Origin of the sequence: Bradyrhizobium neotropicale, from assembly GCF_001641695.1 — a bacterium.
Taxonomy (GTDB): Bacteria; Pseudomonadota; Alphaproteobacteria; order Rhizobiales; family Xanthobacteraceae; genus Bradyrhizobium; species Bradyrhizobium neotropicale.
This window is the reverse complement of the sequence record NZ_LSEF01000037.1, coordinates 190,815-295,742: the sequence shown is the minus strand read 5'-3', so window position 1 is coordinate 295,742 and position 104,928 is coordinate 190,815. Positions and strand designations below refer to the sequence as shown.

The window sequence follows — 104,928 nt, the reverse complement described above, 5'->3', positions numbered from 1 at the left end:
GGAACGCGTGGCCGTCGCGGCAAGCGTCGGCTGCGGCTGCATGAACGGATAGTAGTAGGTCTGCTGCTGCACCGGAGGAGGCGGCGGGCGCCGCACGATGCGGTGCCGCTTCTTCTTGTGCGCGCGGGGCTTGGTCGCCTTGCTTTCCGGCGTGCTGGTGTCGGCCTTGGCCAGCGCGGGCGCATCCTTCACCGTCGTAGTCGCAGGTTCGTTCAGCGCGGCCAACTTGGCCGTCGAACTGTCGCTGGCAGGCGAGGCCAGGGCAGCCGTCGTCTGGGGCGGCTGTGCTTCGGCGACGGCAGCGACCGGCGCCGGCTTGTCCTCGGGAAGGGCAGCCGTGGTGTCGGCCGGGGTGAGCGTGTCAGCGGGAGCCGCGGGCGCGGTCTCCATCTTGGCCGGTTCGGCGGCTGGCGCCTCAGCGGCCGGCGGCGCCACGGCTGTCGGCGCGGCATCGGCGACTTGTTGCGGAGGCTGGGCATTTGTTTCAAGCGTCACCGCGGCCATCTGCTCGGGCTTGGCCTCGACCGCGGGCATGGCGATGGTCGGGACCTGGTCCCGCAGCGATGGCGTGGCCTCGTCGGCCGCCGGCTCCGGCTCCGCGCGCAAGGCGGCGAGGACCGGCTGGGCCGGTGCGGAGCCTTGCGCAAACACCTGCTCCTGCGGACCGTTCCGCCAGGAGGGGTTGTTGACGTACTGCTCATGGCTCGCCCGCAGCAGCGCGGCGGCGCCTAAGCCGAACACCAAGACTGAGGTTGACAGCAGGATCGCGGCAAACAGGAAGCGAAAGCCGGGAAGCATCGAAGGATACGGATTTCCGCCCTGGCGGCTGACCGCCGGGGCCCTTGAGCCATCTGAACGCGGTGACGGTACTGATTGCCGCGTTCGCCACGCGGGGGTCGAAGCTCAAATCGGAGACGAATCAGGCTGATTCGACCATACCGCAACGCTTCCGCGCATTCCCTCAAAAACAAGGCGGAGAACTCCGGCAATCTACGGCTTGATGCGATTTCCGCCCCGTGATGCGCCGGTGCAACGGTCAACCGGGATCACAAATCGCCAAACCGGGCGAAATAAACCTGATGTGTCTTGAATGTGCCGCTATCTTCGGTCATCTGCCCGTTGGCGGTCCGGAAGGGCCTGGGGACTACACAAGAGCGATGATGATCAAACATTTTCTGACGATATGCGCTGCCGCAACAGTCGCTGCGGCGGGAACCTCGCTCGCACAGGCCCAGACGTATCCGGTACAGCAGGCGCCGTCCTATGGTGCTCCGTCCCAATATCGTCCCGGCGACCGCACGCCGAATTTCGACGCGCTGGACGATGATGACGACGCGATGCCGCAGGCGGCGTTGCCGCCGCCTGGCCCCACCGGCCCGGTAATGTCGCCCGACGATCCGCGCTATGGCCGCCCCGCAGGTGCGCCGCCGGTCTATTCAGCCGCCCCGCCGCAAGGCCCGGTGATGTCGCCGGATGATCCCCGTTATGGCCGCCCCGCCGGCGCTCCGACTTATTCAGCCGCGCCGCAGGGCCCGGTGATGTCACCCGACGATCCGCGCTACGGCCGCCGCGATGGCCCGCCTCCGGTGATCTATGCCGACCGTCCGGCCCAGGCGCCTGCCAACGATGGCCTGCGTCCGCCGGAGGCGGTCAACGGTCCCGGCGCGACCGGCGCGGTCGGGCAGCAGCAGCCCGCCATCGGCAGCGACGGCCGTCCGATGACGGTCGCCTCGCTGCCGCCCGAGGAGCAGCCCGACGCTGCGCCGGCGCAGTTGGCGCCGAACCTGCGCCGCCAGGAAGTCGCGTTCCAGACCAAGGAGCCGGCCGGCACCATCGTCGTCGATACTCCGAACACCTACCTCTATTACGTCCTCGGCAATGGCCGCGCGGTCCGGTACGGCGTGCGCGTCGGCCGCGACGGCTTCACCTGGACCGGCGTGCAGAAGATCACCCGCAAGGCCGAGTGGCCGGATTGGCATCCGCCGACGGAGATGATCGAGCGTCAGCCCTATCTGCCGCGCTTCATGGCCGGTGGCCCCGGCAATCCGCTCGGTGCCCGCGCGATGTATCTCGGCTCGACCGTCTATCGCATCCACGGCACCAATCAGCCGTCGACGATCGGCAAGTTCGTGTCCTCCGGCTGTATCGGCATGCTGAACGAGGACGTCTCGGACCTCTTCGATCGCGTCAAGGTCGGCACCCGCGTGGTGGTGATGCCGGGCAACCCGCCAACGGCGACGGCCTCGGCTGCGCCGGCGCCCGGTGCTGCCGCGCAGGCACCGATGGCGGCCCAGGCCGGTCCGGTCGGGGGCACACAGCCGACAGTGGTGCCGCCGCTGCCCGCACCGGTCACCGTGCGCTAAGCGCTTAGCGAGAACTCAGATTACGGAAGGGCGTGCCGCGGGCACGCCCTTTTTCGTTTCAGGTCAGTTTGGTCGGTTCAGGCGAGCTTGCGCGGCAGGTCGCTGCCCTTGGTCCAGGCGTCAATCGCCTCGACCATCTGGCCGTAGTGGATGCGCAGGCCGTCCTCGGTCGCGTAGCCGAGATGCGGCGTCAGCACGAGATTGTCGAGCTTGCGGAAGGGATGATCGACGGGGAGCGGCTCGACTGAGAACACGTCGATGCCGGCGCCCGCGATCTTCTTCTGCTGCAACGCCTCCAGCAGCGCCGCCTCGTCGACGATCGGCCCACGCGCGGTATTGACGAGAAAGGCTGTCGGCTTCATCCGCGCGAGATCCGCAGCGCCGACCAGTCCGCGCGAACGTTCGCTCAGCACCACATGGATGGTGATGATGTCAGCCTTGGCGAACAGATCCTCCTTGCTGGCATAGCCGACGCCGGCCGCCTTGCACTTCTCGGGCGTGAGGTTCGGGCTCCAGGCGATCACGTTCATGCCGAACGCCTTCGCGATGCCCGCCATCTTGCTGCCGAGCTTGCCGAGCCCGACGACGCCGAGCGTGAGGCCCTCGACCTCGACGCCGGCAAAGGTCTGCCAGGGCTCGCCCGCGTGCATGCGCGCATTCTCGCGGCCGATGCCGCGCGTCAGTTCCAGGATCAGGCCCATGGTGAGCGGGGCGGTGGGATCGCGCGAATATTGCGTGCCGCCGATCGCGACGCCACGCGCCTTGGCTGCTTCCATGTCGATCGAGGCGTTGCGCATGCCGGAGGTGAGCAGCAGCTTCAGCTTTGGCAGCGCTTCGAACAGGCTCCGGGGGAATGCGGTGCGCTCGCGCATCGCGCAGATGATCTCGAAGTCGGCGAGCGCGCCGGCCGCGGCCTGCTCGGAGGCGAAGGGATGGCTGAACACGGTGACGTCGACGCGGTCGGCGAGCTTGGGCCAGTCGGCGACGTTGAGGGCGATGTTGAAATAGTCGTCGAGAATTGCACAGCGCAGCCGCGTCATCAGCGTTCATCCATGGCGAGAGGTGGCGGCGCGAGCGGGGGCGCCATCATCGGAACCAGGGCATGGTTGCGCGCAATCAGCGGCGTGCGCAAGCCGCTCGCCTCTTCAAAAATCCGACAGGGGATGAGGCAAGAGGCTCAGAGATCGCGGGGTTTCAGCCGGATCGGCGTATCCATGCCGTGCTTGGCGCGCCAGGCCGGTCCGGGGCCGCGCATGTAGTGCAGCTCGGGGCGATAGGGGTTGAAGGCGGTGGCGAAAAAGCCCTTCCAGAAGCTCTTGATCTCCGCAATGAGGCTGGCGGAACGGCCGGCTTCTGCCGGGACGGAAAAGGAAGTGGTTTCGATCAGAGCCATGACGCAGCCTCATTGTTGTCCCCGCTCGTTCTGCGCGGGTGGCACTTTTTTCAGTGCTGAGGCGAGCTTTGGCCTGCTTTATTAAAAAATGGTTTCAATTGTACGGATCTGTGCCCGCATGGTGTCCATTCCGTATTCATCCGTGGTGAACGGACGGAAAACATTGCCCTTTCGGGGCGGGATCGCTACATCGGCGGCAAGCAAATTTCCTCAAATCGAAGGTTTCACGGGACCGATGGCGCGCCAGTTCATCTATTTCATGCAGGGCCTGACCAAGAGCTACCCGACCCGGAAGGTGCTCGATAACATCCACCTGAGCTTCTATCCGGATGCCAAGATCGGTGTGCTCGGCGTCAACGGCTCGGGTAAGTCGACCCTGCTCAAGATCATGGCCGGCCTCGACAAGGAGTATAACGGCGAGGCCTGGGTCGCCGAGGGCGCCCGCGTCGGCTATCTCGAGCAGGAGCCGCAGCTCGATCCCAAGCTCTCGGTCCGCGAGAACGTCATGCAGGGCGTCGCCAAGCAGAAGGCAATCCTCGACCGCTACAACGAGCTCGCGGTCAACTATTCTGACGAGACCGCCGACGAGATGACCAAGCTGCAGGACGAGATCGAGGCCCAGGGCCTCTGGGATCTCGACAGCAAGGTCGACCAGGCCATGGACGCGCTGCGCTGTCCGCCGGACGATGCCGATGTCACCAAGCTCTCCGGCGGTGAGCGCCGCCGCGTCGCGCTGTGCCGGCTGCTGCTCGACCAGCCCGAGCTCCTGCTGCTGGACGAGCCGACCAACCATCTCGACGCCGAGTCGGTGTCGTGGCTGGAAGGCCATTTGCGCAACTATCCCGGCGCGATCCTGATCGTCACCCACGATCGCTACTTCCTCGACAACGTCACGAGCTGGATTCTCGAGCTCGATCGCGGCCGCGGTATTCCCTATGAGGGCAATTACTCGTCCTGGCTGGTGCAGAAGCAGAAGCGGCTCGAGCAGGAAGGCCGCGAGGATGCCGCGCACCAGAAGACGCTCGCCCGCGAGCAGGAGTGGGTCGCGTCCTCGCCGAAGGCACGCCAGGCCAAGTCCAAGGCGCGCTATCAGCGCTATGAGGAGCTGCTCAAGCAGGCGAGCGAGAAGCAGGCCCAGACCGCGCAGATCATCATCCCGGTTGCCGAACGTCTCGGCGCCAATGTGGTCGACTTCGAAGCCCTCAGCAAAGGCTTTGGCGATCGCCTGCTGATCGACGATCTCACCTTCAAGCTGCCGCCCGGCGGTATCGTCGGCGTGATCGGTGCCAACGGCGCCGGCAAGACCACGCTGTTCAAGATGATCACCAAGCAGGAAACCCCCGACAAGGGCACGATCACGGTCGGCGAGACCGTGCATCTCGGCTATGTCGACCAGTCGCGCGATGCGCTCGAAGGCAACAAGACCGTGTGGGAGGAGATCTCCGGCGGCAACGAGCTGATCCTGCTCGGCAAGAAGGAAGTGAATTCGCGCGGTTACTGCTCGTCGTTCAACTTCAAGGGGGCGGACCAGCAGAAGAAGGTCGGCGCGCTTTCCGGCGGTGAGCGCAACCGCGTGCATCTCGCCAAGATGCTGAAGTCCGGCGCCAACGTGCTGCTTCTCGACGAGCCGACCAACGACCTCGACGTCGACACGCTGCGCGCGCTCGAAGAGGCGCTGGAAGATTTTGCCGGCTGCGCCGTCATCATCAGCCACGATCGCTGGTTCCTCGACCGCATCGCGACCCACATCCTGGCCTTCGAAGGCGACAGCCATGTCGAATGGTTCGAGGGCAACTTCCAGGACTACGAAAAGGACAAGATGCGCCGGCTCGGCCAGGACAGCATCATTCCGCACCGCGTGAAGTACAAGAAGCTGACACGGTGATCTGATCATGATGTGGCGGGCGCTCATCGCTGCGGTGATTGTGGTCACTTGCGGCGGCTCACCCGCCCGCGCCGCTGACGCCGCCTTCACCCAGTTCATCGCTTCGCTCTGGCCGGAGGCACAGGCCGTCGGCGTGTCGCGCGCGACGTTCGACGAGCAGACGCGCGGGCTCGAGCCTGACTACAAGCTGCCTGATTTGATCCTGCCGGGACGGCCCGCGACCGGCGCGCCGTCGCAGGCCGAATTCGTGCAGGTGCCGGCGGACTACATCAAGGAAGCCTCGATAGCGCGGCTTGCGGGCGAGGGGCAGCGGCTGCTGCAAAAATATAGCGCCGCTCTGACGCAGATCGAGAAGAGCTCCGGCGTGCCCGCCACCGTCATGCTCGCGATCTGGGGCCGCGAGACCGACTATGGCCGCTACACGCTGCCCTACGATCTCGTCCGCGTGCTCGCGACGCAGGCCTATGTCGGTCGTCGCAAGGATACGTATCGCAACGAGTTCATCCTCTCGCTGAAAATCCTCGGCGAGGGCGTGGTGACGCGCAAGGACATGCGCTCGTCCTGGGCCGGCGCGACCGGGCTCACGCAGTTCCTGCCGTCCGAATATTACAAGCATGGCGTCGACTTCGACGGCGATGGCCGCGTCGACATCTGGCACTCGGTGCCGGATGCGCTGGCCTCGGCCGCGCAGCAGCTCGTCAACAAGGGCTGGCAGAGCGGCCTGCGCTGGGCCTATGAGGTGCAGGCACCGGCGAAAGTTGATTGCAGCATCGGCGTGCCGGAGGTGACGAAGCCGATCGGCCAGTGGCTGCGCGAAGGTTTTGTGCCGGTGCGCGGGCAAAAATTGAGCGCCGCGGAGCAGGCGCAGCCGGCCTCGCTATTGCAGCCGGAAGGCATTTACGGTCCGGCATTCCTGACCACGAAGAACTATTTCGTCATCAAGGAATACAATTTCTCCGACCTCTATGTGCTGTTCGTCGGCCATCTCAGCGACCGCATGACCAGCCCGCTGCCGTTCGCAACGCCGTGGTCTGCGTCGAAACAGTTGCGGACCAAGGATGTCGAGGCGATGCAGCGCGGACTTACGCGCATTGGGATCTACAAGGACAAGATCGACGGCAAGGCCGGCATGCTCACGCGTGCTGCGCTCGGCGTCTATCAGAAGTCGGCGGGACTGAAGATGGATTGCTGGCCGAGCGAAGAGGTGCTGCGCTCGATCGAGGCGGCGCGCTAGCGAGCCTTACTCTCCCTCAAAGCAAAAAGCCCGGCCGATGTGTTCGGCCGGGCTTCGATCGCGGCGCGTTTGCGCCATGCGATCAGATCAGTAGCAGACGCGAACCGGGCGGATGACCCAGCCGTAACCGTCCCAGTAACGCTGGCGCTGCCAGTAGCAGGGCGCGGGCGGCGGGGGCTCGGCCACATAGACCGGTCCACCATAGGCCGGACGGCTCGACGCGATGGCACCGCCAACGATGGCGCCGCCGATCAGGCCGGCCGCGATGCCGGCGCCGACGCCGTCACCGGCTTTCGCGGACGGAGTGGCGGTCACCAGCGAACCGGCGACCGTCGCAACCGTGAGGGCGGCAACTAAAGTCTTCTTCATGCTCTTGGCTCTCCTGGGAGATGGGACGTTCCTTGTTAGGAACGCCAGGGGTTCAAAGGTTCACGCAGACTCTGATGGAATTGGCCTCTGGGCTAGGAAGCGCGCAAATGGTCAATCCCCGGTAAACGCGCACGGAGCTGTGACGAGAAAAAGCGGTCTTTTTCAGGCCCCGAGATGAACGGCGCCATTAATGAACCGGATTCTCGCGCCTCAGCCGCAGACTCTCACGCGGCGGGAGCGCCAGGCATAGCCGTCCCAGAAGCGCTGCCTCTGCCAGACGCAGCCGCCGTAATAGTCGTCGGCGACATAGCCCGGGCCCGGCGCGTAGTAGCGGGGCGGGTAGTAGCCCGGCTCGTAGTAGCCGTAGCCGGGGCCGGGTCCGTAGTAATACGGAGATGCCAGGGCGCCGCCGACAATGGCGCCGCCGATGATCCCGGCCGCTACGCCTGCAGCGACACCGCGCTGCGCATGGGCCGGAGTCCCGGCAGTCAGGACCAGGGTGGCGACGGCAGCGACGGCCAGGAACGACTTCTTCATAGGGATAACCTTTCACACACGGAACTCTTTGGGGCAAGGTTCCATACTTCGTTTGAATGATCAATGAACGACGGCTCCGCCGGGCACGACGAATGGGTACCTGTCCGGGGAGAAACGATGAGCAACCTGCTGATGAATGCCCTGATCGGCGCCGGGATCGCGGCCGTGATCGGCTATGTCCTGATAACACGTGTGGAGAACAGCGACCGCCGGCGGGCGCGCGCGGGCGGTGGCGCTGATAACAGCAGCGACAGCTATTCCGGAACAAGTGATGGCTTCTCGCTGGGGAGCTGGTTTTCCAGCGACAGTTCGGGCAGCTCGAGCGACAGCGGGAACTGCTCCAGCAGCGACAGTAGCGGTGGCGGAGATTGCGGTGGCGGTGGAGATAGCGGCGGAGGCGGTGGCGGCGATTAGGCCGCATCCGGTCCAATCTTGATCCAGCGCAATACCGCATTTTAGAGCCGTTCTAGGCTCTGTCCGGGTCAGTTTGGAATAGCTTCAAATACCAGTTTTTCCCTTTGCATCCGGACGGCCCGTTAAATATCGATAATGGCGCATCACCGAAGGGCTTGCTGCTTTCCATGATCGTCTGTTCCTGTAACGTGTTGAGCGATGACGACATCCGCGCCGCCGTCGGCGATTCCGACGACGCCATACGTCATGCCAAGCAGGTCTATGGATGCCTCGGCTGCAGCGCCGAATGCGGCCGCTGTGCCCGCACCATCAAGACCATCATCGACGAAGCGCTCGGTCCCTGCGCCAAGGCCTGCTGTGCCGGTTGCCCGCACAATCATCAGGTGGCCGCCAATGACGAGACCGCCAAGCCGGCCGATTTCGCCCTTGCGGCCTGCTGAAAACCTCACCTTCGCCAGCTGAGCTTATCCCCGGCTGCGGCCGCGTGGCCGGTTGCCCTCGTTCCAAAACTGTTTTAGAAGCGTTCTAAATTCGGTTTATTACCGATTTAGCCGCAAGAGCTGGAGTGAATCATGCAGGGCGACGCAAAAGTTATCGAATATCTCAACAAGGCACTGCGTCACGAGCTGACTGCGATCAATCAGTACTGGCTGCACTACCGCTTCCTCGACAATTGGGGCCTCCTGGACATGGCCAAGGTCTGGCGCAAGGAGTCCATCGAGGAGATGGAGCACGCCGACAAGCTCACCGAGCGCATCCTGTTCTTCGACGGTTTCCCGAACATGCAGGTGCTCGATCCCCTGCGCATCGGCCAGAACGTCAAGGAGATCATCGAGTGCGATCTCGCTGCCGAGATGAGCGCGCGAGCGCTCTACCAGGAAGCGGCCACCTATTGCCACAGCGTCAAGGACTACGTCACGCGCGACCTATTTGAGAAGCTGATGAGCGACGAGGAGCACCACATCGACTTCCTCGAGACCCAGCTCGACCTGATCGGCCGCATCGGCCTCGAACTCTACACCCAGAAGCACGTCGGCGGGCTCGAGGGCGAGGGGCATTAAGCCTCGGCGTCGCCGTAGACTCCGCGTTCGCCACACACTCCCATGTCGTCCCGGCCTAGTGCGCAATTGCGCGCGGGGCCGGGACGACATTTTACTTGGTGCGCCAGCTAAAGCTGTGTCTTGTACCGCGCTTCAACCACGTCCTGGCCTTCGGGCTCGCCCAGGCTGGTCTGATCGTGGATCACCTGGCTGATGCTCGGCATCACCGAGCGCTGCACCTTCACATCCGGCGACCACAGCTTCGAGCGCATCAGCGCCTTGCCGCAGTGGAAATAGACTTCGCTGACCGCGACGTTCAGCACCGCGCGCGGCGGCTTGCCGAATTCCACCATCGAGGCGAGCAGGTCCGGATCGGCCGACAGCGTGCCGCGGCCGCCGACGCGCAGCGTCTCGTCGATCCCGGGCACGAAGAACAAGAGATGCACGAAGCCCGAGCCTTCGACGACGTTCCTGAAGCTGTCGATGCGGTTGTTGCCGGAACGATCGGGCATCAGCAGCTGGTTAGGGCCGGCGACATGAACGAAGCCCGTGCCGCCGCCGCGCGGCGAGGCGTCGACGCTGCCGTCGGCGCCTGATGTCGCGAGCACGCAGAACGGGGACATCTCGATGAATTTCTTCGCATGCGCATCGACCGCGGGACGCGCTTTCGCGATTACGCGTGGAGACGGCTTCGGATAGATGGCGGTGAGGTCGTCGGCGCAAAGATCGGTCAAGAGCGTGCCTCCGGATCAGCTTCGCGTCAAACTACCTGATCGGGCCTCCCCAGCCAATCCGCCATGCCGCTCTGCGCTACACCGCATCCGCTGGCACGAAGCAACTGATGATGATGGCGCCGCGGTGGTGGACGTACCACACCACGGCCTGGCCGACCGGGTTGCCGCGGTCGCGGATGATGGCGCGCTCGGGCACCGCCATCCATTGGCCCTCGATCGGCACCCAATAGGTGCCGTCGCGAACGTCGTAATCGGTGCGGTGTCCGTCGGAGATGTCGCAGCAGGGTACGCCGTTCGGCGCCATCACGCTCTTGAACCAGGCGCGGATATCGGGTGGGACGTTGTCGTATTGCCCGTTGTCGAATGCGAGAGCGCTGCTCGCAAGCGCGAGCATAGCGGCCATCCAGAGTGCAAGCCTGCGCATGCGATCCTCCTCATCGCGTGTCACGCTACTCGCGCGCGGTTGTCCCGCCCGTCGATTCGTGTCGTTGACGCGATTAAGCCCGAGCTGCCGTCGCCTTGCATGCTCAAATAATATGCGGCGTCGACGCACCGCACATGATGCGCCGCGAGATGAGGGCGGAACAGTCTGCCGTCCTACATCGCCCGCTGTGGTGCAGTCTGCAGCAATTGCCGGACCTGCTCGGTGTAGAACTTCGCATTGCCGGTGGTGCCGTGGCCGCGCGTCTCGGTGCTCGCGGGGATGAGATACAGGCGCGCGTTCTTGGCCCGCTTCATCGCGGCCTCGGTGAGGCCGGTCTCCGGTGGATTGCGCTCGTCGTCAGCGGAATTGATCAGCAGCAGCGGCGCCTCGATCTGCTCGAGCTTCTCCGAGGCATCGTAATCGTGCGAGGCCTCCCATTGATAGACGAAGTCGTTGGCATCTGCCGTCACCGGCGTTCCGAGTCGCTCGTCGACGATCTTGTCGGCCTTGGCCGCCGTCGGCGCCTGTGATTGGTAGGCCAGCGTTCCGCCGATGCTGGCGATGCCGTAGGCGACGATGGCATATTTCATCATGCGCGGCTGGCTCGTGTAGTTGCCGCCATTGTAGTCGGGATCGTTGCGGATAGTGTCGAGCATGATCCGCCGCAGCATCCAGTTGCGAGCCGCCATCTCGGTGGGCTGGCAGGCCATCGGCACCAGCGCATCCATCGCCTTCGGATATTTCTCGCCCCACAGCCAGGTGTGCATGCCGCCCATCGAATTGCCGATGACGAGCCGCAGATGCTTGACGCCGAGCCCTTCAGTCATGAGGCGGTATTGCGCATCGACCATGTCGGCGTAGTCGTATTTCGGAAAGCTCATCTTCATCCCGTCGGAGAGCTTTGACGATTTGCCGTGACCTATGCCGTCGGGAATGATGATGTAGTATCTCGATGCATCGAGCGGCCGACCGGGGCCAAACATCTCGCCGGCGAAGGCGGGCGTCAGCATGCTCGCGGCCGAGCCGCCCGAGCCGTGCAGCACGAGCACGGGCTGGCCGGTCGGCTCGCCGACGGTGGTGTAGTGCAGCCGCAACTCCGGCATGACCTCGCCGGTGTGGAACTTGAAATCCTTCGCGATCCAGTCGCCTTGTTTCGGCGCCGGATAATCGGCTGCCATCGCTGACATTGAGATCGACAGAAGTGCGGCCGTCAGCGCCGCGCACGAAGCTTTCATGGTTCTCTCCCGCTGCGGCCGCTTCATCCGGGCCGCTTCGCGCGCGATCTTATCAGCGTCGCCCCGCGGATCGAGAGCGGATGCACCGCCGGCCGCCAAAACATTTCGCAGATGGTGCATCGCGCAAGCGGAATATCTCAGCGGCCGGCAGAACGAGCTCATTGGTTCCTGAGAAAGCCAAGCGCGTACCAGCCCCAATAAACCCTGTGGCGCTGGATCAGGCCCTTGTCGATCTCCATGACCTCGACCAGCTCCATCTGGTCGCCATCCGGGGAGAGCCGTGGATATTCCCAGGTGACGATACGGCCATCCGTGAAGAAGCCTTGCTTGAACCGCTTGCGCTGTGGCGGATTGGTCTGGAACACGCGTGCAATGAAGGCGCGCAGATTGTCCTTGCCTTTGACGATACCGGTCGGCGTCTTCATCAGGTGTTGGACCAGCGGGCTTTCGATGGATGCGTCATCGGCATAGAGTGCAAGCGATGCTTCGAGGTCCTTGTTGCCGAGGGCTTCATCCCACAGCTTGCAGATGCGTTCGGCGTCGATTTGGCGTGCTTCGTTGTTCATGATGGTATCCTCCGGATTCGGGGTGACATCGCCTGGGGATCGCAGAGAACGCACCGGCAAAGTTTCACGGAATTCTGAAATGACCGGCTTTGGCGTGGTTGCGATGACGCGGCAGCAGGCCCAGATCAGGGGCGGGAGTTCTTAATGGTGATGGCACGAAGGTCGGTACAATCGGGGTTTTCGCGGCTCACCGAGGCCTTGAGCGATCCCGCGCGCGAGGCCATGGTGAGTGCGCTGTTCGGCGGCAAGGCCCTGCCCGCAGGCGAGCTGGCATCGCTTGCTGGCGTGTCGCCGCAAAGCGCCAGCGCGCACTTGCAGAAGCTGACGGAAGCGCGCCTGCTCTCGGTGTGGCAGCAAGGCCGGTTCCGATACTATCGGATTGCCGACGATGAGGTCGCGGGCCTGATCGAGAACCTCGTCAATGTCGCCGCGAGGGCCGATGATGCCGAACGAACGCGCGGCGTGCCGGCACAGCTACGGCAGTCGCGGACCTGCTATTGTCATCTCGCCGGCCAGCTCGGCGTGGCGCTGCTGGACGGACTGGTGTGCCGAGAATTGATTGCGCTGCGCGGCCGCGAGGGCTCACTCACCGAGAATGGCCTGGCGTGGTGCCGCGCCGAGGCGATCGACGTCAAACCGGGCCGTGATCCGCACATGCGCCTCTGCAACGATTGGACCGAGCGCGTTCCGCATCTGGCAGGCGCGTTTGCCAATGCGATCCTGAAGCGGCTGGTCGAAACGCATGCGCTGACGCCGCATCGCGTTCCACGCGCGCTTCGCCTCACGCCGAAGGGCCGCGCCTTCTTCGCGCGGCTTGGCGTCCCCATTCCGTTCTGACGTGTCGTGTCCGGGTTGCCGGGTGCCGACGACAGCGGCGGAGGCGGCATGTAGCATCGGGCCGACGCCGATCGTCCTTGAACAGAAGCGCCTTTCAGGAGGAACTTATGTGCCGCAACATCAAGACGCTGTTCAACTTCGAGCCGCCGGCGACGGAGGACGAAATCCATGCCAGCGCGCTGCAATTCGTGCGCAAGCTTTCCGGCTTCAACAAGCCCTCGCAGGCCAATGAGGAGGCCTTCAACCGCGCGGTGGCTGAGGTGTCGGACGCAGCGCGGCGGCTGCTGACTTCGTTGCATACCCACGCGCCGGCACGGGATCGCGAGGTCGAGGCGGAGCGGGCGAAGGAGCGTTCGCGCCTGCGCTTCGGCTAGCGGCTCCGCGGGCCGCCGCTCCGTGATCTGGCTCACGGTCTGAAGCGTCTCGCCGCGCGATCATGTTCGCCGGGGGTTTGACAGCCCGGAGTCCGATCATGAGCCGCCCCCTACTTCCGCTGAAAGCAGGTGCCATCGCCTTCACGCTGCTATGGACGGCGTGGATGATGTGGTGGAGCGGCTCGTTCAGCAGCGCCAACCTGATCATCCTGATGCTGTGCGGCGCGGCGGTGGGCTATTTCTGGTATCGCGCCATGCGCTGGCAGTTCGAGCGCATGGGCATGCTGATGCGCAAGGACGACTCATCCTCTTGAGCGAGGCCCGGTATCCCGGCCACGGTGCAGCGCTTTCAGCGCCGTGCTCCGTCCGGGGCAAGGCATGCCGCTAGTCCTTGCCGTGCTTCTTTTTTTTCTTCTTTTTCTTGTGATCGTCGTCGTCGCTGTCGTCGTTGTCATTATCGCCGATCGCGTCGTCCTCGTGCTGCACGGCGGCTTCCAGCGCCGCGCGCTCGGCGGCCTCCTGCTCGCGCTGGCGGCGGCGTTCGTCCCAGGCGTCGAAGAGCTGCTCCAGCCATGGCAGCACCTGCTCGATCGAGGGCAGCTGACCGGGCGGACCCGCTTCGCCGCGCGGGCCCTGCGGTCCGGCCGGCCCCTGCGCTCCGACCGGTCCACGCGCACCGGCCTCGCCCTGCTTGCCCTGCGGCCCGGCCTTGCCGACCGGTCCGGCCTTTCCAAGCGGGCCCGGCTTGCCTTGCGGCCCCGGCTTGCCGCGCGTGCCGTCCGGCCCACGCCGGCCGGGATGGCCCTGCGGTCCCGGCCGTCCCGGCTCGCCCTGCCGCCCACGCGGTCCCTGAGATCCCTGCCGTCTCTGCTCGTCTGCCACGCCTCTGCTCCCTCTACCGGAAGCAAGCTACTTAGCGGCGTTTGACGACAGCAGCAATTCCGCCCGGCGTCTCGACGGGGTTGATCAACATCAATCGGCCCCACGCGGCGCCGTGGCATGGCATGACGTGCCAAAGCAGGCGGGAGCAGTCGATGAGCGCGGGATGGAAAGTCTTCTGGCTGTCGGCCGTCGTCTTGGCCGTTGCACTCGGGCTGGCGCATCTCCTCGTGCCGGATGTCGTGGCGGTCGGCTATNGAGCCGCAGCCGTCCTGGGCGGTGCTGACGGCCTTCTTGCTGCGCGCGATCGAGCTGATCGCGGCCTGGGTCGCGGTCATCGCGTTGTCGATCCAGGCCGGCATGTGGCTGCGTCGGACGCTTCGCCGCGCGGAGTGAGTGCGGCGTCGCGCGTCAGTCGTGATACGCAGGCACCTCGATGCCGGAGGCGGCGTAGATCCTGATCTTGTTGCGCAGCGTGCGCACCGACAGGCCGAGCACGCGGGCTGCGCGGGTGCGGTTGCCGTCGCAGCGGGCGAGTGTCTGGAGCACGAGCTCGCGCTCGACCTCGTCGACGGTCGCACCGATCAGCAGCGGAACGATCTGATTTGGGGCAAGGAATTGCGCGCCCTGCGGCGCGGCGACATGAACAGTGGTCATCAACACACCTCCCGACCAACGCCCGCTTCCGTCGTGGAAAGCGGATCGAGAACAAACGACCCCCAAGCCGTAGATCCACGGTGGGCGGGTTTGGTTAACGAAAGGTTAATTGCAGCGACGGCGCACCAATTGACCCCAGGAATACCGCGAAGCCGCCGCGATTGGCACGAGGTGCATATCGATGTGGACTGATCTCACGGCACACATTCACTGTCATGCCCCGCGCAGGCGGGGCATCCAGTACGCCGCGGCCTATCGAGGATCACGACCGTCTCTCCTGGATCGCCCGCCCCAGTGCGCAATTGCGCACAAGGCGGGCGATGACATCGCATATGTGGAGTGAGTGTCTCCCTCACACCGTGCGATACCCGCCGTCCACCATCACGATCGTTCCCGTGACGTAAGCCGACAGATCTGATGCGAGGAAGATCGCGGGGCCGACGATGTCGTCGGGCTTGCCGGTGCGCCCGAGCGGGGTGTGGTCGACGAAGGCCTGCACCAGTGCCGGATTGGTCGCGCGCACATTGGCGTTGATGTTGGTTTCGATGAAGCCGGGGCCGATCGCGTTGACGCGCACGCCGTCCTTGCCGAGCTCGACCGCGAGCGCCTTGGTGAAGCCGAGCACGCCATGCTTGGACGTCGTGTATGCCGCCGAGCTCGGCGTGCGCAGATGCACGAAGGACTGGATCGAGCCGATATTGACGATGCGGCCCTTGCTCGCGCGCAGGGGGCCGAGGAAGGCCTGCGTCATGTTGAAGACGCCGTTGAGGTTGAGCGAGATGATGTCGTTCCAGTCCTTCGCCACCGTCTCCGTTTCCGCGGTGAAGGCGTTGCGGCGGGTGATGCCGGCATTGTTGACGAGGATCGACACCTGTCCGACGCCGTCGGCGACCTGCTTTGCCAGCGCAAAACAGTCCTCGCGTTTGGTAACGTCGAGCGCAAAGCTCTCGGCCTTGCCGCCTGCCTTTCGGATCTCCTGCGCGGCTTCGGCGACCGCCTCGGCGTTGACGTCGAGCAGCACCACTTGCGCGCCCTCGCGCGCGTAGCCCGCCGCGATCGCCCGGCCGATGCCGGAGCCCGCTCCCGTGACGACGGCGATGTGGTTTGCGAGCAAAGCCATGACATTTTCCTCCCGGATTCATTTCGAAGTTTCATGAAAGGCTAACTCGAAATTAAGGGGTCGGAAACGGCCGCCTTGGCATACTGATCTTTGTTGCTAAACGTTGCGCGCATGATGGAACGACTTGAATCCTGGAAACTGGCGCTCGAACGCCTGCGGTCGGGGCAGTCCGCCGACTGGGCCGAGGCGGGCCGGCTCGTGGCCGAGATCGTGCGGATGAGCACGGATACGATGCTGCGGCAGGCGGCCGAGCAGGCGCTTCCCGTGCTGCGTCAGGCCGTGGACAATGACGATCACAGCGTCACGGTGGCAGGCCAGCGCCGCGTCGGCGTGATCCTCGATGTCATCCATGATCTGACCGCGCCGCGCTTCGGTCGCCGCAACGCGCTGCCGAAAAAACTCTCCAACGAGGAACGCGCCCGCAGGACGCTCGGCCTGCCGCTCGCCGTGCAGCTCACCTGCGAGGACATCAACCAGGCCTATCGCCGCGCCGCCAAGGGCATGCATCCCGACCAGGGCGGCAGCGCGCAGGCCTTCATCGACCTTGCCGCCGCGCGCGACGTCCTGATCCATCCCGGCGCGCACAAGGACGCGTGAGGGCGACAAGCGAGATCTTGTAGGGTGGGCAAAGCGAAGCGTGCCCACCGCTTCGTTTGCGGTCGCGGAGAGACGGTGGGCACGGCGCAAGTGCGCCTTTGCCCACCCTACGATGTCTGCGACTTCTCAGCTCTTGGTCACGCAACTCGGATAGGGCGCAGCCTCGCCCGGAATGATCGGGCAGAGGTCGATCGGGCTGAGCGCGCGCAGGCGTTCCTGCCATCGCTCGTCATTGACCGAAGGCGCGTCGCTCTCGGGCCCGCGCTCGGCCCACTGGATGGTGTAATAGTCGGTCGCGCCCTTCACGGTGATCAGCAGCGCGGTCTCGCTGTGCCGGGTCGGTCCGCTATCGACTTGGCCGCAGCCGATCACGGCGATGAAGGCCTCGAAGCGGCCGAGCGTCGTGGCCCCGAGCGACTTCGCCGCAAAGCTGTCGGGGCAGGCCGACTGGAATCCACCGGTGATCGTGCTCGCGAACGTCTCGGGCGAGGCTTTGGGGTTGGAGGACATGCCCTTCTCGCCGGTCACCGTGATCATCTGGGTCCAGCGTTCGGGCGTCTCGCCCTTCAGCACGGCCTCGCGGATGTAGTGGCCGCCCTTGGTGTTCTCGAACACCGCGACGAAATCCGACGGCATCGCGAAGGTGACGAGCTGGCCGAAGATCGGCGAGATCACGCGGAACGATGGCGGGCTCTGGGCCTGCGCCATTGAGGCGAGCGCAAGCGATGCGAAAAGGAGTGTTGCCTTCGTCAGCGCGCGCATCGATCTGCTCCGAACCCTTGCGAGGTAAAAACACGAGCGGGCAAGAGCGCGGCGATGCGCCCTTGCCCGGCTTTGAGTATCGTCCGCCGATCGAGATTTTACCAGGTGCAGTGGCCGTGGCGCAGCGCGTGATCCTTGACCGCGAGCGCATCGACGAAGGTCGGAACGGACGCGCTGACGCGGGCGTACCCGGCCGGCCACGGCGTGGTCGGGATGCTCTCGTCCCAGACCTGGCAATAGCCCGTGTCCTGCCAGCGGATCAGGTGATAGCCGGCTTCGGCCGGGCTCGCAGCAACGAAGGCGGTGACGGCAAGACAAGCGGCAGCGCACAGCATGGAAATACGACGCATGGATCAGCTCCTCAAATGAGAGATGTGATGCACCTCCCGACAATGATGGGGAGGGTGGCGCGGGACGCTGGGGGAGTGCGCCCCGGACAAGATGTGAGTAGTTCCGTGCAACGATCAGGTTCAAAGCGTGCGTGCAGGAAAGGCTGGAATTTGGCCGCAAAACGCGGGCGTTGGCGCTCGAGGCGCCGCGCTCTGATCGCTGTCGCGCTACACCTGGAGAGACGGCGCGACCGTCCAAAAGCAAAGGCGGGCTGCACGCGCAACCCGCCTTGCAAATCAATCCGCCTGTTCGCCAGTCTCAGAGCGTGCAGCGGCGCTCCCCACGCAGCTTGATCTGAACGTCAGAGGCAGCGGCGAAAGTCGGAAGCGGCTTGCTGACGACCTTGTAGGTCGAAGGTCCCCACTGGAAGGGCTTGTACTTCAGGTCCTCGTTCCAGACCTGGCAGATGCCGGTGTTGTCCCAACGGATCACGTAATAGCCGACCGCCGCCGACGCCGGCGCGGCAAAGACGGACGTGGCAATGCCGGCAGCGGCACAGAGGGCGAGAACGCGACGCATGAAGTATCTCCTTGTGGGGACGTGTGAGACGAAAATTCGTGCGGTAAAAGCAGGTCCGTTGCAAGCCGAGGAGCTGCCGTTTCACGGATATGTCAGACCCGTTCCGGCACTTGGCTTGGCCGCGTGCCCGGCAAGTCACACAAGCGAGCGTGGCTCACTTCGCCAGCGACGCCACCGCCTCGATCTCGATCAGCATCTTCGGGTTCGGCAGGGCGTGCACCACGCAGGTGGTGCGCGCCGGGTAGGGCGGCGGGCCGAACGCGCCGGCATAGAGCGCGTTCATCGTCGCGACGTCGGAGGCGCGCGTCAGCAGCACGTTGACCTTGACGAGATCGTGGAACGTCGCGCCGGCCTCCGTCAGCACGCGCTTGATGTTGATGACGACATTGCCGAACTGCGCCTCGAAGCCGTCAGGCAGCGCGCCATCGGCGTCGAAGCCGGGAATGCCTGAGATGAACAGGAGATCGCCGACGCGCGTGGCGAAGGAGAGCGGCGGTGCCTTGACATGCGGTGGGGGTGCAAAATGCTGGATCGGCATGGGTCACCTCGGATCAGGACGGTCGCTTAACCCGCATGAGCGTAGCGACATGCGGGACGGTTGCAACCGCATTCGCTGCTGGCGTCGCCCGGGGGGAAATACCGCCGCGAACCTCGCGCCCAACAAAAATCTCGAAAACAACCCCATGCAAAGTAGAAATGCTTGGTCTGGTTGGTTCCTACGAGCTCGGGAAAGACGTTTGACACGTCGGGCAAAACACCTGCACGATGCCATGATGGCGCTGATGTTGCTTCGAGTCTCCGCCTGCGGTAGGGCGATCGCTATCAAGAGAGACGTGGCGGAGAGCTAGCCTGCAGCCCATCCTTCGAGACGCCCGCCTGCGGCGGGCCCTCAGGATGAGGTCGCGTTCTGCGGCGAGATATCAGACCCTCATGGTGAGGAGCCCGCCAAAGCGGGCGTCTCGAACCATGCAGGCCAAGCTCGTCCGGCAGGCCCCAGCGGTCATATGCGATCGCCCTGCCGCCTGCAGGGAGAAGACATGCCCATCATTTTGCCGCCGCGATCGATCGGATAGATTTGCCGCGTCTGATTCGATTCCTGCCTTGAAAAATAGCCCCCGGAGCCCTCCATGAAGATCGCATCCACTCTTCGCGCTGCCCTCGTCGCCATCGCCGCCCTTGCCGGCCTCTCGACCGCGGCGCAGGCCGACGGCGGCACTGTGGTGCTGACGATCTACAAAGCGGGCTGGATCATCGGCGGCTCCGGCGGCTCGGGCGTGCTCAACTTCCGCGGCCGCTCCTACGCGCTCTCGACCGGCGGGCTCGACTACGGCCTCGTCTTCGGCGGCTCCAAGACCGTGCTGCGCGGCCGCGTCTCCAACATCAACCGTCCTTCCGATGTCGCCGGCGTCTACGGTGCTGCCGGTGCGGGTCTCGCGGTGGGTGCGGGCGCGCGGGCCATCGTGCTGACCAACCAGAAGGGCGCGGTGCTGGAGCTCTCCGGCACGCAGGTCGGCCTGATGGCGAACGCGGACCTGAGCGGGCTTGCGATCACGATGCGGTAGGGCTGGGTAGGGTGGGTTAGCCCCGCGGCTGCGCGAAACGCAGTCCGCTCGGCGTAACCCACCACTTCTCTCTCCGTGTGGAAAGCAAAGAGGTGGGTTACGCTGCGCTAACCCACCCTACGATTTGCTCACCGCCGCATGAATCCTCTCGCAATGCGCGACGAGATTTGCGTGCGCATCGACGAACGCCTTCAGCGGCGTCGGGATCGGAAAGAAATAGATGTTGGCGAGAAAGCCGTAGATGCCGGCATCGACGCTGGTCGGGGCCTCGCCATGGACGAAGCCCTGTGCAGGCACGATCTCGGCCAGCACCTGAAGGTCGGCGAGTCCCCGCGCATAGGCCTGCTCGGGCGTGTAGCGGCCGATGCCCTGGAAATGATAGCGCTGCGCGTTGTACGCCTTCGCCTTCTCCAGCCCCGCCGCGTCGAGCTGCGGTTGCTGCGCGATGAACGCGTCGCGGAATGCCGGATAATAGCGCTCGTCCTTCCAGCGCGAATACGACATCACCCAGTAGAGATCATCCAGCATGCGCGTGACGAAATGGTTGGTCCGGCGCTCGCTCGGCAAAAGCGCGGCATCGATGGTCAGGTGATATTTTGCGATTGCGTGCGCGATGATCGTCTCGCTGTCGCCGATCGTTTCGCCGTCGTCGACGACATAGGGAAGCTGCCCGCGCGGCGCGGCGGAGGCATCGAACACATGCTCATGCACGAACGGCACGCCCGCGAGCTTCAGGAAGGCGTAGACCTTGAGGCCGTAGCCGTTGTTGTCGGCGACACCGAAAAGTTCGGGATAGGAGTAGAGGGTCAGCATGGGCGGCTCCTCAACCGGGCAACTCCGGGGCCATCATACAGCATGGCCGAAAAAAATGATCCCGGGCCTGTCGGATGCCGGCCCTCCCGTTCGTCCTGTGCCCGCGCCGCCCCATCCCAAACCCGAGGACACCCAAACATGACCTCCATCACGCCGTTTCTCTGGTTCGACAACAACGTCCCCGAAGCCGTCGCCTTCTACAAATCGGTGTTTCCCAACGCCAAGGTCGAGACCGTCAGCGACTTCATGGCGGTGTTCGAGCTGGAAGGGCAGCGCTTCAACGCCCTCAACGGCGGGCCGCAATACCGCTTCAACGAGGCGGTGTCGTTCTTCATCAGCGTGGAGACGCAAGGTGAGGTCGACTATTTCTGGAGCCGCCTCACCGCGGACGGCGGTGAAGAATCCCGATGCGGCTGGCTCAAGGACAAGTTCGGCCTGTCCTGGCAGGTGATCCCGACCGCGCTCAGCCGCTACCTCGGCGACCCCGACCGCACGAAAGCGGGTCGCGTCATGCAGGCCATGATGCAGATGAAGAAGATCGTGATTGCGGATCTGGACAAGGCGTATGCGGGGTGAGGCGGCGGGGGTGCCAAACCCTCATGTGAGGAGGCGCGAAGCGCCGTCTCGCGGACGATGCTTTCGCATCGCCGCGAGAACCGTGAAGGCCCGTATCTCGCCCGCGGCCATCCTTCGAGACGACCGCTCCGCGGTCTCCTCAGGATGAGGTCTGTGCGCGTTGAACGTCCGGCGCAGTACGTAGGATGGGTAGAGCGAAGCGAAACCCATCGCTCGCTCGCGATTCATCAAATGTGGCGTTGGCTATGTCAGGCCGACGATAGCGCTTGTTGCTTCCGCCAGATTGATGGGTTTCGCTGCGCTCTACCCATCCTACGAGTTACCCACCCGGCGCACCGATCCACTTGGCCAGCTCGCGCCACGGCTGCAGCGTCCAATGCCCGGACGCGGCGCCTGACGGAGAGGCGAGCACGAACACGTCGGGGAATTGCCCGTCAGCCTGCTGCCGCCCAAGCGAGATCGCGCCGGACGGCTTGCCATAGAACACGCTGGCAGCCTTCTTGCTCGTGAACGCTATGGTCCTCGGCCGATACTTCTCGATCTTGGCCCTGAACCCCGGCACGTCGATCGATGCTGCCTCGATCTGGTGGTCCATCCCGGCGCCCGACTTGGACAGATCGGTGAAGCCGATCCCGAGTTCGAGCAGCGCCGCGAACTCGCTCGGCTGATAGCGGCGCGGCGTGATGCCGGCCTCATGGATCGCCCGCCAGAAGCGGTTGCCGGGATGGGCGTAGTAGTGGCCGAGAGCGGCCGAGCGCGTGCTGGCGGCTGTGCCGACGAAGACGAGGCGGAGGTCGGGGTGGAGTTGGTCGGGGAGGCGGTCGAGAGTGGGCTCGGGCAAGTCTACCCATCCTACGAGTGGCTCGTTGAAAAAGGCCGGGCTTTCGCCCGGCCTTTTCCAATTGGTTTCTGGCGAAGAGAAGAGGAGAGGGCAACGGGCCTCACAGCGCCCGATTGCTCTCCTTCACCTTCTCCGCATCGAGATACACGTTCGAGCCCATCTCCTTGAACTTCTCGCTCATCTTGGCCATGCCGTCCTCGATGGTGCCGGCCATCGACATGCCGACGTTGTTCGGATCGTTCAGCGTTGCCGCATAGTCGCGGACGTCCTGCGTGATCTTCATCGAGCAGAACTTCGGGCCGCACATCGAGCAGAAATGCGCGACCTTGTGGGCTTCCTTCGGCAGGGTCTCGTCGTGGAAGCTCTTGGCGGTGTCCGGATCGAGGCCGAGGTTGAACTGGTCGGTCCAGCGGAAGTCGAACCGCGCGCGCGAGAGCGCGTCGTCGCGGAGCTGCGCGGCGGGGTGGCCCTTGGCGAGGTCGGCGGCGTGGGCGGCGATCTTGTAGGTGATGACGCCGGTCTTGACGTCGTTGCGGTCGGGCAGGCCGAGATGCTCCTTCGGCGTGACGTAGCAGAGCATGGCGCAGCCGAACCAGCCGATCATGGCAGCGCCGATGCCCGACGTGATGTGGTCATAGCCCGGCGCGATGTCGGTGGTCAGCGGCCCGAGGGTGTAGAACGGCGCCTCGCCGCATTCCTTGAGCTGCTTGTCCATGTTGATCTTGATCTTGTGCATCGGCACGTGGCCGGGGCCTTCGATCATGACCTGGCAGCCCTTGTCCCACGCGATCTTGGTGAGCTCGCCGAGGGTCTCGAGCTCGGCGAATTGCGCGCGGTCGTTGGCATCCGCGATCGAGCCGGGACGCAGGCCGTCGCCGAGTGAGAACGAGACGTCATACTTGCGCATGATGTCGCAGATCTCGTCGAAATGGGTGTAGAGGAAGCTCTCCTTGTGGTGCGCGAGGCACCACTTCGCCATGATCGAGCCGCCGCGCGAGACGATGCCGGTGACGCGGCCCGCGGTGAGGTGGATGTATTGCAGGCGCACGCCGGCGTGGATGGTGAAATAGTCGACACCCTGTTCGCACTGCTCGATCAGCGTGTCCTTGTAGAGCTCCCAGGTAAGCTGCACCGGGTCGCCGTTGCACTTCTCCAGCGCCTGGTAGATCGGCACGGTGCCGATCGGCACCGGCGAGTTGCGCAGGATCCACTCGCGCGTGGTGTGGATGTTGCGGCCCGTCGACAGGTCCATCACGGTGTCGGCGCCCCAGCGGATCGCCCACACCATTTTCTCGACCTCCTCCTCGACCGACGAGGTCACCGCCGAGTTGCCGATATTGGCGTTGATCTTGGTCAGGAAGTTGCGGCCGATGATCATCGGCTCGAGCTCGGAGTGGTTGATGTTGGAGGGGATGATGGCGCGGCCGCGCGCGATCTCGGAGCGCACGAACTCCGGCGTGATGAAGGCCGGCACGGCGGCGCCGAAGCTCTCGCCATCGGCAAGGGCCTGCTCGGCCCGCTCGAGCTGTTGCTTGCGGCCGAGGTTCTCGCGCTCGGCGACGTAGATCATCTCCTTGGTGATGATGCCGGCGCGGGCGAATTCGAGCTGCGTGATTTTGTGGCCGTCGAGGCCGCGCAGCGGCTGGTGATAGGCGGAAAACGCACGCGCGGCCTTCTCGGCGGAGACGCCGCCATTGTCCTCGGGCTTGATCGCGCGGCCATCATATTCCTCGACGCCGCCGCGCTCGAGCACCCAGGCCTTGCGGTTGCGCGACAGGCCCGCGTTGACGTCGATCGTCACGGACGGGTCGGTGTAGGGGCCCGAGGTGTCGTAGACCGGCAGGTTCGGCTCGCCCGCGCCCTCGGACAGGATGATCTCGCGCAGCGGCACGCCCACGTCAGGCGCGGCCTCGGGCGACGCAAAGATCTTGCGCGACGAGGGCAGCGGGCCGGTGGTGACGGCGGGAATGGTCTTTTCCGGATTGGAGCGGATGTTCATGGGATCCTCCGTTGTATCTCTGGTTCAGGCGGCTTTGGCTGAATCGCCAAGCCATTGTTTGACCCGCGCATCCGGGTCGGCGTTTTGCGTGACGTCGCTGACGACGGCGATGGAATCCGCGCCCGCGGCAAAGATCTCCGCGGCATGCTCGAACTTGATGCCGCCGATCGCGACCAGCGGGATGCTGCCGAGGCGCTTCTTCCATTCCGTGATCTTGGGAATGCCCTGCGGTTCGAAGCGCATCGACTTCAGCGTGGTGAAGAAGATCGGGCCGAGCGCGACGTAGTCGGGCTTTGCCGCGAGCGCGGTCGCAAGCTCGGCGTCGTCATGGGTGGAGACGCCGAGCGTCAGCCCCGCCTCGCGGATGGCTTTCACATCCGCATCGACCAGATCCTCCTGGCCGAGATGCAGATGTTGCGCGCCCGCGACGATCGCCGCGCGCCAGTAGTCGTTGACCACGAGCTTGGTCTGCGTGCCCTTCGTGATCGCCAGCGCGTCGCTGACGATCTGGAGCGCGTCGGCGTCGTTCAGGTCTTTGGCGCGCAGCTGGATGGTGCCGACGCCGAGCTTGGTCAGGCGTTCGACCCATTTGAGGCTGTCGACGACGGGATAGAAACGATCAGGATACGGCATGCCAGAACGGGGTCCCAACGACAGGGGTGGAGGGGGAGGCGAAGTCGCGGGCATCCATCAGCCCGGCTTCGTAGGCGGTGCGGCCGGCCTCGACGCCGAGGCGGAAGGCATTGGCCATCGCCACGGGATCGGCGGCTTTCGCGATCGCGGTGTTGAGCAGCACGGCGTCGTAGCCGAGCTCGAGCGCCTGCGCCGCGTGGCTGGGCGCACCGAGACCGGCATCGACCACCAGCGTGATGTCGGGCAGCCGTTCGCGCAGAAGCTTCAGCGCGTCGCGGTTGGTGATGCCCTTCGCGCTGCCGATGGGGGCGGCCCACGGCATCACCACCTTGCAGCCGGCGTCGACCAGACGGTTCGCGACCGAGAGGTCCTCGGTGCAATAGGGGAACACCTCAAAGCCGTCCTTGATCAGGATGGTGGCGGCCTCGACCAAACCGACGACGTCGGGCTGCAGCGTGTCGTTGTCGGCGATGACTTCCAGCTTGACCCAGGACGTGCCGAACAATTCGCGCGCGAGCTTGGCGGTCGTCACCGCCTCGCGCACGCTGCGGCAGCCGGCGGTGTTCGGCAGCACGGCGACGTCGAGCTCGCGGATCAGGTTCCAGAACGCGTCGCCGGTCTTGCCGCCGGCCGCCTCGCGGCGCAGCGACACCGTGACGATGCCCGCGCCGGATGCGCGGATCGCCGCCTGCATGACCGCCGGCGAGGGATAGAGCGCGCTGCCGATCAGGAGGCGGGAGGCGAAGGATTTGCCGTAGAAGGTCACCATCTGGTCGGTGTCTCCCCTAATGTAGCTGTCATCCCCGCGAAGGCGGGGATCCAGTATTCCAGAGGCCGTGCCGCAAAACGGAGAGGCCGCGGCGTACTGGATCGCCCGGTCTCGTTTTCCAAGACGCGCTTCGCGCTTTTGCCGGGCGATGACCGCGGAGTGTGGGGCGGGCACCGGGACGACGTGGGGAAAGAGTGTGTGCTCTTCATCCTCACCCTCCCTGCCGCGGCGTGATGATCTCGATCTCGTCGCCGGCCTTGAGCTCCGTCTCGGCCCAGCGGCTTTTCGGCACCACGTCGTAGTTCAGCGCGATCGCGAAATGGGTGCCCTCGTAGTCGAGCTCGGCGAGCAGCGCATCCACGCTCGCCGAGTTCACCTCGCGTTGCTCGCCATTGATGATCAAGCGCATCGGACGATCACCCGCATTGCATCACCTCATTGTCGATCTGGCCGCGCTCGACATAGGCGAGCGTCAGCTCGGCGAGCGCCGGCGCGATCAGGAAGCCGTGGCGGTAGAGCCCATTGACGGTGATCCTGCCGCCGCGAACGCCGATCCGTGGCAGGTTGTCAGGGAAGGCGGGCCGAAGGCCCGAGCCGAATTCGACGATGCGGGCCTCACCGAAGGCGGGATGCACGGCGTAGGCGGCACCCAGGAGCTCCAGCGCCGAGCGCACGCTGACGCCGGTATCCTCGGCCTCGATCGAGGTCGCGCCCAGCATGAACAGATTGTCCTCGCGCGGAATGACGTAGAGCGGCCAGCGCGGATGGATCAGCCGCACGGGGCGCGCAAGCTGCACCTCGCTGGTCTCGATCAGGATCATCTCGCCCTTGACGCCGCGCAAGCTTGGCTGCTCCTCGCGCGCGGCGAGGCCGCGGCAGTCGATCACGATGCCGTCGAGGTCCTTGGTGTTGACGTCGCTGGAGAACTTGATGGTGCCGCCGGCAGCGCGGATGCGCTCATGCAGCTTCGGCAGCACGCGGCGCGGCTCGACATGGCCCTCGGTCGGGAAGAACAGCGCCTCGCGGAACCGGCCTTCGAGCGACGGTTCCAGCTGGGCGAGGCCGGCGGCATCGAGGCGCTGATGGTCCTCGGTCATGCGTGCGAAGCGCTCAAAGTCGTTGCGCTCGCGCGGATGTGCCACGACGAGGGAGCCGTTGAAGGGGGTATCGGGCAGCTCGCGCCGCCAGATGTCGAGCGAGCGCAGGCCGAGCCGGCTGATGATGGGTTCGGCGACTTCCGCCTCGCAATAGGGGGCGAGCATGCCGCCGGCCCAGTGGCTGGTGGAGTCCGTCATTGCGGCGTCACCACGCTCGTGTAACGTCACGGCATGGCCGGCCTGCGCGAACAGCAGTGCCTGCCACGCCCCTGCAATGCCTGCGCCGATGATGGATACCGGGGAATCCGGTCGCTTGGTCGTCTGGTACATCCCTGTCCCTTCGCCGGCATGACCCGGATCAGGTTCAAAGGGTCACCGCGGTCCTGGGCCTTCTGACCCATTTAGCGGTATCTCAGCTCCTCCTCGGAGCACCCCTCGGAACGGCGCTAATGTATGTCAGTGACGGCCCGTGTCAACGCACTAACCACAGAACACTCATTTCGGGGCGATGCGTCAGCATCGAACCCGGAATCACGAGATCCCGGGTTCGGTCCGGCGGTCCGACCCGGAATGACGATCAGTCGTGGGGAACCTGCGCCCGTGCGTTGCGCACGCCCTGCGCCAGCCTCTTGTGCGGCGTAGCGCCCAGCATCGGCTGCGGATTGCCGTTCGGCTCCAGCCAGCTCTCGGCATTGGCCTCTCGCACCATCTCCTGCCGCTGCCGCTTTGCAGCGTAGTAATAGCCGCCCGCAAAATAACGAATGGCTCGCGCGTGATCGCCGTTGGCGGCGCGATAGGCGCCGGCCAAATATTTCACCGCGTAGGTGAGGTTGGTGTTGGGATCGCGCAGGCCGGCGGCATCGCCGGTGTAGCCGACCCCGCGGGCGGTCGCGAGCTTGATCTGCATCAGCCCGATCGTGCCGCCGCGGCCGATCAGGCCCGGCTGGTAGCGGCTTTCACGCATGATGACGCGATGCACCAGCGCTTCCGGCACGCCGTTGGCGCGCGCGTGCGCCGCGACCATCTCGGCGTATTCACTTTCACCGGCATTCGCCGCCTGCGCCATCATCAGCCCGGCCGCGACGAGCGCGGCAATACGCAAAATTTTCATCAAAATGTTCCTCGGCAGAACAGACCTGCGCCCGTGCGCGTTAGGCCGTGGGAACACGGCGATGATGTGGCGAAACGCCGCCAATGGCGATTTTGGTCGCGTCGTCGTTTTTACGACTCAAACATAGGTTAAAAGCACGACTGGCGGAGCGCGTTGCGCGACAGCAGGTCTGTCCATTCGCGCGCCTTCGCCCAAAAGCGGCAAGTCAAAAAACGGCAATTCGGGAGGACGTCCATGACCCGAGCACACATCGACGACATCCCCACGCAGAACCCATGTGCCCAATGCGGCATGCCGATCCCGTTCCCGGACTGGATCGAACCGGGCCAAGGGCGCGTTTCCTATCTCTGGAAGTGCAGCGCCTGCGGCTATCGCTTCGAGGCGGTGGCGATCTTCGATCACTCCGCGATCGAGCATCCGCCACTCGCCGCTTAAGCCGTCACTTACGCCGCGAGCCGGGGCTGCTGCCACATCGGCAATTGCATCCGCACGATCAGCCCGTGCGGCTCGCGGTCGTGCAGCGACAGTTCGCCGCCATGCGCGAGTGCGATCGCGCGCGCGATCGACAGGCCGAGCCCGAAGCCGGTCTGGTCGTCCATGGTGCGCGCGTCGTCGCCGCGCACGAACGGCTCCAGCATCTCCTGCTTGCGCGCATCCGAAATGCCGGGGCCGTCGTCCGCGACGTCGATCCTGAAGCGGGTGCCTTCGACCTCGAGCCGGATCGTCACTTCGGCGCCGAAGCGCACCGCATTCTCGACGAGGTTGGTGATGCCGCGGTGGAGGTCGTCGGGACGCGCCGCGGCGGTCGCAGATAGCGGGCCGTCGTAATGCACCACGTGGCCCATGTCGCCGAACTGGTCGGCGATGAGCTGCAGTGTGCTCGCGACGTCGACCAGCGTTATCGCCTCGATCTTGCGGTCGTTGCGCAGGAGCGACAGCACGGATTCCAGCATCGAGCGCATCTGGTCGAGGTCGATCAGCATGCGCTTGCGGTTGCCTTCGTCCTCGATGAACTCGGCGCGCAGCCGCAAGCGCGTGATCGGGGTGCGCAGATCGTGGCTGATCGCCGCCAGCATCCTGGTGCGGTCGGACATCAACCGCGCGATCCGCTCATGCATGCGGTTGAGCGCGCGCGCGACCTGGCGGATCTCCTCCGGACCACGCTCGGGCAGCGGTTCGGCCGTCCCGTCCAGGCTGAAATTCTCGGCCGCCTTGGCGAAGGACGACAGCGGCGTCGCCAGCGCACGCGCCGCCCAGAGGCCGAGCACGGTGACGCAGATGAAAGCGGTCATCAGCGTCATCAGCCACGGCGCGCCCCAGAACCACGGACGCGGACCGTTCTGGACATGGCCCGCGATCATGCTGCCGTCGGGCAACTCCACGCCGACGCGGTGGATGCCGCCGTCCGGCGCCAGTTGCACCACCTTGTAGCCGCGGCCGAGGTGACGGCGCATCCCGTGCAGGTGCGCGCCTTCGCTCTCCGCGACGATCGTCGCCGTGCCGGGAGCGACCGTCTCGAGGCCGAGCCTGGGAAAGGCGCGCGCGAGATCGGCGATGAGGCGCGGCCGCTCGCTCTCGCTGGCGGCCGCGAGCAGCAGTGCGGCATCCGTCATTTGACGGGCGCCGTCCGGCGGCGTGTCGGGGCGGTCCGGCCGGCTGATCAGGAAGGCAGTGGTGACGACGAGATGCAGCGCGACCGTCGACGCCAGCACGAGCGCGGCGATCTGCCCGCCGATGCCCCTGAAGTGGAAGAACCGGAACGGCTTCATGGCCGGCGTCCCCTCAAATGCTCAGGGCCGCCGTGACCGCTTCCGTCCTTGGCGTGAACAGATAGCCGCCGGAGCGGACCGTCTTGATGATGGTCGGGTCCTGCGGGTTGGGCTCGATCTTGCGGCGGATGCGGCTGACCAGCACGTCGATCGAGCGCTCGAACGAGCCGGTGTTGCGCCCCTGGGTGAGGTCGAGCAGGCTGTCGCGCGACAGCACGCGGCCGGGCCGCTCGCAGAACGTCCTGAGCAGATCGAACTCGGCGCTGGTCACCGCGACGCGCGCGCCTTCGGGATTGCGCAATTCGCGCAGGCGCAGGTCGATGCGCCAGCCCTCGAACGCCAGCGTGCTCGCGCCTTCGATCGAGCTTGCGGCCTGGGCCGCTGCCTGGCGGCGCAGCACCGCGTTGATGCGCGCGAGCAGCTCGCGCGGATTGAACGGCTTCGGCAGATAGTCGTCGGCGCCCATCTCGAGGCCGACGATACGGTCGACGTCCTCGCCGCGCGCAGTCAGCATGATGATCGGCGTCTGCGTCTCCGAGCGCACCTTGCGACACAGGCTGAGGCCGTCTTCGCCGGGCAGCATGACGTCGAGGATGATGAGGTCGACGCGATGGTCGGCCATCGCACGCGACATCTCGCGGCCGTCGCTGACGGCGGTGACGTTGCAGGCGTTGTTGCGCAGGTACTTCGCAATCAACGTCCGGGTTTCGCGGTCGTCCTCGACGACCAGGATGTTGGGCGAGGGAATTGCCATGTCCTCTGTTTGTCCAAGATTCGGGCCGAATGGCGAAGATTTTTGTTTCAGTTCGTTTCTGGCTGCCCCGCTCGCAACAGCCGGCAACAGCCTGGCTGGGGCACGGCAAGGTCTCGTTAACACCGTTAACCATACCGTCAAAGTGTCGCGCAAGATACCGTAGAAACCCCGGAGCCATCATGAGCACGATCTCGTCGCTCTCAAGCAGCAGCTACCAGTCGCCGCTACAGCGGCTACAGCAGGAATTGCAATCGGAAGTCTCCGCCGGCACGATCTCGTCATCGGACCAGTCCGCACTTTCGACGGCGCTCACCGACATCGACACGGCGCTACAGCAGAGCCGCGCCAGCGACGAGTCCAGCGGCACGCGGCCGTCGAAGGACGACATGAAGTCGAAGATCGACGACCTCATTGCCAACGAGGTGTCGAACGGCACTCTGACCTCGGACCAGGCCGACGAGCTCAAGGGCGTATTTCAGTCCGCTTTCGCCAACGGCCCCGGCGGTGCTGGCGGCCCGCCGCCCGGTCCGCCACCGGATGACAGCTCCTCGGATTCGTCGTCCACGGACTCGACGAGCAGCTCTTCGAGCGACTCCGCCACGGCCGAGATACTCCAGCAGTTTCTCCAGGCGCTGCAGCAGTCGCAGTCGTCGACGTCGTCCTACGGCGCCTCCGGCAGCGCGACCAGCTCGTCGAGCGGCTCGCAATTCTCCGCGCTGCTGATCGACTACAAGAGCTGACCTGAGCGACGCAGGTTGGCGCGTTCCTCGCCGCGGTCTTGCTTCTTCCCAGGGCGCAAGATCGTCGGCGGGGAACCGAGCCTCGCACATGTTCCTGCGGATTGGGGAACATTCGTCGCAATGCAGCGGCACGCGAAAGTGGCAACGAAATTGCCGCAGGATCGGAACTGCGACTGACGCCAGCTGTTTTCTCCGCACAAGTTTTCTTGTTGAAGGAGAGGACAAGATGTTGATCAAATCGATCGCGGCCGGCCTCGCCGGGACCGCGCTGCTTGCGACCGTAGCGTTTGCACAAGCGCCTGCTCAATCGCCGACCGCCGACAAGGCTCCGACCGTGGCAACAACGACGACCACGTCGGCGTCGAACGAGTGGCGCGCATCGAAGATGTCGGGCCTGAAGGTCTACAACGACGCCAATGAAAACATCGGCTCGATCAACGATCTGCTGATGGACAAGAGCGGCAACGTCAAGATCGCCGTGATCGGCGTCGGCGGCTTCCTCGGCATGGGTGAGCATCTGGTCGCCGTGCCCTTCGAGAAGCTGAAGTTCGCCAACGAGGCCGTCGCCTACACCGGCACCGGAACGAACTCGAACGCCAAGCCTGGTGGGTCGACGACGACGGGCGCTGCGACCGGCACCGACAAGACCTCGACGACCACGAGCAAGTCGTCTTCGTCGAAGTGGTATCCGGACCACGCCGTGTTCAACGCATCCAAGGACGAGCTGAAGAACATGCCCGAGTTCAAGTACTCGGAGTAATGCGGCTGAGCTGATCACCGAAACGAAGCGCGCCCGGTTTTCACCGGGCGCGCTGTCGTGTCGTTCTTACCTCGCCCCGCTTGCGGGGAGAGGGAGAAGACGCTCAATTCCCCTTCACCAGCGGGCAGCCACCCTTGTCGAGCGGACGGAACGCCTCGTCGCCGGGCACGGTGGCGATCAGCTTGTAGAGGTCCCACTCGCCCTTGGACTCCTCGGGCTTCTTCACTTCGAACAGATACATGTCGTGGACCATGCGGCCGTCGATGCGGATCTTGCCGTTCTTGGCGAAGAAGTCGTTGATCGGCGTCGCGCGCATCTGCTCCATCACCTTGGGCGCCTCGTCGCTCTTGATGGCGTCGATCGCCTTCAGATAGTGCATCGTCGCCGAATAGAGGCCGGCCTGAATCATGGTCGGCATGTGGCCGACCTTCTCGTTGAAGCGCTTGGAGAAGGCGCGCGTCTCATCGTTCATGTCCCAGTAGAACGCGTCGGTGACGATCAGCCCTTGCGTCGCCTTGATACCGAGCGAATGGGTGTCGGTGATCTCCTGCAGAAGCGCGATCATCTTCTGGCCGCCTTGCGTCAGGCCGAACTCGGCCGCCTGCTTCAGCGCGTTGGTGGTGTCGCCGCCGGCATTCGCCAGCGCGACCACCTTGGCCTTGGAAGCCTGCGCCTGCAGCAGGAAGGAGGAGAAGTCCGAGGAGTTGAGCGGATGTCGCACGTCGCCGAGCACCTTGCCGCCGCTCTCCTTCACCACGTTGGCGGCGTCGCGCTCCAGCGCCATGCCGAAGGCGTAGTCGGCGGTGACGAAGAACCAGGTGTCCTCGCCGCGCTTGACCATCGCCCTGCCGGCGACGTTCGACAGCGCGTAGGTGTCGTAGGTCCAGTGCACCGTGTTCGGCGAGCATTGGGCGCCGGTGATGTCGGACGAGCCGCCGCCGGAATTGATGTTGATCTTGTTCTTCTCGCGGGTCAGCGCCGAGATCGGCAGCGCCACCGAGGAGGTGGGCACGTCGAAGATCGCATCGACCTTGTCGTTGTCGTACCAGTTGCGGGCGATGTTGACGCCGACGTCCGGCTTGTTCTGGTGGTCGGCCGCGACCACCTGCACCGGCTTGCCGGCGACCTTGGCGCCGTAATCGGCAACCGCCATCTCCACGGCGGCGAGCGAGCCCTTGCCGGTCGCGTCCGCATAGAGGCTCGACATGTCCGTAAGCACGCCGATCTTGACGACGTCGTCGGAAATCTGTGCCTGCGCCGTGCCGCTGGCGGCAGTGATGGCGAGGCCGGCCGCGACCGCGGCGATGAGTTTGTGCATGGTTGTTCTCCCTGAGCGTTGTTCTTCGAGCTTCGTTGTGCGGGACCGTTCTAGCGGCTATCGGCGGCCGAAGCTAAGCAATCCCCGCCATAGCGGAATGCAAAAAGAGAAGGGGGCTCTCTCGTCATTCCGGGGCGCGCTGCAGCGCGAACCCGAAATTCATCGAGCAGCAGGGAACCCGGATGAATGGATTCCGGGCCCGCGCCTGACGGCGCGTCCCGGAATGACGATTGAGATAGGCTACATCCCCTGCAGCTTCGTCACGGACACGTTGAGCGAGCCGCCGGCTTCCGCGATTACGCGCAGCGTCTTCGAGTCGAAGGCGATGTCGGCGAGCGTCAGGCTGTCGATCCTGGCGTCGACGCGCAGGCCGTCCTCGCTCTTCTGGTAGTCGGCGATCGCAGCCGCGATCTTCTCGCGCGCATTGGCGGCGATCGGCTTCAGGTCGAGCGTCGCTTTCTGCGCCAGCGCCTGCTGCATCTGCGGCACCACCGCGCGCGCGGCGGCGCCAAGCAGGCCGAACGCCGCCTCGGACTCCACCGCGAGTTGGACGTCGGTGAGCCGCAGCGTCTGCTGTGCCTGGTCGAGCACCGGCCGGCCCCAGATGTGCACGGTCGCTTCCGCGCCGAGGCCGAGCCAGCTCTTCTTCTCCTTGGCGCGCACCAGCAGCGAGATCAGCAGCCGCTCGCCCGACGGGACGATGTTGACGCTCTTCACGGTGACGTCGACCGGTCCGGAGCCGTCCTCGGGATAGGTGTGGCCTACCATCTGCGCGGCGATGAGCTTGTTGATCTCGGTGAAGGGCACGTCGATCGGCACGCCGATGCTCACGCCCGTGCCGGTCGGCGGCACGATCGAGATCTTGTCGGGGAACGGGCAGTCCGGCTTGGTCTGTGTCGTGGTGACGCGCGTCTCGGCTTCGAGGCCAAGCAGCAGCGTCACGGCCTGCGCGTCGACCCGCGGCTGTGCGGCGATGGCGCGGATCGGCTTCATCTCGAGCCAGAGCGGCGGCAGCGCGGCCGACGAGCCGGTGCCCTGCAGCGGGATCGAGCGGCAGGCCTTGGTCCATTGCGCCTTTGCGTTCTCGCGCAGGCTCGGGTCGTTGCGGATGCGCTCGGCGGCGATGTTGAGCTGATCGCCGACCGTCTTGTCGATCAGCGGCTTGACCTGCCCCGGGACGTTGACCTTGGCGCCAGCGACCGAGAGGTTGGTATCGCCGAGATTGACCTGGGCGCCGAGATTGGGCTCGAGATGCCAGGCCGCCGCGAGCTTCGGGCGCGAGGTGATGACCACGTTGCCCTTGATCTCGGCGCTCGCGTTCAGGTTCTTGATGTTGACCGCGCCGATCTGCTTGGCGGCATTGCCGCCGAGCACGCTGCCGAGCGCCTCGCCGAGCGCGCCGGTGGCTTTCGACGACAGCGATCCCGTGACGTTCAGCTTGCCGCTGATCGGCGTCGACAGGGTCAGCACGTCCTTGTCGCCGACAGCCGAAATCGGTCCGCGCAACGCCGACCAGCCGATGTCGGCGTTCTCCAGTATCTGCGAGATCGGATTATCCGCCTTGCCGGCGAAGTTGCGCGGCGCGGCTTTCTCGGCCTGCTCGCGGATCGCTGACAGCGCAATGGCCACCGGCGCCACGATGATCGAGCTCTTCGAGACCGGTGGCAGCGGCGGCAGTTGCGCCACCACGGGCGCGGGTCCCGTCGCGCTTGGCGACAGCCAGTCCATCGCCTTCAGGCTGATGAAAAATGAGCCCGCGATCACCGCCACGGCGACCAGGACAGTCTTCAAGTTCAACGTTAGTCGCATCAATCCCCCAAGCCGCCCCGGGGCAGGAGTCTACAGGGCAGGAGAGGAGGGCGCTAGAGCGCACGGATGGGGTGGAATTGGGGCGAACAGGTTAACGTCCGCGGACGCGTCGTTGCCGCGTATCCAACCCATCATCGCGGGGCGGCGCGCCTGGGACGGCGGACCGCTTTCACGTTGCCGCCGCTGCCGCCGCCGCAGAAGAAGCGATCGCCGCCGTCGGATTCCAATCCCGAGACGATTGTCCCGGCAGGCATGTCGAGCTGCTCCAGCACTTTTCCCGTTTCGGGATCGATCCGCCGCACGTCACTTTCATCGTTCTCCCATGTGCCATGCCAGAGCTCACCGTCGACCCAGGTGACTCCGGTCACGAAGCGCTTGCTCTCGATGGTGCGCAGAACCGCTCCCGTTTCCGGATCAACCTGATGGATCTTTCGCTCCCGATATTGTCCGACCCAGAGCGAGCCCTCGGCCCAGGCCAATCCGGAATCGCCACCGCCGCCTGGCGCCGGGATGGTGGTCAGCACCTTGCCGGTCGCGGCGTCGATCTTCTGAATGCGATCCTCGGCGATCTGGTACAGGTGCCGGCCGTCGAACGCCGTTCCCGCATGTGCGGCAACATTGATCGCGCGTGCGATCTTGCCGCTTGCCGGGTCGACCGCATTCAACTTGTCGCCGGATGCGAACCAGACATGCGTGCCGTCATAGGTGACGCCGTGCACGCTGTCGACGCCGGCAAACGGTCCGTACTCCTGGATAATCTCGGCGGCTGAACGTTTCATGTGTGTGATCCCTGTGAACTGAGCCATCCTACGTCTTCAGGAGCGGCGTAGGGAGTAACAAGCCTGTCGGGAAACCCGGGACGGGCGGGGTCATCCAGCGACGGGCCCGCCCGTGTCCGAAGGACTGCACCTTGTGCGATCTTGCGAGCTCGTCGAGCGCCCGCTGCACCGTGCGCGGGCTCATGCCAAGCGCAAGCGCCAGCGCCGAGCTCGACCAGGGCTCGCCATCGGAGAGAAAGGCGAGCACGGCGGCGTGCTTTTCCTCGACGGGCCGTGCCAGCACGATGACCTGCCGTGTCTTGTGCGGTGTCAGCACAAAACCCTCCCTCGTCGCGCTCACATCGGCCAGCGTCCTGAGCTTGGTGCGAAGCCGCCCGATCTCGACCCGCAACCGCGCACGGTGCGATTCATCGACGTGCTTCGCCTGAAACGCGCCGGTAATCAGCGTCTCTCGCGACACATCTGCCGGCCAGGCCTGCGCCAGGATGCGGGCGAGCGCGAACAAGACCGGCCGCGTGCCGAGCGGCACGACGCGGTCTTGCTTGCGCACGGCGTGATGGAACGTGTCCACGACGAGCGCCGCCGACGTCGCCAGCTCTTCGACCTCGGCGAGCAACAGCGGCCGCTCCTTGCCGCGGGCAATGAGGCGCGCCGCCGGCGTATCGAGGACGAGATTCGTGCTTTCGACTTCGGCCGCGAGCGCAGCGATGCCCGCCAGCTGCGCTGCGCGAGCCGCACGGCCGAGCGCCGCACGCGCGATCTTCGTCCGCAGCCGCCGTATCGCGATGCCCGCGACCACGAGCTCGTGGATGACCCGCGAGGCAGGCGGCAGTGGTGCGGTGCCGAGCTCGGCCAGCGTGTGCTCGGCCTCGTCGAGGCGCCCGAGCAGCAGAAGCCGGCGCGCCTCGATGTGACCGGCATGGGCGGCGTTGGCGAGATCGCCGTGATCTTGCAGCGTCGACCGCGCGGCCGCGAGCGTCTTGGCCGGCGAGCTCAGGTCGCGCGAGACGAGCGCGATCTCGGCTTCGGCAACCACGCATCTTGCGCGGGCGACGGTCTCGCGCGGACCGAAGGCGCGTGCGGCGCTGCGCAGCAGCGTCTTGGCCCGGGCGAGCTCGCCGAGCTGCGCCATCGCGATCCCGCGCAATGCGAGCGAGGGGGCATCGTTGCGCAGCGCCACGCGGTTCAGGGCGCCGAGCGGATCGCCGGCCTCGAGCGCACGCGCCGCGGCCGTAATCAGCGACTCCATGAAAATCCCGCCACACTTGTTACTCCCACCGCGCAACCCTCAGGTGCCAGAAAGAGTTCACGACCGACGATGTGCAGTGAGCGGCGAGCGGAATTGCGCCTGTCACAGCGCGGCGCGGGACGATCGCCCAAGCAAGAGGTTCCAGAAGCCATGATGACATCAGTTGAAAACGGACGGAACGACGGACAGCCTGTCATGCACACACCACCGGTGGTGTCGCCGCAAGACTGGGAGGCAGCCCGTCAGCAACTGCTCGTGAAGGAAAAGGCACATACCCGCGCCCGCGATGCCCTGGCCGCCGAGCGCCGGCGAATGCCGTGGATGGCCGTGGACAAAACCTATGCGTTCGATGGGCCCGGCGGCAAGGTCAGTCTGCTCGATATGTTCCAGGGTCGGCGGCAACTCATCGTCTACCGCGCCTTTTTCGAGCCCGAGGTGTTCGGCTGGCCCGATCACGCGTGCCGGGGCTGCTCCATGGTCGCCGACCAGGTCGCCCATGTCTCGCACCTGAACGCCCGCGACACCACCCTCGTCTTCGCCTCGCGCGCGCCCCAGGCCGACATCGCGCGGCTGAAGAAGCGGATGGGCTGGACCATGCCATGGGTCACGATCACGGACAGTTTCGACGCCGATTTCGGCGTGGACGAATGGCACGGCACGAACGTGTTCTACCGGGACGGCGACCGCATCTACCGCAGCTACTTCATCAAGAGCCGCGGCGACGAGCAGATGGGCGGCACCTGGAACTACCTCGACATCACGCCGCTCGGCCGGCAGGAGGTCTGGGAGGACTCGCCGCAGGGTTATCCTCAGACCCCCACCTACAAATGGTGGAATTGGCACGACAGCTACGTGGAAGGCGCCGCGCCCGACAAGAGATGGGTCGAGGTGTCGGACGCCGGAGAGAAGGCGTTCCGCGAGGAGTCCGCGGGCACGACGACGTGACCGAGGCCTGTCCGCTGAGCTCCGCCACTAGCGCGAACCGTGACGGCAGGGCCGTCACGGCCACTCGTGACCTCGCCAGATGGCTGGCTCTCGCCGCCACGCCGACCTTCGCGATCATGGCGCTGCTGACGGCCGTTCTCGGCGGTGGTCCGGCAGACATGCTCTGCGCCGCCGGGCAGGGGTCGCTGCTAAGCGGGATGATTCCGATGTATCTCCTGATGAGCGCATTTCACTCATCGGCGTGGCTGAAGCTGATCTCGGACCGACGCCGCGACGCGCGCGGGTAGGAGCGGATGGCCGCCGACGCAAAGGCGAACGGCCCCGGCGTGCCTTGGAGGGGCGTTCGGTTCATGATGGTGCGCTCGCCGCTGTTGCCGCGAACTCCGCTCCTCATCCTGAGGGGCCCGCNCATAGGCGGGCGTCTCGAAGGATGAGTTGGGGTACGCTCCGTTGGTGCCGCGTCGCGATCTCACCCCGCGCACTGGCCAATAATTTCCGTATCATGCCCGCCGCATCCTTCGAGACGCCGCGTTCCGCGGCTCCTCAGGATGAGGCTTAACCGGCATCTCGCGAGTTGCGGCAGGCATTGCGAAGTCGAGGTCTCTCGTCGAGCAGCCGGGAGCCGCGAACTCCGCTCCTCATCCTGAGGAGCCCGCCGCAGGCGGGCGTCTCGAAGGATGATGAGACCCGCGCTTTGCCAATTCATGGAGCTCAGCAAAATCGCCGCGCATGAAAGCTTCCTTTTTGGCGCGGCTCCATTTCTTGAGTTTGCGTTCGCATTCGATCGCGTCGGTGATCCGGTCGAACCATAGCGAGAAGACCGGCGTCACGGGCCTGCGTGGCTTGGTGTAGCCGCCGAACGTGCCGGTTGTGCTGCGCGATCCTGAGCTCAAGCTCGGTGCGCGTCGTTCCGATGTAGTAGCTGCCATCGGCGCATTTGAGAATGTAGAGGTACGCGCCTTCTGTCATCGTGCCCGCCCCATCCTTCGAGACGACCGCTCCGCGGTCTCCTCAGGATGAGGCTAACTGGCGGTCGCGACTTTGAGCAAGTGCCGTCGATGCCAATTTTTCTCGCTCGTCTGCTTAGTGCTGCTCTGCAGCCGCTTGCAGATAGGCGATCACCTTGACCGCCTCCTCCGACGAGACGCCGCCATAAGGCTGCATCTTGTTGCCCGACACGACCTCGTCCGGCTTGACGATGAAGCGCGTGAGCTTGTCCTGGTCCCAGACGAAGCCTGCGTCCTTCATCGCGGGGGAGTAGTTGTAGTTCGGCAGCGAGCCTGCCTTCCGTCCGACGATCTTGTTGAGATTTGGACCGAGACGATTGTCGCCCTCCTTCACGGAGTGACAGGTGCGGCATGAATTGTTGAAAGCCTGATGGGCCGCGTCATCGCTGGCCGCGGTTGGTTGCTGCGCGAGGGCCGCAGGCGCAGACAGCAGCCACGCCAATCCGGCTCCAGCGATCAGGCGCATCCATCTGTTCCGCGAGGTTCGTTGGCTCGGTTGCATCTGCGCCTCCATCGGGGATCGCGCCCATGCTCCTCAAAGCAAGACAGCTTGGAGAGCATCGTGCCAACGAAGACGGCCCCGGTGGGTTCCGGGGCCGTTTGTGTCACGATGTCCTGTCGCTTACCGCGTTGCGCTGCCGAGCTCGGCGCGGCGCTCCGTCATCGGCAGCACCACGACCTTGGTGCCGACGCTGACGCGGGAGTAGAGGTCGGTCACGTCATCATTGGTCAGGCGGATGCAGCCGGAGGAAACATGCTTGCCGATCGTCTCGGGCGCGTTGGTGCCGTGGATGCGGTAGATGGTGCCGCCGAGATACATGGCGCGTGCGCCGAGCGGGTTGCCGGGGCCCCCGGCCATGTGGCGCGGCAGATAGGGCTGGCGCGCGATCATCTCCGGCGGCGGGGTCCAATCCGGCCACTCGGCCTTCTTGGTCACCGACTGGATGCCGGACCAGGTGAAGCCATCGCGGCCGACGCCGATGCCGTAGCGGATCGCCTGGCCGTTGCCGAGCACGTAGTAGAGATAGGTGTTGGGCGTATCGATGATGATCGTGCCCGGTGCCTCGCGCGTCGCGTAGGAGACGGTCTGGCGGCGGAACCGCGCCGGCATCTCGACTGAGTCCTGATCCTCGGACGGCGCGGCCTGATACGGCGTTGCCTGGTAGGGCTGATAGGGCTGCTGCGGCGCGGCCATCGGCGGCAGCGGCTGGAAGAAGGGGAAGAGCTGCACGGGCGCGGCCTTGGCCGGGCCTGCGAACGCGATCGCGGAGATCGCGACTGCGCCAAAGGCAACGGCGCGCGAATACGTCTTGAACGTGTCCAGATTGAACATTGATCGCCCCTGTTTGCTCGGTGTTGTTGGTCACCGCGGCACCGTTTCGGTGCTCCGTTGCCTAAATCACTAACGGAAATAAGTTTCGGGACGTTTGCGCGAAAAACCGAAAACGGTTTCGTCGCGGCAAGGATTGTTTCATGACAGTTTCGTGGCTCCGCGAGCCCGTTAACGAACAAAACAGTCTGCCGACACTTATGTGACGTCACACGCCTGAAATATCCATGGTTGAAGGTCGAAAGCCGAGAATCATCAAACTCTCGGGATTTCCCCATGCGGGTATTAATCGCGACTGACGCCTGGCATCCGCAGGTTAACGGCGTGGTCCGGACGCTGACTTCGCTGGCGGGCGCGGCCAAGGCGCTCGACGTCGACATCGAATTCCTCACCCCCGACGGCTTCCCGTCGTGGCCGCTGCCGACCTATCCAGGCCTGCGCATCGCGCTGCCGAGGGCCAAGGAGATTGCGCGGCGGATCGAGAAGGCGGCGCCGGACGCCCTGCACATCGCGACCGAAGGCCCGATCGGCTGGGCCGCGCGCGCCTATTGCCGCCGCAACCGGCTCGCCTTCACCACCTCCTACACCACGCGCTTTCCGGAATATGTTTCGGTGCGGACCGGCATCCCCGACGCCGTCGGCTACGCGGTTCTGCGTCATTTCCACGATGCCGCCGCGATGACCATGGTGGCGACGCCCTCGCTGCGGCAGGAGCTCTCCGAGCGCGGCTTCAAGCGGCTCGGTTTCTGGACGCGCGGCGTCAACACCGAACTGTTTCATCCCGACGATCCGGCAAAGCTCGATCTGCCGCGGCCGATCTTCATGACCATGGGTCGCGTGGCCGTGGAGAAGAATCTCGAAGCGTTCCTCTCGCTCGATCTGCCCGGCACCAAGGTCGTCGTCGGCGACGGCCCGCAGAAGGCGCAGCTCGAGAAGAAGTATCCGGATGTCGTCTTCCTCGGCGAGAAGAAGGGCGCGGATCTCACCGCTCATCTTGCCGCCGCCGACGTCTTCGTGTTTCCGAGCCTCACCGACACCTTCGGCGTCGTGCAGCTCGAAGCGCTCGCCTGTGGCACGCCGGTTGCGGCGTTTCCGGTCACGGGTCCGAAGGACGTCATCGCCGATCATCCGATCGGCGCGATCGACCACGATTTGCGCACCGCCTGTCTGCGTGCGCTTACCATGTCGCGCGAGACCTGCCGCAACTTCGCGCTCGAGCGCTCCTGGGAGAACAGTGCGCGTCAGTTCGTCGGCAATCTCACCTCACTTCAGCCCAGCCGCATCCTGCGCGCTTCGCCGGTCATGGCGCGGCGGCCGGTGCGCGGTTGACCTTATCGTTTTGAACCACAGCGAGAACCACATCGATGGCTAAGATCATGAACCTTGACGGCGCCCAGCAGCTTGACCTCGACCGCGGCACGGTCGAGCAGGCCTATGACCGCTGGGCGCCCGTCTACGACCTCGTGTTCGGCGGCGTGTTCGCCAAGGGCCGCCAGGCGGCGATCGCGGCGACCAACAAGATCGGCGGCCGCGTGCTCGAGGTCGGCGTCGGCACCGGCATCTCGCTGCCGATGTACGCGAGCAATGTTCGCATCTTCGGTACCGACATTTCGGAAGCGATGCTGGACAAGGCGCGCCAGCGCGTCGCCGAAGGCAAGCTGAAGAACGTCGAAGGCCTCGCGGTGATGGATGCCGAGAAGCTCGAATTCCCCGACAATTCCTTCGACGTCGTGATGGCACAATATGTCGTCACCGCCGTGCCGAACCCGGAGAAGGCGCTGGACGAATTCGCCCGCGTGCTGCGCCCCGGCGGCGAGCTGATCATCCTGACCCGCGTCAGCGCCGACGCCGGCATGCGCCGCTTCATCGAGCAGAAGCTGCAGCCGGTGGTGCGTCCGCTCGGCTTCCGCACTGCCGAGTTCGCCTGGTCGCGCTACGCCAAATGGCTGGCCGGCGCCAACGGCATCGAGCTCGCCGAGCGCCGCCTGATCCCGCCGCTCGGCCATTTCTCGCTGGTGCGCTTTCGCAAGGTCGAGGTCGCCAAGGCAGCGTGAACTGCTGTTGCCCCTCATGATGAGGCGGCGCGCAGCGCCGTCTCGAACCATGAAGGTCCCGGTTGGCCTTCATCCTTCGAGACGCGCGTTCCGCGCTCCTCAGGCGGAGGGGACCGTGCGTCATCGCGTCGCTCTACATCGTCATATGACAAAATGATGATGTCACACGACCTACATCGAATCCCTGTAATCCCGTACCCGAAAGCATTTTGGGGGAAAGCATGATCAAGAATTACCTCGAGCAGCTGCGGATCCAGCGCTGGGATGACCACCGCTACTATCACCACAGCCGCATCAATCAGAGCCTGCACTTCGTCAGCGCGCTGAGCTTCCTCTTCGCCTATGTCTGGCTGTTCATCGATCCCATGATCTCGGCCCTGGTCGGCTGGCTGGTCTCGATGACCTCGCGCCAGGCCGGTCACTTCTTCTTCGAGCCGCACGATTACGACCACATCAATCAGGCGACGCACGAGTACAAGGAAGAGATCAAGGTCGGCTACAACCTGCAGCGCAAGGTAGTTCTGATGGCGATCTGGGCGCTGTCGCCGCTGGTGCTGTTCTTCGATCCGACGCTGTTCGGCCTGTTCAAGCCCTGGGCTGGCGCCACCGACTTCATGCGGCAGGTCGCCAAGATCTGGCTCGCGGTCGGTGCCGGTGGTCTCCTGTTCCGCACCATCCACCTGTTCTTCATTCGCGACGTCGAGACCGGTCTCGTCTGGATGACCAAGATCCTGACTGATCCCTTCCACGACCTGATGCTCTATCGCAAGGCTCCGCTCGCGCTGATGCGCGGCGAGCTGATGGACCCCGGTCTGCACCTCAACCCCGAGCACACGCTGGGCCTCATCCCCGAGCCCGCGCTCGAAGAGCAGCACGCCTGAGCGCGCTGTTCCCAACTAACACTCCGATGTCGATTGGTTACGTCATGCCCGGCCTTGTGCCGGGCATCCACGTCTTGGGGGCTGCCGTTGCGGCTCCTTCGCCTCTTCCCGCGTGCGGGGCGAGGCCGGATCGCATCGCAGATGCGATCCGGGTGAGGGGGAGTCTTCGCGAGTCTCTCTGTTACCGTCCGTGCGGAGAGCCCCTCTCACCCCAACCCGCTCAGCGCGAGCGCAGCTCGTCGCGTCCCCGCGGGCGGGGAGAGGGGGAGGCGGCAGCGGTGTTCGCGGAAGCCTCAGCGCCCGAAGCGCTTGGCCAGCATCTCTTTCAGGATCTGCCGCTTGATGCCCTTGTTGGTGAGGCTCGGATCGTGCCACCAGAAGCCGTCGGCCTTCATCTTCTCAGCGGCGCGAACGAAACGTTCGGCGACCTCGGTGAAGTCGGCGTCGGTGTAGTTGAGGCTAAAGATGAGCCGGCCGGTGCCGACCCAGCTCAGCGACAGGCCCTCGGCGCGCAAATAGTATTGCAGCATCCAGTTGTAGCGGGACGGTTCGGTGTATTTCACCGTCCAGATCGAGGACAGGTTCGCCACCTGCACCGGCACGCCGGCGTCCTCCAGCATCCGGTTGAGTTTTTGCGCGCGGCCGTTCCAGGTCTCCTCCAGCCCGTCATAGACAGCGCGGAAGTTCGGACTTGCGAGCCGGCTCAGGAACTCGTCCATCGCGGTCATGACGTAGGGATGCGAGTTGAAGGTGCCGCGGGCGAAGCAGACGTCGGCGGGACGGTCGTCGCGGAAGCGGCGCATCAGCTCCTTCTTGCCGCAGACCACGCCGACCGGCAGGCCGCCGGCGAGGCTCTTGCCGTAGGTCACCATGTCGGCGCGCACGCCGAAATATTCCTGGGCGCCGCCTGCCGCGAGACGGAAGCCGACGAAGACCTCGTCGAAGATCAGCACGATGCCGCGCTCGGTGCAGACCTCGCGCAGCTTCTTCAGCCACTCAGTATAGGCCGCGCGATCGAAGTTGCCGCCGCGGGAGGAATCGACCAGCGAGGAATCGCCGGGCGCGTTGGCATTCGGATGCAGCCCCTGCAGCGGATTGACCAGCACGCAGGCGATGTCGCGGCGCGTGCGCAGCACGTGCAGCGTCTTCTCCGACATCTCTGCCAGCGTGTAGGTCTCGTGCGCGGTGATCGGGTTGCCGACGCCGGGCTGCACGTCGCCCCACCAGCCGTGATAGGCCCCCGCGAAGCGGACGAGATGGGTGCGCTTGGTGTGGTAGCGCGCGAGCCGCACCGCCTGCATCACCGCTTCAGTGCCGGACATGTGGAAGGAGACTTCGTCGAGGCCCGAGATCTGGCAGAGCCGCGTCACGTTCTCGAGGATGACGGGATGGTAGGGACCGAGCACCGGTCCCAGCGCGTGCGCCCGCTTCTCGGAGCCCTCGATGCACTCCTTGTAGAAGTCGTTGCCGAAGATGTTGACTCCGTAGGAGCCGGTGAGGTCGTAGGAGACGTTGCCGTCGACGTCCTTGACGGTGACGCCGCTCGACGATTCCACGAAGGTCGAGGTGCCCAGGTGCTCGCGGACCAGGCGCGAGAACTGGAACGGCACGCGATAGCTCTCGGTGAAATTCAGGTCGGAGATCTTCTCCGCCGCTTCCTTCGTCATCGCGCGGCCCTTGGGGTAGCGCTCGGCGTAGAGGGCGGCGAGGCGGAAGAAGCTGTCCTTGCGCTGGGTCGCGATGTTCGCGGGCGCCCCGTCGCAGGCGAAGTAATCGTTGCTGTCGAACTCGTAGAACGGGATCAGCCGCGCCACCCGGCGCGACATCTTGGAGTGCCCGGAGAGCGAGCGGTGTTTGGCGCGGGACAGCTCAATCCGCGCTTTCAGCTTCGGGAAGGCGGCGGCAGCGGAGGCTGCGGCGGCCACGGACAAAGAGAGAATCGGGAGTGTCGTTTCCATGACAACAAGCGCTAACCCTGCGAGCTGACAGATTCATGACAGTCAAAGCCCTCATCGCCTCTTTCACCCAGCAGGAAGACATCAACTTCCTGCTGACCAACCGCATCCCCCGCGCGGCGCTGACCCGCTTCATGGGCTGGTTCTCCAAGATCGAGAACCCGCTGGTGCGGGACGCCTCGATCGCCCTGTGGAAGCTGTTCTCCGACCTCGATCTGTCGGAGGCGCGCAAGACCCATTTCAAGAGCCTGCATGACTGTTTCACGCGGCAGCTCAGGCCGGGCCTGCGGCCGTTCGATCCGGACCCGGTAATCATCGCAAGCCCGTCGGACGGCATCGTCGGGGCCCACGGCAGGATCGCCGACACCGAGCTGTTCCAGGTCAAGGGCGCGCCTTACTCGCTGCTCGACCTCGTCGGCGATTCCGCGCTGGTCGATCAGCACCGCAACGGCTCGTTCGTGACGCTGCGGCTGACCTCGAGCATGTATCACCGCTTCCACGCGCCCTATGATGCGCATATCGAGCGCGTCACGCTGATCCATGGCGACGTCTGGAACGTGAATCCGATCGCGCTGAAGCGGGTCGAGCGCCTGTTCTGCAAGAACGAGCGCGCGGTGATCCGTACGAACCTGGCGACCGGCGAGGCTGTGACGCTCGTGCCGGTCGCCGCGATCCTGGTCGCAAGCATCCGCCTGCATTTCCTCGACATGGTGCTGAACGCGCAGACGAAGGGACCGGTGAATTTCCCCTGCGATGTCAACGTGACGAAGGGCGAAGAGCTCGGCTGGTTCGAGCACGGCTCGACCATCATCATTCTCGCGCCCGGCGATTTTACCTTCTGCGACGGTATCGCCGAGGGCACGCGCATTCGCGCGGGTCAAGCGCTGTTGAGAAGAAAGTAGCCTTCAATCCGCCGTGTCGGCCGCCTATATCGTTCGCGGGGACGATTCGGCGACACGACAGGTAACGAGTGATGGCACGGGCGCCGGTACTGGCGGCGGGGGGTATTGTGCTGCGGCGTGGCGAAACGCCGCTGGTTGCGGTCGTACGCCAGCGCAAGCGCAATGAATGGGTCTTGCCCAAGGGCAAGCTCGACGACGGCGAGACGCCGAGAGAGGCCGCACTCCGCGAGGTGCTGGAGGAGACCGGCCACGACGTCGCCATCCATGAATTCCTGGGCACGCTCGTCTACCAGTCGGGCGGACGCTCCAAGGTGGTGCATTTCTGGCGAATGGAGGCCGAGGGCGGTCCCGTCCGCAAGCTGATGAATGACATCAAGTCCGTCGACTGGCTGCCATTGGACGATGCGATCGCGCGGCTGTCGCGCGAGTATGAGCGCGCCTTCCTGACTGAGACCGGCCCGATCGCGCTCGCCGCTGCCGGCCTCCTGCCGGCCGAGGCCACGCCACCGCTCGCCGTCGACGATGTCGACAACGTCATGCCGGCGCTGACGCCTGCGGAGGCAGCGTCCGTCGAGGAGCTCCGTCATGGGCTCTTGCAAAAGGTAAGAGCCTGGCTGCGCGGCGAGGCGTGAGCTGCAGCAAGGATGCTAAAGTAACCGAGGGCCGAGAGAGGCGGTGAGCCCTCCGGGTCCACCGCCGAGATCACCGCGTCTCACCAACACACGTTCACGGGGGCGAGGCGCCATGGCCGCTTGCGGCCCATCGCGACCACACGCCCGCGACCGGAGCCGCCGAGCGTCTCCGGTCTTGGGTCACGATCGGGTCGGGACGCCACGAGCCCACGGCCAGTCGTTGGACACGGAAACCTTGCGGACGAACGACCGCTGCCGCGCAATGTTTACGCAGCGTGTTCCTTGTCTGACTGTTGCTCTGCGGCGGTCGCGGTCTCTTCCACGCCTTTTTGGTAATTGCTCGCAAACCTCTCAATACTGTCGGCCCACATCCTCAGCATTGAGACCTGAAAGTGCATGATTGGCCTCAAGGCATTCATGCCGACTGCTGTCGCTGCGGTGATGCGCCCTTGCGAGTCGCGCGCGAAGCGGTTTGCGTTAGCGGAATTGTCTGCCATGCTGTTCGCTCCTTCTCTGGTGTTATGGACTAATCGCGGCGCGTGATTCCAAACGCTCGGACAAGATTTGATCTGCCGCTTGTCTCGCACATCGGTCGTCATGTAACTCATCCAGTTTTCTCAAATAGGCGACCGCCGCTATTTGCAGGAGATCGAAATCATCCTCGCCGATGCCACGAAGATCGGCGACGTAGCGGTAAAGGGCGGAACGCCTGCTATCGTTCTCGCTGATGCCGCTATTGAGCAGCAAGTAGTTCCGCCAAGCGAATGCACATGCGCTTTCTTTGGCCTGAGAAGTCATGGGCACCTCCCAAAGGCCAGAAAAGACTGGCGATCGTTTTCGTTCCGCGAATCTCTCCGATGTAACGTTGTTCCGTAGCTGCGCCGCAATGTGGCCGCACGCGTTGACCGTGCACATGGTTCCCTGGAAATCGAGATTGCGGAAGTGAACCTGCGGCGCGCGCTGAACGCGACACCGCCGGCTCGTTACCGCCTTTCCTTCTTTTCCTTCGGCGCGGGCGCCGGCTTGCGTGGCGCGCCGGGCCGTTGCGCGCCGGGGAGGCGCTGCTGGAATCCACCCTGGCGCTGGATGCTGCCTGGTTGCTGAACCGCGGGCGGCGGTGCTGACTGTCCGGGCTGCAATCCGGTGCGCGGCGTTTGCGGCTGCGGCGCTGTGCCGGGCTGCGGCGGGGTGGTGACGCCGGGCTGCGACGGAGTCTGTCCGCTGCGCGGCGGCTGGGCCTGCGGCGTGCCGCCCGGCTGCGTGCCTTGACCGGCGCGCGGCACGCCTGCCGGTTGTCCTGTACCCGGTTGCCGGCCCTGATTCTTCTGCCGGCCTTGCTGCTGCTGGCCTTGTTGACCCTGTTGCTGCCCCTGGCCGGCGCGCGGTGCGCCCGGCTGCACTGCACCGCCTTGTCCTTGCCGCTGCTGCGACGGCTGCGGGCCTTGCCGTTGCGGCTGCTGCGGGCCTTGCGGGTTGGGCGTGCCCGGTTGCTGCTGACCCGGACGATTGTTCTGACCGGGCAGGCCGTTCGGCCGCTGTGGCTGCTGTCCTGGCGCCGTCGCCGGACGCTGCTGCTGGAGCGGCCGCGGGATACGCGGGCTCGCCGTCGGATTGGCGCGGCGGAAGTCGCGCTGCTCGGTGACGATCTGCCGGCCCGTGGTTTGCGCCAGATGCACCTGACTGACGAAGCCGCGGTCGCGCGCGATCTGCTGCGGCGGAATCGTGATCGGCACCGCGGCAAAGCGCATGCTGCCGGGGCTGCCGGCACCGGGCCGGATCGCGAAGCCGCTCGATCCTTGCGTCAGTGCGCCGAGCCGCGTGCCACTGGTGCGGTCGTTGACGTCGATGTGTCCGACCCGGCCGTCGGCGTCGGGATAGAGTTTGATGTTGACGTTGTTCGCGGTCGCTCCCGTCGCGCTCGCATTCGCCGGCACGTCGACGACGCCGGTGGTGCCGCGGATGCCGAGCGTTGCCGTTGGCGTCGTGATCTTCATGTCGCCGGTCTTGGCCACGGCTGCCGCAACGAACGCGACGGTACCCTTCCCGATGTCGAAGATCGCACCGTTCTGCTTGCCGCCGTCCTCATAGACGTAATTGTCGATGCTGATCTTGGCGCTGGCCGAGAGATTGAACGTGGTCGCATCGTTGAAGGTGATGCCGAGCGAGGAGTTCGACGCCGTCTGCACGATGTCGTTGAGATAGATGTCGTCGCGGACCTTGAGGGGATACGAATTCTTGTCGCGGATCACGGTGGCGACCCCGGTTACGGTCGCGACGTTGCCGATGGGTTCCTCGGCGGCGGGCTGCGCATCAGGCGCGGGTGTCGGCGATGCGGCGGGGGCTGGCGACGGCTCGGGCGTCGGCTGCGCTTGCGGCTGGGCCTGTGCAACCTCGATCGTATCCGATGCGAACGCAGCGCTCGCGCCGGCTGGCGGCAAGGCCAGCAGCGCAAGCGCGAACACGAAGCGGCGCCAAGCCACCAAAAATTCCACGATGAAGTCCCGATGAGAACACGAGGCGAGATCGACCGATTTCAGCCGGGGCTGGCTGAATGGCAGATGAACGTGTGTCGTACGGGAGGAGCGAATGTTCAAACGTGCGCCGTAAGAGACGTAGCTTCTCGCCTGTCAATCGTCATTCCGGGGCGCGACGAAGTCGCGAGCCCGGAATCCATTGCGCCACCAACGATGCGGTCGGATGGATTCCGGGTTCGCGCTCGCGCGCGCCTCGGAATGACAGCGGTAGCCGTCAGCTCACCCGCTTCCAGGTCTGGCCGCCGCAGAACATGCCGCCGAAGGCGCAGCCCTGCACGCGGAGCAGGTTCGGGCCCTTCATCGCGATCGTGGAGTCGTAGTTGCGTCCAGAATCGGGATCGTGGATGTGGCCGCTCCACTTCGAGCCCTCGGGCTTCATGTTGATCAGGATGCGCTCATTGGACTTCTCGGCATAGCCGCAGAGATTGGCGCCGCACTGCTCGACGCGGACATTGCCCTTGTTCTCTTCGGTGGCCCACACGCCGACCGGCGTGCTCGGCGCCGGCGCGGCGGCGACCGGGGCCGAAGCGTGCGCAGGAACGGGAGCAGCCGCGATGGAGGCCGGTGCAGCGGCGGGAGCGACCGGTGCGGGCTGTGTCGTCGTATCGACGCTGGCGGACGGCGCGGCGGCAACCGTTGTCGCCGGCGCGACGGGCTGAGTGACGGCGGGCGCGGCCGGAGCGATCGACTGCACCGGCGCCTGCTGCACGGGCTGCTGCGCCGGAGCCGGTGCAGGCTGCGCGTTTGTCGTGCTCGGCGTGGTGTCGTCGTCATCGTCCTTGGAGCCGAGGCCGTTGAGGTTGATGTTGTTCAACTTGATCGGCTTGTTCGACAGACCCGGCGCGATGATGGTCACGCAGTCGAGCGAAGCGCAGTTGCGCGGCGTCTCGATGCGGACGTGCTGGCCGTCGATCTGGAACGAGATCGAGTTGCCGGCATGCGCGACGGCGGTCGAGGCGAGGAAGAGGGCGGTGGTGGCGACGTAGAGCTTGTTCATGACAACCTCCCGAAAAGCTGGTCCCGATATGGACTGAAAGTCGATGACGACCTGAGCGTGGTTCGACCCTACGCCGGCCCGCCCCGACCTTCTGTGATGAACGTCACAACGGCTCCGCCGCCTGGCGTGAGCCTGCGCACATTCAGCTGCCGTTCGGCCTTCGTAACTTCGCCCCGACACAGCGGGAGGGGTGGATGAAGAGATTTGTGAATTGGCTTGGCACATTCATCGCACTGACGATGGTTACATCGTCGGCTGAGGCAGGTTCCTACTCCTTCGCGATCGGCGGGCACCGGTTTCACGTCGAGGCGCCGCGGAATTGCAGATCCACCTCCTGTGTGTCGATCTCGTCCGGTCGTAGCTTTCGGCCCGCTGAAGATATCGACACGACTCTCGTCGTGAGCCCCGCGCCGCCGGCAGCCCTTCCGCCGGCGCAAGTCTGCCCCGCCGCTCCGGTCAAGCCGCCGCAGCCGACCGTTGCCACGATTCCCGTTGCGCCACCGGCGCCCACGACTGCGCCCATCCTTGCGCCCACGGTCTCTCAATCCGTCACCTTGCCGCCGGCACCACAGCTCGAACCGCCCAAGCTCGAGCCCCCGCAGACGACATTTCTCGAAGCGCCACACCCCGCCACGGCGAAGCCCGACACGGATCAACTCACGACGATCGCGCAGCGCAGAGACGAGCCCGCCGATACGCCGCTCGGCCAATGGGAGAGCAAGGGCGCCAAGGGCACGGTGCGCATCGAACGCTGCGGGTCCGCGCTGTGTGGCTACGCGCTGACCGAAACCTCGAGCAGAGGCGAGAGTGTGCTCGTCAACATGAAGCCGAAATCGGACGGCGTCTGGACCGGCAACATCTACAGCCGTGCCAGCGGCAACACTTACTACGGAACGATGACGCTGAAGCGTTCCGGCAAGCTCCATGTCGAAGCCTGCGCGTTGCTCCGTTTCTTCTGCTCCGGCAACGACTGGACGCGCATCGAGGAGAGGCGGGAGGAACTGATCACCACGTCGCAGCAGTGGAATGGTGCGAGATCGTAACTCTTGGTGACACGAGCAGGCTGCAACCCTCTCCCCTTGTGGGAGAGGATGGCTTCGCGACAGCGAAGCCGGGTGAGGGGTCTCTCTCCGCGACCCACTTTTGCATTTGATTTCGCTGCGGCAACCCCTCATTCGTCGCGCTGCGCGCGACACCTTCTCCCACAACAAGGGGAGAACGGAAGACAGCGTTCCCTCTGTCCAATTTGTAACCCTCTCGCACCGAACCCGCTTCCGTCTTGCATGCGACCGATGGCTGACGACGCATGCAAGGAGAGCCAACATGAAACGTCTCAGCCTCACCGCCGCGCTGCTGATCGGCGGCGCCATCGCCGCCCATGCCGACACCGACATCTGGGCCAACATGCTGAAGCAGCGACGCGGCGACGATGCGCTGCATGTGGACGGCGCGTTCTGCGACGCGCAGCTTGGTGCGCCCCAGAACGGCGGCGCGACGTCGGCGCAGTACAAGCGTTGCATGCGTGCGCGCGGCTGGCGCTTCAGTCACACGGTTCGCGAGAAGGATGATCGCTATCCCGATCCCGACAATCCCGGCATGATGTGCCGCAACTTCAAGATCGGCGGCATCACGGGGTCGGAGTGCTCGAATTACTGAACGCAACAGGACGCCCGGCGGCCGGATGATCCGGCGGCCCGGGCAAATCTGTGATGCGGTCGGTTAAAGGCTTCTAGATCATGCCGAGCACGATGGCCGCGACAAAGGCCATAGCAAGGTACGCAGTGACAACGCTCAGTCTTCCGACGAACGTCATGACGTTGCTCCCTGAGATGCTCCCGCCGCTCGCGTCGCTTTGGGAGTAACCCATATGGTTAACAGAGAGTCTCTTCCCGAAAAAGTCAGCCTCGCTGTCGCTGATCCGCCGCACGCCGGCGCGGCATGGTTAAAGAAGGCTGAAATCAACACGTTGAAGAGTCTTTAAGTAAATTCACCGAACGTGCGTGCATGACGCGCGGAGTTCGTTTGTATCTCGTCGGCTCCATCGTCCTTGTTTCGCTTGCGGGTTGCGGACGCGGCTTCTTCCAGGCCGAGCGCGAACCGTGGCGGGCCGAGGCGGAAGCCGCGTGCCTGAAGTCGGGCGCGGTGAAGGAGAGCCTGGACATCGTTCGCGTCGAGCCGATCTCCGGCCCCGGCGTCTGCGGCGCGGAATTTCCGTTGAAGGTCGCCGCCATCGGCGAAGGCTCGAGCAGCTATGGCTTTGCCGAGGAGGAATTGCGCCCGCCGGGGAACATCGGAAACCAGCCGCGCTGGCCGGTGACGCAGCCGCAGTCGAGCTATCCGCAAGGTCAGCCCTACCCGGCATCGTCCGGCTATCCGCAGCGTTCGAACTATCCCGAGAGCGCCGTGCGCCAGCCGTCGGGCTATGGCGCGTCCTCCGGCCCGGTCTCGCTGAGCGCGCCCGGCGTGGCGCCGCAGGAGGACGAGATCGACCTGCCGCCCGAGGGCACCGATGCCGCCGGAGCTGCGCGCTACATGAATGCGCCGAGCTATCCGACGCGGCCAGCCGCTCCTTATTCCCAAGCTCCCGCGCAGCCGCCGCGTCTTGGTCCGGCGCAGGGCAGTCCCGTCACTGCAGTTGGTCCCGTCGCGGTGAAGCCGACCGCGACGCTCGCCTGTCCGATCGTGTCCGAGCTCGACCGCTGGCTGGCCGATACCGTGCAGCCGTCGGCGACGCGCTGGTTCGGCCAACGCGTGGTCGAGATCAAGCAGATCTCCGCCTATTCCTGCCGCGGCATGAACGGCAATCCGCATGCCCACATTTCCGAGCACGCCTTCGGCAACGCGCTCGACATCGCCGCCTTCGTGCTCGCCGACGGCCGCCGCGTCTCGGTGAAGGACGGCTGGCGCGGCCTACCGGAAGAGCAGGGCTTTTTGCGCGATGTGCAATCAGGCGCGTGCGCACATTTCACCACCGTGCTCGCGCCGGGCTCCAACGTCTATCACTACGATCACATCCACGTCGATCTGATGCGCCGCGCCAGCCGCCGCCTGATCTGCCAGCCGGCCGCAGTGTCAGGCGAAGAAGTCGCCGCTCGCGCGCAGCAGCGCAATCCCTACGCCAACACGCGCGACCCTTACGTGACCGGCTCGCTCGGCCGCAAGGCCAAGCGCGAGAAGGTCAACGAGGAAGACGAGTTCGCCGACGAGTAGGGCGGGCGTGCGCGTGCGATCGTTGGATTGGGCAAGTCACTTTGCAGGCCGCATCGATGTAGCTGGGACCAGCCCCATGCAGCGCTGCACTTCGCCCGGCACTTTATAGTCGCGCATCACGGGACGGCTGTCGCGCATGCCGCATGCCTCCCGCTGCACCACGAACATCCAAAGCGCGTAACCGGCCTCCATTACCAGGGCGCGCCGTGCCTGCCGCGTCGATGCCGGCGCATCCGAGGGCGGATGGCTGGCATCGAATTCGCGCAGCTTCGCGAGCGCTTGTTCCAGCGCTCGCCCCATCCGCCCGAACGCAGAGGCCTGCTCCTGGACGATCTCGTAATTGAGAACGTCGACCGGCGTGCGGTGAAGGCGAAGATCGCGGGACATGGCTTATCTATAGCGTCGCGGGGTACGCTAGCAATGACGTGGTTAGAGATACGCCCTGCGCTACAGCCGTGGCCCTCTCTCACTTCACCCGATACGCCGCCAGAAACATCCGCGTGGCGCTGTCGATCACCTCGGTCATGCGTTCCTCGGACGGTGATGGCGCGGCCTGGAAGATGAAGGGCAGGAACAACGAGGCCTTGCACAATTCCATGAATTGCGAGGCGGCGAGGTCGCAATCGTCAATATTGAGATCGCCGCAGGCGACATGCGCCTTCAGATATTCGGCAAGCCGGTTGACGGTCTTGTCCAGCACGCGCGCGTAATAGCGGCGGCCGACGTCGGGCATGCGCTCGGCGATCGCCATTACGGTGCGGATCGCCGATCCGCCGCCGGGCCGGCAGAGCAGATGGAGGTAGGCCGAGCCGAAGTCCTTCAGCGTGGTCTCGACATCGCGCGCGGGGTCGAAATTGAACGCGACCTGGCCGTGCTGCAGCGCCTCCTGCTCGAGGATTGCCTCGAACAACGCGCACTTGTCCGCGAAATAGACGTAGAGTGTGCCCTTGGAGACGGCGGCCGCCCGCGCAATCTCGCCCATGCTGGCGCCGTCGAAGCCGAGGTCCATGAACACCTTGCGGGCGCCGTCCAGGATCTGGCGGCGCTTGGAGCTGTCCTCTTCGGAGACAAGACGCAGATGTTCGCGGTCGACTGCAACCATTGGTTTAGGTTCTCGAAAGGTTTGTATCGGGCCTTGGCCAATGAAACCCAAAGAAAGGATTCGAGCCAGTAGGGTCCTTGGCAGGGAACTATTTAGATTGACCGAACCGTTCGGTCAATGATATTTGGGATCGGCGAGAGGGGCGGAGCCGCGGACGGCGCGTCCCGGCTCGCAATTTTTCATTGGGGAGGCCTTTATGGCCGCATCGCGAGATCAGGCTGCACGCGTCCTTCCATTGGACCAGGTGCCGGAGCAGGCAAGCGCTGAAGCTGCGACCGAAAAGTCCGCTGCGCTGGCCGAGCAGTTGCGCTCTCATGTGGCTGAGGAAACCAAGCGCCACACCGTCGAGGTGCCGGAGACGCCCGTGACCGACAAGCCGGCCCCCAACGCACCCGCGCCCGGCGCGCCGCAGGCCGCGGCTCCGAAATCCGGTAAGCGTAAATTCGTCCTGATGGGTGTCGGCGTCCTGCTGGCGCTCGCCGCTGCAGGCTATGCCGGCTACTACACGCTGATCGGCCGCTTCTACGTCTCCACCGACGACGCCTATGTCCGCGCCAACAACACCATGCTGGGCGCGCGCGTCGCCGGCCACATCGCCTCGATCCTCGCCGGCGACAACACGCTGGTGCATGCCGGCGACACCGTCTTCCGCATCGACGACGGCGACTACAGAATCGCGGTCGATGCTGCTGCGACCAAGATCGCGACCCAGCAGGCCACCATCGACCGCATCGGCCGCCAGGTCGCCGCGCTCGACAGCCAGGTTACACAGGCCAAGGCGCAGCTCGTCTCCGCCGAAGCCGGCCTCAAACGCGCCGATCTCGATTATGAGCGCCAGCAGGCGCTGAGCAGCAAAGGCTTTGCCTCGCGCGCCACCTTTGAGACCTCGGAAGCCGGACGCGACCAGGGCGCCGCCGCGGTCAAGGCCGCGCAGGCCGCCTACGACGTCGCCGTCAGCAATGTCGATGTCGCCAAGGCGCAGCAGGCCGAAGCGCAGGCGCAACTCGCCGAGCTCAAGACCTCGCTCGCCAAGGCCGAGCGTGACCTCGGCTTCACTGCGGTGCGCGCGCCGGTCGACGGCATCTTCTCCAACCGCCTCGTCAACACCGGCGACTTCGTCGCGGTCGGCCAGCGGCTCGGCAACATCGTGCCGCTCGACGACGTCTATATCGACGCCAACTTCAAGGAAACCCAGCTCAAGCGCATCCGTCCCGGCCAGCCCGTGACGATCAAGGTCGATGCCTACGGCATGCGCAAGTTCGGCGGCGTCGTCGACAGCATCGCGGCGGGCGCGGGCTCGGTGTTCACGCTGCTGCCGCCGGACAACGCCACCGGCAACTTCACCAAGATCGTGCAGCGCGTGCCGGTCCGCATCCGCGTGCCGAAGTCGGTTGCGAGGCAGAACCTGCTCCGCGCCGGCATGTCGGTCTACGCAACCGTCGACACCAACAAGGGCGCGGCCGACGCCGACAGCGAGATCGATCTCGACGATCCCACCATGATCCATCCGCAGTAGCGCGTCAGCGCCGCAAGGTCAGACCATGGCCAACGCCACGACCGCTACACCTGTCATGATGGCGAACCCCGCTTCGGAGCGCATCGCGCCGAAGCGGATGTTCGCCTTCATCATTATGGTGTTCGGGATGTTCATGTCGATCCTGGACATCCAGATCGTCTCGGCGTCCCTGAGCGAAATCCAGGCGGGCCTGTCGGCGAGCTCGAGCGAAGTCTCCTGGGTCCAGACCGCCTATCTGATCGCCGAGGTGATCGCGATCCCGCTGTCGGGATTCCTGTCGCGCGCGTTCGGCACGCGGCTGTTGTTTGCGATCTCGGCCGCCGGCTTCACCTTCGCGAGCCTGCTCTGCGGCTTCGCCACCACGATCGAGGAGATGATCCTCTGGCGCGCGCTCCAGGGTTTTCTCGGCGCCGGCATGATCCCGACGGTTTTCGCCTCGGCCTACACTGTCTTCCCGCGATCCAAATTCCACATCGTCGGTCCCATCATCGGCCTCGTCGCGACGCTGGCGCCGACCGTCGGGCCGACGGTCGGCGGCATCATCACCGACGCGATGTCGTGGAACTGGCTGTTCTTCATCAACGTCATTCCCGGCATCGGCATCACCATCGGCGTGCTGGCGCTGGTCGATTTCGACGAGCCGCATTTCGAGCTGCTCGATCGCTTCGACTGGTGGGGCCTGATCTTCATGGCCGGCTTCCTCGGCTCGCTGGAATATGTGCTCGAGGAAGGACCGCAATATGAATGGATGCAGGATACTTCGGTCGCGATCTTCGCCTGGGTCTGCGCCATCTCGGCGATCGCCTTCTTCTGGCGCGTCTTCACGGCGGCCGAGCCGATCGTCAATCTGCGCACCTTCACCAACCGCAATTTCGCCGTCGGCTGCACGCTGCAATTCTGCATCGGCATCGGCCTCTACGGCCTGACCTACATCTATCCGCGCTATCTTGCCGAAGTGCGCGGCTACAGCGCGCTGATGATCGGTGAGACCATGTTCGTTTCCGGCATCACCATGTTCCTGGTCGCGCCGCTGGTCGGCCGGCTCATGGCGAGCCTCGACATGCGCTACATGATCGCGTTCGGCCTGATCGTGTTCGCGATCGGCTCCTACCAGATGACCTGGATCACGCGCGAGTTCGACTTCTACGAGCTCCTGATACCGCAGATCCTGCGCGGCATCGGCATGATGTTCGCGATGGTGCCGACCAACAATGTCGCGCTGGGCACGCTGCCGCCGGACCGGGTGAAGAACGCGTCCGGACTGTTCAACCTGATGCGCAATCTCGGCGGCGCGGTCGGGCTCGCCGTCATCAACACCGTTCTCAACAACCGCACAGACCTGCACATCACGCGCCTGCAGGAGCGCGTGACCTGGGGCAACGCGAATGCGACCGAAACCCTGAACATGTTCATGCAGAAGTTCCAGGGACTTGGCGATTCCACGCTGATGGCGATGAAGCAGCTCAGCCAGCTCGTGCATCGCCAGGCCGTGGTGATGAGCTTCGGCGACGCATTCTTCATCCTGACGCTGTTCTATCTGGGCCTCAGCGTCCTGGTCATGCTGCTGAATAAGCCGGCTTCGCCGTTCGGCAGCGGCGGCGACGCGCATTAAATTTGCAACACTCGCGCGTGATCTCGCGCGAGCCGTGTTGCAAATCACCGGCGATACATCTATAAAGCGCACCTCATTCAATCGAACCGGGGAGGGATTTGCATGATTTCGTCGCATTCGCAGATCGCACGCCCGCGCTCGGTGATGTTCTGGCTCGGTATGTGCTCGGCCTTTTAGAGGCCGTTTCCGCCAGCTTCGATTGGGCCAAGGTTTCGGCCAAGCGCCCCGATCGCTCCGCTTCCCAACTGTAAGCCAACTTTAGACGACGTCGTTTCGGCCTTCGAGGCCGGCATGCGTCCATCAATGGAGCCGGCCTGCGGCAAAAGCGGCCGGATGTTGCCATGACCGCTCTGTCAAAGAAGCCCGCGGCGATACGCGTGGTGCTGCCCTTCGTGTTCCGGCACTGGCTGAAGCAGCCAGGGCGAAGCCTCGTCGTCGCCGGCGGACTGTTAGGTGCGACCATCGCCGACCTGTTCATGCCGGTGTTCTCGGGTCATCTGGTCGATGCGCTGACGCGCGGCCCGTCCGATCCCGAAGCGCGTCATGCAGCCCTCGTCGCGTTCGGCGCGATCGTGGCGCTGGGCGCGGCCTCGATGGTGCTGCGGTTGACCGGCCTGCAGGCGATCGTGCCGTTCACGCTGAAGATCATGTCCGATGTCGCGCAGGACGCCTTCATGCGCGTGCAGCGCTTCTCGACCGACTGGCACGCCAACTCCTTCGCGGGCTCGACGGTGCGCAAGATCACTCGCGGCATGTGGGCGCTCGACCTCCTCAACGACACCATCCTGATGGCGCTGGCGCCGTCGCTGCTGGTGCTGATCGGATCGATGATACTGCTCGGCGTGCATTGGGCCTCGCTCGGCCTGGTGATCGCGCTCGGTGCGGTGATCTATGTCACGATGACGGTGTGGTTTTCGACGCGCTACATCGCGCCGGCCGCGCGCGTCTCCAACGCCTGGGACACCAAGGTCGGCGGCACGCTGGCGGACGCGCTGACATGCAATGCGGTGGTGAAATCCTTCGGCGCCGAAGCGCGCGAGGATGCGCGGCTTGCCCGCGTCATCAACCGCTGGCGCGTGCGCGTGCGGCGAACCTGGCTGCGCTACAACTACACCGCACTGTCGCAGCTCTCGTTGCTGTTATGCCTGCGCGGCTCGGTGATCGGCGGTTCGGTGCTGCTGTGGATGGCGGGGCGCGCCTCGCCCGGCGACGTCACCTACGTGCTGACGAGCTACTACGTCATCCATGCGTACTTGCGCGACGTCGGCATGCACATCAACAACCTCCAGCGCTCGGTCAACGACATGGAGGAGTTGGTCGCAATCCACGACGAGCCGATCGGCATCGCGGATGCGAAAGGCGCGCGGCCGATCGCGATCGAAGGCGGCGAGATCGTGTTCGACGACGTCACGTTCCACTATGGCGGTCATCGCGCGCCGCTCTATGACGGACTGTCGATGACGATCCGTGCCGGCGAGCGGGTCGGCCTGGTCGGCCGTTCCGGCTCCGGCAAGACCACCTTCGTCAAGCTGGTGCAGCGGCTCTACGACGTCACCGGTGGCCGCGTGCTGATCGACGGCCAGGACATCGCGCTGGCTACGCAGCAATCGCTGCGCAGCCAGATCGCGATCGTGCAGCAGGACCCGATCCTGTTCCACCGCTCGCTCGCCGAGAACATCGCCTATGGCAGGCCTGGCGCCAGCCTGGAGGCGATCGAGCAGGCGGCGCGGCTGGCGAACGCGCACGACTTCATCCTGCGTCTGCCCAAGGGCTACGGCACGCTGGTTGGCGAGCGCGGCGTCAAATTGTCGGGCGGCGAGCGCCAGCGCGTGGCGCTGGCCCGCGCCTTCCTGGCCGATGCGCCGGTGCTGATCCTGGACGAGGCGACCTCGAGCCTCGATTCGGAATCGGAAGCGCTGATCCAAGAGGCGATGGAGCGGCTGATGAAGGGGCGGACCTCGATCGTGATTGCGCACCGGCTTTCGACGGTGCGCGGCCTCGATCGCATCCTGGTGTTCGACCGCGGCGAGATCGTCGAACAGGGCACGCACGCGGTGCTCGCAGGCAAGCCCGGTGGCATCTATCGCGGACTGTTCGAGCGCCAGGTGGTGGAGCTCGGACACATCGCAGCAGCGGAATGAGGAATGGCGCGTCGCCTGAGGGGCGAACGCCCCGAAGCCACGCCACCAAGGAATGCCATCAAGGATGGAATGACATGAAAGACCTGACACGCGGCTCCATCGTGAGTCACATCCTGAATATGGCGCCCCCGATCATGGTCGGCATGATCACGATCATGATCTGCCAGCTGGTCGATTTGTACTTTGTTTCGAGTCTCGGCGAGGCGGCCGTTGCGGGCGTCGCTGCGGCCGGAAACGCGGGCTTTCTCGTCAATGCGCTGATGCAGGTGCTCGGCGTCGGCACGGTTGCGCTGATCGCGCATGCCGTAGGACGCAAGGACCGCGCCGACGCCAATCTCGTCTTCAACCAGTCGGTCGTCCTGTCGGTGCTCTTCGGACTGGCGACGTTGATCGCGGGCCTTGCGCTGTCGCGCCTCTACTTGCGTTCGATTGCCGCTGATGAGGCCACGATTGAAGCGGGCACCACCTATCTTCTTTGGTTCATGCCGGCACTGTCGCTGCAATTCGCCACGCAGGTGATGGCGTCCGCGCTGCGGGCCACCGGCATCGTGCGGCCGACCATGCTGGCCCAGGCGCTTGCCGTGGTCATCAACATCGCGCTGGCGCCGGTGCTGATCCTGGGCTGGGGCACCGGACACGCGTTCGGCGTTGCCGGAGCCGGGCTCGCAAGCTCGATCGCCGTCTTCATCGGCGTGCTGATGCTGCTGGCGTATTTCCGCAGGCTGGAGCGCTACGTCGCCTTCCAGCCTGCGCAATGGCGTCCGCAGCTTCGGCAGTGGAAGAGGATCCTCAATGTCGGCCTGCCCGCCGGCGGCGAGTTCGCGATGATCTTCATCTTCATGGCCGTGGTTTATTACGTGCTGCGCGATTTCGGCCCGGCGGCCCAGGCCGGATTTGGCATCGGAACGCGCGTCCTGGGCTTGATCCAGATGCCGGGGCTCGCGATAGCCCTCGCTGCGGGGCCGATCGCCGGCCAGAATTTCGGCGCCGGGAATGGCGCGCGCGTGCGGGAAACCTTCGTCAAGGCGGCGCTGATCGTCACCGCTGTGATGACCGCATTCCTGATCCTCGCGCAGTTCAAGCCGGGCCTCTTGCTTGCCGGCTTCTCGAACGATCGGGAGACCATGACGGTCGCGTCGCTCTTCTTGCGGATCATCTCGTTCAACATGGTGGCGCAGGGGCTGATCTTTACCTGCTCCAGCATGTTCCAGGGCCTCGGCAATACCAAGCCGGTGTTGTGGAGCTCGGCGATGCGGGTACTCACCTATGCCTTGCCGGCGATCTGGCTCTCGACGCGGCCCGGCTTTCGGATGGAGCACGTCTGGTATCTGTCGATCGCGGCGACAACACTGCAGGCGGCACTGAGCCTGTGGTTGTTACGCCGCGAATTCAGCAGACGTCTGGCGTCGTTCCGGCAGGAGGAGGCTTCGGAGCAGGCTGAGCCTGAGCCCGTCACGCCTCCCGCACGCGTTCCGGCGTAGCGGCTGTCCGCGGCATGGCGCGCACAGGGCTAGTGCGCGCCAAAGCTGTTCCAGACAAGGCCGACGCCTGACAGGAACAACAGCCCGAGCACGACGCCGCCAAAATGCTTGTCGCTGAGCGCGTGATAGACACGCGCGCCGGCCCATGCGCCGACGAGCGTGCCGGGAAACGCGATCAGCGCGAGCCAGGCAACCTTCAGCGCGACGAGGCCCGAGGCCATCTGCACCGCCAGCGCAGTTGCGAGCACCGTGAAATTGAAGAGCTGGAAGATGCCGCGCCGCTCGTGCTTGTTCCAGCCGCGTAAGTTGGCCCACAGGATCGGCAGCGGTCCCGAGAGTCCCGCGAGCCCACCCAGGATGCCGCCGGCAAAGCCGATCGCGCCGTCGGCGATGCGGCCGCCGAACCTGACGGCAAGCGGCTTCTTGTTGAGGTACAGCGCGGTCGGAAAGATCAGAAGCAGGATGCCGACGCTCAGCTTGAACACCTTGGGATCGGCGGAGGCGATCATCATCGTTCCCAGCGGCACGCCGGCAAGCCCGCCGATCAGGAACGGCCAGACCAGGGAGAGGTCAAAACTCTTCCACATCGACGGCAGCGTCGAGGTCTGGGCGATCACCGAGCAGATCAGGACCAGCGGCACCGCGAGCGAAGGCGGCAGCACGTAGAGCCAGATGCCGAGTGCCATCAGCGCCGTGCCGAATCCGGCCAGTCCCGAGACGAAGCCGCCGGCCAGCGCGCCGAACAGCAGCAGCGCATAGGTGAGCGTTTCCAACAGATTTTCCTTGTCGTAATTGGCGATCCCGAACTCTTGATCGCCATCCCCGCATAGCACGGCTGCGGCCGTAGAGGTCAATTCCATACCGCACGCAAGCGCGATCCCCGGCACTCGGGCTTTCGCGAGGGATGTGCCTACATGACGGTCGTACTTCAATCTGGGGGACCCGCCCGACGCCGCCGTGCGCTCCGATTGGCCAGTCCCGAAGGAGACGATGGAGAATGACCATGACCGGCACGAAGATAGCCCTTGCGGCCGCGCTGTTGTCCGCGGCGACGTTGATGCCGACATTGGCGCAGGCCCAGCTCTCGGAGCCTGCGGCCTATCAGGCCGCTCATCCCGATCGTGACGTGCTCAACGGCGGGCAGCTCACGCCGGCGGCACGCGCGGCGCTCGGCCAGCCGGGCATACCGGCCGATGCCTACGCGTCTTACCCCGCGCCAGGCGCTCCGGTCGTGCATTCCCGCCATCGTCGCCACCATTAGTCGCTTGCTAGACGATCTGTCTGATCTCGGCGGGCTTGTGCAGCGCGCCGATCAGGATACGTAGCGCTTCCGTCAATTCAGGCCGGTTGCGCGCGGCACCGAGCGAGACGCGTGCCGCGTGCGGCGGCATTCCGTCGACGACGAAGGCGTCGCTGGCGATGACGGCGAGCCCGTTGCGCAGCAGATGGGCGGTGACGTCGAGCCGGTCGCGGCCTTCAGGCAGTCGCAGCCACAGATGGTGGGCGGCGGGCCGCGCCAGGAACTGAAGGCCCCTCAGCGCGCGTTGTGCGAGCTGCTGGCGGCCGATCGCCTCGTTGCGGATGGCGGTGATGATGCGGTCGGCAATACCGTTCTCGAGCCAATGCGTCACCAGCGCGACCATCAGCGGCGCCGGCATCTGCACCGTGGCCTGCAGATGGCCGCGCATGTCCTGCTCGGCGCCACTGTCGGGCACCAACAGATAGGCGACGCGCAGCGCCGGTGCGATACATTTCGACAGCGTGGTTGCGAGATACGTCCGCTCCGGAATGAGGTTGGCGATCGGCGATGCCGATCGATCCAGCAGCCCGTAGGCGTCATCCTCGATCAAGATCGTGTCGGCATCGCGAACGATTTTTGCGATCGCATCCCGCCGCTCGCTGGTGAGCGTCGCAGTCGTCGGGTTGTGCAGCGTTGGTATGAGGTAGACGGCTTTCGGCTTGTGTTCGCGACACGCGTTTGCAAGCGCGTCCGGAAGGATACCGCCTTCATCCATCGCCACGCCGACGAGCTTCACGCCGAGCTGGGCTGCGGCCGCCTTGATGCCGGGGAAGGTGAGTGCCTCTGTCAGCACGACATCGCCGGGCCGCGCGAGATGCGCGAGCACGTTGAACAGAATGGTCTGCGCGCCGGGAAAGATCACGAGCCGGTCGGCATGTGCAGATGGGACCCGGGCGCGCAACCATCTCGCGGCGACCTCGCGCTCATGCGCGCTACCGCCGGGCGGCTGATAGTTCAGGAACGCGGTCAGCCCCGATTGCTCGCGGATCGCCTCCAGTCCCGCGATGATGCGCTCGTCGAGCTGCGCCTCCAGCGGATGCGGCGGCACGTTCATCGAAAGGTCGATCGCGACCGGATGCGGCAGGTCGACGACGCGGCGCGCGCTGGTTTCCGACACGAACGAACCCTGTCCGACCCGGGCCTCGAGAATCCCGCGGCGTCGCGCCTCGGTATAGGCGCGCGTCACCGTCGTGAGATCTATGTCGAGCGCCTTGGCGAGCGCGCGCTGCGTCGGCAGTTGCTGGCCGCGCGCCAGCCGGCCCGCGGCGATGTCGGCCTCCATGGCATCGACGATGCGCTGGTAGCGCGGCCCGCTCAGCTCCGCGATTGTAGGGATCCAATCCATGCAAGCTCGACCCAAATCCTTTGAATGTATGGATACAAGATATTATTGTATGGATCGTCAAAACGGAAGAGGTGTGGTCATGGCGACCGGTTCAGTCTCTCTGGCAAAGGCGATGTGGCGCGGTTTTCGCGGCAAGTGCCCGAACTGCGGCGAAGGGCACGTGTTCGGCCGTTTCCTGAAGGTGGCCGACACCTGCGACCATTGCGGCGAGGAGCTGTTTCATCACCGCGCCGATGACTTCCCCGCCTATCTCGTGATCGTCGTGGTCGGCCATCTCGTGGTGCCGGCGATTCTCGCGATCGAGACCGCCTATGCGCCGCCGGTATGGCTGCAGCTTGCGGTATGGCTGCCCGTCACGCTGTTCGCCTCGCTCGCATTGCTGCAGCCGACCAAGGGCGCGATCGTCGGCCTGCAATGGCAGATCGGCATGCACGGCTTCGAGGCCGGCAAGCAGCGGCGCGAGGCGGCCCAGCTTGCGCCAGTGCTGGTGAAGGCGGCGCGGCAGTAACCGACACCGTCATTCCGGAACTCGCGAAGCGCGAGCCCCGGAAATGACGGTGTCGAAAATGGTGAGGGGTCCGATGCGTCGGCATCGAACCCCTCATTGCACATCAGCCGGCCTGTAAGCCGGGTTCTGTAGGGCACCGCCGGCTTGCGCAGGCGATACGTGACGGCCATTCCTCTGGGACAATGTTTGCACATTGCCTCGAGCAACCTACCCGGACGGCGGGCCTGACATCGCCCCGCGGCGTTATCGCTCAAAGCGAACAGCCCGCTTAAGCCGTCCCTATTCGGTTTTGCTCCCGGTGGGGTTTGCCGTGCCGGCTCCGTTGCCGGAACCGCGGTGCGCTCTTACCGCACCTTTTCACCCTTGCCCTGCGAAGCCGGAAGGCGAAGCAGGGCGGTTCGTTCTCTGTGGCACTTTCCCTGGGGTCGCCCCCGCCGGACGTTATCCGGCACCGCATGTCAAGGGAGCCCGGACTTTCCTCCCCGGCGGCCTTTCGACACTTGCCGGAGCGGCCGTCCGGCCGACTGACGCCCTACGCATGAGCCATTTGTGACGGTTTCGTCAAGGCGATATCGCCGGGCACGCGCGGGCGAAAATAATTTATCCTGAAGATGTCGTTTGGTGTTTGCCCCGTTCGACCGGATGTCGGCGATCTAGCCGAACAACAGGAGTTAAGCCATGCAGTATCTGCTGCTGATCTATGGGAACGAAGCGGAGAAGCTCAAGATGGACCCGACCGACCGCAAGAAGCTGTCGGCGGAGTACGGCGCCTATACGCAGTCCATCGTCCAGAGCGGCAACTTCAAGGCCGGCGACGGGCTTCAGCCGACCACGACCGCGACCACCGTGCGGGTTCGCGACGGCAAGATCATGACCACCGATGGTCCGTTCGCGGAGACCCGTGAGCAACTCGCCGGCTACTATCTGGTCGAGGCCAAGGATCTCGACGCCGCCATCGGGATGGCAGCGCGGATTCCCGGCGCCAAGGACGGGTCGATCGAGGTCCGGCCGGTCATGATCTACGACAAGTGATCTCTGTCTCCGACATCGACAAGATCTTTCGCGACGAGGCGGGGCGGGCCACGGCCACGCTGATCCGCCTCGTCGGCGATTTCGATCTCGCCGAGGACGCGCTCCAGGATGCCTTTGCCGTCGCGCTGGAGCGCTGGTCGGTGGGCGAGGTGCCCGACAATCCACGCGCCTGGCTTGTCAATGTCGGGCGCAACAAGGCGATCGATCGCATTCGCCGCCGCGCGGCGTTCCGCGGCAAGCAGCAGGCTCTGGTGCTTGAGCTCGAACTGAATGCAGAGGCGCCCGACGAGCCGCCGACGACGCTCGACGACGACATGCTGCGGCTCATCTTCACCTGCTGCCATCCGGCGTTCGCACCCGAGGTCCAGGTCGCGCTGACGCTGCGCACTGTCTGCGGCCTCTCCACCATGCAGGTCGCGCGGGCCTTCCTCGTCAGCGAAGAGGCGATGGCGCAGCGGCTCGTCCGCGCCAAGCAGAAGATCCGGCTTGCCGGCATTCCCTATGAGGTGCCGGAGCGCGCGGCGATGGAGCCGCGGCTCGGCGGCGTGCTCGCCGTGATCTATCTGGTCTTCACCGAAGGTTACGCCGCAACGTCAGGCGCAGACCTGATGCGGCCCGATCTCGCGGCAGAGGCGATCAGGCTCGCTCGATTGCTCGACCGGCTGATGCCGGGTCGCGGCGAGATCAAGGGCCTCCTGGCCCTGATGCTGCTCCACGACTCGCGCCGCGCCGGCCGTGCGACATCGGCCGGCGATATCGTGCTGCTCGAAGAGCAGGACCGCACGCTGTGGGATCGCGCCCAGATCGAGGAAGGCCTGCGCCTGGTGGATGAGGCGCTGCGCGTGCCGGGCCGGCCGCAACCCTATGCTGTGCAGGCCGCGATCGCGGCGCTGCATGCCCGCGCGCCGAGCTACGCGGAAACCGACTGGCCGCAGATCGCCGGCCTCTATGAGGTGCTGCTGCGCATCAGCCCCTCGCCGGTGATCGAGCTCAACCATGCTGCGGTCGTCTCGATGGTCGATGGGCCGGCGCGTGCGCTCGATCTCGTCAACGCGATCGCGGCGCGGGGCGGGCTTGATGGCTACGAGATGCTGCCCGCGGTGCGGGCGGATTTGTTGCGACGGCTCGGCCGGAAGGAAGAGGCGCACGAGGCGTATGTCGTTGCGACGGAGGCGACGCAGCTCGAGCCGTTGCGACGGCTCTATGCGCGGCGAATGAAGGAATTGGGATAGTCGGTTCCTCACCTGAGGAGCGCGGAACGCGCGTCTCGAAGGATGAAGGGTCCGTCTGGTGGCCTCGCCCTTCGAGACGCGCGCGAAGAGCGCGCTCATCAGGGTGAGGGTCTACTAAGTCGCTGCGCTCGCAATGACGGGGGGCGGCCTTCGCCGTCACGCGACCGCCGTCCCCTCCGGTGGCAAGCTCGCCAGCAGCGCCTGCAATGTCGACAGCGTCGAATGATCCGCAACGCCGTCGAGTCGCGCCGGGCGGAAGTGGCGTTGGAAGGCGGTGACGACCTCCATCGTCGCGGCGTCGTATTTGCCGGTCAGCGGCACGCCATAGCCGTACTTTGCGAGCGCCTGCTGCAGGCTCAGCACCTCGTCGCTGATGGTGCCGAGCATCAGGCTCTCCCCGCGCACGACGGGCGCAGGCGTGACCCAGTGACCGACGCCGGAATTGGCCAGCGAATGCCACGGGAATTTTTCGCCGGGATCCTTCTTGCGCGCGGGCGCGACGTCGGAATGGCCAAGCACGCGGTGCGCCGGCACCTTGCGGCGAAGCATGATGCCGCGGCACAACGCGATCACGGCCGCGATCTGCCGCAGCGGAAACTCCGGATAGCCCCAGTCGTGTCCGCGATTGACGATCTCGATGCCGATCGAGCAGGAGTTGACGTCCTCCTCGCCGGCCCAGGACGAGACGCCGGCGTGCCAGGCGCGCCTCGCCTCCGGCACGCATTGCACGATGCGGCCGTCCTCCAGCACGACATAGTGCGCCGAGACATCGGTGCCGGCGGTGCAAAGGCGCGCCAACGCGCCCTCGACGTCGGGCATGCCGGTGTAGTGCAGCACGATCATGTCCGGCTGCCGTCCCTTGTTGCGCTCGCCATGATTGGGCGAGGGGATGATGTCCGAGACGATCGAGGAATCCGGATCGAACGTTCTCATGCCCGCCGCGGCCTTGGGAACCGGGAGAACGCGCTGACGTTTCGAATCAGATCCAGATGACGCGGACGAACCGGACGGCATTGAACAACTCAGGTCGGACAGGAACGTGGGCCAAGCCCTTCTCTTTACTATTCCTTTACCTACCGCTGCACGCAATCGCGCGGCGCGGTTAACGGTCGCATTTTGCGCCTTGTGTGTGGATGAAGCATCACCAGAATGGGACTTCTCAACTTGTAATCGGTCCGATCAACGCTTTCTTAACGCTAAGGGCCGTTACTGAGTGGTGAAGAGCCGACCCGCGTCCGGAGGCGGCCAAAGCGTTTTTGGCTCGAAATCCCATGGCTGCCCGACAAATTCCACTGGGAACACAGGGTTTGCGGCCTTTGACGATCGGGGCTGGCGAGCGTGCTGTACAAGGGTTTGGTCGTGGAACCGCCGCGACATGGAACAATTCGAGACGTCATGGGTTTGCGCGCCCTCGTTGTTGCATGGCTGCTCGGCAGGCGTGGCGCATGACGTCGGCTGCTCATATTCCCGTTCTCGGCCGCGAGGCGGTCGATCAGCTCGCGCCGCGCGCCGGCGGGATCTATGTCGACGCCACCTTTGGCGGCGGCGGCTACAGCCGCGCCATCCTTGACGTCGCGGAAACACGGCTGATCGCCATCGACCGCGACCAAACGGCGATTGCCGGCGGTGCCGAGCTGGTCGCGCGCGCCGCGGGCCGGCTGACGCTGGTCGAGGACCGCTTCTCCAATCTCGCCGAGGTCTGCGCCGCGCAAGGCGTCGATGCCGTCGACGGCGTCGTCATGGACGTCGGCGTGTCCTCGATGCAGCTCGACCAGGCCGGCCGCGGCTTCTCGTTCCGCCTCGATGGTCCGCTCGACATGCGGATGGGGCAGGCGNCGGCCGCCGATGTCGTCGCGCGCGCCTCGGAAGGCGATCTCGCCGACATCATCTATCTGTTCGGCGAGGAGCGGCATTCGCGCAGAGTCGCGCGCGCCATCGTCGCGGCGCGGCAGGAGACGCCGATCGCCACCACGCGCGCGCTCGCCGATATCGTTGCAAAGGTCGTGCGCTCGAAGCCCGGCGACATTCATCCGGCCACGCGGACGTTCCAGGCCTTGCGCATCTTCGTCAATGAAGAGCTCGACGAGCTCAAGACCGCGCTGGCCGCGGCCGAGCGCGTGCTCAGGCCCGGCGGGCGGCTTGTGGTCGTCTCGTTCCATTCGCTGGAAGACCGCATCGTCAAGACCTTCCTCTCCGAGCGCGCCAAGACCGGCGGCGGCTCGCGGCATCTGCCGGAGATCGCGCAGGTCACGCCGAGCTTCCAGCTTTTGACGCGGCGGCCGGTCGTGGCCGGCGAGGACGAGGTCGCGCACAATCCGCGCGCGCGCTCCGCCAAGCTGCGCGCCGCCGAGCGCACGGCTGCGCCCGCGCATGAGGACGGCGAGCCGTCGTCCTGGCCAAGCCTCGCCGACGTGATGAAAGGTGGCTAGCGCATGCGCATCATCCACCTCCTCGTCATCGGGGCGCTGATCTTCGCGGCGGCCTATGTCTACCGGATCAAGATGGACTCCACCGCCCGCACCGAGAAGGTGTTGCGTCTGCATGCGGAGATCCGGGAGCAGCGCGACGCGATTGCCTCGCTGCGCTCCGAATGGGCCAAGCTCGACGCGCCGCTGCGCCTGCAGGGTCTCGCCGAGCGGCATCTGCCGCTGAAGCCGATCAACGCCACGCAGTATGACTCGCTCAAGACCCTCCCGGAGCGTCCGCCGCGCCTGTTCAGGCCGGGCGAGCCGGATCCGATCGGTTCCATGATCAACACCATCGAAGCCGCCAGCGATGCCGACACGGTGACGGGCTCCGTGCCTCAGCCCGAGGACAAGCAATGAGCCCGGCGACGTCTGCGAAACCGACCAATAAACCGGCTGAACCCTGGCGGCAGCGGCTGATCCGCAGCCTGCTCTACGGGCGCAACGTCGATCGCGCCGCGAAGGCCCGCGCGCGTGTCGGGCTTGCCATCCTCGCCTTCGCCTCGATCTATGCCCTGATCGGCGGCCGCCTCGTGATGTTCGCGATCGGCGCCGACGCCCACAGCGCGCGCCGCGCCGCGGCGCAGGACGTTGTTGCGACTGCGCGGCCCGACATCGTCGACCGCAACGGCGCGATCCTTGCGACCGACGTCAAGGCGCCGAGTCTGTTCGGCGAGCCGCGCCGCATCATCGACAAGGACGAGGCGATCGAGCTTCTGACCGCGACCGTGCCGGATCTCGACGAGGCCGAGGTGCGTGAGCGCCTGTCGTCGCGAAAGGGCTTCGTCTGGCTCAAGCGCGAGATCACGCCGAAGCAGCAGCAGGACATCCACAAGCTCGGCATTCCCGGCATCGGCTTCTTCCGCGAGAACAAGCGCGTCTATCCGACCGGCAACGAGGTCGCCCACCTCATCGGTCTCGTCAACATCGACAACCAGGGCATCGCCGGCATGGAGAAGTGGCTCGACAATCAGGGCCTCGCCGATCTCCACCGCGCCGGCTTTGCCACCGACCGGCTGCAAAAGCCGATCGAGCTGTCGGTCGACCTGCGCGTCGAGCACGCGCTGCGCGACGAGCTGCTCAAGGCCAAGGAGAAGTTCCACGCCAAGGCGGCCTCGGGCATCATCTCCAACGTCAAGACCGGCGAGATCGTGGCGATGGTCTCGCTGCCGGACTTCGATCCGAACAGTCCGAAGGAAGCGCACGACCCCGACCGCATCAACCGCCTGACCACCGGCGTCTACGAGATGGGCTCGACCTTCAAGGCGTTCACGCTTGCCATGGCGCTCGACTCCGGCAAAATCAACCTGAACTCGATGTGGGATGCACGCGGAAACCTGCACTACGGCAAGTTCACCATCCATGACAGCCACATGCTCGGGCGTTTCATCAACACCAAGGAAGTATTCACCTACTCCTCCAATATCGGCGCTGCGCGGATCGCGCTCGGCCAGGGCGTCGAGGCGCACAAGGCGTTCCTTGCCAAAATGGGCCAGTTGACGCGGTTGCGTACCGAGTTGCCAGAGAGCGCTGCACCGCTGGTGCCGCGCCACTGGGGCGAGCTGAACACCGTGACCATCGCGTTCGGCCAGGGACTGTCGGTGGCGCCGCTGCAGGCGGTGATGGGCATCAACGCCCTGATGAACGGTGGCTACCTGATTCCTCCTACGTTCCTCAAGCGCAGCGAAGCAGAAGCAGCGGCGATGGCCAAGCGCGTGATCAAGCCCGAGACCTCAGAAAAGATGCGCTATCTGATGCGGCTCAACGCCGAGATCGGCACCGCCAAGAAGGCCGATGTTCCCGGCTACTATATCGGCGGCAAGACCGGCACGTCCGAGAAGGTCATCAACGGCCGCTATGCCAAGAAGCGGGTGCTCAACTCCTTCACCGCAATCATGCCCTCCGACGATCCAAAATATCAGATTCTCGTCATGCTGGACGAGCCTCAGCCGTTGCCGGAAACGTATGGTTTCATCACGTCGGGCTTTAACGCTGTGCCGACGGGGGGCAAGGTCATCGCCCGTATCGCGCCACTGCTCGGAGTCGAGCCTCGCTTCGACCTGCCGCCCGCGGACCGCCTTATTCTTGCAGCATCCAGGACAACCCAGTAATCAACCGGGGTGGTCCATTGCCGGTGCTGAGTCGGTCTTTTGTTGAAGATCTGGCGTTCCGGCGGGGCCTGTCGACTGGAACACCATGAAGCTGCGTGATCTCCTAGGCAATGATGCCGCAATCGAGCCCGCCCTCTCAGGCCTCGATGTGACGGGGCTCGCGCTCGACAGCCGCATGGTCAGGCATGGTGACCTCTTCTTCGCGCTGGCCGGCAGCAAGACGGACGGCGCGCGCTTTATCGACGCCGCGATTGCGTCCGGCGCGGCGGCGGTGGTCGGCGATCATGCGCCTGTCGCCTGCAAGGTGCCGTTCATTGCAGCCGCCAATCCGCGCCGCGCGCTGGCGCTGGCTGCGGCGAAATTCTTCCCGGCGCAGCCCGCCACCATCGCGGCGGTGACAGGCACCAGCGGCAAGACCTCGGTCGCGGCGTTCACGCGGCTGATCTGGGAACGGCTGGGGCATGCCTCCGCCAGCATCGGCACCATCGGCCTCGTCTCGCCCAAGCGCACCGTCTACGGCTCGCTGACGACGCCCGATCCGATCGCGCTGCACCGGCAGCTCGACGAGATCGCGCGCGAGGGCGTCACGCATCTCGCCTTCGAGGCGTCCTCGCACGGGCTCGACCAGTATCGTCTCGACGGCGTCCGTGTCTCGGCCGGCGGCTTCACCAATCTCTCTCGCGACCACATGGATTACCATCCGACCGTCGCGCATTACCTCGCGGCCAAGCTGCGTTTGTTCCGCGAGTTGATCCCGCCGGGCGGCGCGGCCGTGATCTCGGCCGACCACGATTGTTCGGCGGAGGCGATCGGCGCGGCGAAGACGCGCGGCTTGCGCGTGATGGCGGTCGGCCGCAATGGCGATGGTGCAGGCGAGGGCATTCGCCTCGTCGATGTCGAGGTCGAGGGCTTTTCGCAGAAGCTTGCGATCGAGCATCGCGGCAAGCCCTATTCGGTCCGCCTCCCGCTGGTCGGCGCATTCCAGATCGAGAATGCGCTGGTGTCGGCCGGCCTTGCGATCGGCACCGGCAGTGATGCAGTGAATGTGTTCGCGAGCCTCGAACATCTCGAAGGCGCCAAGGGCCGGCTCGAGCGCGTCGGCGAGCGCAACGGTGCGCCGATCTTCGTCGATTACGCGCACAAGCCGGATGCCCTGGCGAAAGCGCTTCAAGCGCTGCGTCCCTACGCCAAGCGCAGGTTGATCGTCGTGTTCGGCGCCGGCGGTGATCGCGACGTCGGCAAACGTCCGATCATGGGGGAGATCGCGGCGGAGAACGCCGACGGCATCATCATTACCGACGACAATCCGCGCAGCGAGAAGCCGGAAGCCATTCGCGCCGCTATCCTCGCCACCGCAAAGGGCGCCAGGGAAATCGGCGATCGCGCCGCTGCGATCCGCGCCGCGATCGATGAACTCGAGGCCGGCGATGCGCTGCTGATCGCCGGCAAGGGGCACGAGACCGGACAGATCGTCGGCGGCGAGGTGCTGCCGTTCAGTGATCACGAGGCGGTTGCCGCCGCATTAGCGTCGAGGGTTGCATGAGCGCGCCACTGTGGACGGTTGCAGACGTGGCGCGTGCGCTGGGCGTTGCAGGGTCTTTCCCCGATACGCCAATCGATTTCGTCACCCAGGACAGCCGCCTGGTGAAGCCGGGCAGCCTGTTCGTTGCGCTGAGCGGCACACCGAGCGGCGGCTTCATCTCGGCCTTCGCCAGCGCACGCGACGGCTGGGAGTTTGCCGACAAGGCGGAAGCGAGCGGCGCCGTCGCGATGATCGTGCCGCACGAGATCGCGGGCATCCGCATTCCGCAGATCATCGTGAAGGACACGCTGATCGACGGCCTGTGGGGGCTGGCGCGCGCCGCACGGGCGCGCTTTGCGGGGCCCGTGATCGGGCTCACTGGCAGCGCGGGCAAGACCAGCACCAAGGAATTCCTCGCGGCCTATCCGAACGCCTATGCGAGCCCCTCGAGCTTCAACAATTTCTGGGGCGTGCCGCTGACGCTGTGCAATGCGCGGCCCGATGCAAGCCTCTGGGTCGTCGAGATGGGCATGAACCAGGTCGGCGAGATCGCGCGGCTCAGCGAATTGACGCAGCCGACGGTCGCGCTCGTCGTCAATGTCCAGCCCGTGCATCTGGAGAAGCTCGGCTCGTTAGAGGCGATCCGGCGCGAGAAGGTGTCGATCGCACTGGGGCTGCCGGAGAATGGCGTGCTGGTGCTGCCGGCCGGGATCGCCGCGCCCGAATGGAAGGGGAAGGTCGTGCGATTCGGCGAGGGCACCGAAGTGCGCGAACTCACCCATGCGCCGCATGGCGAGAGCTGGCAGATCGTGACCGAGATCGGCAGGAAGCAGATCGCATTCAGCCTCACCCCCGGCGCGCCACACCGCGTCTACAATGCGCTGGCCGCGCTCGCCTCGATCCATGCCGCGCATCTCGACGTCGTGACGCTTGCGATAAAGCTCGACCGCGTCGGCATCATGACCGGCCGCGGTGTCGAGCAGGCCGTCGGCGGCATCACCGTGATCGACGACAGTTTCAATGGCAATCCGGCCAGCGTGGCCGCGGCGCTGCAAAGCCTCGAGGCGCGCAACATGAGCGGTGGCCGCCGCATTGCGGTGCTCGGCGACATGCTGGAACTGGGCGGCGACGCGCCGACCTATCACACCGGTCTTGCCCAATATCTGAAAGGCATCGACGGCGTCTACTGCGTCGGTCCGCTGATGCGCCACCTCTACGACGAGCTACCGGCGGGCAAAGGCCTCGGCTGGCACGATGACCCCGCCACGCTGAGGCCGACCGACGTTGCGGCGCTCCTGAAGGCAGGCGATGTCGTGGTTGTCAAGGGCAGCAAGAAGATGTTCTGGGTCAACAAGTTTGTCCCAGGGCTAGTGGCCGCCTTGCAGGCAAAGGCGTAAACTGCTTGGAAGGCTCCGTTCCCGTTCCCGCCATACGCGGCGCGAAGCCGTTCGGTTTCTGAGAGGTCGCCCGACCCATGATGAAGACCCGCGAATGCGCGTGAAGCACGTCCAGCAAGGCGGCGTGCACTGGCGCCATAGGACCGTCTGAATGTTTTACTGGCTGATCGAGCTCTCCAATACTTTTCCGGGCTTTGGTGCGGTGCGCACCGTCCTCAACGTTTTCCGCTACATCACGTTTCGTACCGGCGGCGCGATCGTCACCGGCGCGCTGTTCGTGTTCCTGTTCGGGCCCTGGATCATCGATCATCTGCGCATTCGCCAAGGCAAGGGGCAGCCGATCCGCACCGACGGCCCGCAATCGCATCTTGCCAAGAAAGGCACGCCCACCATGGGCGGGCTGATGATCCTGTCCGGGCTCACGGTCGGCACGGTGCTGTGGGCCAATCCGCTCAATCCTTACGTCTGGATCGTGCTGGCGGTGACGCTCGGCTTCGGTTTCGTCGGCTTCTATGACGACTACCTCAAGGTGACCAAGCAGACGACGAGCGGGTTCGGCGGCAAGCTGCGCCTACTGATCGAGGCGATCATCGCGCTGGTCGCCTGCTATGCGCTGGTGCGGCTGAACCGCGATCCCGCGTCGACCGCGCTGACGATTCCCTTCTTGAAGGACACGGTGCTGCATTTCGGTTGGTTCTTCGTCGTGTTCGGCGCCTTCGTCATCGTAGGCGCCGGCAATGCCGTGAACCTCACCGACGGTCTCGACGGCCTTGCCATCGTGCCCGTGATGATCGCGACCGCAAGCTTCGCCATGATCGCCTATCTGGCCGGCAACGCGGTGTTCGCCGACTATCTCCAGATCAAATATGTCGCCGGCACCGGCGAGCTCACGGTGCTTTGCGGCGCGCTGCTGGGTGCCGGCCTCGGCTTCCTCTGGTTCAACGCGCCGCCGGCCTCGATCTTCATGGGCGATACCGGCTCGCTGGCCCTTGGCGGCATGTTGGGTGCGATCGCGGTCGCGGTGAAGCACGAGATCGTGCTTGCGGTGATCGGCGGCCTGTTCGTGCTCGAGGCGGTCTCCGTCATCGTGCAGGTCGTGTCGTTCAAGCTCACCGGCAAGCGCATCTTCCGCATGGCGCCGATCCATCACCATTTCGAGCAGCTGGGCTGGACCGAGCCGCAGATCGTGATCCGCTTCTGGATCATCTCGGTGATGCTGGCGCTCGCCGGCTTGTCGACGCTGAAGCTGCGGTGACGGCTAGATCATGATCCCCGTCACATCCTTCGCCGGCAAGACGGTCGCGGTATTCGGCCTCGGCGGCTCGGGACTCGCCTCCTGCCACGCACTGAAGGCCGGGGGCGCCGAGGTGATCGCCGGCGACGACGGTGCCGACAATCTCGCCAAGGCCGCGCAGGAAGGGTTCATCACCGCGGACTTGCGCACCATGTCCTGGGCGAATTTCGCGGCCCTCGTGCTCGCGCCGGGCGTGCCGCTCACTCATCCGGTGCCGCACTGGAGCGTCTTGAAGGCACGCGATGCCGGCGTAGAGGTGATCGGCGACATCGAGCTGTTCTGCCGCGAGCGGCGGCGGCATGCGCCGGATGCGCCGTTCGTCGCCACCACGGGTACCAACGGCAAGTCGACCACGACGGCGCTGATCGCGCATCTGACCAAGGTTGCCGGCTACGACACCCAGATGGGCGGCAATATCGGCACCGCGATCCTGTCGCTGGAGCCGCCGCGCAGGGGCCGCGTCCATGTTATCGAGATGTCGTCCTATCAGATCGACCTCACGCCCTCGCTCGATCCCTCCGTCGGCATTCTGCTCAATGTCAGCGAGGACCACATCGACCGCCACGGCACGATCGAGCATTACGCCGCGGTGAAGGAGCGTCTCGTCGCCGGCGTGCAGGCCGGCGGCACCTCGATTGTCGGCGTCGATGATGGCTGGTGCCGCAATATCGCCGACCGGCTCGACCGCGCCGGCAGGAAGGTTGAGCGCATCTCGGTCAAGAATCCGCTGGCGAGCGGCATCTACGTGGAGCACGGCACCATCGTGCGCGCCTCCGGCGGCGCCCGCAGCGAAGTCGCCATGTTAGGGGGCATCGGCTCGCTTCGCGGTCTGCACAACGCGCAGAATGCGGCCTGCGCCGCGGCCGCCGCGCTCGCGATGGGCATCAGCCTTGATGTCCTGCAGAACGGCCTGCGCAGCTTTCCAGGGCTGGCGCACCGCATGGAGCAGGTCGGCCGCCGAGGCAACGTGCTGTTCGTCAACGACTCCAAGGGCACCAACGCCGATGCCACCGCGCATGCGCTGTCGTCCTTCACCGACATCTTCTGGATCGCCGGCGGCAAGGCGAAGGCGGGCGGCATCACCAGCCTGACCTCCTTCTTCCCGCGCATCCGGAAAGCCTATCTGATCGGCGAGGCGGCGCAGGAGTTTTCCGGCACGCTCGGCAGCGAAGTCCCGCACGAGATCAGCCAGACTCTCGACCTCGCCGTCGAGCACGCTGCGCGCGAGGCGGAAGCCTCCGGCATCACCGACGCCGTCGTGCTCCTGTCGCCGGCCTGCGCCTCCTTCGACCAGTACCGCAACTTCGAGATCCGCGGCACCAGGTTCCGCGAACTGGTGCAGGCGCTGCCCGGTGTGAAGCCGGTGGTGTGAGGCTCTCGTGTCCCGGACGCGGCGCGGCACGAAATGACGCGACGCTGAGCCGGGACCCAGTAGCCCGTAGGATGGGTAGAGCGAAGCGAAACCCATCGTCCTCGATGTGAAGTTGATGGGTTTCGCTGCGCTCTACCCATCGTCCTCGATGTGAAGTTGATGGGTTTCGCTGCGCTCTACCCATCCTACAATCTGCGTCCGGGGCACGAGACTCTTCACAACTTGATCGATCTTATTAACCCCCCGGTAACCAACCTCGGCGACCAATGGACGATCTCTGTCCGAAAGCCGGCCGCCCATGCTCTCCCGTGAAGAACGCACCCCCTTTTCCGAGTGGTGGTGGACCGTCGACAAGCCGCTGCTCGGCGCCATCCTGGCGCTGATGCTGACCGGGGTGATCCTGTCGCTGGCGGCGAGCCCGCCGGTCGCGACCCGGATCGGGCTCGATCCCTTCCATTTCTTCAGCCGCCACGTGATGTTCCTGGCACCATCCTTCATGGTGCTGGTCGGCGTCTCCTTCCTGTCGCCGCGCTCGATCCGGCGCAGCGCGCTGATCATCTTCGCGGTCAGCATCATCCTGATTGTCGTCACGCTCGCGATCGGCCCGGAGGTGAAGGGCTCGCGGCGCTGGATCACGCTGCTCGGCGTCAACATCCAGGCGTCCGAAATCGCCAAACCTTCCTTCGTCGTCATCGCCGCCTGGCTGTTCGCGGAATCGACCAAGCGGCCGGAGATGCCGGCGACCTCGATGGCGCTGGTGCTGCTGTTGATGCTGGTCTCGCTGCTCGTCATGGAGCCCGACTTCGGCCAGACCATGCTGATCCTGATGGTGTGGGGCGCGCTGTTCTTCATCGCGGGGATGCGCATGATCTGGGTGTTCGGGCTTGCGGGCGCGGCCTCAGCAGGCCTGTTCAGCGCCTACCTTTTTGTTCCGCACGTTGCGGGGCGCATCAAGCGCTTCATGAATCCAGCCTCGGGCGATACCTTCCAGGTCGATACCGCGATGGAAGCCTTCTACAACGGCGGCTGGTTCGGGCTCGGGCCGGGCGAGGGCATCGCCAAGCGCAGCCTGCCGGACAGCCACACCGACTTCGTGTTCGCGGTCGCAGCGGAAGAGTTCGGCATCATCCTGTGCCTCGCCATGCTGGCGCTGTTCGCCTTCGTCGTCATCCGCACGCTGTCGCGCGCCTATGCCAATGAGGACATGTTCTCGCGCTTCGCCGCGTCGGGACTTGCGATCCTGTTCGGCGTGCAGGCCGCGATCAACATGTCGGTGAACCTTCAGCTCATCCCCGCCAAGGGCATGACGCTGCCGTTCATCTCCTATGGCGGCTCCTCGATCGTATCGCTCGCCTATGGCGTCGGCATGATGCTGGCCCTGACGCGGCTGCGGCCGCGCACCGAGGTCGAGGCGACCGGCCACGCTGACGCAATGCGCAGCTACGCGTGATCCTCACCCTGAGGAGCCGCGCTCCGCGCGGCGTCTCGAAGGGCGAGGCCACCGGCCGGGGCCTTCGTCCTTCGAGACGCGCGTTCCGCGCTCCTCTCAGGATGAGGATGACCGTCGATCCACTTCGCTCGCAATGACGGAAAACTCCCTGTAAAACTCTCCGCCATGGACACGTCCCCCCTGATTCTTCTCGCCGCGGGCGGTACCGGCGGCCATCTGTTCCCGGCCGAGGCGCTCGGTGTCGAATTGATCCGGCGCGGCTTTCGCGTCCGCCTCGTCACGGATGAGCGCGCGCTGCGCTACAGCGGGCTGTTCAGCAAGGACATGATCGACGTCGTCAGCAGCGAGACCGCGCGCGGCCGCAACCCGTTTCAGCTTGCCTATGCCGGCCTCACGCTCGCCGTCGGCACGCTCTCCGCCTTCGGCCTGATCAGGCGATTGAAGCCCGTCGCCGTCGTCGGCTTCGGCGGCTATCCCACGCTGCCGCCGCTGGTCGCGGCAAAATTCGCCGGCGTGCCCGGCATCATCCACGACGCCAACGCCGTGCTCGGCCGCGCCAACCGTTTCCTGTCGCGTCATGTCCGCGCGATTGCGACCTCTTTACCCGGCGTGCTCGATCGCGATCCTGCGCTGGCCGGCAAGACCACGACGGTCGGCACGCCGATGCGGCCCGCGATCCTCGCGGCAGCAGCCGTGAAATACACCGCGCCGGAGCCGAATGGCCCGCTGCGCCTGCTCGTCGTCGGCGGCAGCCAGGGCGCGCGTATCATGGCCGATATCGTGCCGGGCGCGATCGAACGGNCGAGCCGGCGCTGTGGAGCCGGCTGATTCTCACCCAGCAGGTTCGCGAAGAGGACACGATGCGCGTGCGCGCGGTCTACGACAAGCTCAAGATCAATGCCGAGCTCGCGCCGTTCTTCACCGACCTGCCGGCGCGGCTTGCCTCGAACCATCTGGTGGTGTCGCGCTCCGGCGCGGGCACGGTCGCCGAGCTCGCCGCGATCGGCCGGCCCTCGATCCTGGTGCCGCTGCCGGGGTCAATCGACCAGGACCAGTTCGCCAATGCCGGCGTGCTGGCCAAGGTCGATGGCGCCGTGCGCATTCCGCAGGCCGAATTTACCTCGGACCGGCTGGCTTCCGAGATTTCCGCCTTCGCCGCCGAACCGGCGCGCCTCGCCGCCATGGCCGAGGCCGCCCGCGGCGCCGGCCGGCTCGACGCGGCCGAGCGTCTGGCCGATCTGGTGGTCAAAGTCGCGGGAATCTGACGCGAAAAAGCCCTTGTCTTCGCCTTCTAAAGCGGGGCATCCAGTACGAGCGGCCTGCGGCTGATTTGGCCGTGACCGTCGCCAGATGCCGCCTGTACGAGGCGGCGAGGTCAGGGAACAGAGCATGAGACTGCCGCGCGAGATCGGACCCATCCACTTCGTCGGGATTGGCGGGATCGGTATGAGCGGCATTGCCGAGGTGCTGGTCAATCTCGGCTATGCCGTGCAGGGCTCGGACGCCTCGGACAATTACAATCTCGAACGCCTGCGCAAGAAGGGCGCAAAGGTCTCGGTCGGTCACAAGGCGGAGAATGTCGACGGCGCCGAGGTCGTCGTGGTGTCCTCCGCGATCAAGCGCGACAATCCGGAATTGATGGCGGCGCGCGAACGGCGCATTCCCGTGGTGCGCCGCGCCGAGATGCTGGCGGAGCTGATGCGGCTGAAGAGCTGCGTTGCGATTGCCGGTACGCATGGCAAGACCACGACCACAACGATGGTTGCAACGCTGCTCGACGCCGGCGGGCTCGATCCCACCGTCATCAACGGTGGCATCATCAACGCCTACGGCTCCAACGCCCGCCTCGGCGCCGGCGACTGGATGGTGGTGGAAGCCGATGAGAGCGACGGCACGTTCCTGAAGCTGCCGACCGACGTCGCGATCGTCACCAATGTCGATCCCGAGCATCTCGATCACTTCAAGACGTTCGAGGCCGTGCAGGACGCGTTCCGCCATTTCGTCGAGAACCTGCCGTTCTACGGCTTTGCCGTGATGTGCATCGATCATCCGGTCGTGCAGAGCCTGGTCGGCAAGATCGAGGATCGCCGCATCATCACCTATGGCGAGAATCCGCAGGCCGATGCGCGACTGGTCGATCTCACGCCGATGGGCGGCGGCTCCAAGTTCAAGGTCGCGTTCCGCAATCGCAAGACCGGCGCGACGCATGAGATCGCCGATCTCGTGCTGCCGATGCCGGGGCGCCACAACGCGTCGAACGCGACGGCCGCGATCGCGGTGGCGCGGGAGCTTGGTGTCACGGACGATGCGATCCGCAAGGCGATCGCCGGCTTCGGCGGCGTCAAGCGCCGCTTCACCAAGACAGGTGAGTGGAACGGCGTCACCGTGATCGACGATTACGGCCATCATCCCGTCGAGATCGCGGCGGTGCTGAAGGCGGCGCGGGAATCCACTAACGGCAAAATCATCGCGGTGGTGCAGCCGCATCGCTACACCCGCCTGCAATCGCTGTTCGAGGAATTCTGCACCTGCTTCAACGACGCGGACGCGGTGATCGTCGCCGACGTCTATGCCGCTGGCGAGGCGCCGATCGAGGGCATCGACCGCGATCACTTCGTCGCAGGCCTGTGCGCGCACGGCCACCGCGAGGTGATCCCGCTGCCGGCAGCGTCGGAGCTTGCGGGTATCGTCAAGGGACTCGCGACATCGGGCGATCTCGTCGTGTGCCTGGGCGCCGGCAACATCACGCAATGGGCGTACGCGCTGCCGGACCAATTGAAGACGCTGGGGTGACGGCGGTGGGATTTCCCGATATCACACCAGAGCTCAAAGCCGCGATGCCTGATCTGCGCGGCCGGCTGCTGGCCAACCAGTCGCTCGCGGAGCTGACCTGGTTTCGCGTCGGGGGTCCCGCGCAGGTGCTGTTCACGCCGGCGGACGAAGACGACCTCGCTTATTTCCTCGCGCATCTTGCAAGCGACATTGCCGTCTACGTCGTCGGCGTCGGCTCCAATCTCATTGTGCGCGATGGCGGCATCCCCGGCGTCGTGATCCGGCTCGCGCCGCGCGCCTTTGGCGAGGCGAATGCGAGCGGCGACGTCGTCACCGCTGGCGCTGCCGCGCTCGACAAGCGCGTGGCGGAGGTGGCGGCGAGCGCCAATATCGGCGGGCTCGAATTCTACTTCGGCATTCCCGGCACGATCGGCGGCGCGCTGCGCATGAACGCGGGCGCCAATGGTGGCGAGACCAAGGACGTTCTGGTCGAGGCAACCGGCATCGGTCGCGACGGCAAGAAGCACGTCTTCTCCAACGCCGAGATGAAATTCGTCTACCGCAATAGCGGCGTCGATCCCTCCATCATCTTCACCTCCGCGCGCTTTCGCGGCGAGATCAGGGATGCGGAAGCGATCCGCGCGCGCATGGCGGAGGTGCAGAGCCATCGCGAAACGGCGCAGCCGATCCGCGAGAAGACCGGCGGCTCGACCTTCAAGAATCCGCCCGGCCATTCCGCCTGGAAGCTGATCGACGCCGCCGGCTGCCGCGGTCTGCGCGTCGGCGGTGCCCAGGTGTCGGAGATGCACTGCAACTTCCTGATCAACACCGGCGATGCCACCGGTCACGACATCGAGACGCTCGGCGAGACCGTGCGCGAACGCGTGAAGGCGAATTCCGGAATTGAGCTACATTGGGAAATCAAGCGGATTGGGATTTCATGATCACCGTCATTCCGGGGCTCGCGAAGCGAGAGCCCGGAATCCATCAGGCCTCAGAGACGGTGGGGAAATGGATTCCGGGCTCGCGACTTCGTCGCGCCCCGGAATGACGAATTGGAGAGATCGCGGACGATGAACATGCGCATCACCATCCTCTTCGGCGGCTCCAACAGAGAGCGTCTGGTCTCGGTTGCATCAGCTCAGGCGCTGCATCAGGCGCTGCCCGAGGCTGATCTCTGGTTCTGGGACATCCAGGACCGGGTGCACGCCGTGCAGGCGAAGCAGCTCGAAGAGCACGTCCGTCCCTTCGAGGACGAGTTCAAGCCCGGCACCCGCGGCGTGCCGCTGGAGCAAGCGCTCGATCAGGCCAAGGCAGAGGAGCGCGTGCTGGTGCTTGCCCTGCACGGTGGGCGCGCCGAGAACGGCGAATTGCAGGTGATGTGCGAAGCGCGCGGCGTGCCCTTTACAGGATCGGGCTCGGCTTCCTCGCATCTCGCCTTCGACAAGATCGCGGCCAAGCACTTTGCCGCGCTCGGTGGCGTGACGCCGCCGGCAGGGATCGCGCTCGACAACATCGACGAAGCCTTTGCCGAATACGGCCGGCTGATCGCAAAGCCCGCGCGCGACGGCTCGAGTTATGGCCTGATCTTCGTCAACGCCAAGCAGGACCTCGTCGCCGTCCGCAACGCGGCGAAGCTCGAGGAATATGTCATCGAGCCCTACGTCGCCGGCATTGAGGCGACTTGCGGTGTGCTGGAGCGGCCGGACGGCTCGATCCTCTCGCTGCCGCCGATCGAGATCATTCCGGGCGAGGGCAATTTCGACTACGCCGCGAAATATCTGTTGAAGTCGACCCAGGAGATCTGCCCTGGCCGATTCACGGCGGAGGTCACCGCCGCGCTGAAGCAGCAGGCGATGCTGGCGCATCGCGCGATGTCCTGCACCGGCTATTCGCGGTCGGACTTCATCGTCGCGGAGAAGGGCCTGGTTTATCTGGAGACCAACACGCTCCCCGGGCTGACCAAATCCTCGCTCTACCCCAAGGCGCTGAAGGCGGAGGGCATCGACTTCGTCGACTTCCTGCGCGGCCTGATCGAGCTCGCCGAGCGGGGTGTGCGGAAATAATTAGGATTGGTTAACGGCCGGACGGCCGAAATCGCCCGGTTTGGAACCCAAAACCGGTAAAATGCCAGACATCGCGGCATAAATGCCTCACAAGACGGGGCAAAAAGCTTTCCGCGTTAACGAATTTTACCTTTTGTTTACCAGGAAGTCCGAAGGTTAACGCTGGCGGCGCATATGGCGCTTTGGCTGCCGGCGTGTGAGCGGTTGCGGGGGTTCCCGCCTCCAGCGAACACCTTGAAGGGGAGAGGCTTCGTCTGCTGAAGACCAGCACCCGGCCCGGCAAGACCGAGACGTCATGTTCGCCAGGACCCGCGCGATGTCGCGGGCTAACTGTTGACGAGCTCGTGCAATGGATGGTGCAGGCAGCCTCACCCGGTCACTTTTCAGATCGCTGAGGCCCCAAGCTGATCTGAAGGCGGCCGCTATTGGAGCGGTCGTGCTTCTGCGCGAGTGGGTGCAGGAGAAGCGCGACGAGAAGCGCGCTGTCGCCAACGACAAGCTCAAGGCCAAGGCCAGAGCCGTCGTCGAGCGCGAGACGCCGCCGCGCGTGGTTGCGCTGGTCGAACGCTATCTGCCGCGCCGGGTCGGGATCAGCATGACCGTGCTGCTCCTGATCGGAAGCTGCGGCTTCGGCATCGTCAAGGGTGGCCACCTCCAGGATTTCATCACGGCCGTCAGCGACGCGCGCAATGCGATGGCCAATTCCGCCGGCTTCCGCATCACCTCCGTCGTGATCAACGGCCGCAAGCAGCTCACACAGGACGAGATCCTCGCGATCGGCGGCGTCAGCGGCCGCTCCTCGCTGCTGTTCCTCGACGCCGACGGCGTCCGCGACAAGCTCAAGGCCAATCCCTGGATCGCCGATGCGACCGTGCTGAAGCTCTATCCGGGCCAGCTCATGATCGAGATCACCGAGCGCAAGGCGTTCGCGCTGTGGCAGGAGGGCGGTCGGCTCTCCGTGATCGCCGATGACGGCGCCGTGCTCGAGCCCTATGTCTCGCGCCGCTTCCTGTCGCTGCCGCTGGTGGTCGGCAAGGGCGCCGACACGCAAGCCCGCGATTTCCTCGCGCTGCTGGCGCGCTATCCGCAAGTGAATTCGGTGACCAAGGCTGCGATCTTCGTCGGCGAGCGGCGCTGGAACCTGAGGCTCAAGGACGGGCTCGACATCCGCCTGCCCGAGCAGGACGTCGGCAACGCGCTCGCCGCGCTCTCCAAGCTCGACAAGGACGAAAAGCTGTTCTCCCGCGACATCGTCGCCGTCGACATGCGCCTGCCGGATCGGCTGGTGGTGCAACTCTCTGACGACGCCGCGAAGGCGCGCGAGGAGCAGTTCAAGGACAAGAAGTCCAAGAAGAAGGCCGGGGATTCCGCATGACCGGTCTCGATCGCACCCAGACGCCGAAGACACGCCCGATGCCGCACAAGCGCGGCGGCCTCGTCGCCTGCCTCGACATCGGCACCAGCAAGATGGCCTGCATGATCGCCCGGCTGAAGCCGTCGGCGCCGAGCGAAGCGCTGCGCGGCCGCACCCATGCGGTGGAATTGATCGGCTACAGCCAGATCCAGTCGCGCGGCATGAAAGCCGGCGCGGTGATCGATCTCGGCGAATGCGAGCAGGGGGTGCGCCAGGCCGTCGCGCTCGCCGAGAAGATGGCCAAGGTGCAGGTCGAGTCGGTGCTGCTATCGGTCTCCGGCGGCAGGCCCGCGGGCCAGCTCGTCGAGGCCGCAGCCGATATTCGCGGCGGCGCGGTCACGCCGGCCGACGTCAATCGCGTTACCTCCGCCGGCATGCGCCATGCGACAGGCGAGGGCCGCACCGTGCTGCACGCGCTTCCGGTCGGCTACACGCTCGATGGCGTCAAGGGCATCCGCGATCCTCGCGGCATGGTCGCGCATCAGTTCGGCGTCGACATGAACGTCGTCACCTGCGACGCCACGGTGGCGCGGAACTTGATGCTGGCGGTGGAGCGCTGCCACATCAACGTCGAAGCCATGGCAGCGAGCCCTTATGTAGCCGGCCTGTCGGTGCTGACCGACGACGAAGCCGATCTCGGCGCTGCCGTCATCGAGATGGGCGCGGGCACCACGACGATCGCGATCTATTCCGGCGGCCGCTTCGTGCATGCCGCGGGTTTCGCGGTCGGCGGGCAACACATCACAATGGATCTCGCACGCGGACTCTCGGCGACCATTGCCGATGCCGAGCGAATCAAGACCTTATATGGCACCGTCCTCACCGGCGGATCGGACTCGCGTGAGCTGATGTCTGTGCCGACAGCCGGTGACGAGCAGGATCTGCCGCAGATCGTTTCCCGCGCCACTATCGCCAACATCGTCAAGCACCGTGCCGAGGAAATCTTCGAAATGGTCCGGGACCGGCTGAAGGATTCCCCCTTCGCGGCCGAACCCAACGGCCGTGTCGTACTCTCGGGTGGCGCCTCGCAGCTCACCGGCCTCGTCGAACTCGGAACGCAGATTCTCGGCCGGCCCGTGCGGGTCGGACGTCCGCTCGGCTTCGGCCGGCTGCCCAACGAGGCGAAGAACGCCGCATTCGCGGTGCCCGCCGGGCTTCTGGTCTACCCGCAATATGTTCACCTCGAACATGTCGAACCGCGGCATACGCGGCAGCAGGTCAAGACAGGGACCGGTGGTTATTTCGGAAAGGTCGGACGATGGCTACGCGAGGGCTTCTGATGAACCGGTTCCGCAATCTTCGATTTTCACCAACTCCCGCGGCCGCCGGCCGGGGCGAACCCACGCGCACGTGATCGAGAGGCAAACATGACCATCAATATCAATGTTCCTGATATTCACGAATTGAAGCCGCGGATCACCGTGTTCGGCGTCGGCGGTGCGGGCGGCAACGCCGTCAACAACATGATCACGGCGGGCCTGCAGGGCGTCGACTTCGTGGTCGCCAACACCGACGCGCAGGCGCTGACGATGTCGAAGGCGCAGCGCATCGTGCAGATGGGCACAGCGGTGACGCAGGGGTTGGGCGCCGGTTCGCAGCCCAACGTCGGCGCGGCCGCTGCGGAAGAGGTGCTCGACGAGCTGCGTGACCATCTCTCCGGCGCCAACATGGTGTTCGTCACCGCCGGCATGGGCGGCGGCACCGGCACCGGCGCAGCTCCCGTGATCGCCAAGACCGCGCGCGAGATGGGCATCCTCACCGTCGGCGTCGTCACCAAGCCCTTCCACTTCGAGGGCGGCCGCCGCATGCGCACTGCTGAAGCCGGCATCAACGAGCTTCACAAGGTCGTCGACACGCTGCTGATCATCCCGAACCAGAACCTGTTCCGGGTCGCCAACGAGAAGACCACCTTCGCCGACGCCTTCGCGATGGCCGACCAGGTGCTCTACTCGGGCGTTGCCTGCATCACTGACCTGATGGTCAAGGAAGGCCTGATCAACCTCGACTTCGCCGACGTCCGCGCCGTCATGCGCGAGATGGGCAAGGCGATGATGGGCACCGGCGAAGCCTCCGGCGACAAGCGCGCGCTGACCGCCGCTGAAGCCGCGATCGCCAACCCGCTGATCGACGATAGCTCGATGAAGGGTGCCAAGGGCCTCCTGATCTCCATCACCGGCGGCAAGGACCTGACGCTGTTCGAAGTCGACGAAGCCGCGACCCGCATCCGCGAGGAGGTCGACCAGGACGCCAACATCATCGTCGGCGCTACCTTCGACGAAGCGCTCGACGGCCTGATCCGCGTCTCGGTCGTTGCCACCGGCATCGAGCAGGCCGCGATCGCCCGCAACACCCAGGCGACCAGCGCCCCGGTTGCGAACCCGGCGCCCCAGGCGCAGGCTCCGGCCGCGGTTGCCGAGAGCCGCCTTGCTGACCTGACCGCGCGTCTGCGCGCCGACAATCAGCGTCTGGCCGAGCGCGCCCAGAAGCTGGAAGCGCAGATCCCGGCGACGGCGTCCGCGCCGGTTGCGGCCGCTCCGACGGCACCGCGTCCCAACGTCGAGCGCGCCGCGCTCGCCGCCATCGCCGCCGCGGTTGCTCCGAACGTCCCGGCGGCACCGGTGCAGCCCGCCTCCTATGGTGACGTCACCGTGCGCCCGATCGCGCAGAAGCCCACCCTGTTCCCGGAACCTGAGCAGGCCCCGCTCGCCATGCAGGAGCCGATGACGCCCGATACCTTCATTCCGCCGCAGGCCGAGCGCCCGCCGGTGCGTGCGCCGCGGATGCCGCGTCTCGATGAACTGCCGATGCCGGCTCAGGCCGAGATTCGTCAGGCCCGCGGTGAGGTCGAGGAGGAGCACCCGCAAAAGACGCGTCTGTCGCTGCTCCAGCGTCTCGCCAATGTCGGTCTCGGCCGCCGCGAAGAGGAAAGCGAGCCGCCGATCGCGGCCCGTACCGCGGGTCCGGCAATGCCGCCGCTGCCCGACCGCAAGCCGCAGCGCAGCGTCGCCCAGCAAATCGCAGCCAGTGAACCGCCGGTATCGGAGTATGCTCGCCGGCCGGCGCCGCAAGGGCTGGACGCCCATGGCCGCCCCGCGCCTGTTGCGCCGGCGCCACAGGGAGACGACCATCTTGATATCCCGGCCTTCCTGCGACGGCAGGCGACCTGAGGATTGTTACAATTAGGCAGACGAAAAAAGGTCCCGGCGGGAAGCTTGCCGGGACCTTTCCATTTTCAACGTGAGAGCCCGGATTGCGCGTTCAAGCAACTGATTTTAAATCATTAATTATGCTTTCGGTGGTTCAGTAAAACTGCCGAAAACCGCCCTCAACCGCGGCGCAATTTGGTTAAGCCTTGTCGCGAATACGGCAGAGTTGGGGTAACAATCGGTAAAAAAGCGTGAGTTGGCGCTGTTTAGGGCAGTGACTATGGTTCGGCACGACTTGGGGATACGGAGATTCGGGCGGTCGACTGCGGTCGGTCAGTTGGGTCTTGTATAAGTCGCAGTGGGTCATAGTGGGGCGGGTTCCCGATGAAATTTAGCCGGCAAACAACGCTTCGTGCGCAAGCCACCGTGGCCGGCGTCGGCGTACACTCCGGTTCTCCCGTTACTCTCACGCTCGGGCCTGCACCTGTCGATGCAGGTTATATTTTTGTCCGCACCGGCCTTGAGGGAAATGACCGGGAAGTTCAGGCGACCGCCGAGCAGGTGATCGCGACCGAGTTCGCGACTGTCCTCGGTGACCGCGACGGTCCGCTGGTCGCCACCGCCGAGCACGTCCTTGCTGCACTGCGGGGCATGGGGGTGGACAACGCCATCATCGAGATCGACGGCCCTGAAGTGCCGATCATGGACGGCAGCGCTGCGGCCTTCATTGCGGCGATCGATCAGGCCGGGATCGTCACCCAGCCGGCGCAGCGCCGCTTTATCCAGGTCCTGAAGCCGGTCTCGGTTGCGATCGGCGACTCCTTCGGCGAGCTGCGGCCCTTCGCGGGCGGGTTTCGCGCCGAAATCGACATCGATTTCGCCCATCCGGTGATCGGCAAGCAGAGCTACGCGCTCGAGCTCAATCCGGAGCGTTTCCGCCGCGAAATCGGCCGTGCCCGGACCTTCGGCATGATGTCCGATCAGGCACGCCTCTGGAGCGCGGGCTACGCGCTCGGCGCCTCCTTCGAAAATACCGTGGTGTTCGACGACGAGCGGCTGCTCAATCCCGAGGGCCTGCGCTATGCCGACGAATGCGTGCGCCACAAGGTTCTGGACGTCATCGGCGATCTGGCGCTGGCTGGCCTGCCGCTGCTCGGGGCCTATCGCTCGGTTCGCGGCGGCCACAAGCTCAACCACGCCGTTCTCACCGCGTTGCTGGGCGATCGTACCGCCTGGCGTGTGGTCGAGGGCGAGGCGGCCCGCCGCACCACCCGTCCGGTGGTCGAGGTCGGCAGCGGTATCGTCGGTGGCCGGATTGCCGCGGCCTACGGGCCGGACGTGTCCTGAAGGATCTGTCGTCGCGGGCATCTGGTGGCCTGCGCCCCTGCGAAACACCTGGTAACCATGATCGGCTACCATGACGCGTGGCCGCCTTAATCCGGGCGAATTGCGCACCTATCCGGTCGTTTAGCGATCGTTTTTATGGATACATCGGCGTGGTCGCATTGGCAGGGCGCCACGGACAATCTCGCGTCCATGACGGGGTATGACCGGTTCATGGGATGGCGGGCACCGCATCACAGGGCGACGAGTCTCAATTCATGTCGGCACAGCGAATGACGCGCGAATATTTTCCGGTTTCGCCCAAGGCGTCGATCAAGATTCGCCCGCTGGCGCAGGCCGCGACCTTGTTCGTTCTCGCGCTGCCGCTGGCCGGCTGCGGTACCGGCGCACTCTGGGACAAGTTCACCGCCAAAGACGACACCTTCGTCGAGGAGCCCGCCGACAAGCTCTACAATGAGGGCCTGTTCCTCATGAACGAGAAGAAGGACATGAAGGCGGCGAACAAGAAGTTCGAAGAGGTCGACCGCCAGCATCCCTATTCCGACTGGGCGCGCAAATCGCTGCTGATGTCGGCCTATGCCGCCTACCAGGGCGGCGACTATGACGGTTGCATCGGCGCCGCCACCCGCTACGTCACGCTGCATCCCGGCAGCCCGGATGCCGCCTACGCGCAATATCTGATCGCCGCCTCCCATTACGATCAGATCCCGGATATCAGCCGCGACCAGGGCCGCACCGAGAAGGCGGTCGCCTCGCTGGAAGAGGTGGTGCGCAAATATCCGAGCTCGGAATATGCGGTCAGCGCCAAGGCCAAGATCGAGGGGGCGCGCGACCAGCTCGCCGGCAAGGAAATGAATGTCGGCCGCTACTACATGCAGAAGCGCGACTACACGGCCGCGATCAACCGCTTCAAGGCCGTCGTGACGCAGTATCAGACCACGCGCCATGTCGAAGAGGCGCTGTTCCGGCTCACCGAGGCCTATATGGCCATCGGCATCGTCGGCGAGGCGCAGACTGCGGCCGCCGTGCTCGGGCACAATTTTCCTGACAGCCGCTGGTACAAGGACGCCTATAATCTTGTAAAATCCGGCGGTCTCGAGCCGAGCGAGAATCAGGGGTCCTGGATCAGCAGGACCTTCAAGAAAATGGGCCTCGGCTAGGAAATTTGGGGTTCCATGCTGGCGCGTCTGTCGATCCGTGACATCGTCCTGATCGAACGGCTCGATATCGAATTCGCTCCCGGCCTTGCGGTTTTGACCGGCGAGACCGGTGCGGGCAAATCCATCCTGCTCGATGCCTTTGCGCTGGCGCTCGGCGGCCGCGGCGACGCCGGCCTCGTGCGCCACGGGGTGGAGCAGGGGCAGGTCACCGCGGTCTTCGACGTGCCGAAGACCCATCCCGCCACGAAGATCCTGGCCGAGAACGGGCTGGACGACACCGGCGAGATGATTCTCCGCCGGGTGCAGCTCGCCGACGGCCGCACCCGCGCCTTCATCAACGACCAGTCGATCAGCGTGCAGACCCTCAAGGCGGTCGGCGCCGCGCTGGTCGAAATCCACGGCCAGCATGACGAGCGCGCGCTGGTCGATGCCGCCACCCATCGCCGCCTGCTCGATGCCTTTGCCGGCCTCGAAAAGGACGTCGCGGTAGTCGAATCGCTCTGGGAGGCGCGCCGCACCGCCAATACCGCTCTGGAGGAGCATCGGGCCGGCATGGAGCGCGCCGCCCGGGAGGCCGACTATTTGCGCCACGCCTCCGACGAATTGAAGCGGCTCGCGCCCAAGGACGGCGAGGAGACTTCGCTCGCCTCACGCCGTACCACCATGATGCAGGGTGAGAAGATCGCCTCCGACCTGCGTGATGCGCAGGAAGCGGTCGGCGGCAATCACTCGCCGGTCGCGGCCCTGTCCGCCGCGGTACGCCGGCTGGAGCGCCGCGGGGTCAATTCGCCGGCGCTGGTCGAGCCTGCGGTCAAGGCGATCGATGCCGCGATCAACGCGCTGGAGGAGGCGGATCAGCACCTCCAGGCCGCTTTGGCCGCGACCGATTTCGATCCGGCCGAGCTCGAACGCATCGAGGAGCGTCTGTTCGCGCTGCGCGCCGCCTCCCGCAAATATTCCACGCCGGTCGATGGGCTGGCCGCGCTTGCCGCCAAATACGCCGCCGACGTCGTGCTGATCGATGCCGGCGCCACGCAGCTCAAGAAGCTCGAGCAGGCCGCGATCGAGGCCGATTCGCGCTATGCGGCCGCCGCCAAGAAATTGTCGCTGGCGCGGCAGAAGTCGGCGGAGAAGCTCAACAAGGCCGTCAATGCCGAGCTCGCACCGCTCAAGCTCGAACGCGCGAAGTTCATGACGCAGGTCGAGACCGACGAGACCGCACCGGGCCCACAAGGCTTCGACCGCGTCGAGTTCTGGGTGCAGACCAATCCCGGCACCAAGCCAGGACCGCTGATGAAGGTCGCTTCCGGTGGCGAGCTGTCGCGCTTCCTGCTCGCGCTCAAGGTCGTGCTGTCCGACCGCGGCTCGGCGCCGACCCTGGTGTTCGACGAAATCGACACAGGCGTGGGCGGTGCGGTCGCGGACGCCATCGGCGCGCGGCTCGCCCGTCTTGCCGGCAAGGTCCAGGTGATGGCCGTGACCCACGCCCCGCAGGTCGCCGCGCGTGCCGACCAGCACCTGCTGATTTCCAAGGACGCGCTCGACAAGGGCAAGCGCGTCGCCACCCGCGTCAACGCGCTCGCCGCCGACCACCGCCGCGAGGAGATCGCGCGGATGCTGGCCGGTGCCGAGATCACCGCCGAGGCAAGGGCGGCGGCGGAACGGCTGCTGCGGGCAGCGACGGCTTAATTCTCGTGTCCCGGACGCGCGTAGCGCGAGCCGGGACCCAGAGCGCTGCCGCATGGGCCTCGGCTCTGCAGCGCATCGCTGAAGAAGCGCTGCGCTGCGTCCGGGGCATGAGACCCTGACCCGCCTTTACCGTCCCACCCGCTCCGTCGTATCCAAGCACCATGGCAAGAGCAGCAAAATCCAACGCAAGGCCGCTTCGCGATATCGCCGATCTCACCAAGGCGCAGGCCAAGGTCGAGCACATGCGGCTCGCCCTCGAACTCGAGGAGCACGACAGGCGCTACTATCAAGAGGACGCGCCGACGGTTACCGACGCCGAGTACGACGGGCTGCGTCAGCGCTTCAATGCGATCGAGAAGCGCTTTCCCGAGTTCGTCAGCGCGGAGTCGCCGTCGCAGAAGGTCGGAGCCGCGCCGTCAGGGCGCTTCAAGAAAGTCCGGCATGCCGTTCCCATGCTGTCGCTCGACAATGCCTTTGCCGAAGAGGACGTCCGCGATTTCGTCGGCCGCATTGCACGCTTTCTCAAGCTTGCCGACGACAGGATCGATTTCTCCGCCGAGCCGAAGATCGACGGGCTCTCGATGTCGCTGCGCTATGAGGGCGGCGAGCTCGTCACCGCGGCGACGCGCGGCGACGGCGCGGAAGGCGAGGACGTCACCGCCAATATCCGTACGCTCGAGGACGTGCCGCAGAAGCTGAAGGGCCGCAACGTCCCCGACATCTGCGAGGTGCGCGGCGAGGTCTACATGACCAAGAAGGCGTTCCTCGCGCTCAACGAGCGGCAGAAGGCCGAAGGCAGCACCATTTTTGCCAATCCGCGCAACTCGGCCGCGGGCTCCTTGCGGCAGAAGGATCCCACCATCACCGCCTCACGCCCGCTCGGCTTCTTTGCCTATGCCTGGGGCGAGATGAGCGCGATGCCCGAGGGCACGCAGAGCGGCATGATCCATTGGTTCGAGCGCTGCGGCTTCAAGACCAATCCGCTGACCAAGCTGTGTCACTCGGTCGAGGAGCTGCTCGCCTTCCATCATTCGATCGAGGAGCAGCGCGCCGAGCTCGACTACGACATCGACGGAGTCGTCTACAAGGTCGATCGCATCGACTGGCAGGAGCGGCTCGGCTTCGTCTCGCGCACGCCGCGCTGGGGCATCGCACACAAATTCCCGGCCGAACGCGCCATGACGGTGCTGCGCGACATCGAGATCCAGGTCGGCCGCACCGGCTCCTTCACGCCCGTCGGCAAGCTCGAGCCGGTCGGCGTCGGCGGCGTGATCGTGCAGAACGTCACGCTGCACAACGAGGACTATATCAAGGGCATCGGCAACAAGGGCGAGGTCTTGCGCGAGGGGCGCGATATCCGGATCGGCGACACCGTCGTGATCCAGCGCGCCGGAGACGTCATCCCGCAGGTGGTCGATGTCGTCATCGACAAGCGGCCGAGAAACGCGAAGGAATTCCACTTCCCGAAGAAGTGCCCGTGCCCGCTGCACACCGATGTCGTGCGCGAGGAGACGGCCGCCGGCGAGGAGGGGTCGCGCGCCCGCTGCACCGGCGAGTTCGCCTGTCCCTATCAGAAGATCGAGCACCTGAAACTGTTCGTGTCGCGGCGGGCGTTCGACATCGACGGCTTGGGGGAAAAGCAGCTCCAGTATTTCTTCGACGAAGGCTGGGTGAAGGAGCCCGCCGACATCTTCACGCTGGAGAAGCGCAACGCGAAGCTCAAGCTTGAGGAGATCGAGGGCTACGGTGCGACCTCGGTGCGCAACCTGTTCGGCGCCATCGAGAGCCGGCGCAAGATCGCGCTGGAGCGTTTCATCTACGCGCTCGGCATGCGCCATGTCGGCGAGACCACGGCGCTGGCGCTGGCGCGCGGCTATGGCTCATGGGACGCCTTCCACGATGCCTGCCTCAAGGTCGCCAAAGGCGATGAGGAGACCATGGCCGACATGGATGCGCTCGACCAGATCGGCGACACCGTGATCAAGAGCATCGCCGACTATTTCGGCGAGAGCCACAACCGCGGCATCGTCGAGCGGCTGACCGGCGAGGTCGACATCGTCGACGCCGAGAAGCCGAAGAGCAACTCGCCGGTCGCCGGGAAGACCGTCGTGTTCACGGGCTCGCTGGAGAAGATGACGCGCGATGAGGCGAAAGCGACGGCGGAGCGGCTGGGCGCAAAGGTGTCCGGCTCGGTATCGAAGAAGACCGATCTCGTGGTCGCCGGCCCCGGCGCCGGCTCCAAGCTCGCGGAAGCCAACAAGCACGGCGTCAAGGTGCTGACCGAGGACGAGTGGCTGAAGCTGATCGGGGAGTAAGGGGGCGTTTGCACGCTTCTCACTCCGCCGTCATCACCCGCGAAAGCGGGTGATCCAGTATTCCAGAGACAGTGCGAGGATACGGAGAAGCCGCGGCGTACTGGGCCCCGGTCAAGCCGGGCATGACACGGAGATTGCGGAGGCGCGCTGCGCGCTCCCTCACATCATCCCGCTCTCTTCCTCCTCCGCCTGCTCGATCAGCTCCTCGCTGACGACGACCTCCCGCCGCGGCACGATGAAGATCATCGTGGCGGCGCAGAGCAGCGAGATCGCTGTTATCGCCGAGGTCAGCGGCAGCGTCGTGGTGGAATGTCCGCCGAGATAGGCACCGAATTGCGACATCAAGGCGCCGATGCCCTGCTGCAGAAAGCCCATCGCGCCCGATGCGGTGCCCGCGGCCTCGGGGCGGATGCTGATCGCGCCGGCGGCCGAATTCGCCATCACGAAGGCATTGCCGGCCATCACGATCATCTGCGTGCCGAACAGCCAGGCGGGTGCTTCGTTCCACCCGGTGAGGCTCCACAGCAGGTTCAACAGGCTGCCGCAGAGCTGCAGACCGAGCCCGAACCAGATCAGCTTCTCCAGCGAGTGGCGCGGCGCAAAGCGCACGCAGAGGAGATTGCCGACCAGATAGGCGAAGCCGGTCGTTGCGAACCATGCGCCATATTCGGCGCTGCTGCGGCCCATCTGCGTCACCACGATGTAGGGGCCGCCGCCGGCGAAGGCGAAGATGATCTGGGACGCCAGCACCTGGCACAGCACATAGCCGACGAAGGCGCGATTGCGGATCAACATGCCCACGTCGCCGCGAAAGCCGCTGCCGGCTGCGCGGCTCCGGCGCGTCTCCGGCAGCGCGAATGCGATGCCCACAGCGACCGCGATCGCGCCGATCGTGATGGCATAGAAGATCGCGCGCCAGCCGAACGCCGTTTCGATCAGACCGCCGGTCAGCGGCGAGAGCATCTGTCCGATCATGAGCGCCGCGACCACGAGGCTGATCATGGAGGCGACGCGGTCGCGCTCATAGATGTCGCGGATGATGGCTCGGCTCACCACCATGCCGGTGGCGCCGCCCAGCGCCTGGAAGAAGCGCGCGGCGATCAGTTGCGGCAGGTTGTCTGCGAAGATGCAGGCGATGCTGGCCGCGACCATCAGTGCGAGGCCTGCGAGCAGCACCGGACGCCGCCCGAACTTGTCGGACAGCGGGCCCATGACGAGCTGCGAGCAGGCGATGCCGACCATGTAGAGCGACACCGTCATCTGCGCGATCGAGATGTCGCGGCCGAAGGTCGATGCCAGCACCGGCAGCGCCGGAACGAGCATGTAGAGCGAGATCGGCGCAATCCCGGTCATGACGACCAGCAACAGCAGCACCACGCGCGATGTCGCGATGTTGCCGTACGCTGCCGCTCCGGGCGGCCTGTTGATCATGCCGTGCATGCGTGTCCGTCTCTTCACGAATTCGAATCGACTGTAACGTGCTCGCGCAAGACGGATATCGGCGTTTCGGAATGCGGCCATACCGAATCCGGGACGGTTATAACGAGTGCGCGCGGAGAGGCCGTTGTTCTACGGAGGAGACGGCGCGATGCTGGTGCGCTCGTGCCCAAACTCCGTCGTCATTGCCCGCGAAGGCGGGCAATCCAGTATTCCAGAGACCGTGCGACGATACGGAGAAGCCGCAGCGTACTGGATTCCCCGCTTTCGCGGGGAATGACAATTGTGGGGAGGATGGAGCGTTGCGCAAATCGCGTAGTGCCATGCGCCACGCTGCTGTTAGAGATTACGCCTTCAGCTCCGCCGTTGCCTGATCCAGCCACGCCCTGGTCGCCTCATCCAGCGCCGGCCGCACCTCGGCCTTTACCCGCGTGTGGTAGGCATTGAGCCAATCGAGCTCGTCGCGGCTCACCATCGCGACGTCGATCAGGCGGCGGTCGATCGGCGCCAGCGTCAGCGTCTCGAACGCGTTCATCGATTTTTCGGCGCCCGGAATCTCCGCGGCGACGACCAATTCAAGATTCTCGATGCGGATGCCGAAACCGTCGGTCTTGTAGTAGCCGGGCTCGTTCGAGAGGATCATGCCGCGCTTCAGCGGCGTGGTGCCGAGCTTGGAGATCCGTGCCGGCCCCTCATGCACCGACAGATAGCTGCCGACGCCGTGGCCGGTGCCATGCTCGAAATCGACGCCGGCGGCCCAGAGATATTGCCGCGCCAGCGTGTCGAGCTGCGCGCCAGTGGTGCCGTCCGGGAAGACCGCGCGCGCGATTGCGATATGGCCGCGCAAGACGCGGGTGAAGCGGTCGCGCATCTCGTCCGTAGGCTCGCCGACCGCCATGGTGCGGGTGACGTCGGTGGTGCCGTCCTCATATTGCGCACCGGAATCGATCAGCAAAAGGTCGCCGCGGGCGATCCGCCGGTTGCTCTTGCGGGTGACGCGGTAATGCACGATGGCGCCGTTCGGGCCCGTTCCGGAGATGGTCGGGAACGACACGTCCTTGAGCGCGCCGGTGTCGCGGCGAAACGTTTCCAGCGCCTCGACCGCGTCGATCTCGGTGAGCTTGCCGCTTTCCGCCTCGCGGTCGATGAAGGCGAGAAAGCGTGCCAGCGCCACGGCATCGCGCCGGTGCGCGGTCTTGGTGCCGGCGATCTCGGTCGTGTTCTTGACCGCCTTCAACAGTGCAATCGGATCGCTGCCGCGCACCGGCTTGCCGCCGGCGCCCGCAATCAGCCTGCTGAGGGCATCAGCCGCAGTGGCATTGTCGAGCGCAATCGCGGCGCCGCTCTTGGCCAGCGCCATCAGCGTCGGCGCCATCGCGTCGGGCTCGCGCACGTCGGCGGATTGCTCGAGATGATCGCGGGTGAGATTGGAAAGCTTGCGATGGTCGATGAACACGGTCGGCCGGCCGTTTTTCGGCACCAGCGCGTAGGACAGCGGCAGCGGCGTATGTGCGACGTCGGCGCCGCGGATGTTGAAGGTCCAGGCCACCGCGTGGCTGTCGGACAGGACCAGCGCCTCGACGCCGAGCTTTTCGATCTCGGCGCGGATCTGCTTCAGCTTTTCGGCCTCGGCGGTGCCGGCAAATTGCAGGCCGTGCACCGCGACCGGTGCCAGCGGGGGCAGCGGCCGGTCCTGCCAGATCGCATCGACCGGGTTGCTGTCGACCGCCACCAGCTCGGCGTCCGCCTTGGCGCAGACGGCAGCGAGACGCTCGGCTGCCGCAGAAGTGTGCAGCCATGGATCAAATCCCAGGCGGTCGCCGGCCTTCAGATGCGCCGTCAGCCAGCTCTCCGGCGGCGGGTCGACCAGCGACTCCACCGCCCAGGCCTTCGCGTCGACCTGCTTGGCCGCCTGAAGCGTGTAGCGGCCGTCGACGAAGACCGCGGCCTCGTGGGTCAGCACCGCGGCAAGTCCCGCCGACCCCGTGAAGCCGGTCAGCCAGGCGAGCCGCTCTTCCGACGGTGGCACATATTCGTTCTGCTGCTGATCGGCACGTGGAATCACGAAACCGGTCAGCTTGCGGCGGGCGAGCTCTTCACGGAATGCGGCAAGCCGCGCCGCCAACGCGACGCCGGCCTCCGGCTCCTCGAATGTCTGGAAGTGCGCTTCGAACATGACGGCTCAATCTAGGATGATGGGGATCAGTCCGCAATGTAGACGCATTTGCAGCGCATTTGGCATGGACTGTGCTTGAAAAAGTTCTGCTTGAGTCGAGTGGAGTAACGGGATGCGGCCTTTGAGCTTCGTCCGGACAACAGGGAAATTCGAGCAAGTGTTTCTACTCAACGGCGAGGGGACACACGATGCCTGCGTTCACGTTTGAGAAGATTTCGCCGCCGGTCCGCCGCGCCCCGGCCGCAACGACGCCGAAGAAGCCGCGCGGCGTCATCAGCCAGATGATCGACCGTTTCGCCGAGCGCCGCGCCCGACGCGCCCTGCAAGGCGAGCGCGTGCCGAAGCGGGGGGACGAGAAGGCGGCGGAGTAGCGCTGTGTCGACGATGTTGTAGGGTGGGTTAGCGTAGCGTAACCCACCGCATCCTGCGCGGCGACGGAAGTGGTGGGTTACACCTTCGGCTAACCCACCCTACGATCGCTACAGCAGCTCACCCAACCTTCTGCAGCAACAGGCTGCTCCAGCCCTCGATCCGCAGGTGCCGCAGCGGCACGAGGCCGCGCGCGCGGTAGGCGGCGATGACCGCGGGGGCCTGGTGGGTCAGGAGGCCAGAGAGGATCACCCGGGCTCCAGGAGCGAGATGTTTCGCCATAGGGCTCGCCAATTGCCGCAACGGATTGGCAAGGATGTTGGCCAGCACCAGGTCGAACGGGCCGCACCCAGTGAAATCCGGCGCAGCGAAGCCGGTGGCGCGGATCACCCGCACAAGGTTACCAACTTCATTCAGCCTGCCGTTCTCGGCTGCCACGCGCACGGAAGGCGGATCGATGTCGGAGGCGAGTACCCCGCGGTGCAGCGCCTTGGCCGCCGCTATTCCCAGCACGCCGGTGCCGGTGCCGAGGTCGAGCACGCGCCGCGGGCGCGCACTCTTCAGGACATGGTCAAGCAGCAGTAAACAGCCGCGCGTGGTGCCGTGGTGGCCGGTGCCGAAGGCGAGCGCCGCCTCGATCTCGATGGCGAGCTTGTTCTGGGCCACGCGATCGCGATCATGGCTGCCGTGCACGACGAAGCGCCCGGCCGGCACCGGGATCAGATCCTCAAGGCTCGCCTTGACCCAGTCCTTGGCCTCGACCGTATCGAAGACGAGGGTGTCGGCGATCTCGTTTCCTGCTGAGGTTACAACGAGTTCGCGCAATAATGCCTGGTCCGGCACTTCTGCGAAATGCAGCGTGACGTCCCATTGTCCGTCCGGCCGCTCGAAGGCGGCGACGGCCGCGTCGCCCTCGAAAAAGACCTCTGTGAGCACATCGACGACGCGCTTGGCCGCGGCCTCATTGCCGATCGAAAAGCTGGCGCGATGGGTGGAGGAAGGCTGCATCTGGAGGACCCGCTGGCTTCAATTTTTGGAACTTTTGTTCCCAATTTTCCGCATAACTTGCTGTTCCCGGATTAACTTGACCGAAGGTTGTGCACCGTAGATTTCCGGATGTTGGGGTCAACCAACACACCTAGAAATGGAAACGGAGGCGAGTCTTGAAGCGTTTGGTTCAGAAGTTCTGGTCCGATGAATCCGGGGCGACGGCGATCGAATACGGCCTGATCGCAGCCGGTATCGCGCTGGCGATCATCACCGTGGTGAACAGCCTGGGCACCACCATGAACGACAAGTTCGGTTCGATTAGCACCTCCTTGAAGTAATTTCCGCCTCCCATTTCCCAGCGGCGGCTGTTTTCTTCATAGATTGCTTTTGACTATCGCCCGCGGGGGAATTGCCCCCTGGCGGGCGAAGTCGTTTTGGATGCGCGGCTTCCGGGGCGGTATCCACAAGCTATCCGCTCGTTTCACCGGATGCCGTCCACCGGCTTATCCCGCCGCTTATCCCTAAGCTTTCCACAGCCTCTCCCGGTAAGTTCCAACAGCACGTACACAGGCATCCGCCAGCCATGGTTGAATTGCCGCTCACGCCCTTGGCGGAAGATGTTCTTTCAGTCGTCGCTAATCACGCGGATGACCTGCGCCGTCGCGCTGGAGATTGCCGAACAATATCCCAATTTGCTTCCGCATGGAGAGCCGAGCGACGTATTCGTTTTGGCGGACGACTTTCGCGGGTCAGGCCGTATCAGCGGCGCGCTCAGCATCCCGCTGACGCAATTGGCAGTTGGTGACTTCAAGACCGTCGATCGCCGCCGCCTGCAGGTTAACAAAGCCATTGGCCGCTACCAGAACCAAATCCGGTATATCTCTGGCATGCTCTAGCGAGATTTGGACCAGCGAGCCTTCGCGGCTTTGCTGGCAATCTCCTTGCGGCGCTTGGCCGACATATTCTCCGCCCGGGCCTTTCCGCCCATACGGCCGAGCGCCACAGCGGCAGCTTTCTTGCCATCCTCTGTGGGGATGTCCTCGATCTCTCCGGTGATGATCTTGTGCCGACCAGGACGGCGGTGCCGATCACGTCGCCGGGGCGCTTTTCGCCCTTGGGTCCTCTTGGCACCTATTCCACAACCTGTAGACTGCTTGCCGCCAAGCATATTACGTTTTGAGGATTTTCAGATGCCCAACTTCGCACCACACATTGCATTTTTGGTTTCTGTGATGTCGTTCTCGGGAATGGCCTCTGGTGAGGTGCCGCCCACCTTATGTCCGCCAAACGCTTGCGAATTTCTCGTTCAAAACTTCTCAGGCACTTATCCAAGTGAGAGAGAGCGGGCTCGCGGCCAATGGAACTGTTGGGATCAAAACTCGAAGACTTCGATCGCATGCACCTATGTGCATGGTGATGACATTCAACAATATTCGGATGTTTATCGGAAGAAGAATGGGGAAGGCGCTTGTAATGCCAAGTGCAATGCTCTGCACCCAAACTCTTTTGATGCCGGATTCGACTACTGCCTCAAGGCATGTGAGTTAAGTCCAACGAATTAAAATTTCAAACTGAGACACTACCCTTAGGCCGCAGCCTGTCCACAGCCCATCCACAGTTTTATCCACGGCTTCCGAACAGCGCGCGGTGATCCCGCAGGATCACCTGCGCCGCATTGTGGCCGGGGGCGCCGGTGACGCCGCCGCCGGGGTGGGCGCCGGAGCCGCAGTGATAGAGCCCCCTCAGCGGCCCGCGATAATCGGCATGGCCCAGCATCGGCCGCGCCGAGAACAGCTGGTTCAGCGTCAGCGCGCCGTGAAAGATGTCGCCGCCGACGAGACCGAACTGCCGCTCGAGATCGAGCGGCGAGAGGATCTGGCGGCCGAGCGCGCTGCTCGCAAAACCAGGCGCGTATCGGTCCACCGTCGCGATCATGAGATCGGCGACCTCCTCGCGATGATCGTCCCAGGACTTGCCGTCGGGCAGTTCGGGCGCGACGTGCTGGCAGAATAGGCTCGCGACGTGCTTGCCCGCGGGCGCGAGCGTGTCGTCGAGCGTCGAGGGGATCAGCATCTCGACGACGGGCTCTCGGCTCCACCCTTGCGCGCGCGCATCGAGATAGGCGCGGTCCATGTAGTTGAGGCTCGGCGCAAGGATAATGCCGGAGGTGAGGTGATCGCCTTCGCCCGGCAGCACCGTGAAGGAGGGCAGGCGGTCCAGCGCCACGTTCATACGGAAGGTGCCGGAGCCGTTCTTCCAGTGGCGGATGCGGGCGAGGAAGTCCGCGGGCAAGGCGTCGGCCGCGACCAGCCGCGTGTAGAGCAGCTTTGGATTGACGTTGGACGCCACATATTTTGCACGGATCGTCTCGCCGTTCTCTAGGATCACGCCGGCCGCGCGGTCGCGCTCGACGATGACCTCGCGCACGCCGGCGTCGAGCTCGATCGCGACGCCCTGGTTGCGCGCGGCGCGCGCCATCGCCTGCGTGATCGCGCCCATGCCGCCGATGGCGTGGCCCCAGACGCCCTTCTTGCCGTTCACCTCGCCGAAGGCATGGTGCAGCATCACATAGGCCGAGCCCGCCGCGTAGGGGCTGGCGTAATTGCCGACGATGGCGTCGAAGCCGAACAGCGCCTTGACGAGATCGTGCTCGAAGCGCTCGTCCAGCATCTCGCCGGCCGAACGGGTGAAGAGGTCGAGCAGGCTGCGGCTCTGCTCAAGCGTCAGGGAGCGCAGGATGTTGGCGCTCTGGACCGCGTTCACGGCCTCGCGGAGCGCGCCAATACCAAAGCTGTCGAGCAGGTTCGGCGGCGCGCGCAGCACGAATTGCCGCAGCACGTCCGCGATGTCCTCCAGTTCGCGCGAGAAGCCGTCGAGCGCGTCAGCATCATGCGCGCTGAGCCTCGCGACCGAGTCTTTCGTTCGCCCTTCGCCGGTGAGGAGATAACGGCTGTCGGGGGCGGGCAAGAAATTCTGCGCGCGCCGTTCGACGACGCGCAGGCCGTGCTCGGCGAGCCTCAAGTCGCGGATCACCTGCGGATTGAGCAGGCTCACCGTGTAGGCCGCGACCGAATTGCGGAAACCCGGATGAAACTCCTCCGTGACCGCGGCCCCCCCGACCACCTTGCGGCGCTCGACCACGCGCACGCGCAGGCCCGCCATCGCGAGATAGGTTGCGCAGGTGAGGCCGTTATGGCCAGCGCCGATGATGACGACGTCGGTTTCGGTCATGAAAGGTTCAATGTTCCCTGGTCATTCTTCGCGCGCCCCGGAATGACGTTCTATATCAGCCATTTCCCGCCGCAACACAGCACCGTTTATTGCCCGTTCAGGCGCCTTGTGCTCCATTGCGCGCGCCCGGCGCCCGCCGGGCGACTGTCTGACGCGTTTTCTCGCGCGAACCGGTGCCCACTTCGCTGGAAAAACGCTTTTGCCGGAGCTCCCATGGATTCGATCGTGCAACCCGCCGCCACGGAGCAGCCGTCGTCGTCGCGCAACCGCCTGCTGCTGACGGTCTATACGGCCGCGATCTTCGTCAGCGCGCTGCTGCTGTTTTCGGTGCAACCGCTGTTCACGAAGATGGTGCTGCCGCGTCTCGGCGGCTCGCCGGCGGTGTGGTCGGTGGCGATGGTGTTCTTCCAGTCGCTGCTGCTCGCGGGCTACGCCTATGCGCATCTGCTCATGCAGGTCAGGAACCGCATCGTTCCGGTCGTGGTGCATCTGTTGCTGCTGGTCGCGGCCTTTGCCACGCTGCCGCTCGGCATCGCCGGCGCCTATGGCGAGCCGCCGAGCTCGGGTTACGCCTTCTGGCTGCTCGGCCTGTTCGTGGTCTCGATCGGGCTGCCGTTCTTCGCGCTCGCCGCCAACAACCCGCTGCTGCAGGCCTGGTTCGTCCGTACCGGCCACCCCGACGCGCATGATCCGTATTTCCTCTATGCCTCTTCCAACATCGGCAGCTTCCTTGCGCTGCTGTCCTATCCTTTCCTGCTGGAGCCGATGTTCACGCTGCACGCGCAGAACCGGCTCTGGACCGCGGGCTATGGCCTCTTGATTCTGCTGATCGCTGCTTGCGGCGCGCTGCTGTTGCGCTCGCCGAGATCGGCCGCAATCGTCGCTCAAACCGACGACGCGAATGCGCCGGCGCCGGGGCTCGTGACGCGGCTGCGCTGGATCTTCCTCGCCGCGGTGCCGTCAGGCCTGCTCATCGCCGTGACCGCGCACATCTCCACCGACGTCGCGGCCGCGCCGCTTTTGTGGGTGCTGCCGCTGTCGCTCTATCTGTTGACCTGGGTGCTGGTGTTCCAGTCGCGGCCGCTGTTGCCGCACAAATGGATGCTGATGCTGCAGCCGGTTGCGATCGCCGGCGTTATTCTGCTCCTGGCCTTCGGCGGCGAGCAGAACCTGCTGCTCACGCTCGGCGGCCACCAGCTCTGCTTCTTCGTCATCGCCATGGCCTGTCATGGCGAGCTGGCGCGGACGCGGCCGGCCGCAAGGTATCTCACCGGCTTCTATGTCGCGCTGTCGTTCGGCGGCATGGTCGGCGGCCTCTTTGCGGGGCTGGTTGCGCCGTTCACCTTCTCATGGATCGCCGAATATCCGATCTTGGTCGCGCTTGCCGCGCTGTGCCGGCCATCGGCGAACGAGCGGCTCGCAAGTCTCGTCAAATGGTATTGGCTGGTGCTCGCCGCGCTCGCGGTGGCGCTGATCGCACCATCATATACCACGGGAGATCTGTCGACCTGGTTCGAGGATCACCGCGTCTGGGTCGCCGGCGCCGTCGGCGTGCTCGCAGCGCTGCTGACGCTCGCGCTCAATGCCGGCCGCTGGAAGATCTTTGCCACCGTCGTGCTCGCGCTGGCGCTGACGCGAATCTATCCGGCGGACGAGGGGCGCGTCGTCACGGTGCGCAGCTTCTTTGGCGTGCACAAGATCGTGGTGACGCCAGGCGGCTATTTCCATGTGCTGATGCACGGCACCACCATCCATGGCGCCGAGCGCTTCCGCAACAATGACGGCACGTCCGTCACCGGCCGGCCGGAGCCGATCACCTATTACCACAAGGACGGCGGCATCGGTCAGGCCATCAGCGCGATCCGCGAGCGCAAGGGCGCGCCGCTGACGGTTGCGGCGATCGGCGTCGGATCGGGTACGCTCGCTTGCGCCGGCGAGCCCGGCGAGAGCTGGAAATTCTTCGAGATCGACCAGACCATGGTCGATGCCGCGCGCGATCCAAAATATTTCCGCTACATCTCGAGCTGCGCGCCGGACCTGAAGCCGGTGATCGGGGATGCGCGCCTCACTTTCGCGAAGGAGCCTGACGGCGCCTACGACCTCATCATCGTCGATGCCTATTCGTCGGATGCGATCCCGATTCATCTCGCCACCGAAGAGGCGATGAAGATCTACAAGGACAAGCTCGCCCCGCACGGCGCCGTGGTGATGCACGTCTCCAACCGGCATCTCGATCTCGAGCCCGTCGTGGTCGGCATCGCCGACGCCAACGACCTGAAGAGCTGGGTCTACAACGAGGACTCCGGGCGCGACGCCGATTACATCTTCTCCACCGACGTCGTCATCTCCGCGCGCGAGGAGGCCGACGTCGGCAAGCTCGCCAAATCCGAGCAGTGGGAGGAGACCGACCACGACGAGAAGGTGCGGGTCTGGACCGACGACTATTCGAACATCCTCGGTGCGCTGTATCGGCGTCTGAGGGCGGGGGAGTAGGGGGCGCTGCGCCCTCGTCACAAACTCAGCCGCACGATGGATTCCGGGCTCGCGCGCGTTGCGCGCGCCCCGGAATGACGGCAGTTACGGC

103 protein-coding genes, 1 other RNA gene, 3 pseudogenes and 1 riboswitch are annotated in these 104,928 nt (G+C 65.3%); of the genes and pseudogenes, 59 read left to right on the top strand and 48 right to left on the bottom strand.

What is annotated here, in order from left to right:
• Positions 1-798 (bottom strand): hypothetical protein (locus tag AXW67_RS40400; protein WP_082907862.1); only part of this gene is annotated, 798 nt, incomplete at its 3' end.
• A 362-nt stretch (positions 799-1,160) separates the two neighbouring features.
• On the opposite strand from AXW67_RS40400, the gene AXW67_RS11965 reads away from it, so the two are divergent.
• A complete protein-coding gene (locus AXW67_RS11965) occupies positions 1,161-2,363 on the top strand; it encodes a L,D-transpeptidase family protein (RefSeq protein WP_063678059.1) in 1,203 nt (400 codons plus the stop codon).
• A 77-nt stretch (positions 2,364-2,440) separates the two neighbouring features.
• Here AXW67_RS11965 and AXW67_RS11960 read toward each other — a convergent pair whose 3' ends face one another.
• Both AXW67_RS11960 and AXW67_RS11955 read right to left on the bottom strand, forming a co-directional pair.
• Positions 2,441-3,403: a D-2-hydroxyacid dehydrogenase family protein gene (locus tag AXW67_RS11960; RefSeq protein WP_063678027.1), complete on the bottom strand. Its 963-nt coding sequence runs from the start codon at positions 3,401-3,403 to the stop codon at positions 2,441-2,443.
• A gap of 137 nt (positions 3,404-3,540) precedes the next feature.
• Positions 3,541-3,756 (bottom strand): hypothetical protein, encoded by a 216-nt coding sequence (locus AXW67_RS11955; protein ID WP_063678026.1) that lies wholly within the window; start codon positions 3,754-3,756, stop codon positions 3,541-3,543.
• Positions 3,757-3,991: 235 nt separating this feature from the next.
• On the opposite strand from AXW67_RS11955, the gene ettA reads away from it, so the two are divergent.
• Together ettA and AXW67_RS11945 are read left to right on the top strand one after the other, a co-directional pair.
• Positions 3,992-5,641, top strand: coding sequence for an energy-dependent translational throttle protein EttA (ettA, locus tag AXW67_RS11950; protein WP_063678025.1), 1,650 nt, complete (start codon positions 3,992-3,994; stop codon positions 5,639-5,641).
• Between the two features lie 7 nt (positions 5,642-5,648).
• Positions 5,649-6,875, top strand: coding sequence for a lytic murein transglycosylase (locus tag AXW67_RS11945; RefSeq protein ID WP_063678024.1), 1,227 nt, complete (start codon positions 5,649-5,651; stop codon positions 6,873-6,875).
• An 87-nt stretch (positions 6,876-6,962) separates the two neighbouring features.
• On the opposite strand, the gene AXW67_RS11940 is transcribed toward AXW67_RS11945, so the two are convergent.
• Both AXW67_RS11940 and AXW67_RS11935 read right to left on the bottom strand, forming a co-directional pair.
• Positions 6,963-7,244 carry a hypothetical protein gene (locus AXW67_RS11940; RefSeq protein WP_027556816.1) on the bottom strand — a complete coding sequence of 94 codons (282 nt, stop codon included), beginning with the start codon at positions 7,242-7,244 and terminating at the stop codon, positions 6,963-6,965.
• Positions 7,245-7,454: 210 nt separating this feature from the next.
• Positions 7,455-7,781 carry a hypothetical protein gene (locus AXW67_RS11935; RefSeq protein ID WP_027556817.1) on the bottom strand — a complete coding sequence of 109 codons (327 nt, stop codon included), beginning with the start codon at positions 7,779-7,781 and terminating at the stop codon, positions 7,455-7,457.
• A 117-nt stretch (positions 7,782-7,898) separates the two neighbouring features.
• On the opposite strand from AXW67_RS11935, the gene AXW67_RS11930 reads away from it, so the two are divergent.
• From AXW67_RS11930 to bfr, 3 genes are all read left to right on the top strand, one after another.
• Positions 7,899-8,195, top strand: coding sequence for a hypothetical protein (locus AXW67_RS11930; RefSeq protein ID WP_063678023.1), 297 nt, complete (start codon positions 7,899-7,901; stop codon positions 8,193-8,195).
• Positions 8,196-8,362: 167 nt separating this feature from the next.
• Positions 8,363-8,635: a (2Fe-2S)-binding protein gene (locus AXW67_RS11925; RefSeq protein WP_063678022.1), complete on the top strand. Its 273-nt coding sequence runs from the start codon at positions 8,363-8,365 to the stop codon at positions 8,633-8,635.
• Between the two features lie 132 nt (positions 8,636-8,767).
• Entirely contained in the window at positions 8,768-9,256 is a 489-nt protein-coding gene (bfr, locus tag AXW67_RS11920; protein WP_063678021.1) for a bacterioferritin, read from the top strand.
• Positions 9,257-9,363: 107 nt separating this feature from the next.
• On the opposite strand, the gene AXW67_RS11915 is transcribed toward bfr, so the two are convergent.
• From AXW67_RS11915 to AXW67_RS11900, 4 genes are all read right to left on the bottom strand, one after another.
• Positions 9,364-9,969 (bottom strand): pyridoxamine 5'-phosphate oxidase family protein, encoded by a 606-nt coding sequence (locus AXW67_RS11915; protein ID WP_063678020.1) that lies wholly within the window; start codon positions 9,967-9,969, stop codon positions 9,364-9,366.
• Between the two features lie 76 nt (positions 9,970-10,045).
• The gene (locus AXW67_RS11910) at positions 10,046-10,393 is read right to left on the bottom strand and encodes a hypothetical protein (protein ID WP_063678058.1); all 348 of its coding nucleotides are present in this window, start codon (positions 10,391-10,393) and stop codon (positions 10,046-10,048) included.
• 173 nt (positions 10,394-10,566) lie between these two features.
• Positions 10,567-11,628, bottom strand: coding sequence for an alpha/beta fold hydrolase (locus tag AXW67_RS11905; protein ID WP_063678057.1), 1,062 nt, complete (start codon positions 11,626-11,628; stop codon positions 10,567-10,569).
• Between the two features lie 158 nt (positions 11,629-11,786).
• Positions 11,787-12,194, bottom strand: coding sequence for a nuclear transport factor 2 family protein (locus AXW67_RS11900; protein ID WP_063678019.1), 408 nt, complete (start codon positions 12,192-12,194; stop codon positions 11,787-11,789).
• Between the two features lie 150 nt (positions 12,195-12,344).
• Between AXW67_RS11900 and AXW67_RS11895 the strand changes: the two genes are divergently transcribed.
• From AXW67_RS11895 to AXW67_RS11885, 3 genes are all read left to right on the top strand, one after another.
• Entirely contained in the window at positions 12,345-13,031 is a 687-nt protein-coding gene (locus AXW67_RS11895; protein ID WP_063678056.1) for an ArsR/SmtB family transcription factor, read from the top strand.
• A gap of 107 nt (positions 13,032-13,138) precedes the next feature.
• The gene (locus tag AXW67_RS11890) at positions 13,139-13,405 is read left to right on the top strand and encodes a DUF2277 domain-containing protein (protein ID WP_027556825.1); all 267 of its coding nucleotides are present in this window, start codon (positions 13,139-13,141) and stop codon (positions 13,403-13,405) included.
• A 98-nt stretch (positions 13,406-13,503) separates the two neighbouring features.
• The gene (locus AXW67_RS11885) at positions 13,504-13,719 is read left to right on the top strand and encodes a hypothetical protein (protein WP_063678018.1); all 216 of its coding nucleotides are present in this window, start codon (positions 13,504-13,506) and stop codon (positions 13,717-13,719) included.
• A gap of 70 nt (positions 13,720-13,789) precedes the next feature.
• Here AXW67_RS11885 and AXW67_RS11880 read toward each other — a convergent pair whose 3' ends face one another.
• From AXW67_RS11880 to AXW67_RS11865, 3 genes are all read right to left on the bottom strand, one after another.
• Positions 13,790-14,287: a collagen-like domain-containing protein gene (locus AXW67_RS11880; protein ID WP_063678017.1), complete on the bottom strand. Its 498-nt coding sequence runs from the start codon at positions 14,285-14,287 to the stop codon at positions 13,790-13,792.
• A gap of 408 nt (positions 14,288-14,695) precedes the next feature.
• Entirely contained in the window at positions 14,696-14,941 is a 246-nt protein-coding gene (locus AXW67_RS11870) for a helix-turn-helix domain-containing protein (protein ID WP_027556829.1), read from the bottom strand.
• Between the two features lie 352 nt (positions 14,942-15,293).
• A complete protein-coding gene (locus AXW67_RS11865; protein WP_063678016.1) occupies positions 15,294-16,061 on the bottom strand; it encodes an SDR family NAD(P)-dependent oxidoreductase in 768 nt (255 codons plus the stop codon).
• A gap of 111 nt (positions 16,062-16,172) precedes the next feature.
• On the opposite strand from AXW67_RS11865, the gene AXW67_RS11860 reads away from it, so the two are divergent.
• Positions 16,173-16,658, top strand: a complete 486-nt coding sequence (locus AXW67_RS11860) for a hypothetical protein (protein WP_063678015.1) — start codon at positions 16,173-16,175, stop codon at positions 16,656-16,658.
• Between the two features lie 126 nt (positions 16,659-16,784).
• On the opposite strand, the gene AXW67_RS11855 is transcribed toward AXW67_RS11860, so the two are convergent.
• The 4 genes from AXW67_RS11855 to AXW67_RS11840 form a co-directional block, all read right to left on the bottom strand.
• On the bottom strand, positions 16,785-17,420 hold the full coding sequence (locus AXW67_RS11855; protein WP_063678014.1) for a hypothetical protein: 636 nt from the start codon (positions 17,418-17,420) through the stop codon (positions 16,785-16,787).
• A gap of 98 nt (positions 17,421-17,518) precedes the next feature.
• Entirely contained in the window at positions 17,519-17,770 is a 252-nt protein-coding gene (locus tag AXW67_RS11850; RefSeq protein WP_027556833.1) for a hypothetical protein, read from the bottom strand.
• Positions 17,771-18,068: 298 nt separating this feature from the next.
• Positions 18,069-18,329 (bottom strand): hypothetical protein, encoded by a 261-nt coding sequence (locus tag AXW67_RS11845; protein WP_027556834.1) that lies wholly within the window; start codon positions 18,327-18,329, stop codon positions 18,069-18,071.
• 154 nt (positions 18,330-18,483) lie between these two features.
• Complete coding sequence (locus AXW67_RS11840) at positions 18,484-18,867, bottom strand: RidA family protein (protein ID WP_027556835.1); 384 nt, start codon at positions 18,865-18,867, stop codon at positions 18,484-18,486.
• A 589-nt stretch (positions 18,868-19,456) separates the two neighbouring features.
• Here AXW67_RS11840 and AXW67_RS11835 point away from each other — a divergent pair.
• A complete protein-coding gene (locus AXW67_RS11835; RefSeq protein WP_027556836.1) occupies positions 19,457-19,891 on the top strand; it encodes a hypothetical protein in 435 nt (144 codons plus the stop codon).
• A 117-nt stretch (positions 19,892-20,008) separates the two neighbouring features.
• Here AXW67_RS11835 and AXW67_RS11830 read toward each other — a convergent pair whose 3' ends face one another.
• The gene (locus tag AXW67_RS11830; RefSeq protein ID WP_063678013.1) at positions 20,009-20,704 is read right to left on the bottom strand and encodes a glutathione S-transferase family protein; all 696 of its coding nucleotides are present in this window, start codon (positions 20,702-20,704) and stop codon (positions 20,009-20,011) included.
• 138 nt (positions 20,705-20,842) lie between these two features.
• Between AXW67_RS11830 and AXW67_RS11825 the strand changes: the two genes are divergently transcribed.
• Positions 20,843-21,280 carry a VOC family protein gene (locus AXW67_RS11825; RefSeq protein WP_063678012.1) on the top strand — a complete coding sequence of 146 codons (438 nt, stop codon included), beginning with the start codon at positions 20,843-20,845 and terminating at the stop codon, positions 21,278-21,280.
• A 319-nt stretch (positions 21,281-21,599) separates the two neighbouring features.
• Here the strand turns inward: AXW67_RS11825 and AXW67_RS11820 are convergent, their stop codons facing one another.
• From AXW67_RS11820 to AXW67_RS11790, 7 genes are all read right to left on the bottom strand, one after another.
• The gene (locus tag AXW67_RS11820) at positions 21,600-22,121 is read right to left on the bottom strand and encodes a mismatch-specific DNA-glycosylase (RefSeq protein ID WP_063678011.1); all 522 of its coding nucleotides are present in this window, start codon (positions 22,119-22,121) and stop codon (positions 21,600-21,602) included.
• 100 nt (positions 22,122-22,221) lie between these two features.
• Positions 22,222-24,120 carry a phosphomethylpyrimidine synthase ThiC gene (gene thiC / locus AXW67_RS11815; protein WP_063678010.1) on the bottom strand — a complete coding sequence of 633 codons (1,899 nt, stop codon included), beginning with the start codon at positions 24,118-24,120 and terminating at the stop codon, positions 22,222-22,224.
• Positions 24,121-24,144: 24 nt separating this feature from the next.
• Positions 24,145-24,753 (bottom strand): thiamine phosphate synthase, encoded by a 609-nt coding sequence (locus tag AXW67_RS11810; protein ID WP_063678009.1) that lies wholly within the window; start codon positions 24,751-24,753, stop codon positions 24,145-24,147.
• Positions 24,740-25,522, bottom strand: a complete 783-nt coding sequence (locus AXW67_RS11805; protein WP_063678008.1) for a thiazole synthase — start codon at positions 25,520-25,522, stop codon at positions 24,740-24,742. Before AXW67_RS11805 ends, AXW67_RS11810 begins: the two co-directional genes overlap by 14 nt.
• Positions 25,523-25,733: 211 nt before the next feature.
• Entirely contained in the window at positions 25,734-25,931 is a 198-nt protein-coding gene (thiS, locus tag AXW67_RS11800) for a sulfur carrier protein ThiS (protein WP_063678007.1), read from the bottom strand.
• 7 nt (positions 25,932-25,938) lie between these two features.
• Positions 25,939-26,949: an FAD-dependent oxidoreductase gene (locus AXW67_RS11795; protein WP_063678006.1), complete on the bottom strand. Its 1,011-nt coding sequence runs from the start codon at positions 26,947-26,949 to the stop codon at positions 25,939-25,941.
• Positions 26,937-27,065, bottom strand: a riboswitch (TPP riboswitch). Its footprint overlaps the gene before it by 13 nt.
• Before the next feature lie 131 nt (positions 27,066-27,196).
• Positions 27,197-27,730, bottom strand: coding sequence for a lytic transglycosylase domain-containing protein (locus AXW67_RS11790; protein WP_027556845.1), 534 nt, complete (start codon positions 27,728-27,730; stop codon positions 27,197-27,199).
• 234 nt (positions 27,731-27,964) lie between these two features.
• On the opposite strand from AXW67_RS11790, the gene AXW67_RS11785 reads away from it, so the two are divergent.
• The gene (locus AXW67_RS11785; protein WP_063678005.1) at positions 27,965-28,165 is read left to right on the top strand and encodes a hypothetical protein; all 201 of its coding nucleotides are present in this window, start codon (positions 27,965-27,967) and stop codon (positions 28,163-28,165) included.
• 8 nt (positions 28,166-28,173) lie between these two features.
• Here AXW67_RS11785 and AXW67_RS11780 read toward each other — a convergent pair whose 3' ends face one another.
• Together AXW67_RS11780 and AXW67_RS11775 are read right to left on the bottom strand one after the other, a co-directional pair.
• Positions 28,174-29,499, bottom strand: a complete 1,326-nt coding sequence (locus tag AXW67_RS11780) for an ATP-binding protein (protein ID WP_063678004.1) — start codon at positions 29,497-29,499, stop codon at positions 28,174-28,176.
• A 13-nt stretch (positions 29,500-29,512) separates the two neighbouring features.
• On the bottom strand, positions 29,513-30,253 hold the full coding sequence (locus AXW67_RS11775) for a response regulator (RefSeq protein ID WP_027556848.1): 741 nt from the start codon (positions 30,251-30,253) through the stop codon (positions 29,513-29,515).
• 179 nt (positions 30,254-30,432) lie between these two features.
• Between AXW67_RS11775 and AXW67_RS11770 the strand changes: the two genes are divergently transcribed.
• Positions 30,433-30,993: a hypothetical protein gene (locus tag AXW67_RS11770; protein WP_063678003.1), complete on the top strand. Its 561-nt coding sequence runs from the start codon at positions 30,433-30,435 to the stop codon at positions 30,991-30,993.
• Positions 30,994-31,219: 226 nt separating this feature from the next.
• The gene (locus tag AXW67_RS11765; RefSeq protein ID WP_063678002.1) at positions 31,220-31,753 is read left to right on the top strand and encodes a PRC-barrel domain-containing protein; all 534 of its coding nucleotides are present in this window, start codon (positions 31,220-31,222) and stop codon (positions 31,751-31,753) included.
• A gap of 103 nt (positions 31,754-31,856) precedes the next feature.
• Here AXW67_RS11765 and AXW67_RS11760 read toward each other — a convergent pair whose 3' ends face one another.
• The 4 genes from AXW67_RS11760 to AXW67_RS11745 all read right to left on the bottom strand — a co-directional run bounded on the left by AXW67_RS11760 (position 31,857) and on the right by AXW67_RS11745 (position 36,908).
• The gene (locus AXW67_RS11760) at positions 31,857-33,071 is read right to left on the bottom strand and encodes an ABC transporter substrate-binding protein (protein ID WP_063678001.1); all 1,215 of its coding nucleotides are present in this window, start codon (positions 33,069-33,071) and stop codon (positions 31,857-31,859) included.
• A gap of 240 nt (positions 33,072-33,311) precedes the next feature.
• Positions 33,312-34,880, bottom strand: coding sequence for a DUF4403 family protein (locus AXW67_RS11755; protein ID WP_063678000.1), 1,569 nt, complete (start codon positions 34,878-34,880; stop codon positions 33,312-33,314).
• 131 nt (positions 34,881-35,011) lie between these two features.
• Positions 35,012-35,659 carry a Vgb family protein gene (locus AXW67_RS11750; RefSeq protein ID WP_027556853.1) on the bottom strand — a complete coding sequence of 216 codons (648 nt, stop codon included), beginning with the start codon at positions 35,657-35,659 and terminating at the stop codon, positions 35,012-35,014.
• Positions 35,660-35,687: 28 nt separating this feature from the next.
• Positions 35,688-36,908, bottom strand: coding sequence for a hypothetical protein (locus AXW67_RS11745; protein WP_063677999.1), 1,221 nt, complete (start codon positions 36,906-36,908; stop codon positions 35,688-35,690).
• A 150-nt stretch (positions 36,909-37,058) separates the two neighbouring features.
• Between AXW67_RS11745 and AXW67_RS11740 the strand changes: the two genes are divergently transcribed.
• Both AXW67_RS11740 and AXW67_RS43950 read left to right on the top strand, forming a co-directional pair.
• Positions 37,059-37,853, top strand: coding sequence for a DUF899 domain-containing protein (locus tag AXW67_RS11740; RefSeq protein ID WP_063677998.1), 795 nt, complete (start codon positions 37,059-37,061; stop codon positions 37,851-37,853).
• Positions 37,787-38,140: a hypothetical protein gene (locus tag AXW67_RS43950; RefSeq protein WP_430648710.1), complete on the top strand. Its 354-nt coding sequence runs from the start codon at positions 37,787-37,789 to the stop codon at positions 38,138-38,140. Before AXW67_RS11740 ends, AXW67_RS43950 begins: the two co-directional genes overlap by 67 nt.
• Positions 38,141-38,491: 351 nt before the next feature.
• Here AXW67_RS43950 and AXW67_RS11730 read toward each other — a convergent pair.
• The 3 genes and pseudogenes from AXW67_RS11730 to AXW67_RS11720 all read right to left on the bottom strand — a co-directional run bounded on the left by AXW67_RS11730 (position 38,492) and on the right by AXW67_RS11720 (position 40,193).
• Positions 38,492-38,822: pseudogene (locus tag AXW67_RS11730) on the bottom strand (GIY-YIG nuclease family protein).
• A gap of 114 nt (positions 38,823-38,936) precedes the next feature.
• Positions 38,937-39,374, bottom strand: coding sequence for a c-type cytochrome (locus AXW67_RS11725; RefSeq protein WP_145927557.1), 438 nt, complete (start codon positions 39,372-39,374; stop codon positions 38,937-38,939).
• A 108-nt stretch (positions 39,375-39,482) separates the two neighbouring features.
• Positions 39,483-40,193 (bottom strand): L,D-transpeptidase, encoded by a 711-nt coding sequence (locus tag AXW67_RS11720; protein ID WP_063677996.1) that lies wholly within the window; start codon positions 40,191-40,193, stop codon positions 39,483-39,485.
• A gap of 273 nt (positions 40,194-40,466) precedes the next feature.
• Between AXW67_RS11720 and AXW67_RS11715 the strand changes: the two genes are divergently transcribed.
• The 3 genes from AXW67_RS11715 (at position 40,467) to AXW67_RS11705 (ending at position 43,125) form a co-directional block, all read left to right on the top strand.
• Complete coding sequence (locus AXW67_RS11715; protein WP_063677995.1) at positions 40,467-41,519, top strand: glycosyltransferase family 4 protein; 1,053 nt, start codon at positions 40,467-40,469, stop codon at positions 41,517-41,519.
• A gap of 35 nt (positions 41,520-41,554) precedes the next feature.
• On the top strand, positions 41,555-42,244 hold the full coding sequence (locus AXW67_RS11710; protein WP_063677994.1) for a class I SAM-dependent methyltransferase: 690 nt from the start codon (positions 41,555-41,557) through the stop codon (positions 42,242-42,244).
• A gap of 221 nt (positions 42,245-42,465) precedes the next feature.
• Positions 42,466-43,125, top strand: a complete 660-nt coding sequence (locus AXW67_RS11705; protein WP_027556861.1) for a hypothetical protein — start codon at positions 42,466-42,468, stop codon at positions 43,123-43,125.
• A 293-nt stretch (positions 43,126-43,418) separates the two neighbouring features.
• Here AXW67_RS11705 and AXW67_RS11700 read toward each other — a convergent pair whose 3' ends face one another.
• Positions 43,419-45,083 (bottom strand): aminotransferase class III-fold pyridoxal phosphate-dependent enzyme, encoded by a 1,665-nt coding sequence (locus tag AXW67_RS11700; RefSeq protein WP_063677993.1) that lies wholly within the window; start codon positions 45,081-45,083, stop codon positions 43,419-43,421.
• A gap of 35 nt (positions 45,084-45,118) precedes the next feature.
• Here AXW67_RS11700 and asd point away from each other — a divergent pair, with 35 nt between their 5' ends.
• On the top strand, positions 45,119-45,982 hold the full coding sequence (gene asd, locus AXW67_RS11695) for an archaetidylserine decarboxylase (protein ID WP_063677992.1): 864 nt from the start codon (positions 45,119-45,121) through the stop codon (positions 45,980-45,982).
• Positions 45,983-46,053: 71 nt separating this feature from the next.
• On the top strand, positions 46,054-46,614 hold the full coding sequence (locus AXW67_RS11690; protein WP_063677991.1) for an NUDIX hydrolase: 561 nt from the start codon (positions 46,054-46,056) through the stop codon (positions 46,612-46,614).
• Between the two features lie 266 nt (positions 46,615-46,880).
• On the opposite strand, the gene AXW67_RS11685 is transcribed toward AXW67_RS11690, so the two are convergent.
• The 4 genes from AXW67_RS11685 to AXW67_RS11670 form a co-directional block, all read right to left on the bottom strand.
• Positions 46,881-47,111 carry a hypothetical protein gene (locus tag AXW67_RS11685; protein ID WP_063677990.1) on the bottom strand — a complete coding sequence of 77 codons (231 nt, stop codon included), beginning with the start codon at positions 47,109-47,111 and terminating at the stop codon, positions 46,881-46,883.
• Between the two features lie 22 nt (positions 47,112-47,133).
• On the bottom strand, positions 47,134-47,412 hold the full coding sequence (locus AXW67_RS11680; RefSeq protein WP_063677989.1) for a hypothetical protein: 279 nt from the start codon (positions 47,410-47,412) through the stop codon (positions 47,134-47,136).
• Positions 47,413-47,597: 185 nt separating this feature from the next.
• Positions 47,598-49,097 (bottom strand): FecR domain-containing protein, encoded by a 1,500-nt coding sequence (locus AXW67_RS11675; protein WP_063677988.1) that lies wholly within the window; start codon positions 49,095-49,097, stop codon positions 47,598-47,600.
• A 265-nt stretch (positions 49,098-49,362) separates the two neighbouring features.
• Entirely contained in the window at positions 49,363-50,145 is a 783-nt protein-coding gene (locus AXW67_RS11670) for a DUF2147 domain-containing protein (RefSeq protein ID WP_063677987.1), read from the bottom strand.
• Positions 50,146-50,339: 194 nt separating this feature from the next.
• Between AXW67_RS11670 and AXW67_RS11665 the strand changes: the two genes are divergently transcribed.
• From AXW67_RS11665 to AXW67_RS11650, 3 genes are all read left to right on the top strand, one after another.
• Positions 50,340-51,188, top strand: a complete 849-nt coding sequence (locus AXW67_RS11665) for a DUF2147 domain-containing protein (RefSeq protein WP_063677986.1) — start codon at positions 50,340-50,342, stop codon at positions 51,186-51,188.
• 280 nt (positions 51,189-51,468) lie between these two features.
• Positions 51,469-51,801 (top strand): hypothetical protein, encoded by a 333-nt coding sequence (locus AXW67_RS11660; RefSeq protein WP_063677985.1) that lies wholly within the window; start codon positions 51,469-51,471, stop codon positions 51,799-51,801.
• Positions 51,802-52,149: 348 nt separating this feature from the next.
• Complete coding sequence (locus AXW67_RS11650; RefSeq protein WP_063677983.1) at positions 52,150-53,355, top strand: extensin-like domain-containing protein; 1,206 nt, start codon at positions 52,150-52,152, stop codon at positions 53,353-53,355.
• Positions 53,356-53,391: 36 nt separating this feature from the next.
• Here the strand turns inward: AXW67_RS11650 and AXW67_RS11645 are convergent, their stop codons facing one another.
• Both AXW67_RS11645 and AXW67_RS11640 read right to left on the bottom strand, forming a co-directional pair.
• Positions 53,392-53,742, bottom strand: coding sequence for a DUF6665 family protein (locus tag AXW67_RS11645; protein ID WP_063677982.1), 351 nt, complete (start codon positions 53,740-53,742; stop codon positions 53,392-53,394).
• A gap of 79 nt (positions 53,743-53,821) precedes the next feature.
• On the bottom strand, positions 53,822-54,457 hold the full coding sequence (locus tag AXW67_RS11640; protein ID WP_027556873.1) for a TetR/AcrR family transcriptional regulator: 636 nt from the start codon (positions 54,455-54,457) through the stop codon (positions 53,822-53,824).
• A gap of 196 nt (positions 54,458-54,653) precedes the next feature.
• Here AXW67_RS11640 and AXW67_RS11635 point away from each other — a divergent pair, with 196 nt between their 5' ends.
• From AXW67_RS11635 to AXW67_RS11620, 4 genes are all read left to right on the top strand, one after another.
• Complete coding sequence (locus tag AXW67_RS11635; RefSeq protein ID WP_063677981.1) at positions 54,654-55,973, top strand: HlyD family secretion protein; 1,320 nt, start codon at positions 54,654-54,656, stop codon at positions 55,971-55,973.
• A 25-nt stretch (positions 55,974-55,998) separates the two neighbouring features.
• Positions 55,999-57,585: a DHA2 family efflux MFS transporter permease subunit gene (locus tag AXW67_RS11630; RefSeq protein ID WP_063677980.1), complete on the top strand. Its 1,587-nt coding sequence runs from the start codon at positions 55,999-56,001 to the stop codon at positions 57,583-57,585.
• 341 nt (positions 57,586-57,926) lie between these two features.
• Positions 57,927-59,726: an ABC transporter ATP-binding protein gene (locus tag AXW67_RS11625; RefSeq protein WP_063677979.1), complete on the top strand. Its 1,800-nt coding sequence runs from the start codon at positions 57,927-57,929 to the stop codon at positions 59,724-59,726.
• A 74-nt stretch (positions 59,727-59,800) separates the two neighbouring features.
• Positions 59,801-61,207: an MATE family efflux transporter gene (locus AXW67_RS11620; protein ID WP_063677978.1), complete on the top strand. Its 1,407-nt coding sequence runs from the start codon at positions 59,801-59,803 to the stop codon at positions 61,205-61,207.
• Positions 61,208-61,236: 29 nt separating this feature from the next.
• On the opposite strand, the gene AXW67_RS11615 is transcribed toward AXW67_RS11620, so the two are convergent.
• Positions 61,237-61,980 carry a sulfite exporter TauE/SafE family protein gene (locus AXW67_RS11615; protein WP_063678054.1) on the bottom strand — a complete coding sequence of 248 codons (744 nt, stop codon included), beginning with the start codon at positions 61,978-61,980 and terminating at the stop codon, positions 61,237-61,239.
• A gap of 230 nt (positions 61,981-62,210) precedes the next feature.
• Between AXW67_RS11615 and AXW67_RS11610 the strand changes: the two genes are divergently transcribed.
• Positions 62,211-62,468 carry a hypothetical protein gene (locus tag AXW67_RS11610; protein WP_063678053.1) on the top strand — a complete coding sequence of 86 codons (258 nt, stop codon included), beginning with the start codon at positions 62,211-62,213 and terminating at the stop codon, positions 62,466-62,468.
• A 7-nt stretch (positions 62,469-62,475) separates the two neighbouring features.
• On the opposite strand, the gene AXW67_RS11605 is transcribed toward AXW67_RS11610, so the two are convergent.
• Entirely contained in the window at positions 62,476-63,852 is a 1,377-nt protein-coding gene (locus AXW67_RS11605) for an aminotransferase-like domain-containing protein (protein ID WP_063677977.1), read from the bottom strand.
• A gap of 49 nt (positions 63,853-63,901) precedes the next feature.
• On the opposite strand from AXW67_RS11605, the gene AXW67_RS11600 reads away from it, so the two are divergent.
• Positions 63,902-64,360, top strand: coding sequence for a DUF983 domain-containing protein (locus AXW67_RS11600; RefSeq protein ID WP_082907858.1), 459 nt, complete (start codon positions 63,902-63,904; stop codon positions 64,358-64,360).
• A 99-nt stretch (positions 64,361-64,459) separates the two neighbouring features.
• Here the strand turns inward: AXW67_RS11600 and rnpB are convergent.
• Positions 64,460-64,888, bottom strand: an RNA gene (rnpB, locus tag AXW67_RS11595) — RNase P RNA component class A.
• Between the two features lie 150 nt (positions 64,889-65,038).
• Between rnpB and AXW67_RS11590 the strand changes: the two genes are divergently transcribed.
• A complete protein-coding gene (locus AXW67_RS11590) occupies positions 65,039-65,392 on the top strand; it encodes a YciI family protein (RefSeq protein ID WP_027556882.1) in 354 nt (117 codons plus the stop codon).
• Positions 65,392-66,624 carry an RNA polymerase sigma factor gene (locus tag AXW67_RS11585; protein ID WP_063678052.1) on the top strand — a complete coding sequence of 411 codons (1,233 nt, stop codon included), beginning with the start codon at positions 65,392-65,394 and terminating at the stop codon, positions 66,622-66,624. Before AXW67_RS11590 ends, AXW67_RS11585 begins: the two co-directional genes overlap by 1 nt.
• Before the next feature lie 156 nt (positions 66,625-66,780).
• On the opposite strand, the gene AXW67_RS11580 is transcribed toward AXW67_RS11585, so the two are convergent.
• Positions 66,781-67,557, bottom strand: coding sequence for an N-acetylmuramoyl-L-alanine amidase (locus AXW67_RS11580; protein WP_035688262.1), 777 nt, complete (start codon positions 67,555-67,557; stop codon positions 66,781-66,783).
• Positions 67,558-68,069: 512 nt separating this feature from the next.
• On the opposite strand from AXW67_RS11580, the pseudogene mraW reads away from it, so the two are divergent.
• The 21 genes and pseudogenes from mraW to ligA form a co-directional block, all read left to right on the top strand.
• A pseudogene (gene mraW, locus AXW67_RS43945) lies at positions 68,070-68,459 on the top strand (16S rRNA (cytosine(1402)-N(4))-methyltransferase); the annotation flags it as partial.
• A gap of 1 nt (position 68,460) precedes the next feature.
• The coding region (gene rsmH, locus AXW67_RS43940; protein WP_245315525.1) for a 16S rRNA (cytosine(1402)-N(4))-methyltransferase RsmH at positions 68,461-69,053 on the top strand (593 nt) is incomplete at its 5' end.
• 3 nt (positions 69,054-69,056) lie between these two features.
• Positions 69,057-69,449: a cell division protein FtsL gene (ftsL, locus tag AXW67_RS11570; RefSeq protein ID WP_063677975.1), complete on the top strand. Its 393-nt coding sequence runs from the start codon at positions 69,057-69,059 to the stop codon at positions 69,447-69,449.
• Positions 69,446-71,200, top strand: coding sequence for a peptidoglycan D,D-transpeptidase FtsI family protein (locus AXW67_RS11565; protein WP_063677974.1), 1,755 nt, complete (start codon positions 69,446-69,448; stop codon positions 71,198-71,200). The genes ftsL and AXW67_RS11565 overlap by 4 nt, the downstream gene beginning before the upstream one ends.
• An 85-nt stretch (positions 71,201-71,285) precedes the next feature.
• The gene (locus tag AXW67_RS11560; protein WP_063677973.1) at positions 71,286-72,743 is read left to right on the top strand and encodes a UDP-N-acetylmuramoyl-L-alanyl-D-glutamate--2,6-diaminopimelate ligase; all 1,458 of its coding nucleotides are present in this window, start codon (positions 71,286-71,288) and stop codon (positions 72,741-72,743) included.
• Positions 72,740-74,119: a UDP-N-acetylmuramoyl-tripeptide--D-alanyl-D-alanine ligase gene (locus AXW67_RS11555; RefSeq protein ID WP_063677972.1), complete on the top strand. Its 1,380-nt coding sequence runs from the start codon at positions 72,740-72,742 to the stop codon at positions 74,117-74,119. The genes AXW67_RS11560 and AXW67_RS11555 overlap by 4 nt, the downstream gene beginning before the upstream one ends.
• 151 nt (positions 74,120-74,270) lie before the next feature.
• A complete protein-coding gene (mraY, locus tag AXW67_RS11550) occupies positions 74,271-75,374 on the top strand; it encodes a phospho-N-acetylmuramoyl-pentapeptide-transferase (protein ID WP_027556890.1) in 1,104 nt (367 codons plus the stop codon).
• A 10-nt stretch (positions 75,375-75,384) separates the two neighbouring features.
• Positions 75,385-76,785: a UDP-N-acetylmuramoyl-L-alanine--D-glutamate ligase gene (murD, locus tag AXW67_RS11545; protein WP_063677971.1), complete on the top strand. Its 1,401-nt coding sequence runs from the start codon at positions 75,385-75,387 to the stop codon at positions 76,783-76,785.
• Positions 76,786-77,083: 298 nt separating this feature from the next.
• Positions 77,084-78,235 (top strand): putative lipid II flippase FtsW, encoded by a 1,152-nt coding sequence (ftsW, locus tag AXW67_RS11540; protein WP_027556892.1) that lies wholly within the window; start codon positions 77,084-77,086, stop codon positions 78,233-78,235.
• Between the two features lie 165 nt (positions 78,236-78,400).
• Positions 78,401-79,036, top strand: a pseudogene (locus AXW67_RS43935) (glycosyltransferase); the annotation flags it as partial.
• 1 nt (position 79,037) lies between these two features.
• Positions 79,038-79,500 (top strand): glycosyltransferase (locus tag AXW67_RS43930; RefSeq protein ID WP_283806458.1); only part of this gene is annotated, 463 nt, incomplete at its 5' end.
• Positions 79,501-79,624: 124 nt separating this feature from the next.
• Positions 79,625-81,028 carry a UDP-N-acetylmuramate--L-alanine ligase gene (gene murC / locus AXW67_RS11530; protein WP_063677970.1) on the top strand — a complete coding sequence of 468 codons (1,404 nt, stop codon included), beginning with the start codon at positions 79,625-79,627 and terminating at the stop codon, positions 81,026-81,028.
• 5 nt (positions 81,029-81,033) lie between these two features.
• Positions 81,034-81,951 (top strand): UDP-N-acetylmuramate dehydrogenase, encoded by a 918-nt coding sequence (murB, locus tag AXW67_RS11525; RefSeq protein WP_027556895.1) that lies wholly within the window; start codon positions 81,034-81,036, stop codon positions 81,949-81,951.
• 135 nt (positions 81,952-82,086) lie between these two features.
• Positions 82,087-83,073: a D-alanine--D-alanine ligase family protein gene (locus AXW67_RS11520; protein ID WP_063678051.1), complete on the top strand. Its 987-nt coding sequence runs from the start codon at positions 82,087-82,089 to the stop codon at positions 83,071-83,073.
• Positions 83,074-83,422: 349 nt separating this feature from the next.
• On the top strand, positions 83,423-84,448 hold the full coding sequence (locus tag AXW67_RS11515; RefSeq protein WP_027556897.1) for a cell division protein FtsQ/DivIB: 1,026 nt from the start codon (positions 83,423-83,425) through the stop codon (positions 84,446-84,448).
• The gene (ftsA, locus tag AXW67_RS11510; RefSeq protein WP_027556898.1) at positions 84,445-85,767 is read left to right on the top strand and encodes a cell division protein FtsA; all 1,323 of its coding nucleotides are present in this window, start codon (positions 84,445-84,447) and stop codon (positions 85,765-85,767) included. Before AXW67_RS11515 ends, ftsA begins: the two co-directional genes overlap by 4 nt.
• Positions 85,768-85,854: 87 nt before the next feature.
• Complete coding sequence (ftsZ, locus tag AXW67_RS11505; RefSeq protein ID WP_063677969.1) at positions 85,855-87,654, top strand: cell division protein FtsZ; 1,800 nt, start codon at positions 85,855-85,857, stop codon at positions 87,652-87,654.
• 363 nt (positions 87,655-88,017) lie between these two features.
• Complete coding sequence (gene lpxC / locus AXW67_RS11500; RefSeq protein WP_027556900.1) at positions 88,018-88,980, top strand: UDP-3-O-acyl-N-acetylglucosamine deacetylase; 963 nt, start codon at positions 88,018-88,020, stop codon at positions 88,978-88,980.
• Between the two features lie 254 nt (positions 88,981-89,234).
• Positions 89,235-90,137, top strand: a complete 903-nt coding sequence (locus AXW67_RS11495) for an outer membrane protein assembly factor BamD (protein WP_063678050.1) — start codon at positions 89,235-89,237, stop codon at positions 90,135-90,137.
• A 15-nt stretch (positions 90,138-90,152) separates the two neighbouring features.
• The gene (recN, locus tag AXW67_RS11490; RefSeq protein ID WP_063677968.1) at positions 90,153-91,826 is read left to right on the top strand and encodes a DNA repair protein RecN; all 1,674 of its coding nucleotides are present in this window, start codon (positions 90,153-90,155) and stop codon (positions 91,824-91,826) included.
• A 161-nt stretch (positions 91,827-91,987) separates the two neighbouring features.
• Positions 91,988-94,141: an NAD-dependent DNA ligase LigA gene (gene ligA, locus AXW67_RS11485; RefSeq protein ID WP_063677967.1), complete on the top strand. Its 2,154-nt coding sequence runs from the start codon at positions 91,988-91,990 to the stop codon at positions 94,139-94,141.
• Positions 94,142-94,300: 159 nt separating this feature from the next.
• Here ligA and AXW67_RS11480 read toward each other — a convergent pair whose 3' ends face one another.
• Both AXW67_RS11480 and AXW67_RS11475 read right to left on the bottom strand, forming a co-directional pair.
• Positions 94,301-95,581, bottom strand: coding sequence for a multidrug effflux MFS transporter (locus AXW67_RS11480; protein ID WP_063677966.1), 1,281 nt, complete (start codon positions 95,579-95,581; stop codon positions 94,301-94,303).
• A 343-nt stretch (positions 95,582-95,924) separates the two neighbouring features.
• Positions 95,925-97,754, bottom strand: a complete 1,830-nt coding sequence (locus AXW67_RS11475; RefSeq protein ID WP_063677965.1) for an aminopeptidase P family protein — start codon at positions 97,752-97,754, stop codon at positions 95,925-95,927.
• A gap of 188 nt (positions 97,755-97,942) precedes the next feature.
• On the opposite strand from AXW67_RS11475, the gene AXW67_RS11470 reads away from it, so the two are divergent.
• On the top strand, positions 97,943-98,125 hold the full coding sequence (locus AXW67_RS11470) for a hypothetical protein (RefSeq protein WP_063677964.1): 183 nt from the start codon (positions 97,943-97,945) through the stop codon (positions 98,123-98,125).
• A 118-nt stretch (positions 98,126-98,243) separates the two neighbouring features.
• Here the strand turns inward: AXW67_RS11470 and AXW67_RS11465 are convergent, their stop codons facing one another.
• Positions 98,244-99,131 carry a 50S ribosomal protein L11 methyltransferase gene (locus AXW67_RS11465; protein WP_063677963.1) on the bottom strand — a complete coding sequence of 296 codons (888 nt, stop codon included), beginning with the start codon at positions 99,129-99,131 and terminating at the stop codon, positions 98,244-98,246.
• Between the two features lie 155 nt (positions 99,132-99,286).
• On the opposite strand from AXW67_RS11465, the gene AXW67_RS11460 reads away from it, so the two are divergent.
• The 3 genes from AXW67_RS11460 (at position 99,287) to AXW67_RS41780 (ending at position 100,675) form a co-directional block, all read left to right on the top strand.
• Positions 99,287-99,451 carry a Flp family type IVb pilin gene (locus AXW67_RS11460; protein ID WP_027556908.1) on the top strand — a complete coding sequence of 55 codons (165 nt, stop codon included), beginning with the start codon at positions 99,287-99,289 and terminating at the stop codon, positions 99,449-99,451.
• A gap of 279 nt (positions 99,452-99,730) precedes the next feature.
• Positions 99,731-100,009, top strand: a complete 279-nt coding sequence (locus AXW67_RS11455) for a hypothetical protein (RefSeq protein ID WP_063677962.1) — start codon at positions 99,731-99,733, stop codon at positions 100,007-100,009.
• Positions 100,010-100,303: 294 nt separating this feature from the next.
• Positions 100,304-100,675: a hypothetical protein gene (locus tag AXW67_RS41780; RefSeq protein WP_145927547.1), complete on the top strand. Its 372-nt coding sequence runs from the start codon at positions 100,304-100,306 to the stop codon at positions 100,673-100,675.
• Between the two features lie 58 nt (positions 100,676-100,733).
• Here AXW67_RS41780 and AXW67_RS11445 read toward each other — a convergent pair whose 3' ends face one another.
• Complete coding sequence (locus AXW67_RS11445; protein ID WP_063677961.1) at positions 100,734-102,344, bottom strand: phytoene desaturase family protein; 1,611 nt, start codon at positions 102,342-102,344, stop codon at positions 100,734-100,736.
• Positions 102,345-102,557: 213 nt separating this feature from the next.
• On the opposite strand from AXW67_RS11445, the gene AXW67_RS11440 reads away from it, so the two are divergent.
• The gene (locus tag AXW67_RS11440; RefSeq protein WP_063677960.1) at positions 102,558-104,837 is read left to right on the top strand and encodes a spermidine synthase; all 2,280 of its coding nucleotides are present in this window, start codon (positions 102,558-102,560) and stop codon (positions 104,835-104,837) included.
• Positions 104,838-104,928: the final 91 nt, after the last annotated feature.

What these genes read in the sequence shown, in the direction of transcription:
- AXW67_RS11715 (WP_063677995.1), top strand. Translation starts at nt 40,467, where the DNA reads ATGCGGGTATTAATCGCGACTGACGCCTGGCATCCGCAGGTTAACGGC.
- AXW67_RS11940 (WP_027556816.1), bottom strand. Translation starts at nt 7,244, where the DNA reads ATGAAGAAGACTTTAGTTGCCGCCCTCACGGTTGCGACGGTCGCCGGT.
- AXW67_RS11480 (WP_063677966.1), bottom strand. Translation starts at nt 95,581, where the DNA reads ATGCACGGCATGATCAACAGGCCGCCCGGAGCGGCAGCGTACGGCAAC.
- AXW67_RS11895 (WP_063678056.1), top strand. Translation starts at nt 12,345, where the DNA reads ATGGCACGAAGGTCGGTACAATCGGGGTTTTCGCGGCTCACCGAGGCC.
- AXW67_RS11440 (WP_063677960.1), top strand. Translation starts at nt 102,558, where the DNA reads ATGGATTCGATCGTGCAACCCGCCGCCACGGAGCAGCCGTCGTCGTCG.
- AXW67_RS11755 (WP_063678000.1), bottom strand. Translation starts at nt 34,880, where the DNA reads ATGCGACTAACGTTGAACTTGAAGACTGTCCTGGTCGCCGTGGCGGTG.
- AXW67_RS11945 (WP_063678024.1), top strand. Translation starts at nt 5,649, where the DNA reads ATGATGTGGCGGGCGCTCATCGCTGCGGTGATTGTGGTCACTTGCGGC.
- AXW67_RS11650 (WP_063677983.1), top strand. Translation starts at nt 52,150, where the DNA reads ATGACGCGCGGAGTTCGTTTGTATCTCGTCGGCTCCATCGTCCTTGTT.
- AXW67_RS11840 (WP_027556835.1), bottom strand. Translation starts at nt 18,867, where the DNA reads ATGCCGATCCAGCATTTTGCACCCCCACCGCATGTCAAGGCACCGCCG.
- AXW67_RS11790 (WP_027556845.1), bottom strand. Translation starts at nt 27,730, where the DNA reads ATGAAAATTTTGCGTATTGCCGCGCTCGTCGCGGCCGGGCTGATGATG.
- AXW67_RS11465 (WP_063677963.1), bottom strand. Translation starts at nt 99,131, where the DNA reads ATGCAGCCTTCCTCCACCCATCGCGCCAGCTTTTCGATCGGCAATGAG.
- AXW67_RS11845 (WP_027556834.1), bottom strand. Translation starts at nt 18,329, where the DNA reads ATGCGTCGCGTTCTCGCCCTCTGTGCCGCTGCCGGCATTGCCACGTCC.
- AXW67_RS11930 (WP_063678023.1), top strand. Translation starts at nt 7,899, where the DNA reads ATGAGCAACCTGCTGATGAATGCCCTGATCGGCGCCGGGATCGCGGCC.
- AXW67_RS11455 (WP_063677962.1), top strand. Translation starts at nt 99,731, where the DNA reads ATGTTCTTTCAGTCGTCGCTAATCACGCGGATGACCTGCGCCGTCGCG.
- AXW67_RS11640 (WP_027556873.1), bottom strand. Translation starts at nt 54,457, where the DNA reads ATGGTTGCAGTCGACCGCGAACATCTGCGTCTTGTCTCCGAAGAGGAC.
- AXW67_RS11805 (WP_063678008.1), bottom strand. Translation starts at nt 25,522, where the DNA reads ATGGTGACCTTCTACGGCAAATCCTTCGCCTCCCGCCTCCTGATCGGC.
- AXW67_RS11720 (WP_063677996.1), bottom strand. Translation starts at nt 40,193, where the DNA reads ATGTTCAATCTGGACACGTTCAAGACGTATTCGCGCGCCGTTGCCTTT.
- asd (WP_063677992.1), top strand. Translation starts at nt 45,119, where the DNA reads ATGACAGTCAAAGCCCTCATCGCCTCTTTCACCCAGCAGGAAGACATC.
- AXW67_RS11600 (WP_082907858.1), top strand. Translation starts at nt 63,902, where the DNA reads ATGGATCGTCAAAACGGAAGAGGTGTGGTCATGGCGACCGGTTCAGTC.
- AXW67_RS11870 (WP_027556829.1), bottom strand. Translation starts at nt 14,941, where the DNA reads ATGACCACTGTTCATGTCGCCGCGCCGCAGGGCGCGCAATTCCTTGCC.
- AXW67_RS11560 (WP_063677973.1), top strand. Translation starts at nt 71,286, where the DNA reads ATGAAGCTGCGTGATCTCCTAGGCAATGATGCCGCAATCGAGCCCGCC.
- AXW67_RS11925 (WP_063678022.1), top strand. Translation starts at nt 8,363, where the DNA reads ATGATCGTCTGTTCCTGTAACGTGTTGAGCGATGACGACATCCGCGCC.
- AXW67_RS11885 (WP_063678018.1), top strand. Translation starts at nt 13,504, where the DNA reads ATGAGCCGCCCCCTACTTCCGCTGAAAGCAGGTGCCATCGCCTTCACG.
- thiS (WP_063678007.1), bottom strand. Translation starts at nt 25,931, where the DNA reads ATGCGCTTGATCATCAATGGCGAGCAACGCGAGGTGAACTCGGCGAGC.
- murD (WP_063677971.1), top strand. Translation starts at nt 75,385, where the DNA reads ATGATCCCCGTCACATCCTTCGCCGGCAAGACGGTCGCGGTATTCGGC.
- murC (WP_063677970.1), top strand. Translation starts at nt 79,625, where the DNA reads ATGAGACTGCCGCGCGAGATCGGACCCATCCACTTCGTCGGGATTGGC.
- AXW67_RS11660 (WP_063677985.1), top strand. Translation starts at nt 51,469, where the DNA reads ATGAAACGTCTCAGCCTCACCGCCGCGCTGCTGATCGGCGGCGCCATC.
- AXW67_RS11910 (WP_063678058.1), bottom strand. Translation starts at nt 10,393, where the DNA reads ATGCGCAGGCTTGCACTCTGGATGGCCGCTATGCTCGCGCTTGCGAGC.
- AXW67_RS11445 (WP_063677961.1), bottom strand. Translation starts at nt 102,344, where the DNA reads ATGACCGAAACCGACGTCGTCATCATCGGCGCTGGCCATAACGGCCTC.
- AXW67_RS11605 (WP_063677977.1), bottom strand. Translation starts at nt 63,852, where the DNA reads ATGGATTGGATCCCTACAATCGCGGAGCTGAGCGGGCCGCGCTACCAG.
- AXW67_RS11580 (WP_035688262.1), bottom strand. Translation starts at nt 67,557, where the DNA reads ATGAGAACGTTCGATCCGGATTCCTCGATCGTCTCGGACATCATCCCC.
- AXW67_RS11670 (WP_063677987.1), bottom strand. Translation starts at nt 50,145, where the DNA reads ATGAACAAGCTCTACGTCGCCACCACCGCCCTCTTCCTCGCCTCGACC.
- AXW67_RS11850 (WP_027556833.1), bottom strand. Translation starts at nt 17,770, where the DNA reads ATGCGTCGTATTTCCATGCTGTGCGCTGCCGCTTGTCTTGCCGTCACC.
- ligA (WP_063677967.1), top strand. Translation starts at nt 91,988, where the DNA reads ATGGCAAGAGCAGCAAAATCCAACGCAAGGCCGCTTCGCGATATCGCC.
- thiC (WP_063678010.1), bottom strand. Translation starts at nt 24,120, where the DNA reads ATGAACATCCGCTCCAATCCGGAAAAGACCATTCCCGCCGTCACCACC.
- AXW67_RS11955 (WP_063678026.1), bottom strand. Translation starts at nt 3,756, where the DNA reads ATGGCTCTGATCGAAACCACTTCCTTTTCCGTCCCGGCAGAAGCCGGC.
- lpxC (WP_027556900.1), top strand. Translation starts at nt 88,018, where the DNA reads ATGAAATTTAGCCGGCAAACAACGCTTCGTGCGCAAGCCACCGTGGCC.
- AXW67_RS41780 (WP_145927547.1), top strand. Translation starts at nt 100,304, where the DNA reads ATGCCCAACTTCGCACCACACATTGCATTTTTGGTTTCTGTGATGTCG.
- ftsL (WP_063677975.1), top strand. Translation starts at nt 69,057, where the DNA reads ATGCGCATCATCCACCTCCTCGTCATCGGGGCGCTGATCTTCGCGGCG.
- AXW67_RS11685 (WP_063677990.1), bottom strand. Translation starts at nt 47,111, where the DNA reads ATGGCAGACAATTCCGCTAACGCAAACCGCTTCGCGCGCGACTCGCAA.
- AXW67_RS11760 (WP_063678001.1), bottom strand. Translation starts at nt 33,071, where the DNA reads ATGCACAAACTCATCGCCGCGGTCGCGGCCGGCCTCGCCATCACTGCC.
- mraY (WP_027556890.1), top strand. Translation starts at nt 74,271, where the DNA reads ATGTTTTACTGGCTGATCGAGCTCTCCAATACTTTTCCGGGCTTTGGT.
- AXW67_RS11690 (WP_063677991.1), top strand. Translation starts at nt 46,054, where the DNA reads ATGGCACGGGCGCCGGTACTGGCGGCGGGGGGTATTGTGCTGCGGCGT.
- AXW67_RS11665 (WP_063677986.1), top strand. Translation starts at nt 50,340, where the DNA reads ATGAAGAGATTTGTGAATTGGCTTGGCACATTCATCGCACTGACGATG.
- AXW67_RS11470 (WP_063677964.1), top strand. Translation starts at nt 97,943, where the DNA reads ATGCCTGCGTTCACGTTTGAGAAGATTTCGCCGCCGGTCCGCCGCGCC.
- AXW67_RS11590 (WP_027556882.1), top strand. Translation starts at nt 65,039, where the DNA reads ATGCAGTATCTGCTGCTGATCTATGGGAACGAAGCGGAGAAGCTCAAG.
- recN (WP_063677968.1), top strand. Translation starts at nt 90,153, where the DNA reads ATGCTGGCGCGTCTGTCGATCCGTGACATCGTCCTGATCGAACGGCTC.
- AXW67_RS11700 (WP_063677993.1), bottom strand. Translation starts at nt 45,083, where the DNA reads ATGGAAACGACACTCCCGATTCTCTCTTTGTCCGTGGCCGCCGCAGCC.
- AXW67_RS11705 (WP_027556861.1), top strand. Translation starts at nt 42,466, where the DNA reads ATGATCAAGAATTACCTCGAGCAGCTGCGGATCCAGCGCTGGGATGAC.
- ftsW (WP_027556892.1), top strand. Translation starts at nt 77,084, where the DNA reads ATGCTCTCCCGTGAAGAACGCACCCCCTTTTCCGAGTGGTGGTGGACC.
- AXW67_RS11855 (WP_063678014.1), bottom strand. Translation starts at nt 17,420, where the DNA reads ATGCGCGCGCTGACGAAGGCAACACTCCTTTTCGCATCGCTTGCGCTC.
- AXW67_RS11795 (WP_063678006.1), bottom strand. Translation starts at nt 26,949, where the DNA reads ATGTACCAGACGACCAAGCGACCGGATTCCCCGGTATCCATCATCGGC.
- AXW67_RS11770 (WP_063678003.1), top strand. Translation starts at nt 30,433, where the DNA reads ATGAGCACGATCTCGTCGCTCTCAAGCAGCAGCTACCAGTCGCCGCTA.
- ftsZ (WP_063677969.1), top strand. Translation starts at nt 85,855, where the DNA reads ATGACCATCAATATCAATGTTCCTGATATTCACGAATTGAAGCCGCGG.
- AXW67_RS11745 (WP_063677999.1), bottom strand. Translation starts at nt 36,908, where the DNA reads ATGGAGTCGCTGATTACGGCCGCGGCGCGTGCGCTCGAGGCCGGCGAT.
- AXW67_RS11785 (WP_063678005.1), top strand. Translation starts at nt 27,965, where the DNA reads ATGACCCGAGCACACATCGACGACATCCCCACGCAGAACCCATGTGCC.
- AXW67_RS11900 (WP_063678019.1), bottom strand. Translation starts at nt 12,194, where the DNA reads ATGAACAACGAAGCACGCCAAATCGACGCCGAACGCATCTGCAAGCTG.
- AXW67_RS11645 (WP_063677982.1), bottom strand. Translation starts at nt 53,742, where the DNA reads ATGTCCCGCGATCTTCGCCTTCACCGCACGCCGGTCGACGTTCTCAAT.
- AXW67_RS11935 (WP_027556817.1), bottom strand. Translation starts at nt 7,781, where the DNA reads ATGAAGAAGTCGTTCCTGGCCGTCGCTGCCGTCGCCACCCTGGTCCTG.
- AXW67_RS43950 (WP_430648710.1), top strand. Translation starts at nt 37,787, where the DNA reads ATGGGTCGAGGTGTCGGACGCCGGAGAGAAGGCGTTCCGCGAGGAGTC.
- AXW67_RS11680 (WP_063677989.1), bottom strand. Translation starts at nt 47,412, where the DNA reads ATGACTTCTCAGGCCAAAGAAAGCGCATGTGCATTCGCTTGGCGGAAC.
- AXW67_RS11710 (WP_063677994.1), top strand. Translation starts at nt 41,555, where the DNA reads ATGGCTAAGATCATGAACCTTGACGGCGCCCAGCAGCTTGACCTCGAC.
- AXW67_RS11750 (WP_027556853.1), bottom strand. Translation starts at nt 35,659, where the DNA reads ATGAAACGTTCAGCCGCCGAGATTATCCAGGAGTACGGACCGTTTGCC.
- AXW67_RS11780 (WP_063678004.1), bottom strand. Translation starts at nt 29,499, where the DNA reads ATGAAGCCGTTCCGGTTCTTCCACTTCAGGGGCATCGGCGGGCAGATC.
- bfr (WP_063678021.1), top strand. Translation starts at nt 8,768, where the DNA reads ATGCAGGGCGACGCAAAAGTTATCGAATATCTCAACAAGGCACTGCGT.
- ettA (WP_063678025.1), top strand. Translation starts at nt 3,992, where the DNA reads ATGGCGCGCCAGTTCATCTATTTCATGCAGGGCCTGACCAAGAGCTAC.
- AXW67_RS11725 (WP_145927557.1), bottom strand. Translation starts at nt 39,374, where the DNA reads ATGGAGGCGCAGATGCAACCGAGCCAACGAACCTCGCGGAACAGATGG.
- AXW67_RS11835 (WP_027556836.1), top strand. Translation starts at nt 19,457, where the DNA reads ATGAAGATCGCATCCACTCTTCGCGCTGCCCTCGTCGCCATCGCCGCC.
- AXW67_RS11965 (WP_063678059.1), top strand. Translation starts at nt 1,161, where the DNA reads ATGATCAAACATTTTCTGACGATATGCGCTGCCGCAACAGTCGCTGCG.
- AXW67_RS11830 (WP_063678013.1), bottom strand. Translation starts at nt 20,704, where the DNA reads ATGCTGACCCTCTACTCCTATCCCGAACTTTTCGGTGTCGCCGACAAC.
- AXW67_RS11960 (WP_063678027.1), bottom strand. Translation starts at nt 3,403, where the DNA reads ATGACGCGGCTGCGCTGTGCAATTCTCGACGACTATTTCAACATCGCC.
- AXW67_RS11565 (WP_063677974.1), top strand. Translation starts at nt 69,446, where the DNA reads ATGAGCCCGGCGACGTCTGCGAAACCGACCAATAAACCGGCTGAACCC.
- AXW67_RS11825 (WP_063678012.1), top strand. Translation starts at nt 20,843, where the DNA reads ATGACCTCCATCACGCCGTTTCTCTGGTTCGACAACAACGTCCCCGAA.
- AXW67_RS11810 (WP_063678009.1), bottom strand. Translation starts at nt 24,753, where the DNA reads ATGCCGTATCCTGATCGTTTCTATCCCGTCGTCGACAGCCTCAAATGG.
- AXW67_RS11625 (WP_063677979.1), top strand. Translation starts at nt 57,927, where the DNA reads ATGACCGCTCTGTCAAAGAAGCCCGCGGCGATACGCGTGGTGCTGCCC.
- AXW67_RS11740 (WP_063677998.1), top strand. Translation starts at nt 37,059, where the DNA reads ATGATGACATCAGTTGAAAACGGACGGAACGACGGACAGCCTGTCATG.
- AXW67_RS11630 (WP_063677980.1), top strand. Translation starts at nt 55,999, where the DNA reads ATGGCCAACGCCACGACCGCTACACCTGTCATGATGGCGAACCCCGCT.
- AXW67_RS11775 (WP_027556848.1), bottom strand. Translation starts at nt 30,253, where the DNA reads ATGGCAATTCCCTCGCCCAACATCCTGGTCGTCGAGGACGACCGCGAA.
- AXW67_RS11635 (WP_063677981.1), top strand. Translation starts at nt 54,654, where the DNA reads ATGGCCGCATCGCGAGATCAGGCTGCACGCGTCCTTCCATTGGACCAG.
- AXW67_RS11515 (WP_027556897.1), top strand. Translation starts at nt 83,423, where the DNA reads ATGGATGGTGCAGGCAGCCTCACCCGGTCACTTTTCAGATCGCTGAGG.
- AXW67_RS11495 (WP_063678050.1), top strand. Translation starts at nt 89,235, where the DNA reads ATGTCGGCACAGCGAATGACGCGCGAATATTTTCCGGTTTCGCCCAAG.
- AXW67_RS11890 (WP_027556825.1), top strand. Translation starts at nt 13,139, where the DNA reads ATGTGCCGCAACATCAAGACGCTGTTCAACTTCGAGCCGCCGGCGACG.
- AXW67_RS11620 (WP_063677978.1), top strand. Translation starts at nt 59,801, where the DNA reads ATGAAAGACCTGACACGCGGCTCCATCGTGAGTCACATCCTGAATATG.
- AXW67_RS11905 (WP_063678057.1), bottom strand. Translation starts at nt 11,628, where the DNA reads ATGAAAGCTTCGTGCGCGGCGCTGACGGCCGCACTTCTGTCGATCTCA.
- AXW67_RS11865 (WP_063678016.1), bottom strand. Translation starts at nt 16,061, where the DNA reads ATGGCTTTGCTCGCAAACCACATCGCCGTCGTCACGGGAGCGGGCTCC.
- AXW67_RS11520 (WP_063678051.1), top strand. Translation starts at nt 82,087, where the DNA reads ATGCGCATCACCATCCTCTTCGGCGGCTCCAACAGAGAGCGTCTGGTC.
- AXW67_RS11765 (WP_063678002.1), top strand. Translation starts at nt 31,220, where the DNA reads ATGTTGATCAAATCGATCGCGGCCGGCCTCGCCGGGACCGCGCTGCTT.
- AXW67_RS11475 (WP_063677965.1), bottom strand. Translation starts at nt 97,754, where the DNA reads ATGTTCGAAGCGCACTTCCAGACATTCGAGGAGCCGGAGGCCGGCGTC.
- AXW67_RS11860 (WP_063678015.1), top strand. Translation starts at nt 16,173, where the DNA reads ATGATGGAACGACTTGAATCCTGGAAACTGGCGCTCGAACGCCTGCGG.
- ftsA (WP_027556898.1), top strand. Translation starts at nt 84,445, where the DNA reads ATGACCGGTCTCGATCGCACCCAGACGCCGAAGACACGCCCGATGCCG.
- AXW67_RS11610 (WP_063678053.1), top strand. Translation starts at nt 62,211, where the DNA reads ATGACCGGCACGAAGATAGCCCTTGCGGCCGCGCTGTTGTCCGCGGCG.
- AXW67_RS11555 (WP_063677972.1), top strand. Translation starts at nt 72,740, where the DNA reads ATGAGCGCGCCACTGTGGACGGTTGCAGACGTGGCGCGTGCGCTGGGC.